The following is a 115,343-nucleotide window of genomic DNA, read 5'->3' as shown; positions in this document are numbered from 1 at the left end:
CACCGGCTGGCCGAGGCGATGGTGGAGTGGGACGAGCGGGTGGCGTCCTGGCGGGTGCGGCACTACCAGGTGGCGCTGCGGATCGGTGGTCACCCACCGGCCGGCACCCCGGGCAGCCCGGCGAACATGCTCGCCAAGCTCGTCGGCCACCGATTCTTCCCGGAATTATGGCAGGTGCGTCTGCACACCCCCGACGCGGAATCCGTCGCGCTGCACTGACCTTTCCTCGGCCTTCGGCCGACCCCGATTACGATCCTCTTCGGAATGTCGAGGTGCGGTTTCGTGCGCGAATTGACGAGCTGGTCGGCGGGCGCGGCCGATCCCGACGAATTCCCCTACGACCAGGTGGTCGACGCATTCCACCGGGTCGGCAAACATTTCGTCGACAAGGAACTGCTCGCCCGGTTGGACGAGGCGCGCGCGAGGGTGACCGGGTACGACGAGCGGGCGCGGTTGCTGCGTGACTTCCTCGACGTCGCGCTGGACAAGTGGGACGGCCGCTACGACTACCGTAGCTACCTCGCCCTGCGGCTGCTCCGGTTGCCCGACGGGACCGACGACCCGCCGCCCGACGCCGGGGCCGACGCCCGGCAGGGCCGGGACCGGCTTGTCGTCCGGCTGGTCGCCGACGCGGTCTCCTTCGAACTGGCGGCTGCCGCCAAGGTCACCGGACTGTTGCCGGAGCAGCGTCCGGGGCGGGCGGTGGTGGCCAAACGCTTCCGGCTCGGCGTCCGCGCCGCCCTGCCCGCCCTGGCCCGCCTCGGTCTCACCGGGACGATCGACGACGCCACGCCCGTCACCGCCGCCACGACCCTGTCCGCCGTCGTCGCCGGCCTGGACACCACCGGCGACCCGTCGCTGCGGCTGAGCATGCTGCCGGTGCACGTCACCCACGACGAATACCTGTTCATCCGGGTGCTCCAGGCATACGAGTGTGTCTTCGCCGGGGTCGCCGACGAACTCCGGGGCGTGGTCGACGCCCTGCGGACCGGGCCGCCCGACCGGGCCGTCGACCGGCTCGGCTACGCCCGCGACCTGCTCGGCACCGCCGGCTCGCTCTTCTCGCTGCTGGCCACCATGCAGCCCGCCGCGTTCCAGACGTTCCGGCAGTACACCGAGGGCGCCAGCGCCATCCAGTCCCGGTCGTACAAGCTCGTGGAGTCGCTCTGCCGTACCCCCGCGCCGGACCGGCTGGACTCGGTGGCCTACCGGTCCGTGCCGGAGGTCCGCGCCCGGGTGCGCGACGGCCAGCCGACCGTGGACGAGGCGTACCGTCGCGCGGTCCACGACGGCCGGCTGGACGAATCGTCGCGCCGCCTGATGGCGGCCGGCATGGGCAGGTTCGCCGAGGCCCTGGCGCAGTGGCGGCGGACCCACTACGGGGTGGCGGTGCGGATGCTGGGCCGCCGTCCCGGCACCGGCTACACCGAGGGCACGCCCTACCTGGCGGCGGTACGCGACCTGCCGGTCTTCGACGCCGTCGGCCCGTACCCGTCTCGTCCGACCGGAGGTCGTCCCGCGTGAACCCCGTCGACCTCCCGCCCGGCCCCGACACGCCGGCCTGCCTCGACCCGGCCGTGCACGCGGCGCTGCGCGCCGAGTTCCCGCTGCTGCGCACCTGCGTCTATCTGAACAACAACTCAACCGGGGCGGTGCCGGCCGGTGCCGAGCGGGTGCTGCACGACTACTGGGACACCCTGCGCACCTGGCGTGACGACGCCTGGCAGGACTGGCACGTCGGCCTCGACCGGTACGCCGACTCGGTGGCCGCCCTGCTCGGCGCGCCACCGGGCAGCGTGGTCACCGACGCCAACCTGAGTACGCTGCTGGCCCGGCTGGCCTCCTGCTTCGACTACCGTCCGCCCCGCGACCGGGTGGTCATCACCGACCTGGAGTTTCCGACGGTCCCGTTCGTCTTCCGGGCGTTCGGTCGCTACGGCGCGCGACTCGATGTGGTCGGCACCGGCGGACCGGACCTCGACCAGGACGCCCTGGAGGCCCGCCTGGACGAGCGGACGCTGCTGGTCTGCGTCACGCACGCCGCCTTCACCTCCGGCGCCACCCTGGACCTGCCCCGGCTGGTGGAGGCGGCCCACCGGGTCGGCGCGCTGGTGGTGGTCGACGCCTTCCAGACCGTCGGGGTGGTGCCGCTGGACGTGACCGCGCTCGGTGTCGACGCCGTCCTCGGCGGCGCGAGCAAGTGGCTCTGCGGCGTCGGCACCGCCTTCCTCTACGTCCGGCCCGACCTGGTGCCGCACCTGGAACCGGCGGCGACCGGCTGGCAGGCCGGCGACCGGGCACTCACCTTCCGCCCCTCCACCGGCTGGGCCCCCGACGCGCGCCGGTTCGCCGGCGGCACGCCGTACCCGCTGACCTCGCTGGTCTCCCAGGTCGGGCTGGACCTGCTGGCCGGGGTCGGCGTACCGGCGATCCGTCGGCACTCGCTCGCTCTCACCCAGCGGGTCCTGGACCGCGCCGCGCAGGCGGGCATCGCCGTGGTCAGCCCGACCGCCGCGCACCGGCGCGGCGGCGTGGTGTTCCTGGACGTGCCCGACGGCGAGGCGGTCAAGCGGCGGCTGGCCGCGCAGCAGTTCGTCTGTAGCTGGCGCGGTTACCTACGGGTCGGCCCGCACGCCTACAACACGCTCGACGAGATCGACGCGTTCATGGACGCGTTGGGCAAGGAGTTGGGTCGATGACCGTCACGCTCTCCCCGCGCGCGTTGATGAGCCTGCTCGCCAACGGCCCCAAGGCCATGGACGTGCTGGAGACGGCGCTCGCGCTCGGGCTGCTCGACGAGCTGGAGCCCGGTCCGGTCCGGCTCGACACCCTGGCCGACGACCTGAAGGTACGCCCGCTGCGGCTGTACAAGTTCCTCGACTGCCTGGAGAGTCTCGGTTTCCTCGTCCGGGAGGGCTCGGGCGGCGACATCGGCGCCACCCGCTACCGGGCGGTGCCCGGACTGCGCGCGGCGGTCGAGGCGGTGGTCGGCCCGGACGCGCTCGAACGCGACCGGGACCGCTACCCGTGGCGGCTGCTGCACGGGCGGCTCGCCGACAGCCTGCGGGGCGAGGTGAGCATCGACGACGACGACTTCGCCTGGCCGCCGAAGACCGACGAACAGACCGCCGACTTCGAACGCAGCATGGCCGTCGGGCTGGGGCCGGTCGTCGAGGCGGTCCGGCAGCACGCCGGTCGGCTCTGGCCGGGGCGTCGTCGGCTGCTGGACGTGGGCGGTGGCGACGGCACACTGGCCGCGCACGTCCTGGACACCGCGCCGGAGCTGCGCGCCGACGTGTACAACCTGCCCGCGGTGGCACCGCTGGTGGACCACACCCGGGTCGCCCGGGGCCATCCGGACCGGCTCGGCTTCGTCGGGGGAGACTTCCTCACCGAGGAACTGCCCCCGGGCTACGACGCGATGTCCTTCGTCCGGGTCCTGCACGACTGGCCCGACGAGGTGGCCCGGCACCTCGTGACCCAGGCGTACGCGGCGCTGGAACCGGGCGGCCTGCTGCTGATCTGCGAGGAGTTCCGCACCCCCGACCGGCTGGCCATGCAGTTCTTCTGGAGCTACTTCCTGATCGGTGTCGACACCTGCGTGAGTCGACTGCGTGAGGCCGGCTACTACACCACACTGCTCGTCGACACCGGCTTCACCGAGGTGACCGTGCTGCCCGGCACCTGGGAGTTGGTGACCGCCCGGAAACCGACCTCGCGGGGCTGATCGTCACCCGTCGACGTCGCGGTGGGCGATGCATTCCCTCTCGTACGGTGATCGGCTCGGCACACCAATTGCCGACCGATTCACGGAATCGTCCCCCGCCGTCGGACAGGCCCGCCCAGGGCGGCCGTGATTGTGCTCACGACCGGCACCCCTGAAGCACGGGGAAGTGCCTGCGATCTCCCTATGCTGGCCCGGTGATCGCCCGTTACCGTCCGCCCCGCGCGGCCGGACCGGGCAGGTGGCGGGTGCCTTGCGCGAGGCGGGGGAGGAAGTAGCGAGCAATGACCAGCTCCACGCGGACCTGGGACGGGCTGTCCATTCCCGCCCCCGGCACCTATCGACTCGACCCGGCGCACAAGCGGATCGGGTTCCTCGCCCGACACATGATGGTCAGCCCGGTGCGGGGTGAGTTCCGGGACGCCACCGCGCAGATTGTCGTCGCCGAGGATCCGCTTCTGTCGACGATCGAGGCGACCATTCAAGCGGGCAGTATCGATACGACGAGTACGGATCGGGACACGCACCTGTGCAGTGCCGATTTCCTCGACGTGGAGACGTTTCCCACCCTTGAGTACCGCAGTACCGGAATTGCGCGACTGGAGAAGACCGATCCGATCTTCTACTGGGCGAAGCTCAGGAACCATCGCCTCGGCCGGCGGCCGGCCCCGGAGGAGTCGGCGCATCCGGCGAGCCCGGCGACCGCCCGGTTCGTGCTCGCCGGGGAGTTGACCGTCAAGGGGATCACCCGTCCCGTCGACCTCCAGGTGGAGTTCGGCGGCGCCCGGCGTGACCCGTACGGGCAGGACATCTTCGGGTTCAGCGCGTCGGCGGAGATCAACCGTGAGGACTACGGCCTGGTCTGGAACGTGGTGCTGGAGAGCGGTGGGGTGCTGGTCGGCAAGAGCGTCCGCATCGAGATCGCCGGTGAGGCGATCCGCCAGGCGTAGCGTCACGCCGCGTTCACCGCAGGTTGGCGGCCGATTCGCATCCATTGATCGCGATGTCTGCGACAATCCGTCTGTGCCTGCCATCCCGTCAGGCGGGACCCCCGCCCGCCGTGGCAGGCGACAGTCAGGAGTCGCCCAGTGGCTCACGCCCGTACGGCCGCCCTCGCCTCGGTGGTCGCCGTCGCCCTGTCCCTCGTCGTGGCCCCGGCACCGGCCGGCGCCACCCCGCCCAACATCCCGTCGCACAGCACGGCGGTGAGCCGGCTCGGCGCGCTCACCGTGGCCGCCGAGTCGCACCAGTCCAGCTACAGCCGGGACCTCTTCCCGCACTGGATCACCGTCACCGGCACCTGCAACACCCGCGAGCAGGTCCTCAAGCGCGACGGCAGCAACGTGGTCGTCGACGCCAACTGCTATCCGACCTCCGGGTCCTGGTACAGCCCGTACGACGGGGTGACCCGGACGAACCCGGCCGACATCTCCATCGACCACGTCGTACCGCTGGCCGAGGCATGGCGGTCCGGGGCCTGGTCCTGGACCACCGCGCGGCGCCAGACCTACGCCAACGACCTGGGCGGTCCGGAGCTGTGGGCGGTCACCGGCAGCGTCAACTCGTCCAAGGGTGACCGGGACCCGGCGGCGTGGAAGCCGCCGCGAGCCGCCTTCCACTGCACCTACGCGCGTGCCTGGATCCAGGTGAAGTGGTACTACGGCCTCTCCGTCGACAGCGCCGAGAAGTCGGCGTTGTCAGGCATGCTGAACACCTGCTGACCCGCGTGTAAGGAAGGGCCCCCTACTAACGCCTCGTGTATAGGAGGGGTCCCTTCCTTACACCTGGTGGGTTGCTGGTGTGGGCCGGGTAAGGACCGGCACGGAGAGGGCGGACGGGTGGAGGGCGTACTCACGGGCTTCGCCGTCATCGCCACCGTCATCGCGATCGGCTACCTGGTCGGGCGCATCGGGCTGCTGGGGCCGGAGGGGCCCGCCGTGCTCTCCCGGGTCTCCTTCTTCGTCGCCACACCCGCCCTGCTCTTCGAGACCGTCTCCCGCGCCGACGTGGCCACCGTCTTCTCGTCGGCCCTGCTCGTCACGCTGATCAGCACCACCGTCGTCGCGGCGGTCTTCGTGGCCGTCGCGATGCTGTGGTGGCGGCGATCGGCACCCGAGGCGACGATCGGCGCGCTCGCCGCCTCGTACGTCAACGCGGGCAACATCGGCATCCCGATCGCGGTCTACGTGCTCGGTGACGCCGCACTCGTCGCTCCGGTGCTGATGTTCCAGGTGGTCGTGATGGCACCCCTGGCGTTCGCGGTGCTGGAGTCGTCGGCGGCACGGTATTCGTCGGCGGCGCGGGAGTCGTCGGCGGCACGGGAGCGTCGGTCGGTGGTCCGGGCGGCGGTCCGGCCGTTGTTGAACCCGATCACCGTCGCCTGCGGCCTGGGGGTGCTCGTGAGCGTCGTCGGCTGGTCGCCGCCGGAGCCGGTGATGCGACCGGTGGACCTGGTCGCCGCGATGGCGGTGCCCGCCGCCCTGCTCGCCTACGGCCTGTCCCTGCGCGGTGCCCCGCCGCCCGGTTCCGGGGACACCGCGTGGGACGTCCGACTCGCCGTGGTGCTCAAGACGCTGGTCCACCCGGCGGTCGCCTACCTGGTGGCCCGCTTCGGGCTCGGCCTGTCCGCACCGCTGGTGCTGGCCTGCACGGTCACCGCCGCCCTGCCCACGGCGCAGAACGTCTTCGTCTACGCCGTCCGCTACGGCCGGGGCGTCGTGCTGGCCCGCGACGCCATCCTGCTCTCCACCGTGACCGCCGTCCCGGTGCTGATCGCCGTGGCGCTGCTCGCCGGCTGACCGGTGGCGCCGACGAGTGACCGCGCAGAAAGCGTTATTCGATCTCGGCTTCGCCAGTCGCCTGTGACCTGCGGAGATAACGCTCTCACGGATTGCGGCGGAGCCCTTGACGGGCCGCTGGCCCAGCCATCACGATGAATGCCCTGCCCCGCCTTTCGCGGCACCGGCGACCTGCCGGACGCGTCGCGACGGGGCAGGCTTCCACCTCCATCACCTCACCAGGCGTGATCGGCGCACGCCCTCCCCACACCGTGGAAAGGACGTATCGTGCGCAGATCCCTCAGAGCCTGGCTCGGTGCCGCGCTGAGCGCGGTGCTCGTGCTGGGCGGCCTGGTCGCGGCGGCACCGCCCGCCGTCGCCGCGCCGTTCAGCGTGCTGGTGTTCAGCAAGACCGCCGGGTTCCGGCACGGCTCCATCGGCCCGGGCATCACCGCCGTCCAGCAGCTCGGCGCCGCCAACGGGTTCACCGTCGAGACCACCGAGGACGCGGCCCAGTTCACCGACGCCAACCTGAGCCGGTTCGCCGCGGTGATCTGGCTCTCCACCACCGGCGACGTGCTCAACGCCGCCCAGCAGGCCGCCTTCGAGCGCTACATCACCGCCGGCGGCGGGTACGTGGGCGTGCACGCCGCCGCCGACACCGAGTACGAGTGGCCCTGGTACGGCGGTCTGGTCGGCGCGTACTTCGCCTCGCACCCGGCCGACCAGACCGCCACCGTGAAGGTCGCCGACCGGGTGCACCCGTCCACGGCGAACCTGCCGCAGCGGTGGACCCGGCTGGACGAGTGGTACAACTACCGCACCAACCCCCGGGGCGACGTGCACGTGCTGGCGACGCTGGACGAGAGCACCTACACCGGCGGGAGCATGGGTGCCGACCATCCGATCTCCTGGTGCCACACCTACTCCGGCGGTCGTGCCTGGTACACCGGGATGGGGCACACCGACGCGTCGTACGCCGAGCCGGACTTCCGCCGGCACCTGCTCGGCGGCATCCTCGGCGCGGCCGGTGCGGCGGAGGCCGAGTGCGGTGCCACCGTCGACTCGAACTTCCAGCAGGTGGAGCTGGCCAAGGGCGCGGCCGAGACCGGCGAGCCGATGAGTCTGACCGTGCTGCCGAACCGGGGAGTGCTGCACACCTCCCGCAACGGCGTCATCCGCTACACCGACGCGGCCGGCAACACCAAGGTCGCCGCCACGCTGCCGGTCTACACCGGCGACGAGGAGGGCCTACAGGGCATCACGGTGGACCCGAACTTCACCACCAACCGCTGGGTGTACGTCTTCTACGCACCACCCCTGGACACTCCCGGCGGCGGTGCACCGGCCACCGGCACCGCCGCCGACTTCGCCCGCTGGGCGGGGGTCAACCGGCTGTCCCGGTTCACCGTGAACGCCGACCACACCGTCAACCTGGCCAGCGAGACGCTGGTCCTGGACGTACCCACCGACCGGGGCATGTGCTGCCACGTCGGTGGGGACATGGCCTTCGACGCGGCGGGCAACCTCTATCTGTCCACCGGTGACGACACCAACCCGTTCGACTCGGCCGGGTTCACCCCGATCGACGAGCGACCCGGCCGTAACCCGGCCTTCGACGCCCAGCGCACCTCGGCCAACAGCAACGACCTGCGCGGCAAGGTGCTGCGGATCAGGCCGAGCGCCACCGGCGGCTACACCGTGCCGGCCGGCAACATGTTCGCCCCGGGCACCGTGCGCACCCGCCCGGAGATCTACGCGATGGGCTTCCGCAACCCGTTCCGGATGAGCGTGGACAAGGCCACCGGCGTCGTCTACCTCGGCGACTACGGGCCGGACGCGGGCACCGCCGACCCGAACCGGGGGCCGGCGGGCAACGTCGAGTTCGCCCGGATCGACCGGCCCGGTTTCTACGGCTGGCCGTACTGCACCGCCCGCAACGACGCCTACAACGACTACACCTTCCCGTCCGGACCGTCGGGCCCGAAGTTCGACTGCGCGGGCGGGCCGGTGAACAACTCGCCGAACAACACCGGCATCACCCAGCTTCCACCGGCCGTGCCGGCCTGGCTGCCGTACGGCGGGTCCGGCTCGCCGCCGGAACTCACCGGCGGCGGACTCTCCCCGATGGGTGGCCCGGTCTACCGGTACGACCCGGCGAGCACCTCCGACGTGGCGTTCCCGGAGTACTACGACGGGACCTACTTCGCCGGTGAGTTCGGTCGACGCTGGATCAAGAACATCACGCTCGACTCCGCCGGCCAACCTTTCACGATCAATCCGTTTCCGTGGACCGGCACCCAGGTCATGGACATGGAGTTCGGCCCGGACGGCGCGCTCTACGTGCTCGACTACGGCACCGGCTGGTTCAACGGCGACGCCAACTCGGCGCTGTACCGCATCGAGTACGCCCGCGATGGCCGCGCACCGAGAGCCGTCGTCTCGGCCACCCCGACCAGCGGGGTCGCCCCGCTGACCGTGCAGTTCTCCTCGGCCGGGTCACTCGATCCGGACGGCGACCCGTTCAGCTACGCGTGGGACTTCGACAACAACGGCACCACCGACTCCACCGCCCCGAACCCGAGCCACACCTACACCACCAACGGGGTACGCACCCCGACGCTGACCGTCCGGGACAGCACCGGCAAGACCGGCACCGCCAGCACGGTCGTCACGGTCGGCAACAGTGCCCCGGTGGTCACCGTCAACACCCCGACCAACGGGCAGACCTTCGCCTTCGGTGACGCGGTGCCGTTCTCGGTCACCGTCACCGACGCCCAGGACGGCCCGATCGACTGCGCCCGGGTCACCGTGAACTACGTCCTCGGCCACGACTCGCACGGCCACCAACTCGGCAGCGTGCGCGGCTGCACCGGGGTCATCCAGACCTCGGTCGACGGCGAGCACGACACCGCGGCGAACATCTTCGGCATCATCGACGCCGAGTACACCGACCGTGGCGGAGGCGGGCAGCCGGCGTTGACCACGCACACGCAGGCGGTGCTGCAACCCCGTACCCGGCAGGCCGAGCACTTCGGGGACTCCTCCGGCATCCAGATCACCCGGCCGGGCAGCGCGCACGGCGGTGCGGCGGTCGGCTACATCGACAACAACGACTGGATCTCGTTCCGCCCGTACGACCTGACCGGCATCCGGTCGTTCAGCGCCCGGGTGGGCGCGCCGGCCGGTGCCGGCGGCACGCTCCAGTTGCGGGTCGACTCGCCGACCGGGCCGCTGGTCGGCTCGACCACTGTGACACCCACCGGCGGGTACGGCACCTTCGCCACGGTCACCGGCACGGTCACCGCCCCGACCGGCACCCGCACCCTGTTCCTGGTGTTCTCCGGTGGCGGCGGCATGTTCGACCTGGATGAATTCACGCTCTCCACCAGCACCGTCGGCGGTCCCGGTCCCGGTCCCGGTCCGGACCCCGGCACCAACCTGGCGCGCGGCAAACCGGCGCGGGCGTCCAGTGCCGAAGGGGCCTACGTCGCGGCCAACGCCGTCGACGGCGACGCCGGGACCCGGTGGAGCAGCGCGTTCAGCGATCCGCAGTGGATCGACGTGGACCTGGGCGCCACGTACGCGGTCGACCGGGTGAAGCTGACCTGGGAGGCGGCGTACGGCAGCGGCTACCAGATCCAGATCTCACCGGACGGCGTCACCTTCACCACCGTCCGCACGGTCACCGGCGGCGACGGCGGGGTGGACGACCTGACCGGCCTGACCGGCACCGGCCGGTACGTCCGGATCACCGGCACCGCGCGCGGCACCGGCTGGGGCTACTCACTGTTCGAGTTCGAGGTGTACGGCAGCAGCAGCGGCGGCCCGTCCGGCGGCAACCTGCTGCGGAACAAGCCGACGACGACCTCCAGCGACGAGGGGGCCGGCATGACCGGCGCCCAGGCGGTCGACGGTGACCTGACCACCCGATGGTCCTCGGCGTTCTCGGATCCGCAGTGGATCCGGGTCGACCTGGGCGCCCCGACCGCGATCGGCCGGGTCAAGCTGACCTGGGAGGCGGCCTACAGCAGCGCGTACACCATCCAGACCTCGACCGACGGCACCACCTGGACCACCGTGCGCACGGTGACCGGTGCCGACGGCGGAGTGGACGAGCACTCCGGACTCGGCGCCAACGGCCGGTACCTGCGGATCCACGCCACCGCCCGGGGCACCGGCTGGGGCCACTCGCTCTACGAGGTGGAGGCGTACACGAGCTGACCCGTCGACGTGGCCGGCACGGACGTTCGTGCCGGCCACGTCCGACCGGAGCCGGTCAGGAGCGCTCCGGCGCCCGACCGACCCGGATCGCCAGCCGGTCGAGGTAGCGCACCTGGAGCACGACCAACGCGACCAGGAACAGCAGCAGCATCGGCAGCGGGAGCAGCGCGCCGAGGGCCAGTTCGTCGGCGGGGATCCGGCCGGTGGTGCCCTGCGCCAGCGCCTCGACCGGTGCGGTCCGGGTGCTCGGGGTCTGTGCCACGATCCACGGCCACAGCAGTTGCCCGGAGCTGACCAGCCAGGTCACCAGACCGGCCAGCAGCATCATCGGTACGGCCGGGGCGAACATGGTGCGGCCGAACCCGCCACCCGCCCGCCACCGGGGCTCCAACCCACGGAACAGCAGCGTGAACAGGAACAGCGCGGGGATGCTGACCCAGCCGGGCGGGATCACCCCCAGGAAGGTGTTGACCTGGTCGAAGTCACGGGTACGCAGGTAGGACTCGACGGCGAGCGGCCCGGTGCCGACGAAGAGCCACGGCGCGAACGGCAGCAGGAGCAGCTCACTGAACCGGCCCAGTGGGCGCAGCCCGCCGATGGCGAAGCCGCCGGCCACCGCGACGGTGATCGTGACCAGCGTCGCGACCAGGGTCGGCAGCCAGGTCCAGATGAGCATGTCGGACAGACCGGCGCCCGGCACCGGTCCGAGGTCGTTGGTGAACCGGAAGCTGCGACTCAGCCAGGGCCACGCCACCCAGAGCATCAGGCCGACGGCGACCACGCCCGCCACGGCCAGCCCGATCCGGGCCGGGCCGCTGCCCCCGGTCGTCGGGGCGCTGCTTCCGCTCGTCGGGACGCCCGGCGGCGTGGTGACGGCGCTGGACGCGGGCCAGGCCGGTGCGGTGGTCGAGGCCGGCGCGGCCGTGGCGGGATCGCCGGCCGGGGCGTCGGCGAGTTCGATCCGGGCGCGGGTGACCAGCAGCAGCGCCGTCGCGGCCAGGCCCAACACGGCCAGGAGGGCGAGCAGCAGCACCGCGTCGGCGGAACCACGGCCGACGTCCATCCGGGCCAGGGACTGCACCACGATGGTCGTCAGCGGGAATTGGGCGCGGTTGCTGGCGGCCAGCAGCGGTGCCACGAAGCTCTGCAACGTGGCCGCGACGATCCCGAGCACCAGCAGACCGGCCACGGTCGCCATCGCGGGCAGCGCGTCGGCCGGGCGGCGACGGCCGCGAAGCGTGGCGAGGAAGGCGGTGGTGGCGACGGCGACGACCAGCCCGGCGCTGCCGACGGCGGTCAGTTCCACGAGCGTCGCGTACGGGCGGTCCACGGCCTGTCCGGGCTCGATGCGGTCGAGACGCCAGCCGAGCAGCAGCGCCACCGGGGCGTACCCGGCGACCGGCACGGCCAGCAGGGCACGGGCCGCGAGCCGGGGTCCTCGCCCGGCGCGGTCGGCGAGCAGGGCCAGCAGCGGTGCGACCAGCAGAGCCAGCACGAGCGGCACGATCGCCAGCAGCAGCGCCATCCGGTACTCGCCGATCACACCCTGCTCGAAGCGCTGCCGGTAGTGCTCGGCGCCGACGTCGGTCGCCGGACCGAGCAGGTTGTCCCGGGTGGTGGACCGCTGGATCGCCAACCCGGTGGGCAGCAGATAGGACCAGAGCAGGGCGAGGAAGGCGGGCAGCAGCAGCACGAGCCCGATGCCGACGCGGGCACCGGTGCCCGGTCGGGTGGACGGTTTCGTCACGGAGAGTACCGGGCTGGTCATGGTGCTCCTCGCCTCGTCGGATCCCTGGCCGGGCCCGACGATAGGCGTAACGATCAAGCCGGGCCACCGGAGCGAAGATCTTTCGTCCGCACGGCCGACCAGCGGTACCGATGCGGCGGGGGGAGCATGAGCAGGCCGGGCGCCGTCGGGTCGATGACGCCCGGCCAGGTGCTCAGCAGAGGCCGTTGCAGCCGTCCGGATTCCGCGGCGGCGCACCGATCCAGGGCTGGGAGAGGCCGGGTACGTGCTCCGGCTGCGCCCCGCTGATCCGGGGCTCCGAGAAGACCGTGTTGTACGCGTTGGCGGTGTCGTCGACGTAGATGATCCCGCTCAGCTTGTTCTCCGGGATGGTGCCGTTGGCATACGGCGGCGTCCAGTTCCGGACCGGCGTGATGTTCGCGCCGAGGAAGCGGGTGATGCCGTCGGCACCGGTCAGCACGGAGACCACGTCGCCGGAGTAGTCGGGGTTGACGTACCCGTGGTCGCCCTCCTGGTCACCGTGGCCGCTGCCGTCGTCACCCCCGTCGTCGCCGTGCTCGCCACCGCCGGAGTCGTCGTCGTCCGAGTCTTTGTGGGTGTTGATGCCGTCGCCGCAGTTGCCGCTGGTGTCGCAGGTGGTGATGGTCTGGTTGCCGGAGGTGTGGGTCGAGTTGTTGAAGGTGACGCTCTCCACATGGACGGTGCCGGTCTTCTTCCCGTTCTGGTCGTAGAGGTGCACGGTCGTCTCGGAGTGGGTGTCCGACTGGCCGTTCTTGGTGTGGCTCTTGGTGGTGGTCTCACTGACCAGGCGACCGTGCGAGTCGAAGACCATGACGGTCTGCTCGGTGTAGAGGTCGCCGGGCTCGCCGCGCTCCTCGTACTGGGTGAAGGTGGTGTTGCCCGTGGACCCGTCGGCGTTGACGTGTTCCCGCACCGATCCGCCCGGCACCAGTTCGACGTCGTCGCGCGACCCGTCGGCGTAGAACAGCCGGTAGTCGAAGTCGCCGAACCACAGCTTCTCGGTCTTCACGACCCCGCCGTACGCGGCCGGGCTTTGCCCCGTCTCGCTCCGCTCGTACTCGACGAACATCGATTCGAACGGCGTGATCAGCGGGCTGCCCGGCTCGCCGACGGCCTGCGAGCGGGTGCCCCGGCCGATCGCGACGCCGTCGCGCTGCACCGAGAGCTTGAGCGCGTCGAACTGCTTCAGGTCGACGCCCAGCCGGGTGTAGGCGTCCTGCCGCACCGGAAGCGCGAAGACCCCCAGGGTCGGCAGGTTGGTGGTGGTCTCCCGGAGCGCGAGCAGGTCCTCCGGGAACGCGATGAAGCTGCCCCGCCCGTACCCGAAGGACGGCAGTTTGTTCACCGAGGCCAGTTCTGCGGCGACCTCCAGGCTGGGCCGGCTCGCCGGGTCCCACGGGTCGGTGCCCGCCGCCACCTCGTCGGCGTCGCTGAAGCCGTCCTTGTCGCTGTCCACCACCCGCCAGGACAGGTAGCAGCCGGTCGGGTCGCAGACCCGGGCGTACGACAGGCGCGTGCGCTCGGACGGCTCGACGGCGGAGGCGGTGGTGCTGCCGGCGGTCAACGCCAGCGGTATGGCGAGCAGCGGGGCGACGACCATCGCCACTCGCCTGCGGTTACGAAGGATCATGAGCGGTACCGTCGCACCCGTCCGGGCGCTCTCCGACCGCTGAGTCGGCAATCAGTCGCCGGATCGCGGCACCCTGGGAGGATCCCCAGCTAGGGTGTGGCTGCTGCGCTGGTACGACGAAGGTGACGGACGTGGAGATCGACCAGTGTGGCCACCGGCCGGAGGACGCCGACCGACTGCTGGCCGCCGCCGACCGGGCCGCCGATCCGGTGGCCGCCGCCCGGCTGGTGGCGGAGGCGTTCGTCGCGGTGTCCCGGACCGCCGACCCGACCGTCCTGCCGCCGATCGTCCGGCGGTTGGCACGGCTACGGACCCTCCCGCCACGTCCCGAGGTCGAGTTCCTGCACCACGCGGTCGGTTGCGCGGTGGGCGCCCGGACCGGGCGGCGGGTCGCTCCCCGGGAGACCGACGACGCGTTGCGCCTCTTCGCCAGCGCCGGGCTGCACGACGATCCGCTGCACGTGGAGTGCGCGATGATCGCCACGTTGAGCGCGCTGCGACCCGACCAGGTGCGCCCGAGGTTCGCCGCCCTCGTCGAGCGGTGGGTGTCCGGCGAGGAGGAGACCGACCCGGCCCGGCGGGCCCGGTTCACCACCATGCTCGGGATGGGCGACGCGTGGTCCGGTGACCTGCTGCGCGGTCGGGCGACGCTGCGTCGCGCCCAGGCGTACGCGGTCGAGGCCGGGCGGCTCGACCTCCAGGCCGAGATCGTGTCGTGGCTGGCCAAGTGCGAGGCGCTCTGCGGCGACCTGACGCAGGCGCGGCGTTGTCTGGACGAGGCGCGGCTGCTGGCGGCCCGCTCGGGGTCGGCCTGGGTCGGGTTCCACATCGCCGAGTGCGCCGCCGCGCTGCACCTGGCGGCGGGCGACGTCGAGGCGTGGGTCGGGGTCGTGGGGCGGTTGGTCGACTCGGCGGTCGGCAGCAACTCCGGGCTGGTCTTCGAACACCGGTGGGAACTCGCCACCCACCACGCGCTCGGCGGGGACGGCGAGGCCGCGCACGCCGTCCTCGCCACCATCGCGGATCCGCCGCTGGACTGGCCGGGCGCGCCCGCCCTGCCGGCCTGGCGTGCCTGGATCGCCGACCCGGTCGACCCGGCCGCGATGGCCTGGCTGGAACAGGCGCTCGCCGGGCTCAACCGGCCGGTGGAGCGGCTCTCCCGGGCCCGGCTGGCCTGGCTGCTCGGCGCCCAGCACGCGCGCCTCGGCCGGCGGGTCGACGCGATCCGGCTGCTCGAACTGGCCAGCAGCGAGTACGCGGCGACCGGCGCGGCGGGTCTGCTCGCCCGGGTCACCGTGGACCTGGACGCGGTCACCGCCGGTCCGGTCGGTACGCCATCGTCCGTGGCGCAGGTGCCGTCGACCCGGCGCGGCCGACCGGCCGACGCCGGCACGGAGGTCCGGCTGACCGCCATGGAGACCAGGGTGGCCGGTGCCGTCGCCGACGGACTCAGCAACCTGGAGGCGGCCCGGCTGCTGGCGGTGTCGGCCAAGACGATCGAGTTCCACCTCGGCAACATCTATCGCAAGCTCGGCGTCCGTAACCGCACCGAACTCGCCCGGCACCTGTCGCGCTGAGCCGCTCAGTCGAGCGCCGCCACCAGCTCGGCGACCTCGGCGGCGCAGCCGTAGGAGAGGGTCACCCCGGCGCCGCCGTGGCCGTAACAGTGCACCACCGGGCCGGGCGCGGTCCGTTCGGTCTCCAGCCGGACGCCCGGTCGGGCGGGACGCAACCCCACCCGGTGCGCGAGGACGCGGGCCGCGCCGAGCGCGGGAACGAGCGCCGTGCAGCGGGCCACGATCGCCTCCGCCGTCTCCGGTCGCGGGTGCCGGTCCTCGTCGCCCTCCTCGGCGGTGCCGCCGAGCAGCACCGTGTCCGTCCGGGGCACGACGTACCGCAGGTGCCCGGGATCGGTCTGGTCGAGCAGCCACTCGTCCAGGCCGACCTGGCTGACCACGACGACCTGTCCGCGTACCGGGGTCAGGGAGGTGTCGCCGGTCAACTCGCGTGCGTCCAGGCCGGTGCAGTTCACCACCGCGTGCACGCCGTCGGTGAAGGCGTCGGCGAGGGCGGGAACCCGTCCGGGTCGGATCTCGACGCCCGCGCGCACCGACCGGTCCCGTAGCCAGGGCAGGTGTCGTGCCATGTCCACCACCGGCACGGTCAGCTCGTACCCGTCGACGTAGCCGGGCGGCAGCCGGTCGCCGCGTACCCGGTCCAGCGCGGGCACCGCGGCCCGCCACCACGGCTCGGCGGTGGGCCGGCGGAACAGTTCCCGGCCCCGGCGCAGCCGGACGCCGGTCGCCGGGTCGTCGGCCAGCCCGCACAGCACCCGGTAGGTGGTGGCCGACCAGCCGGTCACCCGGGCCCGGGGATGGGCCCGGTAGGGGTACCAGAGCGCGGCGGCGACCGACGAGGTGGTCTGCTCACCCGTCCCGGCGGCGACCACGTCGACCCGGTGTCCGTCCTGCGCCAGGCGCAGGGCGCAGGTCAGGCCCACCACGCCCGCACCGACGACCCTGACCCTCATGCCTGGAGATCACACCACACCCTCGTCGGTCCTGGGAATCCTCAAGGTTTCCTCAACCGGGCAGCTCAAGATCTATCGACCTCCGTCACCGCGACTAGTTTGACGGCAACCGATGGACGTGCGTGACACGCCACAAGCAGGAGGAGGGGAGATGCGACGCACACGACTGCGCCTCGCGCTCTTCGCGCTGCCCGCCCTGGTGGGCGGAGTACTCATGGCGGCGGCATCACCCGTGCCGGTGGGCGCGGTGCCCGCCGGCACGGGTGGTCCGGCCGACACCCATCTCGACGAACCCGACCACGTCGGCCACGTCCGGGTCCAGATGACCGGCGCCGACATGCTGGACCGGGTGGCCGCCGCCGGGTTCGACATCGAGCACGGTCTCACCCGGGTGCCGGACGGCATCGAGGGCGAGGTGGTGGCGACCGCCGAGGAGCGCACCGCGCTGGAGGCGATGGGTGTCCGGATCCTCGCCGACGACGAGGGCTTCGAGTGGAGCGACGAGGCCGACGGGGGCCTGCCGGGCGTCGCGGCCCGCACCCTGACGGCGGCCGGGCCCGACGGCACGGTCCGGATCGCCCGCGCCGACTGGTTCACCACCAAGGGCCAGGGTTTCCTGTACGTCGAGGCGCGCACCACGGAGGGCAGCCAGACCACGCCGATCGTCGGGATGCAGGTGGAGAACGACTCGGGCAAGGGCACCGAGTTCGGCTTCGCCCGGACGATGAGCCGATTCGTCGACTCCGGGCAGTACATGTTCCACCGGAACCTGTTCAAACTCGACACCCGCCCGGACCGGATCCGGGTCACCAGTTCGACCGGCGGTGTGGTCACCGGCCCGGTCTCGGACTGGTTGGAGAACGGTGCCCCGCCGCTGACGTCGAACCCCGGCTACCGGTCGGACTTCGTCGACGGCTACCGGCACCCGCAGCAGCTCTTCGCCCGAGCCGAGGAGATCGCCCGCGAGTTCCCGCAGATCGCCGAGATCGTCCACCTGCCGCACCGCACGAACGGCTACCAGCGTAAGGCGCAGGCGACGATCGGCGGGACCGGACAGTCGGCGGTCGTGGTCAGCTCGGCGGCGTGGGGGCACGAGGGCGGCAACGACGTCACCGTCGAGTTCGCGCTTGCGCCGGGGGAGAGCCTCCCGCTCACCGTCGAGGTGACCGGCTCGGCGGTACGCGTCCTGCTGGGCACGGACGCCACCGGTGCGGCGGCGAGCACGGCCGCCGAGGTGGCGCAGGCATTGCGTACCCGGTCGCAGGGGCTGATCGACCGGGCGCACCCGTACCGCAGCAATGCCGGCACCGGCGTCGTGGCGCCGACCACCGGCCCGGTGGCGCTGACCGACTTCCTCGACCAGAAGCGGGTCGGCGCGCCGGAGGGTGAGGTGCCGCGCGGCCCCGCCACCATCCCGGTGCTGCGGATCGGCAAGCACCGCGACGGCCGCAACCCGGGCGTGCTGATCCAGGCGCAGGACCACGCCCGTGAGTGGGTGCCGCCGACGACCACGCTGGAGACGGCCGAACGGCTGGTGCACAACTACCGCACCGACAAGGAGACCAAGAAGATCGTCGACAACACCGACGTCTTCCTGATCCTCTCCAACAACCCGGACGGCGCGAACTACAGCTTCTACAACTTCGCCTCGCAGCGCCGCAACATGACCAACCACTGCGCGGACGACAACGCCGACCCGGCCCGCCGCAACGCCTGGGGCGTGGACCTGAACCGCAACTACCGGGTCGGTTCGGGCCACGACGGGTACGCGGGCGGCTCGACCAGTTGCGTCAGCGACACGTTCCAGGGGCCGGAGAAGCTGTCCGAGCCCGAGTCGAAGAACGTCGTCTGGCTCGTCGAGACGTACTCGAACATCAAGTTCATGATGTCCGTGCACTCCAACGGCGGCCAGTTGTTCTGGCAGCCCGGCGCGTACATCGCGAACGGGCGGATCACCACGCCCCGGCCGCCGCTCGGTGACGAGGCGTTCTACTGGCAGTCGGCGGCGCGGATCCTGTCGCAGGTGAAGGCACACCGGCAGACCGTGGTGACGCCGCAGAACGTCGGCGGTTCCTCGGACGTCCTCTACTCCTCGGCGGGCAACGTCCGCGAGGACCTGTACCACACGTACGGCATCTACTCGTTCGGCTGGGAGGTCGGCGGCTCGATCTACAACCCGGCCACCGGCAACTGGCAGGGCGGTTCGTTCCAGCCGCCGTGGGTGGGCAACCCCGAGCTGGTCAGCGGGCACGCCGAGACGATGGAGTACGCCAACGGCATCATGGAGATGTTCCGGATCGCGGCGGAGTGGGGCAAGGACAAGAAGAAGCCGACGTCGACGCTCGTGCCCGGCGGCGGCCGGTACGCGGGCCCGGTCGACGTCCGGTTCGAGACCAGCGAACCGGCCACCATCTACTACACGACCGACGGCAGCCGGCCCACTCTGGACTCGCCGCGCTACCAGGCGACCGAGTTCCGGGAGCCGGGTCAGGTGTTCCGCGTGACCGAGACGACCACGTTCCACTGGTTCTCGGTCGACACGGCGGGCAACGTCGAGAAGGGCTACGACCCGACGAAGAACGACAAGCGCAACAACTACCGCAAGGCGACGGTCACCATCACCCGGTAGGCCGCCTCCGGTGACGCCTCGTCGGTGCGGGTCGCCCCCGCGCCGACGGGGCGTCGTCGTGCGCGCGTCGACGTGGGCCGTCGCCGACGCGCGTCGGGAACACCGCACCGGGTACGCCGACGGGCGAACCGGACCGCGCCTGCGGGCGGCAGACGGTGCGGGCCGCCGGACCCAGCATGGGAGACGACGTCAGCGCGCCCGGCCCGGGTGCCGTCGCACCAGGAGGTGCCCGTCGTGACCCGTACCCGACTGACCTGGATCGTGCTCGTCGCGCTCGTGTGGGCGGCGATGATGTCCTTCGGCGGTGTCGCCGCCGAGACGGTCATGCTCTATCCGAACATCTTCGACGACGCTCCGGCGTCGCTGCTGCGCGCCCGCGAGTTTCTGGTGGTCAGCGGCCCGAGCGACTACTTCCCGCCGCTGGGCGCCTCGGTGATCCTCGGCAGTCTCGCCGCCACGGTGCTCACCTTGCGTGACCGGCGGCTGCGCTGGTGGGTGGCGTCCGCGACGGCGGTCTTCGTGGTCTGCGAGTTCCTCTTCTCGGCGGTCTTCTTCTGGCCCCGCAACGAGATCATGTTCGTGGACCCGGTGGGCACCCACTCGCCGGAGTACCTGCGTCAGGTCGCCGCCGAGTTCGTCGCCGGGCACCGGGTACGCCTCGTCGGCGGCGCGGTCACGGCGGCGCTGGCCCTCACCGCGCTACTGCGTTTCGCCCGCGACACCGGCCGCACCGACGGCGAGCACGGGGCGGTCCGGGCCCTCTCCTGACCGCCCAGGGGAGAGGTTCGGCAGGTCAGCACCATGATGGGTTCGACGGCACGTGCTAGGAAGGAGGCGTGAATCGTGATCGTCTTTCTGCCGTGCCGTCGGTCCGGGTGACCGCGCATGGCTGAGCGCAGACTCCGGACCGGCCTCGCGTTCATGCTCGGTCTGACCGTGTTGTCCGGTTGCGCCGTCAACAAGGGCAGCGCCCTGGCCGCCGACTTCGAGGCCGACTGGGCCGGTACGCCCGACGTGGCGACTATCCACGCCACCGAGGAGAACACCCTGCCCTTCTTCGGCTCGACGACCGGCACGCTGACCGTCGCGGAGGGCACCTCGGCCGACCGGGTGAGCGAGCTGGCGGGCGAACTGCGGCAGTACGTCGCCGGCCGCGACGACGTCACGGGCAAGATCGCCGCCGCCGACATCACCTTCACCGTGGTCCCGGACAGCGCCCGCAACGACGAGGTGGTGTCGTTGTGGCGGTCGATGAGCACCGACTCCCAGGTGACGTCGGCCCACATCTCGAAGCCGTCCCGGGACGACGTCGACCGGTGGCGGATCGTCGGCACCGCGCCCAACGTGGTCGGCGCGATGGAACTCTTCGACGACCTGACCACCGGCGGCGGCCGACACGGCACGCTGACCGGCGTGACGACGGTGCTGATCTCCACCGACCGCACCGTCGAGCCGGCCGTCTCCGTCGAGACCGGTGCGGACGGGGCGGTCCCGGTGGAGGCGATCGCCGCGTTCCGGGCGGTCGTCGGCAGATACCCGATGGTCCGGGCAACCCTGCGGGTCGACCGGGTCAGCATCGTCCTGACGCGGCCCGAGGACCGGTCGGCCGCCGAGGAGGTGGCCAGGGCCCTGGCACCGAACCTCGGGACGGTCGAGGTGACCAGCCAGAACCGCTGAACCACGGCGGCCGGGCGGTGCCTAGCCAAGCTGCCGGACGGAGGACCTGATAATTGGGGTTACTGGTCTTGTGCTTCAAGCTCATATCGCACCGCTGAACCTGCCTCGACCTCTGGGCGGTTGCGCCAGTCGAGCGCCACGAGGACCCCGCCGACTTTGGACACTTCCAGGCCAAGGTCGCTACTTCGCAACAGACGGGTGCCCTTAGCGGTGTTGGTAGTCTTTCCTCCACGGTCAGGATTGACAGCGAGGAGCAGCCGCGGCCCCGGCACACCACCGATGGTGCGCACGCTGCGCCATTGTCCGCGCCACTGCTGACCCATCCCTGGAACTGATTGGCGGGGGGCCGTCTCCATGAGCTGCGTTTCCCGGTTCTCCATCGTGCGACTGATAATCCGCTGCTTTGCGGTCTGCTCCCGCGCCCTGCCTGCGGCGCTGGGCGTGACGTCGTAGTGAATTTCACTTCCAAGGTCGTCTTTGGCGACCCGCATCGAATGTGAGGGGTAGTGAGACTGGTTTTCGGTTCCGAGGCCCGGCTCCGTCGTCTCCAATTCTTGCTCTAGACGGTGCACTACGGCCAGATCAGTGGCGGGTGCAGAGGCGTCTTCGGCGAAGCGGAAAAAGTCGATGGTCGTACGGTCTTCCTGTATCCAAGTCCAAGCCATTGACACCCGGTCGCAGCCGGGTTGACGGCTCCACCTGAGGAGCTGATCTAGCCGGTTGCGTTGACCGGCGGCGGTCCGCCCGTTTTGGGGCGAGGACTTACTCCGGCCGCGTGACTCGCCGGCCAGGACTGCGCCTTGCCCACCGAAGCGGAGGTCTGGACGGGTGCCAGTCGAGGGATACACCCCCTGAAATTCCAGTGGAAGTGCGTCAAAATGAGCGACATCAGTCAGCGTGGGCTCCTCATCCCGCACCACCGCAGTGAGAGCGCCGAGGGCCAGTACTTCCGTGGCGAAGCGCCGGATATGCGACGACGAGCCGTCGAACGCCTGTTGCCGACGAAGGGGGACGCCGGGCGGGGCCTGGCCGAACAGCGACATGACCAGGGCCATCTCGTGTTGCACCAGCTCGGCCAACAGATGACCTCGATAAGGCACTGCCAAGGCGTTGACCCGCAGAACTTCGGCGAGATTCAACTCCAAAACGCCGCTGCCGTCGACCTGGACATCCTTGGGCTCGATAGGGGTGCCTGGGGGTGGAGGGGCTACGACGAACCTCCTGACCTTGACCTTGGCCATTCTTAGCCCCCTCGCCCCTGCAATGCCCCCATTGCTGCCATCTGCTGCCCTGGGCTACCTTAGCTGGCCTTCGGCATGGGCGTGATCCCTCGAGGATCGGCCGTTTCGCCGGTGTACGGGCCCGTGATGCAGGCACCGGAGGCGTTTGGCTTCCGGGACGAGGATGACTGATCCGAGCGCACGGCTAGCTGTCGACAGCAGGCGCGGAAGAAGTGACTCAATAAGGACCGACGCCGAACGCCAGCCTACGTTTATGACGCCGTCGGACTGCGGCGGACGGAGCGCCGAGAACTTACAAGCGAGGGGTCGCAGCAGCCCTTGGCCCGGAGGTGCGGCGAAGGTCGGAACGCTCGCCTGGCGGTTGCGGTATCAACCGTCGTGGTGGGGCACGTCGGGGCGGTGGGCGCGGGTACCGTCGACTGTGGTGGTCCGCCGGTGTAGTGGCTGGAGGTCCGCTGCCCAGACCGCTGCCTGGGAGACGATGATGAGCGATTCCGCGACCTTCGGTGCGCGCCTTCGGATGTATCGCGAGCGTGCGGGGAAGACTCGGCCCGTGCTCGGCGGGCTGGTCGGGCGTAGCGCGGAGTGGGTCAAGGCTCTGGAGAATGGGCGGCTGCTGCCGCCCCGCCTGCCCATGCTGCTGCGGCTGGCCGAGGTGCTCGACATCTCGGATCTTGCGGATCTGACCGGTGATCAGTCGTTGCCGGTCGCGTCGGTGACCAGGGCGGGGCATTCCGAGGTCGGCAAGGTGGCGGCGGTGATACAGCGGGCGTCGGTGCCGGTGGGCGCGGTGACACCGGTTGTCGTGATGCGTGATCTGGTGGATCAGGCGTGGGCCTTGTGGCATCGGTCGACGACTGAGCGTTCGGCGGTGGCGGCGGTGCTTCCGGGGTTGCTGACGGATGCGCAGCGGAGTGCACGGATGCTCAACGGTGGGGACCGTCGGCTGGCGTTCGTGGAGTTGGCGCGGGTGTATCACCTGGTGCAGTTGTACCTGGCGCACCAACCGTTGCCGGAGTTGGTGTGGCTTGCTGCCGACCGGGCGATGTCGGCTGCCCAGGACGCTGACGACCCGGCGGCGATGGCGGTGGCGGCCTGGTACTACGCGCACGTCTATCGGGGCGCTAGCCAGGTGGATGCCGCCGAGCAGGTGTTGGTCGAGGCGGCGGGTCTGGTCGATCCGGCGGCGGGTGGTGAGCAGTTGGCGCGGTGGGGTCAGGTGCAGCTCGGTATCGCGTTGGGCCACAGCAAGGCGGGCCGGGCCGGTCGAGCGTGGCGGGCGTGGGATGCCGCCGACTCGGCCACGAGCCGGCTCGGCGGTGGGTACGTCCATCCGTGGCTGATGTTCGGATCGGCGGCGTGTGCGGCGTACGCGGTCACCATCGAGACGGACCTGTGTCGCACGGGGGAGGCGGTGCGGAGGGCCGACGCCACCGACTACCGAGCGTTGCCTTCGCAGACTCGCCGGGCTGCCGCGCTGATTGATGCCGCTCGGGCGCACATGTTGGACCGTGGGGAGGTCGCGGCGGTCCACCTGCTTGGCCGGGCGCTGCGGGAGAGCGTCGACACGGTGCGCCACAACCCGTACGCCCGCATTGTCGCCCTGGAACTGTCGAACCGGCCGGGCACGGTCGGCGAGGACGCCCGAGAGTTGGCCCTCGCCATCGGCATGTCAAGGCTGCCTTGACGGCCGGGCGGCGACCTGCTCTCGGAGGCGTGTCGATGGTGGATGGGACGGCGAGTTGGGCTAAGCGCAGGGTCTAGAGTCTCGGCCTCTCGCTCCTGGCGCTGCGCAGCGTGTCAGGATTTCTCACGTGAAGCTTGATGATCTCGCGCGTCAGGTCAATGCCAAGTCTCGCCTTACCGGCGAATTCGTACTCCGTTCCGGACGGGTAGCGAACGAGTACTTCGACAAGTACCAGTTCGAGGCAGACCCGATCCTGCTCGATGCTCTCGCCGAACAGATGGTCGCCTTGGTGCCCGCCGAGACCGAGGTGCTAGCTGGTTTGGAGATGGGGGGCATCGCCGTCGTAACGGCGCTCGGTCGACGCACTGGCCTGCCCTGCGCGTTCGTGCGCAAGACGGCGAAACCGTACGGCACGGCTCGGCTGGCCGAGGGGGCAGAGGTGACCGGACGGAGGGTGCTCGTTGTCGAAGACGTGGTGACGTCTGGCGGGCAGGTGGTCCTCTCATCCAGGGATCTGCGAGGCCTCGGAGCACATGTCGACGCTGCCGTCTGTGTGATCGACCGCCAGGAGGGCGGAAGCGAGGCACTTGCGGTCGAGGGCATCACACTGCGAGCGCTACTCACCCGCGCCGACCTCGGGGAGAACAGGGGTAACAACCCACCGTGAAACGTCCTCAAGCGGTGCCTCGATAGCAAGCGATTTCGCCGGCAGGACAAAGACGCGAGGGGTCCTCCATACGCGACGTGTCGGGGTACCGTCCGACGAGGTGGTGACCGTTGAGGTCGCCTGGCCTCTTGAGCTTGGAGCGGCGCTATGGCCTCGTCCGTCGACCCGCGCTTCGGGGTAGCCCTACGTGAGTTTCGGGAGCGGCGCGGCCTGTCGCTTCGTGCCCTCGGGCAACTCGCCCATCGGAGTAAGAGCCATCTGCACGAGTTGGAGGCGGGGCTCAAGGCTCCGACTGTCGACACGGCTCGTCACCTGGACCGCGTTCTCGACGCGGGGGGTGTGCTTGCTCGGTTGGTGGAGGCACCGATCGACCACGCTGCTGAGGCTGGCGAGTTGCGGGCGAGAGTCGCCGCCAGTGATGTCAGCGGAGACGTGCTCGATCGGATCGAGCAGGGCGTCGATGATCTTGCCAGTTTCTATCCAACGATGGCCCCGGCGGATCTTCTGCCGATGGTGCGGCGGCATCTCGCCTATGTCGGGCGGTTGTTGGACGGGCGGGTCACGCTTGCTCAACAGCGGCGGCTGTTGGTTGCGGGTGGCTGGTTGGCGGTGCTGCGGGCGACCGTGCACATCGACCTCCGGCAGCGGGCCGCTGCGGCTGCCCACCTGCGAGCCGCCCGCGATCTCGCCGAGCATGCGGAGCATCGCGAGATCCAGGCATGGTGTCTCGAAACCCGCGCCTGGGACGTGCTGACTCAAGGTGACTACCGGACGGCGCTAGATCTTTCCCGTCACGCACAGCGGATCGCTCCGAAGGGGAGTTCTGCCCGCATCCAGGCGACTGCTCAGGAGGCTCGTGCGTGGGCTCGGATCGGGGATGTCGGTGCGACCCGACGAGCGTTGGACCGGGTGGAGCGGCTGACGGCGAATCTGCCTGTTCCTGAGCGAGCCGAGCACCACTATCGCTACGACCCGGCCAAGGCCGCCGCGTACACGGCCACGACTTTGGCGTGGGCGGGGGATCCCGGTGCCGAGCAGATAGCGCGGGCGGTGCTGGCGGATCTGGATCCGTCCGGCGATGGGGGAGCGCGACCGCGCCGGTCCGCGTCGGCCCGTCTCGACCTTGGTCTTGCCCTGGTCGCTGCCGGTCAGCCGGATGAGGCGGTGGCTCTGGGTGCGCAGGCGGTGGCGTCCGGGCGGGTGGTGCCGTCGAACTGGTGGCGGGCTGCGGAATTGCTGGCCAAGGTGGAGCAGTCGGGGGCGCCAGAGGCGGCGACGTTGCGGGAGGCGTGCATCGAGTACGCACCTGGGCGGCGACCACCAGCGGACAGCACACCTAGTTAGCGGACGCTCACCCTCTGGCCCGGCGAGCGTGTCCGGCGTGACGCTGGACCTCACTGAACCGGGCGCGGACGAGGCACATCAGCAGGTGCCCTCCATGCCCTGAGGACGGAGGGCCGGCCACATGACGGTCAATGTTCGACTCCTGCGGAGAGTTGTCAGCCGGTTCTTCCCGTCGTCGCCGTCGGCGGGCTGTGGCATCGGAGAACGCATCCAGGCGATTGAGCAGGAGGCCGCCCGACGAAGGTTGTTGGATCTCGCGCGAGGCATACCACCGCACCCGGCGTCGGGCGGGGATGCCTTGTCCGAGCGGCGCATCTCGTACGACGAGTATCTGTCGGCCACGGCTCTGACCCTCGCACGCCGGCATCGGCCGGTCTGGTGTTGGCGGCGATGGCGGCGGGTCTGTCGTTGCGGAGCCGACTTGCCCTGCCAGGCCCAGCACCGAATCCCGATCGAGCGCGGCCACTGGCCCGGGGCCGGTGAGCGGTGAGTACCCACGGTCCGGTCATGCCGATCTGGAGTTGCGGGGGCTGTGACCTGCCGTGGCCGTGCCCGACGCGGCGGCGGGAGCTGCGCGCGGAGTACGCGGACGCGCCGGTGTCGCTGGCCCTCTACCTCGGGGCCTATCTCATCCAGGCCGCCGAGGACATGCCCTGGGCGCCAGCCGGCACCCTGCACCGCCGCTTCGTCGGCTGGACCCGACAGCCGCCGGACACACAGCAACGAAGCCCAGCAACCGTGCCAACCGAAAGCGAACACCGCCAGACCGGCTGACCTTGGACGACACCCGGTCCGACCGGGCTGCCGTAATCACACATCGAACGGCGGCGAAACGTCACGACGGATTCATGTCGTAACATCGTCCTGTTTCTTTCCTGGGCGGTGCGGAGGACCGCATGGACGATGTGACCCTCCGGGCGCTGCGACTCGTCGAGGAGGCCCAGACCGGCGCCGCCGCCCCGGCGTTGGCGACCGCCGAGACGACGCTGCGCGAGGCCACCGGGGAGATCGCCGACGGACCGGCGGCGCTGCACTTCGCCCGGGTCGTGGCGCTGACCCGGCTCGGTGAGCTGCGTGCCGCCGTGGCCGCCGCCGACCTGATGCTGGCCGCTGCGGACCGCGAGGGCAGCGCCGGCTGGCGGTCGTGTGCGCTGTCGCTGCGCGCCACCCGGCGGCTGCGCGTCGGTGACAAGGACATCTCCGAGTACGACGTGGAGACGGTGCTGCGGGACCTGGTCAGTGCCGAGACCGCCCTGCTCGTCGACGAACCCGACCCGGTGATCATGGGCAACGCGCACACCGGGATCGCCATCGGCTACGCCCAACTGCGGCTCTACGAGTTGGCCGCGCCGCAGTTCGAGGCGGCGTACGAGACGACCCGGCATCCGGACTACCCGGACAACGGCAACCGGGCCATGTGGTTGTGCAACCTCGCCGAACTCAACCTGCTGTGGGCGCTGGAGTTGTATCAGGTGGGCCAGGTCGCGGTGGCGGAGCGGCACACCACCACCGCCGAGACGCACGCGACCCGCGCGGCGGCCGAGGCGTCCGGCCCCCAGGCGCGGGTATGGCGGCTGCTGGCGCTGCTCTATGCCGCCTGCGCCCGCGCCGACCGCCAGGACCCGGCCGGCGCGGCGGCCGACATTCCCCGGTACGCGGCCCTGCTGGAGGACTCCGGTCTGCGACAACACCAGGAACTGCTGCTGTGTCGACCGTTCCACGCCGTCGCGTTGCGCCGCTCGGGGCGACCGGGTGAGGCGCTCCGGGTCATCCAGCGGGCCGTGTCCGCCCTGCCGGTCGAGACCGACTGGCTGATCTCGGCGGCCCTGCACCGGACGCACGCGGTGCTGCTGACCATCAACGGCTCGTCGGACGCCGTGCCGGGGCTCACCTACGGTGACGCGCTCGCCGAACTGCTCTGGCGGCAACGGCACCGCTGGCTGCACACGGCGATGACCATGCAGTCGTACGACGTGTTGCGCTGGCAGCACGAGCAGGCCGAACGGGCGGCGCAGACCGACCCGCTCACCGGCGTCGCCAACCGTCGGGGACTCGACGTCTTCCTGCGGACCCTGGCCGCCTCGGGCGCCCCCGCCGACCGGCTGGTGGCGGTGCTGGCGGTGGACATCGACCGGTTCAAGCACATCAACGACTCGCTGGGCCACGCGGCCGGTGACGAGGTGCTGCGGGCCGTCGCGCAGGTGCTCACCGCCAGCGTCCGTAAGGGCGACTTCGTGGCCCGGCTCGGTGGCGACGAGTTCGTCGCGATCCTGCCCGACGCCGACACCGCCGACGGCACGAAGGTCGCCCGGCGGGCCGTGGACGCGGTGGCCGGGATGGCGGTGTGGCGCGCCCGGGTCAGCGTCGGCGTGGCCAGCGGGCCGGTGTACGCGGTCGGCGACGCCCTCGCCCAGGCCGACCGCGCCATGTACGCGGCGAAACGCGCGGGCGGCAACCAGGCGACCTACCGTCCGGCGGCCGTCGAGCAGTGATCCGCGTACCCGTGGTCGACGGTGGCGACTACGGTGTGTGCGACGGTCGTCGACAGAGGAGGACCACGTGAAGCCCTGGCACCTCACCGCTGTGGTGATCACCGTGGCGCTGCTCGGATTCGTCGTCTGGTGCGTCATCGCCTTCCTCCAGGGCCGACGCGGCGGTCCGTCGGATCACTGACGCCGGGCCGGTCGCCGTCCGGGCACCGGGCCGCCGATGTGCTGACAGTCCGGTCGGACGCCGGGCCGCCGGTGCGGCGGGTCGGGCGCGACCGCTACCCTGCGGCGGTGGCTGACGACGCGGAACGGGTGGCGGCGTCGTTGGCGGTCCGGCTCGACGCGGTCACCTTCACCGACCTGACCGTCGACCAGGTCACCGCCCGGCTGATCGACGAGATCGTGCGCTGGGCGGGGGAGTGGGGCTGGCGGGTCTATCGGCGCGCGCCCAGCGTGGTGCCGTTGCCGCCGCCGATGTCGGACCGGCAGTCGGTCCTGGACGTGGCATGTGCCCGACCGGACGGGCCACCGGTCGTCGTCGAGGTCGACCACGGCACCCGGCGGCGGACCTGGGACAAGCTGATCGCCGAGGCCGACGCGGGACGCGTACCGCTGTGGGTGCGGTGGGGTGCCGGCCGGTTCACCGCGCCGCCGCCGCCGATCCTGATGGTGACCTGCGAGGTGTCCGGGCGGACGGACCCGGCCGGCGCACGGCTGCACACTCGGCTGCCACGCGCCGACATGCAGCCACCGGCGCACTCCGCCGGGCGGGTCGGCGAGGCGTCCCCCGTCGAGCTGCCGCTCCCGCCGTCCGGTTCCTGAGGGCTATCCGGTCTCCGCTGCGGGCCGGATCGGGCGGTACGCCTCACAGGCCAGGGTGACCAGCTCGGTGAGGTGGGCCGGCGGGTCGTCCTTCCACCAGGCCAACCAGACCGGGATCGGCGGGGTGTCGCGGACGGCCCGGTATGCCACCCCGGGGCGGGGATTCTGGTGGGCGGTGGCCTCCGAGGTGATGCCGACCGCCTGACCGGCCGCGATCAGCGTGAGCCACTCGTCGACGCTGTGCGTGGTGCGGATGGTGCCCGGTGCCGCGCCCGACGGGAACAAGGCGGGGGTGGTGGTGCCGGTGCGGCTGTCGATGGCGACCGGATACCGGATCAGGTCGGCGAGGCGTACCGACCGCCGTCGGGCCAGCGGGTTGTCGGTGGCCACGGCGGCGTAGCGGGACTCCACCCCGAGCAGGGCGCTGTCGAAGCGGGGGTCGGTGAGCTGGCGGCGGACCACGGCGACGTCGGCGTTGCCCTCGCTGAGCCCGGCGGTCGGCGTGTTGCAGTGCACGAACACCAGCGGCACCTGCGGGTGGGCGGCGGCCCAGACGCGTTGCAGGCGACGGGTGTGCTTGCCCAACGCCGCCCAGGCGTAGCCGAGGCGCAGCTCGGCGCGGGACTCCTCGACGATCCGGTGCAGGTGGGCGACGTCGTCGAGGACCCGACGCGCGGCGGCGAGGACGCGGGTGCCGGTGCCGGTGAGCGAGACGTGCCGGGTGGTCCGCTGGAGCAGCCGGGCGCCGAGCGTGGCCTCCAGCGCGCCGATCGACCGGGAGACCGCCGCCTGGGAGACGCCCAGGACCGCCGCCGCGTCGGTGAACGTCCCGGCGTCGACCACCGCGACCAGCGTACGGAGTTGGCGGAGCTGCACATCCATACGTTCAGCGTATAGGTGACACGGTCCATGCATTTCCGGTATCAGTCGGTGCGCTCGACACTGACCTCATGACGGTGCGGACAGTGGAGCACGACGACGTCACCCCGAGCGACGGTCGGGTGGCCGGTGTCGGCCGAGGGCCGCTGCTGCGCGGGATCGTCACGATGACCGGCAGCGCGGCGAGCAACCAGGTCGGGGCGGCCCTGGGAGCGCACGCCTTCGGTGCCATCGGGCCCGCCGGGGTGGTGGCCGTCCGGCAACTCGTCGCGGCGGCGGTGCTGCTGCCGACCGTACGCCCCGACCTGCGTCGCTTCACCTGGGCGCAGTGGTGGCCGACCCTGCTGCTCGGGCTGGTCTTCGCCACGATGAACCTCAGCCTCTACAGCGCGGTCGACCGCATCGGTCTCGGCCTGGCCGTCACCCTGGAGTTCCTCGGCCCGCTCGCGGTCGCGCTGGTCGCCTCCCGGACCCGCCGCGACCTGCTCTGCGCGGCCGGCGCCTGCCTCGGTGTCTACGTGCTGGTCCTGCCGGGCCCGGCCAGCGACCTCGTCGGGGTGGCACTGGGGCTGCTCGCGGCGGCGTGCTGGGCGTCGTACATCCTGCTCAACCGGCTCGTCGGGGCCCGGCTGCCGGGGTTGCAGGCCCCGGCAGCGGCGAGCCTGGTCTCCGCGCTGCTCGCCCTGCCGGTCGCGGTCACCCTGCTGGCCCAGGGACGCCTGGCCGGCACCGCGCTGCTGTTCGCCGTCGCCGCCGGTGTCCTCGCCTCGGTGGTGCCGTACGCCGCCGACCTCGTCGCGCTGCGCACCGTGCCGCCCCGCTTCTTCGGCGTCTTCATGAGCATCCACCCGGTGCTGGCCGCGCTCGCCGGTCTCGTGCTGCTCGGTCAGGTGCTCCGACCGCACGAGTGGCTCGGCATCGCCATGGTCGTGACGGCCAACGCGGTGGCCGTCCGGTCCGCCACCGCCTGATCCGCCACGAGCCGGTCTCGCTTCCGCCGATCGGCGTTGCCCGCACGGTGTTCCTGGAAGGGTCGACGGTGCGGGCAGCGGGCACGAGGCGGAGGCACGGTGGGCAGGTCGGGGCAGGACCCGGAGCAGGAGGCGGGGTCGGCGACCTTCAGCCCCTCAGCGGAACTGCCGCCGCCGTCCCCGGCCGACCTCGACGTGCTGCGGCGGGTCGGCGCGCGGTGGCGGGTCGACGACACCGTACGGGCGCTGCCGGTGGACCCGCAGGCGGACGAGGTGCGGACCGCGACGGGTACGGGCCGACACAGTGTGCTGTTCGTGCCGGACGAGGCGGGTCGGCTGACCGCCACCCCCACCGTCGAACGGCAGGACACCGTCGAGGGGCGGGCACTCGGCGGTCTGCGTCGACTCCTGCTCGGGCCGCCGCTGACCAGCGGGGCGATCCTGCGCGAGCGGATGCCGAAGTTCCTCGCGCTGCCGGTGCTCGCCTCCGACCTGCTCTCCTCGGTCGCGTACGGGCCGGAGGCGATGTTGACCGTGCTGGTCCTCGCCGGCAGCGGCGCCCTGGGGCTGTCGTTGCCGATCGCGGCGGGACTGGTGGTGCTGATGCTCGCGGTCGGCACGTCGTACCGGCAGACCGTGTACGCGTACCCGCACGGCGCCGGGTCGTACCTGGTGGCCAGCGACACCCTGGGGCCCCGCGCGGGCCTGGGCGCGGCGGCCGGTCTCGTCCTCGACTACGTGCTCACGGTCGCGGTGTCGGTGTCGGCCGGCACCGCCGCGATCACCTCGGCGCTGCCCGCGCTCGCGCCGTACCGGGTACCGTTCGCGCTGGCCGTCATCGGGCTGCTGCTGACCGGCAACCTGCGTGGCATCCGGGTCGCCGGCAACGTGTTCGCCGCACCGACCTACTTCTTCCTGGTCGCCGTGCTCGGGCTGATCGTCGTCGGGCTGGTGCGGGCCGCCGCCGACGGGTTCACCGTCGCCGCCCCACCGCCGACGCCGGCCGTGGAGGGGCTCGGGCTGCTCCTGGTGCTGCGCGCCTTCGCCTCCGGCGCGACGTCGATGACCGGCATCGAGGCGGTCTCCAACGCGGTGCCGGTCTTCCGGCCCACCGAGTGGCGCAACGCCCGTACGGTGCTGACCTGGATGGTCGGCATCCTGATCGTGATCTTCGTCGGCCTGGTGGTGCTGTTCCACCTCAACGGCCTGGTGCCCACTGCCGACCAGACGCTGCTGTCCCTACTGGCCCGGCACACCTTCCCCACCGGGCCCTGGTACGCGCTCGTGCAGGCCGCCACCGCCCTCGTGCTGCTGCTGGCCGCGAACACCGCCTTCAACGACCTGCCGCGCCTGCTGTACTTCATGGCTCGCGACAGCTACGTGCCCCGCCGCTTCCTGCACCTGGGGGACCGGCTGGCGTTGAGCAACGGGCTGATCGTGCTCGCGGTCGCCGCCGCGGTGCTGCTGGTCGCGTTCGGCGGTCGGACCCACTCGCTGATCCCGCTCTACGCGGTCGGTGTCTTTCTCGCCTTCACGCTCTCCCAGACCGGGATGGTCCGCCACTGGCGGCGGCACCGCGAACGGGGCTGGCGGCGGCGCGCCACCATCAACGGCACCGGCGCGGCACTGTCGGCGCTGGTCCTGGTGACCGCCGCGGTCACGAAGTTCACCGAGGGCGCCTGGGTGGTGGTGCTCGCCGTACCGCTGCTGATCCACCTGTTCCGCCGGGTCCGCCGCCACTACGACCAGGTTCAGCAGGCCCTCGGCCTGCACGCGGTGGCGCGGACCGACGACGCGGGCCCGGCCGGGGACGAACCACCGCCGATCGTCCCGCAGCAGGTCCGGCACCTGTTCCTGGTCCCGGTGGCCCGGCTCAACCAGGCGACACTGCGCACCCTCGCCTACGTCGGCTCGCTCGGCCAACCGGCGCTCGCCCTGCACGTCAGCCCGGAGCGGACCGAGGCGGACCGGTTCCGCGCGCAGTGGGCCACCTGGGGCGACCACGTCCCGCTGGGGACGATCCTGTCACCGCACCGCGTGATCATCACGCCGCTGGCCGGGTACGTCAGCGCGCTGCGGCACAGCCGTCCCGACCTGACCCTCACCGTGGTGGTGCCCGACGTGATCGTCGAGCACCCCTGGCAGCGGCTGCTGCACTACCGCACCGAGCAGCGGCTGCGCCGGACCCTGCGACGGCACCCCGGCATCGTGGTGACCAGCATGCCCACCCACCTGAGCCGCTGAGCTACCGGCGATCAGCGGCCCACGTAGGCCGCCAGGTGCTCGCCGGTGAGGGTGGAACGGGCGGCGACCAGGTCGGCGGGGGTGCCCTCGAAGACGATCCGGCCGCCGTCGTGACCGGCACCCGGCCCGAGGTCGACGATCCAGTCGGCGTGCGCCATCACCGCCTGGTGGTGCTCCACCACGATGACCGACCGGCCGGCGTCCACCAGCCGGTCGAGCAGGCCGAGCAGGTGCGTGACGTCGGCCAGGTGCAGGCCGGTGGTCGGTTCGTCGAGGACCCAGACGCCGCCCTTGTCGCCCATGTGGGTGGCGAGCTTGAGGCGCTGCCGCTCGCCGCCGGAGAGCGTGGTGAGCGGCTGGCCGAGGCTGAGGTAGCCGAGGCCGACGTCCACCAGTCGCCCGAGGATCGTGGACGCGGCAGGCGTACGCGCCGCACCCGCGCCGAAGAACTCCCGCGCCTCGCTCACCGGCATCGCGAGCACCTCGCTGATGTCCCGACCGTCCAGCCGGTACTCCAGCACCGAGGCGTCGAACCGGCGGCCCTCGCACTCCTCGCAGGTGGTCGCCACGCCGGCCATGATCCCCAGATCGGTGTAGAGCACCCCGGCGCCGTTGCAGGCCGGGCAGGCACCCTCGGAGTTCGGGCTGAACAGCGCCGGCTTCACCCCGTTGGCCTTGGCGAACGCCTTGCGGATCGGCTCCAGCAGGCCGGTGTAGGTGGCCGGGTTGCTGCGACGCGAACCCCGGATCGGGGTCTGGTCCACCGACACCACGTCCATGCCGGGCGGGATCGAGCCGTGCACCAGCGAACTCTTGCCGGAGCCGGCCACCCCGGTCACCGCGACCAGCACGCCGAGCGGGATGTCGACGTCGATGCCGCGCAGGTTGTGCGTACTCGCACCCCGGATCTGAAGCGTGCCGGTGGGCTTGCGGACCGACTCCTTCAGGGCGACCCGGTCGTCCAGGTGCCGGCCGGTGACGGTGCCGCTGGCCCGCAACCCCTCGACGGTGCCCTCGAAACAGACCGTGCCGCCGTCCGCGCCCGCGCCGGGACCGAGATCGACCACGTGGTCGGCGATCGCGATGGTGTCCGGCTCGTGTTCCACCACGAGCACCGTGTTGCCCTTGTCCCGCAGCCGCAGCAGCAGGTCGTTCATCCGGGCGATGTCGTGCGGATGCAGCCCGGTGGTGGGCTCGTCGAAGACGTACGTGGCGTCGGTCAGCGAGGAACCCAGGTGCCGGATCATCTTGGTGCGCTGCGCCTCGCCGCCGGAGAGCGTGCCCGCCGGCCGGTCGAGCGAGAGGTAGCCCAGCCCGATCTCCACGAACGAGTCCAGGGTGTGCCCCAGCGCCGCCAGCAGCGGGGCCGCCGAGGGCTCCGACAGGCCACGGACCCACTGCGCCAGGTCGCTGATCTGCATCGCGCAGGCGTCGGCGATGCTGACACCCTCGATCTTCGAGGACCGGGCCGCCTCGCTGAGCCGGGTGCCGCCGCACTCCGGGCAGGTGGTGAACGTGACCGCCCGGTCCACGAAGGCCCGGATGTGCGGCTGGAGGGACTCCCGGTCCTTGGCCAGGAACGAGCGCTGCACCTTGGGGATCAGCCCCTCGTAGGTGAGGTTGACCCCCTCGACCTTCACCTTGGTCGGCTCCCGGTAGAGGAAGTCCTGCATCTCCTTCTTGGTGAACTTCCGGATCGGCTTGTGCGGGTCGAGGAAACCGGACTCCGCGTACGTCCGCACCGTCCACCAACTGTCCGACTTCCAGCCGGGGATCGTGAAGGCCCCCTCGGCGATCGACTTGGAGTCGTCGTAGAGCTGGCTCAGGTCGATGTCGGAGACCGAGCCGCGCCCCTCGCAGCGCGGGCACATCCCACCGGTCCGCGTGAAGGTCTGCCGCGTCGTCTTGCCGGCCCCACGCTCGACGGTGATGGTGCCGCTGGCCTTCACCGAGGCGACGTTGAAGGAGAACGCGTTGGGCGAGCCGATGTGCGGTTTCCCGAGCCGGCTGAACAGGATGCGCAGCATGGCGTTGGCGTCGGTGGCGGTGCCGACCGTGGAGCGGGGGTCGGCGCCCATCCGCTGCTGGTCGATGATGATCGCGGTGGTCAGCCCGTCGAGGACGTCCACCTCGGGCCGGGCCTGCGTCGGCATGAAGCCCTGCACGAAGGTGCTGTAGGTCTCGTTGATCAGCCGCCGTGACTCGGCCGCGATGGTGTCGAACACCAGTGAGCTCTTGCCCGAGCCGGAGACCCCGGTGAACACCGTCAGGCGGCGCTTGGGAAGCTCGATGCTGACGTCCGCCAGGTTGTTCTCCCGTGCGCCGTGCACCCGGATCAGGTCGTGGCTGTCGGCGACGTGCGCCGTACCCGCCTGCGAGCGGCCCTTCGGGACCGTGCTCATCGTCTCTCCCTCGGTCTCACCGGCCGTCGGCCGTCGTGCATCCCTGTCCAGGCCGTCGTGCATCCCACCCCGGCCGTCGTGTGTCGGCGCGCGGGGCGGACGGCGGCTCAGGCGATCTGCTGGATGCGGATCAGGTTGCCGGCGGGGTCGCGGACGGCGCAGTCGCGGATCCCGTACGGCTGGTCGGTCGGCTCCTGCACGACGTCGGTGTCGCCGGCCTGCAACTGCTCGAACGTGGCGTCGACGTCCCTGGTCGCCAGCACGATGCCGGCGTACGTGCCCTTCGCCATCATCTCGGCGATGGTGCGACGCTCGTCCTCGGTGACGCCCGGGTCGGCGGTCGGCGGGTGCAGGACGATGGAGGTGCCGGGCTGGTCGGGTGGACCGACCGTGATCCAGCGCATCCCGCCGTACCCGACGTCGTTGCGGACCTCGAAGCCGAGCGCGTCCCGATAGAAACGCACCGCGGCGTCCGGGTCGGTCTGCGGAAGGAAACTCGCGTGAATGGTGACGTCCATGCCGGTCACGTTAGTTGCGGCTGCCTGACCTGTGCTTCTCGATTCCTGATCGGTCTGGTCACCTGCTTCGACAGGCAGGCCGGGATGCCCGCCGTCGCCTGGGCGGCCTGCCGACGGTAGACACTCGGCGGCACACCGACCAACTCGGTGAAGCGGGTGCTGAAGGTGCCCAACGAGGCGCACCCGACCGCGAAACAGACATCGGTGACGCTGAGGTCGCCGCGCCGCAGCAACGCCATGGCGCGCTCGATGCGGCGGGTCATCAGATAGCCGTACGGTGATTCGCCGTAGGCGAGGCGGAACTGGCGGCTGAGGTGCCCGGCGGACATGTTCGCCCCCCGGGCGAGCGCCTCGACGTCGAGCGGCTGGGCGTACTCGCGGTCGATCCGGTCCCGGACGCGGCGCAGTCGCGCGAGATCACGCAGGTGGGCCGCTTCGGCGGGGCTGCTGGTCACCCGCCGAATGGTGCCACGTCCCACCGACGTTGCCCAGCACCGACGGCGTCGCGAGCGCCCGCACCCACGGTGTCGGGCCGCCGGTATGGTCGGGCGGGTGTCGCGGCCTGCCGTGTCGCGCCGGAGCGGAGGGGGACGATCGTGACGGGTCCGGGTGCGGTGCCACCGGTACGCCAGTTGCGGCTGGTGGTCGAGGCCGAGGACTACGAGGCGGCGGTCCGGTTCTACCGTGACGTGTTGGGCCTGCCCGAGCAGGCGGCGTACTCCGGCGGCGACGGCGCCGAGGTGGTGATCCTGGACGCGGGCCGTGCCACGTTGGAGATCGCCAACCCGGCGCAGAAGCGCATGATCGACGATGTCGAGGTGGGCCGCCAGGTCGCACCGCGCATCCGGGTCGCGTTCGAGGTCGACGACGCGCGGGCCACCACGCGACGGCTGGTCGACGGTGGCGCCGCCGAGGTGGCCCCGCCGACGCGTACGCCCTGGCAGTCGGTCAACGCCCGCCTCGACGCGCCCGCCGACCTGCACATCACCGTCTTCGAGGAGTTGCGCACGCTCGACGAGCGCGTCGCGCTCGACGGTTTCGGCACCGACGGCGGCCCGGCACCGGTCGCGGACGACCCGCCACCGGCCCGCTGACCCGCCGCTGGTCCGCCGGCCGCGCCACCGGCCCGTGCTGCCGGTGGCACGGCCGTCCGTCAGAGGCTGCGGTTCGTCCAGCTCCAGTAGCTGCCGTTCCACCATCGGCTCCACAGGTTGCCGGCGGTGTCCCGCAGGAAGATCGCCGGCCGGGTGGAGTTCTGCGGCGCGAGCACCGCCGTGCCGGTCAGGGCGGGCCGGAACGGCGGACTCTGGTCACTCCAGTGCCAGTTCGACCCGTCCCAGTAGTTGATCCACAGGCCGCCCCCGTCGGTGGCGAAGAAGGAGAACGGCGAGGTGCCGTTCACCGCGAGGGCACCGAGCGTGCCCGGGACCAGTTGTTCCGGCGGTGAACCCAGGTTGTGCCACTCCCACTGGGTACCGGTCCACCAGCGCAGCCAGGCGTTGTCGTCGCTGCCGGTGGCGAGCAGGTACGGCCGGGCGTCCGGCGCGACCTGCACCGCGCTGCGGGCACCGAACGGCGTACCCGCGTCGGTGAGCCAGACACCCGGCGGCTGGCCGAGGTCGACCCAGGGCGCGGCCGTGTCGTCGAAGCGGGTGGTCCAGAGCCGGCCGCCGTTGCCGACGGTGTAGACCTGCGGCGTGCCGTTCTCCAGCAGCACACCGACCGGGCCGGTGGCCGCGATGCCGTCGGGCGGCGAGCTGATGTTCGTCCAGTTCCACACCGACCCGTTCCACCAGTTCACCCACACCGTCTCGTCGCCGTCGCTGCGGACGAAGAGGTACGGGCTGGTGTCGTTCACCGCGACGGCGGCGAAGCTCGGCCAGCTCACGAAGTTTGCCCCCGGCGGAGCGCCCTGGTTACGCCACTGCCAACTCGTCGCCGACCGCCACAGGCTCCAGACGTTCTGGTCGCTGCCGAGCACGAAGGCGTACGGGCGGCTGAAGCCGTCGACGATGGTCACGCCGATCGGCATCCGCAGAGCGACCCCCGGTGGCGTGCCCATGTTCGACCAGTTCCACTGCTCGGACTGGTCCTGCCAGTTGATCCAGAGGTTGCCGTCGGTCCCGATGACGAAGACGTACGGATACCGGTCGCCCACCGCGACCGCGCCGACGATCTGCCGGGTCGTCGGAGCTGTGTTCGCGGCGGCGGCGGTGAGCTGTTGCGTGCCGGTGGCGACCGGTGCCGCCGTCACCGGTGTGGCCAGCGACGCGACCCCCAGCGCGATCGCGGTCGCGACGGCCGGGAACCGGCGCGTGATGGTGCTGACTCGCATGCTGTCCTCTCGTGGCAGGAGCACTCCCCGCAGGAGTATGAACGCCGCTCGTCTATCCGCAGTAGCCGGGAAGTCGACCGGATCGCTTTCCCGACAACGGTTTGGCGGTCCCGTCCACCAGATCGGGTGACGGGTCGAGCCCGGGTCGGCGTGACCGGTACGCCGGTCGCGGAGGAGCCCGGCGCGGGGATGACCGTCGCCGCGTACACTGGCCGGCATCTGGCCGCGATGCGCGGCCCTCGCGTGAGGCGGTGATGGACATGGTGCTGGTCACCGTCCGCCGCTCGCGCCTGCGACGACGATAGTCGTCGGCTTCTCCGCGCGTTCCTCCCGTCGTGTCCGCCTTCGTGCGTGCGCGCGACGTGTCTCGTGACGATCCTGCCCATCCCACCGGGAGTCCCCGTGACCGTGCCTTCGCTGGCCTCGTCGTTGTCCGCCGCCGTCACCACCGCCGCTGTCGCGCTGCCGGGGTTCGCCCCGCTGGTGCGCCGATCCGAGCGGGCCGACTTCCAGGTCGACGGCGCGTTGGCGGCGGCGCGGACGCTGCGGCGCAACCCTCGGGACGTGGCGGCGGAGATCGTCGCGGGCCTGCCGGTCGGTGGTCTGGTGGCCACCGCCGAGGTGGCCGGTCCGGGATTCGTCAACCTCGGCCTGACCGACGCGGCGTTGCTGTCCCAGGTCGCGGGCCGGCTCGCCGATCCCCGGCTCGGCGTCGGCACCCCCGAGGCGGGTGTCACCACCGTGGTCGACTACTCGCAGCCGAACATCGCCAAGGAGATGCACGTCGGTCACCTGCGGTCCACGATCATCGGCGACGCGCTGGTGCGGATCCTGGAGCACCTGGGCGGAACGGTGGTGCGGCGCAACCACGTCGGCGACTGGGGCACGCAGTTCGGGATGCTGATCCAGTACCGGTCCGAGCATCCCGCGCCGGTCACCGAGGACACCTCCCTGCGCGGGCTGGCCCTGCTCTACCGCCGGGCACGGGCGGCGTTCGACGCCGACCCGGCGTTCGCCGAGCGGTCCCGGCGGCGGGTGGTGGCCCTCCAGGGCGGCGACCCGGAGACGACGCGTGCCTGGCAGCAGATCGTGGCCGAGTCGACCCGCTACTTCACCGAGGTCTACGACCTGCTCGGCGTACGGCTGACCGCCGCCGACGCGGTGGGGGAGAGCGCGTACAACGCCGCACTGCCCGGGGTCGCGGCCGACCTCGCCGCCCAGCGGACGGCGGTGACCAGCGACGGCGCGCTCTGCGTCTTCTTCGACGACGTGCGTGGGCCGGACGGCGAGCCGACGCCGCTGATCGTGCGCAAGCGCGACGGCGGGTTCGGGTACGCCGCCACCGACCTCGCCGCGCTGCGGCAGCGGGTCACCGAACTGCGCGCCGACCGGCTGCTGTACGTGGTCGACGCCCGGCAGGCGCTGCACTTCCGGATGGTCTTCGACACCGCGCGGCGGGCCGGCTGGCTGCCGTCGGACGTGCCCGCCGCCCACGTCGCGTTCGGCACCGTCCTCGGTCCCGACGGACGGCCCTTCAAGACCCGGGCCGGCGACACCGTCCGCCTGGTCGACCTGCTCACCGAGGCGGTGGACCGGGCCCGCGAGGTGGTCGCCGCCAAGAACCCCGACCTGACCGACGCGGCACGCGACGAACGGGCCCGGCAGGTCGGCATCGGCGCGGTCAAGTACGCGGACCTGGCGACCAGCCGGACCCGCGACTACACCTACGACCCGGACCGGATGCTGGCGTTGACCGGCAACACCGGGGTCTACCTCCAGTACGCGCACGCCCGGGTGCGGTCCATCCTGGCCCGCGCCGACGGTGCCGACGAGACCGTGGACCCGGGCGTCGCGCTGGACCCGGCGGAACGCGCGTTGATCCTCGACCTGGACGCCTTCGCCGACGTCCTCGACGAGGTGGTGGCCGGGTACGAGCCGCACCGGCTCTGCGGACACCTGCACCGGCTGGCGCAGAGCTTCACCACGTTCTACGAGCGGTGTCCGGTGCTGCGGGCCGAGTCGCCGTACCGGGGCAACCGGTTGGCGCTGTGCCGCCTCACCGGCGACACCCTGCGTACCGGCCTGGGCCTGCTCGGCATCGACGCCCCCGAGCGGCTCTAGCACGGATGTAAGGAGGGGTCCCCTGCTATCGCCTGGTGTATAGCAGGGGACCCCTCCTTACATCCGGGTCTTCTTGACAGTGGACGAAGGGACGTCGAGACTTCGAAACAAGCCCGAAACAGTGATTCTCGCCGATCGGTTTCGCGAGGCTTGTTAGCGCTAACAGTGGTTCCGATCCGGTGCGTTCGAGGAGAGTCGCCGATGCCGAGAGTCCTGGCCCGGGTGAGCGCCCTGCTCACCGCCTTCCTGTTGATGGTGTCCGCCGCGCCCGCGCCGCGCGCCGACGCCGCCGCACTCGACCCGTTCACCGGGTACCTGATGGCGCACTTCATCGGGGAGTCGGCGAACGGGGAACAGCTCTACCTCGCCCACAGCCGCGACGGGCTGACCTGGCGCGACCTGAACAACGGCGCGCCCGTCCTGCTCTCCACCATCGGCACGAGGGGCGTCCGGGACCCCGCCCTGGTCCGCTCGCCCGCCGGTGACCGCTACTGGATCGTCGCCACCGACCTGCGCATCGCCAGCGGCACCTCGTGGAGCGACGCGGCCAACCGGGGCAGCACCAACCTGGTCGTGTGGGAGTCGCGCGACCTGGTGAACTGGTCCGCGCCGTGGCTGATCAACGTCGCCGGGGCGATCCCCGGCGCCGGCAACGCCTGGGCACCCGAGGCGATCTACAACGCGGCCACCGGCGACTACGTCGTCTACTGGGCCACCAACTCCGCGCGCAATGGCGTCACCAAACACCGCATCTGGTACGTGCGGACCACCGACTTCCGCAGCTTCACCGCACCCCAGCTCTACATCGAACGCCCCGGCACCCAGGGGCTGATCGACACGCAGATCGTCGAGGTGCCGAACAGCGTCGGCGGCTACCGCTACTACCGGGCCTCCGCCGACGGGCACATCACCATCGAGGCCAGCAACTCGATCCTCGGCTCGTGGACCACCCTCGGCAACCTGTCGCACCTCGGCATCTCCAACGGCACCGGCGGCGGCAACGTGGTGGAGGGGCCGATGTGGGCCCAGTTCAACGGCCGCAACGAGTGGGCGCTCTGGCTGGACCAGTACGCCACCGGGCGCGGGTACATGCCGGTCACCTCGACGAACCTGGGCGGCGTCAGCAACTTCCGGACCCGCACCGACTACGCCATGGGCGGCACCCGCAAGCGGCACGGCTCGATCCTCAACCTGACGGCGGCCGAGGAGAGCCGGGTGCTCGCCCGCTGGGGCACCAGCACGCCGGTCAACCGGATCCAGGCGTACACCCACCAGGACCGGTACGTGCGGCACGTCAACTACGACGTCCGCATCGACCCGAACGTCAACCCGGCACAGGACGCCCAGTTCCGGGTGGTGCCCGGTCTGGCGAACGCCTCCGGGAACGTCTCCTTCGAGTCCGTCAACCACCCCGGGTACTACCTGCGGCACTACGGTTTCGACTTCGTGCTGGCGGCCAACGACGGCAGCTCGGTGTTCGCCGCCGACGCCACCTTCCGGCAGGTCGCCGGGCTGGGGAACTCCTCCTGGAGCTCGTTCCAGTCCTACAACTACCCCGACCGCCACATCCGGCACTACGACTACCAGTTGCGGCTCGACCAGATCGGCGACACCCAGGCGCGTAACGACGCCACCTTCCGGCTCACCTCCTGAGAGGTACGCCCGGCGAGCCTGCCGGCTCCGGCGCCACGCGGCGCCGGAGCCGGCGCGTCGTCGACTACTCGGTGGTGGCGGTGTCACGGAAGGCAGGCGGGCTCGTACGATTGCCCCGGGATCGTGGACAGGACAGCGGGGAGGGGCCATGGGCAAGGGCATCTACGTGCAGGAACTACCGGGCATCGGCAAGCGGTACGACGTCGACCTGGGCAGCAACACCCAACGGATCTCGATCGTGGTACGCCGCGACGGCAATCGCGACCTGTACGTCTTCGCCGCCGGGGCGGACGACCCGGTGGCCGTGATCGAGATGTCCGAGGAGCAGGCCCGCAAGGTGGGCGCGCTGCTGTCCGGCACGTACTTCTCCGAGTAACCGGCGCGCCGCCCGCTCCGCTCCGTCTAGCCCGCTCCAGGAGTCCTCACCGTGCACGCTGACCTCGTGGGCTTCGGTGCCCTTGTGCTCATCGCCGGGTTGCTGGCCCGCTTCGGCCGCCGGATCAACCTGCCGACCGTGCCGTTCTTCATGCTCGCCGGCATCCTGTTCGGGCCGGGCACCCCGGGCCCCGTGCTGGTCGCCCACCCCGAGGACCTCAGCCTGCTGGCCTCCCTCGGTCTGGTGCTCCTGCTGTTCCACCTGGGTGTCGAGTTCCCGGTCGAGCAGGTGCTCGGCAGCGGCAAACGGCTGTTCGTCGCCGCCGCCGCGTACATCGCCCTGAACGTCGGCGCGGGGCTCCTCTTCGGGCTCGCCCTCGGCTGGGGCGGCTACGAGGCGTTCGTGATCGCCGGGGCGCTCGGCATCTCCTCGTCGGCCATCGTCACCAAGCTGCTCATCGAGTTACGCCGGCTGGCCAACGCCGAGACACCCGTGATCCTCGGCATCATCGTGATCGAGGACCTCTTCCTCGCGCTCTATCTGGCGCTGCTGTCGCCGTTGCTCTCCGGAGCCGGGTCGGCCGGCGAACTCACGCTGCGCATCGGGCTGAGCTTCGCGTACCTGGTCCTCCTCTTCGCCGTGGCCCGGTTCGGCGCCCGCCTGGTCGGCAAGCTGATCGACAGCCACGAGGACGAGTTGCTGGCCGTCCTGATGGTCGGGCTGGTGGTGCTGGTCGCCGGCATCTCGGCCGAGATCGGCGTCTCCGACGCCATCGGCGCGCTGATGATCGGCCTGGTGGTGGCCCGTACCCCCATCCGGGAACGGGCCGAACGCCTGGTGCTGCCGCTGCGGGACGTCTTCGCGGCGGTCTTCTTCGTGGTCTTCGGCCTGAGTATCGACGTGGGCGACTTCGGCGCGGTGGCGGTGCCGGTGCTGGCGGCCGTCGCGCTGACCGTCGTGACCAACGTGCTGGCCGGCCTGATCGCCGGGCGGCTGTTCGGGCTCAACCAGCGGGGTGCCGCCAACGTCGGCCTGACGGTGCTGGGACGCGGCGAGTTCTCGCTGATCCTGGCCACCCTCGCCCTCGGTGCCGGCCTGGACGAGCGCCTCGGCCCCTTCATCGCCCTGTACGTGCTGGTGCTGGCGGTGGCGAGTCCGCTGCTCGCGGCGAACTCCCGCTACCTCGCCCGGGTCATCCCGGACCGGCTGCTGCACTCCAGTTGGCGGTACGTCCGTGAGGAGACGATGAGCACCGCCTGCACCCACCTGGACCGCATCCAGATCACCGAGAGCGACGCCGAGGCGTGCCCGCAGTGCCTGGAGACCGGTGACGACTGGGTGCAACTGCGGATGTGCCTCACCTGCGGCGCGGTCGGTTGTTGCAGCGACTCGGTCAACAACCACGCCGAGGAGCACTACCGGCAGACCGGCCACCCGTTGATCCGCTCCCTGGAGGAGGGGGAGGACTGGCGGTACTGCTACATCGACGGCGCGCTGGTCCGGGCACCGATGGGCGCCGACCGGTGAGGTGGGCGCTCAGCGTCCCGCCGGTCGGGGCGTACCGACCCGGGTGACGCCGGAGCCGTGCTCGACCAGCGGCGCGACCAGCGCGGCGAGGACTCCGCCGAGCAGCGGGAAGACGATGAACACCCAGAGTTGGCGGAGGGCGGTCCCACCTTCGAAGATCGCCGGTCCGAAGGCCCGCGCGGGGTTCACCGCCGCCCCGGTCAGCGCCACACCGACCAGGTTCGCCACGGCGAGGGCCATCCCGATGGCCAGGCCGGCGAAGCCGGACAGGTCGGTGCTGCGCTTGCCGACCACCAGCACCACCAGGACGAAGAGGAACGTCAGGACGGTCTCCAGGAGCATCGCGCCACCGGCGTTGATGTGGGTGCCGTAGCCGTTGGCACCCAGTACACCCGTCTGGTCGGTCACGCCGCCCCAGCGGACCAGCACCCAGAGCAGGAACGAGCCCAGCGCGGCACCGGCGAACTGGGCGATCCAGTACGCCACCGCCCCGATCGGCGAGATCTTGCCGGAGAGCAGGACGCCGAGGGTCACCGCCGGGTTCACGTGGCTGCCGGAGAGCTGACCGATGGTGTAGACCAGCGCCAGCATGACGAACCCGAAGGACAGCGCGACCACCACCACGCCACCTTCGACGCGGGCCGCGACGGCGCTGCCCACACCGAGGAACACCAGCAGGAATGTGCCGATGAACTCGGCCACGTACCGCCTGAGGTCGACCATGGCGTCAGTCTCACCCACCCGGTCACCCGACACACCCGTTTCCCCTGATCACCACTCACGCCGGGCGCGGGTGGGCCCGGGTCAGCCTCGGGGGGCGCGGGACCGGTCCGGGCGGTTCAGGCGTCGGTAGAGCGGTGCCAGTCGGCGGTGCAGTTCCCGGTAGTCGGCGAAGATCTCGTCGTAGGTGGCCCGGTGCGCCGGGTCGGGGGTGAAGGCCCGGTCGGTCCGCATCAGCGCGGGGATGTCGGCGAAGGTGAGCAGTCCGGTGCCGACCGCGCCGATCCAGCCCGCGCCCCGGGCGTTGACCGCCAGCGGCTTGGCGTCCCGCCGGATCTCCACGTCGAGCACGTCGGCGAAGATCTGGCACCACGAGTCCGACAGCGCGCCGCCGCCGGTGATCGCCATCGAGGTGACCCGTGCGCCGAGGAACCGGTCCACCGCCCCGGCCAGCCAGCGGGTGTTGAGGGCGACCCCCTCGAAGACCGCCCGCAGCAGGTCGGAGCGGTTGGTGTCGAGCGAGATGTTGAGGAAGGCGGCGCGCAGGTTCGGGTCGTCGACAGGGGCGCGTTCGCCGTACAGCCAGGGGGTGTAGAGCACGCCGTTGGCGCCCGGCGGCACGGTCGGGATGATCGCGTCGAACGCGTCGAAGATGGTGCCCTCGTCCCGGCTGACGTGCCCGGCGGCGAGCAGCGGGTCGTCGTACTCGACGATCTTGTCCCGTAGCCAGGTCAGGTTGGCCCCGGCGGTGGCCTGGAGGGCGGTCATCAGGTAGCGGTCGCCGATGGCGCAGGGCACCGAGGCGATGCCCGCCGCCACGTCGGTCTTCTTGCCCGGGACGTGCGCCGCGATCCACGACGAGGTGCCCAGGTAGAGGTGGGGTTCGCGGTCGCCGGTGGTGCCCGCGCCGATCGCCGCCGCGGTGTTGTCGATCGCCCCGGCGACCACCTCCACCGACTCCGGCAACCCCAGGTGCGTGGCGGCGGCCGGGGTCAGCGTGCCGATCACGTCGGTGCAGGCCACGATCGGGGGCAGCTTGTCGGCGTCGATGCCGCAGTCGGCGACCAGGGTGGGGGAGTAGCGGATGTCGCCGGGCCGCCGGTTGTCGGTCACCCACGAGGTGAGGATCGAGTCGACGGTCGCCACCGTCCGCCCGGTCAACTTCAGGTTGATCCAGTCCAGCACGTTGAGGAAGGACGCGGTCCGCGCGTACACCTGCGGCATCTCGTCGCGGACCAGCAGCATGTGCGCGGCCGGGTCCTTGCCGGTGGGCGAGGGCATCCCGCCGGTGAGCCGCAGCCACCGCGCGATGCGGCGCACCGACATCCCCTGGTACGCGGGGAAGCCGCCGAACTGTCGACGCAGGTGGGGTGCGCCGCGCATGTCGAGCCAACTGATGCACGGCGTCAACGGCTCCCCGGCGGCGTCCACCGCGATGGTGCCCTCGCCCTGCGTGGAGGCGCACACCGCGCGGACCGCCCGCATCTGGTCCGGATGCGCCCGGCCCAGCTCGGCGGCGACCTCCCCGAGCGCCGTCCACCACGCCACCGGGTCCTGCTCGGCGCCGCCGCCGGGCAGCACGTGTAGCGGCACCGGCCGTTCGGCCCAGCCGGTCACGGTGCCGTCGGCGGCGACCAGGGCGGCCTTCATCCCGGACGTGCCGAGGTCGATCGCCAGGATCTGCGGTGCCGTGGCGACCACCCGCCTCAGACCCCCTCGACCTGCGCGAAGACCCGGTCGAACCGGGCCAGCGCGTCGTCGATCACCTCGTCGGTGTCGGCCAGCGAGGTGTACATCCGGGAGCCGGCCAGCGTGACGATGCCGTGCGCGGTGTACGCGGCGCCCATCTGCTCCATGAGTCGCTTGCGGGCCTTGTTCTCGCGCAGCAGCTTCACCGGGTTGCGCATGTCCAGCAGCATCACGCCGCTGCACTCCAGGTGCACGATCGACCCCTGGTTGTACGCGACGTACGGCAGGCCGTACGTGTCGATCAGCCGTTGCAGACCCCGGGTCAGCCGGTCACCGGCACGGCCGGCGACCACCGGCGCGTTGGTGCGCGCCATCTCCTCGATCGCGAAGTACCCGGCCGCGCAGGAGAGCGGGTTGGCCGACAACGTGCCGCCGACCTGGATGTGCGCGCCGCTCTTGCCGTCCAGCCCGGAGCCGAAGACCGCCATCACGTCGGAGCGTCCGCCGACCCCGCCGGCCATCGGGTACCCGCCGGAGACCGCCTTGCCGAGCACCGTCAGGTCCGGGGTGACGCCGAAGTAGCCGGCGGCCCCGCCCAGCCCGAGGCGGAAGCCGGTGACCACCTCGTCGAAGACCAGCAGCGCGCCGAACTCGTCGCACAGCTCGCGGACCCCGGCGTTGAAGTCGCGGGGCGCCGGCCGGGTGCCGGACTCCGGGCCGACCGGTTCCACCACCACCGCCGCCGTGCCGCCGCGCAGCCGGTTCTCCACCAGCTTGCGCTTGAGCTGCCCGAGGTCGTGCGGGAACGCCTCCCGGGTCCGGCTGGTCGCGCCGAACGGGATGCCCTTGGCGTTCATCCGGTACGTGCCGGGCACCCGCAGCCCGTACACCATCGTGTCGGACCAGCCGTGGTACGCGCCGCCGACCTTGATCACCATCTTCTTGCCGGTGAACGCGCGGGCACCCCGGACCGCCGCCATCACCGCCTCGGTGCCGGAGCCCAGGGCGCGGTACATCTCCACGTGCGGCATGTACCGGTGGATGATCTCGGCGAGCTTGAGTTCGTACTCGTGGAACAGGCCGGTCACCGGCCCGGAGGCGCGCACCACCTCGGCCACCCGCTCGTTGACCGGGCCGTAGTTGCTGCCCAGGATCGTCGGCCCGCCGGCCTGGAGGAAGTCGATGTAGGTGTTGCCGTCCCGGTCGACCAGGTACGCCCCGTCGGCCTTCTCGACCGCCAGCGGGAACGGGTAGTTGAAGGCCAGGTTGTGCTGCACCCCGCCGGGGATGCGTAGCTTGGCCCGGTCGGTGATCTCCTTGCTGGCCCGGCACTTGGTCTCGAAGTAGTTCAGCACGTCCAGCATCGCGTCGTGGCGCAGCCCACGCAGCGGCTGGGCGGTCAGCGCCTTGAGCCGGCGCATCACGTCGTCGACGTCGGGGTACTCGCTGATGGCGTACCCGAGCCGGGCGGACTCCGCACCCGGCGCCTCGGTCTCGTCGGCGCCCCGGGCGTCAGTCGCCCCGGCATCGGCGTCGGCGGCGTTCTCGGCTCCGGCGTCGGTCCGGGTGGCGGCTGCGGTCTGGGCGGCGGCGGTCGCGTCGGCGCTGGGCAGGTCCTCGTCGGCGGGTACCCGCAGCGGTTCGACCGCCTCGGTGATCTGCGCGGCGATCCGCTTCTCGTCGGCGCGCAGCTTGCCGAAGGCGATCTCGCGGATCGCGGTCGGGATGGTGTAGACCCGGCCCGTCTCGCTGGTCAACGCCAGCAGGTACGCGATGGAGACCTTCTCCAGCAGCGCCATGTTGAACACCGCCCGGTCCGGGTCGGTGCCGACGGCCACCACGCCGTGGTTGGCGATGATGAAAGCGTTGTCGCCGCTGGCCACCTTCTTCTGCACGTTGCGGGCCAGGAAGCCGGTGCCGGACGGGGCGTAGTCGATGATCGCCACCTCCCGGCCGAGGAAGCGCACCTGCTCGTCGGTGAGCGCCGGGATCGGCTTGCGCAGGAAGGCCAGCGCCGACGCGTACGGCTGGTGGGTGTGCACGATCGCGTTGACGTCCGGGCGTTCCCGGTAGATGTTGGCGTGCATCCCGCACTCGATGGAGGGCTTGAGGTCGGCGCCGGTGCCGTCGGGCACGTGCTTGCCGTCGAAGTCCACCAGGCAGATGTCCTCGACCCGCATCCGGTCGTAGTCGTAGTTGCTCGGGGTCACCGCGTACAACCGGTGGCCGGGCACCCGCACCGAGACGTTGCCCTCGGTGGCCTTGAGATATCCCCGGGCGAGCATCGTCCGGCACATGTCGACCACGTGCTGACGGGAGAGTCGGTGCTGCACGGTGCGCTCCTCGGTCGGATCGGCGGCGGGCTCCATCCTCGCCCGGACGTACGGGTCGAAGCACCGTCCCGTAGGCAGCGAGAATCGGCGGCTCTTTTATCCCGACGTGACAAAATCGGCCGGGTGAACGCCCCCGTCTCCGCCACCCCCTGGCGGCGTCTCCCCGCCGACCTGGCCGCCTCCATGCGTCCGTACCTGCCGTCGACGGTTGCCGCCGTGGCGGGCGCGGTCACCGAGGCCACACCCGCCTTCGCCGGCATCGCCGACGACAAGTTCGTCCGCGACGTGCACACCGCCGTCCAGGTCGCCCTCGACCGGTTCCTCGACCTGGTCGGCACCGACGAGCCCGCGTTGCCGCCCCGGATCCGGGAGGTCTTCGTCGCCCTCGGTGCCGCCGAGGCCCGCGAGGACCGGGGGCCGGAGGCCCTGCTCGCGGCCCTGCGGATGGCCGCCCGGCTGCTGCTGCGGACCGCCTCGCAGTCGCTGGCCCGACTCCGCCCGGTCGACACCGAGGAACTCATCGACCTCTCCGACGCGGTCAGCGCGTACGTCGCCGAACTGGCCGCGGCGAGCACCGACGGGTACGCCCTCCAGGTGCGCGAGCAGGCCGGCGAGGGTGACCGCCGCCGGCAGCTCGCCGAGCTGCTGCTGCGCGGCGACGGCATGCCCAGCGCGGTGGCGGCGGCAGCCGCCCGGATCGGCTGGCCGGACCTGGACACCGTGGTGCCCGTGCTCCTGCCGCCCGACCAGGCCCGTGACGCCCGGTTCCGGTACGGCGCCGACGGCCTGGTGATCGAGCGCGGCCGGGACGCGGTGCTGCTGCTGCGGGCCGGTCCCCGGGCGGCCCGCGCCCCGCTGGCCGAGGCGCTTGCCGGTCGACGCGCCGTGGTCGGCCCCGCGCTGGACTGGCCCCAGGTGCCGGCCGCCGTACGCCTCGCCGAGCTGGCCGCCGGCCTGGTCGGCCCCGACCCCGGCCCGGTCTTCGCCGACGACCACCTGATCCCGCTGACCCTGCGTGGCGAACCCGGCGCCCTGGCGGTGCTCAGCGCCCGACGGCTGGCGCCGCTGGCCGACCTGCGCCCGGCCCAGCGGGACAACCTGCTGGTCACCCTGCACTCCTGGCTGCGGCACTGGGGCTCGCGGGCCGAGGTCGCCGCCGAACTGTTCGTCCACCCGCAGACGGTCAGCTACCGGCTCAAGCGCCTGCGCGAGTTGTACGGCGCCGACCTCGACGACCCGGCGACCCGATTCGAGCTGCTGGTGGTGCTCGCCAGCCACCTCCACGCCCCGCCGTCCCCGCCCCGCCGACCGGACTGATCGGCGTGCTCACGCATTCGCGAACCGGTGGGTAGCGACCGCCGCTGACGGCCCGACGTCTGCGGAATTGACGTGCGCGGCCGTACCGCGAAGTTGTTAGGCTGGCGGAGCGCGGGTCAGCCGCGCGATCTGCGACGAGGAGCGCGACATGCTGTCGGGGGACGACGACATCTCGGGGTGAGCGGCCCCGCCGCCGACCGGCCACTGCCGGGGCGGCCTGTCATGTCACCGCCCTGTCTGTCCGACCGGGGCGCCGGTTGCGTCCCGGCCTTCCTCCCGAGGTCTCACTGTGATGTCCGACGTCTGCGTCGTCTGCACCAACCTCTCCTTCTCCTGGCCCGACGACACCCCCGTGTTCCGGGACCTGTCGTTCACCGTGCCGCCCGGCCGCACCGGCCTGGTCGCGCCGAACGGCGCCGGCAAGTCGACCCTGCTGCGCCTGATCGCCGGTGAGCTGACCCCCACCGGCGGTGGCGTGACGGTCGAGGGCGTGCTCGGCTATCTGCCGCAGAACCTTCCGCTCGCCGGTGAGCTGACCGTCGCCGAGGTGCTGGGCGTCGCCCCGACCATCGCGGCGCTCCGGGCGATCGAGGCCGGCGACGCCGGCGAGGAGAACTTCACCGTCGTCGGCGACGACTGGGACGTCGAGGAGCGCAGCCGCGTCGAACTCGACCGGCTCGGTCTGGACGGGGTGGCGCTCGACCGGCCGCTGCACACGCTCAGCGGCGGGCAGGTCGTCTCCCTCGGCCTGGCCGCGCAGTTGCTGCGCCGCCCCGACGTGCTGCTGCTCGACGAACCCACCAACAACCTCGACGTCGACGCCCGGCACCGGCTGTACTCGGTGCTGGAGAACTGGTCCGGCTGCCTGTTGCTGGTCAGCCACGACCGGATGCTGCTGGACCGGATGGACCGCATCGCCGAACTCGACGGCGGGCAGCTCCGGTTGTTCGGCGGCAACTTCACCGCCTACCAGGAGGCCGCCCAGGCTGCCCGGGAGCTGGCCGAGCGCACCGTGCGCAGCGCCGAGTTGGAGGTCAAGCGGGAGAAGCGGGAGATGCAGCAGGCCCGGGAACGGGCCGAACGCCGGGCCGGGAACGCCGCGCGTAACCTCGGCAACGCCGGCCTGGCCCGGATCGTCGCGGGTGGACTCAAACGCAGCGCGCAGGAGTCGGCCGGCCGGGCCCAGCAGGCGCACGCCAGCCGCGTCAGCGACGCGCAGGGACGCCTCGACGAGGCCAGCCGGGGTCTGCGCGACGACCAGGCACTCACGCTGGACCTGCCGGAGACCGACGTGCCCGCCGGCCGGACGCTCGTCGAGGGGCAGCGGATGCAGGTGCGGTACGACGGCCGACCGTTGTTCCCCGGCGACGGTCTGGAGCTGACCATCCGCGGCCCGGAACGGATCGCGCTCACCGGTCCGAACGGCGTCGGCAAGTCCACGGTGCTGCGCTTGGTGACCGGCCAGACCGCGTCCGAGGGTGGGCAGGTGCGTCGGGCAGACGGCCGGATGGCGTACCTGTCGCAGCGGCTGGACCTGCTCGACCTCGACCGGACGGTGGCGGAGAACCTCGCCGCGTACGCCCCGGAGCGACCGCAGTCGCAGCGGTTGAACCTGCTGGCCCGCTTCCTGTTCCGGGGCGCCCGGGCCCAGTTGCCGGTGGGCGTGCTCTCCGGAGGTGAACGGTTGCGGGCCACCCTCGCCTGCGTCCTCTACGCCCAACCCGCCCCGCACCTGCTGCTGCTCGACGAACCCACCAACAACCTGGACCTGGTCAGCGTGGGCCAGTTGGAGAACGCGCTGAACGCCTACCGGGGCGCGTTCGTGGTGGTCAGCCACGACGAGCGCTTCCTGCACGCCATCGGCGTACGACGGTGGCTGCGCCTCGACGGCGACGGCCTGCGCGAGGTACCGGCCCCGGACGTCGACTGAGTGGAGGTGGGTGGAGTTGTTGTCGCTGGGACGACAACAACTCCACCCACCTGAGCGTCGGTCGGGATCAGAACGGGCTGAGGACCAGGCCGGCGGCGCGCGGGTCGCCGTCGTGCACGAGCGACTCGAAGGCGCCGACGTCGTCGAAGGCGAAGGCGTACGCCTTACCGTCGCGCATGTTGGCGTGGATGATTCGGGCGTACTGGTTGGTCGGGTTGCTGCGGTAGAACTCGGCGGCGTTGGTGCTGGGCTGGGTGTGGATGGTGCCGAGGGTGCCCCGGTTCAGCGCGGCGCATAGCGTCCGGGAGATCGGCCCGACCACCTGGTCGTTGGGGGCGGGCAGGTCGCCGTCACAGCCCCACACACTCGCCGACGAGGGGCGGTTGAACGAGGCGACGACCTGTCCGGCGCTGTTGGTGAAGGTCATCACCCGGCCCGAGGTGCGCCCGAAGTAACGGACGTCGGGCCGGTCGCCGAAGGGCACCACGGTCAGCGTGCGGCTGGTGTACGCGTTCCACGCCGACGCGATGTAGGAGTCCAGGTAGGTGCTGCTGAACAGGCCCGCCCCGGCAGCCTTGCCCGGTGCCAGGACCCGCAGCACGGTGCCGTCGGAGCGGGTGTACACGGTGTTCGCCCAGCCGGACTGGGACCGTACGCCGTTGATGATCGCGGTGCGGCCGTTGGCGACGACGTCGCCGGTCCGCTTGGTGACGCCGTTGGCGCCGGTCACGGTGACCGCGTGCGGCACCGCGAACATGTCCACCTGGGAGCTGTTGAGCCAGAGCCCGGCGTCGTTGTAGGTGAACTCGCTCCAGTCGAACAGGATGTCGCGGTTGGCGTCGCCGGCCGCCCACGGGGCGGGCTGCACCAGGCCGGTCGGGGTGAGGAAGAACTTGAGCTTCTCGCCGAAGGAGAAGTAGACCCGGCCGGAGAAGCCGCGCGGGAAGCGGACGGTGGTGTTGGCGCCGTTGGTCGGACCGGGGATCGAGGCGTCGGGCGCGGGCGACGGTGGGATCTGTCCGCCGGACCAGGGGATGAACGTGCCGGCCTGGTTGACGTAGCCGAGTCGGCCGGAGGAGAGCTGCACGCCGATGACGTACACGTGGACGGCTCCGGACCGGCCGGTGTTGTTGGTGACGGTGACGGGCAGCAACGCCGGGCCGACGGCCTGGGCGGGTGCGGTGGCGACGAGCGCGGTCGGGACAGCGGTGATCAGGGCGGCGGCGACCGCCAGCAGTCTTCTTCGGACAACCACGGGTACTCCTCCGTTCGGTGGTGACACGGTGTGAGAGAGCGCTCTCTCAGACTCTGACTGTTAACTACGTTTGTCAATAGATGTGCGGCGATGCCGCGCGGTCGGAGGCGGATCCCTCACCGCCGGTAGCGGCCCGTGTGCGGACCGGGCGGTACGCTGCGCCGGTGACCTTCTCCGTCGTGTCGCCACCACCCACCCGGTAACGGCGTTCTCGCCGACCCGGCTCTGACGATTCGAGCCCGGGGGCGTCCGTGCTGCCCGGGCGGTGACGACAACGGAGAATCCTGTGCACACCACCATGCCCCCGTCCGTGGGACGGGGAGTCTCGTACATCCTCATCGCGGCGGTCGCCTGGGGGACCGGCGGAGCGGTCGCCGCGATCCTCTACGACATCAGCGGAATGGGGCCCGTCGCGGTCTCCTTCTGGCGGTTCGCGGGCGGCGTCCTGCTGCTCGCCGCCGGGCATCTGGTGCTCCGCCGGCGGCGTCCGGGCCGACCGGGCGATCGCTGGCGCACGCTGGTGACCACCGGCATCGGTCTGGCCGTCTACCAGACCGCCTACTTCGCCGCCGTCGGGTACGCCGGACTGGCGGTCGCCACCGTGGTGACCCTCGGCTCCGGGCCGGTGCTGATCGCCGTCGGATCCCGGCTGACGATGGGGGAGCGGTTGGGGCGCACCGGTGCCCTCACCGTGGCCTCCGCGCTGATCGGACTGCTGCTCCTCGTCGGCGGCGGCGGCGCGGGTACGGCATCCGCCCCGCTGCGCGGTCTGGCCTACGCGTTGCTCTCCGCCACCGGGTACGCCATGGTCACCCTGCTGCACCGCAAGCGTGGCCGGGACGGCATCGGGGCAGCCGCCGGCACGACCGCGTTGGGCGGCTTCACGGTGGGGATGCTCTGCCTGCTGCCCCTGGCGTTGATCGAGGGGATCCTGCCCACGGCGGGCGACGTCGGCCGGGTGCTGGGTCTGCTCGCCTACCTCGGTGCGGTGCCCACCGCGCTGGCGTACGCGCTGTTCTTCGCCGGCCTGGTCTCGATCCGGGCGACCACCGCGTCGGTGATCGCCCTGGTCGAGCCGGTCACCGCCGCGGTCATCGCGGTGCTGTTCCTCGACGAACGGCTCACCCCGGCGGCCACCGTCGGATCGGCGGTGCTGCTCGGTGCCGTCGTCGCGCTGACCCTGGGCGAACGGCGGGCGGCGTCGGCCGGTGTCAGGGTCGGATCAGGCACATCCCGCCACCGGTCGGACCGTCCATGGTGGCCAGTGCGTGCGGTACGTCGGCGAGACCGATCGTGCGGGTGACCAACGCGGCCGGACGCAGCACCCCGGCGGTCACGAGCCGGAGCAACTCCGGATAGGCGTGCGCCGGCATGCCGTGACTGCCACGCAGCTCCAACTCGTACGCGATCACGAGGTCCATCGGCACGACCGGGTGTCCCAAGGCGGCGGGCAGCAGCCCCACCTGCACGTGCCGCCCCCGGCGACGCAGGCTCCGGACCGAGGCGGTGCAGGTGGCGTGGCTGCCGAGCGCGTCCAGGGACAGGTGCGCGCCGCCGCCGGTCGCCGCCCGGACCGCCTCGGCCACCGCGTCCGGCCCGTCCAGGGTGCGCCCGTCCAGACAGACCGCCGCACCGAGGCGCCGGGCGAGGTCGAGCGCACCGGGGGCGACGTCGACCGCCACCACCCGGGCCCCGCACGCCAGCGCGATCATCACCGCCGACAGCCCCACCCCGCCGCAGCCGTGCACGGCCACCCACTCGCCGGCCGCGACCCGTCCCTGCCCGACCACGGCCCGGAACGCGGTGGCGAAGCGGCAGCCGAGCGCGGCGGCGGCCGGGAAATCCAGCTCGTCGGGGAGCCGGACCAGGTTGACGTCGGCGTCGCGCACGGTCACGTACTCGGCGAACGAGCCCCAGTGCGTGAAACCGGGCTGGCTCTGCCGCTCGCAGACCTGCTGGTCGCCCGCCTGGCACGACGGGCACCGCCCGCAGGCGCAGACGAAGGGCGCGGTCACCCGGTCACCCGGTCGCCAGCCCCGCACGCCGTCGCCGACGGCGGTGACGACACCGGCGAACTCGTGCCCGGGTACGTGCGGCACGACGACGTCCGGATCGTGTCCCTGCCAGCCGTGCCAGTCGCTGCGGCACAACCCGGTCGCCTCGACCCGCACGACCGCGCCACCCGCCGGTGGCGTCGGGTCCGGCACGTCGCGGACCTGCGGCGGGGCACCGAACTCGTCGAAGATCACGGCACGCATGGCCGCATCCTGGCACGTCACCGGCCCGTCCCGGAACACCGACCGGCAGGAGCGAGCGGGGGACGGATCCGCGCCGCCCGCGTCCGGTGCCGCCGTGCGGTCTAGCCGGTGGGCTGGCGGGAGGCGGTCGCACCCAGGTCGACCGCGAGCGTGCGGGTCACCTCGTCCAGGCCGTCGCTCCCGGCGGCGGCGAAGACGAACCGGTCCGGCCGCAGCACCACGACGTCCGCCCGGTGCCGCCGCAGCCAGGCGTCGACCGTTCCGTCCAGATCGACGACGTGGACCCGGGCATCGTCGCCCGCCGGCAGGCGCGCCGGATCGGTGCCGGCCGGATGCGTCACGACGGACCGCGCCGGCCCCGGCAGGCGGGGCGGTTCCGCCGGCAGGGTACGCCCGACCAGCGCGAAGCCGTCGCCGAGCAGATCGTCGAGCAGGCGGGGCGTCGGATCGCCGCCGACAGCCACCCGGGGCTGCGGGAACATCGTCCCGACGGCACCGTCGCGCCGGCCGCCGGCGAACAGCCCACGCGCGTACGCGGGCAGCGGCTTGAACTCGAAGTGCCGCACGAAACGGCGTACCCGGGGCACGGTCTGCACGGCCCGCAGCACGCTGTCGCGTACCCACGCGGCCCGGCGACTACGGGCCAGGAACACCCGACCCAGGCGGACGCTCGTTTCCGCCATCGCCGCCGTGTGCGGCCGACGTTCCGTCTCGTACGTGTCGAGCAGCGCCGGGTCGGCCTCGCCGGCCAGCACCAGCGCCAGTTTCCAGGTCAGGTTCGCCGCGTCCCGCAGTCCGCTGCACAGCCCCTGCCCGAGGAACGGCGGCATCTGGTGCGCGGCGTCGCCCAGCAGGAACACCCGTCCCTCCCGCCACCGGGTGGCGATGAGATGGTGGAACGTGTACACCACGGCGCGGGTGACGGTGAAGCGGTCCGGGTCCACGTACGGCGACACCAGCTCGGCGATCTTCGCCGGTTGCCGCATGTCGTCCTCGGTCTCGCCCGGCTGGAGCATGAACTCCGCCCGGTAACTGCCCCGCGACCCGGGTGAGACGAACGCCGGACGCCGCCAGTCGCAGACGAAGGTGGTGTGCGGCGCCCGGATCCCGTCCGACGCCACGTCCCCGGAGACCGCCAGCCACGGCTCGGCGTAACTCGCGCCGGCGAGCGGGATCCGCACCGCCGTGCGGGTGGTGCTCCGGGCACCGTCGCAGCCGAGCACGAACCGGGCCCGCACCGGGTACGACCGGTCGGCGACCACGTCCCGCAACACCAGGTCGGCCCCGCCCTCGTCCTGCCGCAGGTCGACCAGTTCCGTGCCGAGACGCAGCGTCACGTGGTCGAACCGCTCCAGCCCGGTACGCAGAGCCTGCTCCAGCAACGGCTGGTCGAAGAAGTTCAGCGGCGCGTGCCCGAACCCGAAGTCCACCTCGTCGAAGGCGATGGTGGCGAACCGCCGGCCGGCGGCGTTGACGTAGTCGGCGCGTACCGGTTGGTGCAGGTCGCCGACGATCCGGTCGAGCAGACCGGCCTGCTGATAGATGCGCAGCGCCTCGTCGTCGCAGGAGAACGCGCGTGGCTGGCCGTGCGGTGCGGTGCTCCGCTCGACGACGAGCGTGCGGACGCCCCGCATCCCGAGCAGGTTCGCGGCCAGCGCACCGACCGGACCACACCCGACGATGACGACGTCGACCTCCTGGACCTCGCCGGGCGACGACGACTGGGCCGGGTTCATCTCGTTCCTCCACACCTGACCGCCCGGGTGGCCGGGCGGGGACTGTTGACTGGTTCAGCACAGCGGGCGGGTGTGGAGGTTTCGTAGATTTCCGGTTGGGGTTCTGGTTTTCGCCGCCGGGGTGGGGTTTCCGGCAGGACCGACCCGTGTGGGGTGGGGTTTCCGGCAGGCCCGACCCGCTCCGGGCGGTCAGGCTTGATCCCTGCGCGGGTCGGGCCTGCCGGAAACCCGACCTGGTTTGCCTGACTGGGTCGGCTCGGCCTGGTGGGGATCTGACGTGGTTGGTCTGGGTGGGTCGGGTTGGCCTGGTGGGGATCTGGCGTGGTGGTCTGGGTGGGTCGGGTTGGCCTGGTGGGATCTGGCGTGGTGGTCTTGGTGGGTCGGGTTGGTCAGGGGTGGGGGAAGCGGGAGCGGAGGAGGGTGCTGCCCTGGATGGTGGCCAGGTGGGCGCCGGTGGTGAGTGCGGTGGGGTCGCGGCGGGCGATGCCACGGATGCGGAGCAGCTCCGGCGCGAGGACCGACTCGCCCAGGCGGTCCGCCACCGACAGGCCCTCGTCGGCCAGCTCCGCCGCCGTCGACGCGTCACCCGCCGCCAGGTACGCCTCGGCCATCGCGCTGTACGTGACGGTGCGGGTGGCCCGCAGTCCGGGCCGGTAGATGCCCTCCGCAGCGGCCCGCATCGCCGGCAGCCGGTCGTGTTCGCCGCCCCGCGCCGCCGCCCACTCCAGGAAGAAGCCGCCTGTGGTCACGAAGTGCGGCATCCCGTTGGCGGCACCGATCTCGCGGCACCGGTGCGCCGCCGCGCGGACCGTCGCCACGTCCCGTTCCTGCATGCCCATCCAGGCCGCGAAGAGTGCCGCGTTCGCCCGCCCGTACGGGTCGGCGAGCCGCTCGGCCAACCGCTCCGCCTCGGCGATGTCCCGCCGGGCGTCCTCGGCCGCCCCGCGCAACGAGCGGACCAGAGCCCGGAAGTTGTACGCGGCCAACACCGGCAGCCGGCCGACCTGGCGGCCCAGCAGATCCGGGTCGACCGAGCACAACCGATCGACGGCGGCGGTGAGTCGCCGGTCGGCCTCGACCAGCGCGCCGGTGAAGTAGCCGACCACCCCGCGCAGGTACTCGCCGGCAGCGGCGATCAGCCCGGTGCCGTCGTCGGCCCGGACCAGCCGCTCGGCCAGCTCGACGCAGCCGGGGTAGTCGGCCTGGTTGGCGGCCAGCTCGCCCAGCGCCCACAACGCCGGGCGCACGTCGGTCTCCGGATCGACCAGAGCCAGCAACTCCCGGGCGCGGGCACAGACCTCGTCGACGGCGTCGGCACCGACGCCGACCGTCATCTGCAACAGGGCGGCCCGGTGCAACTGGACGGCGAGTTCGGTGGCCGCCGCCGACGGCGAGGTGCCCGCGAGCGGCGACAGGCGCCGGGCCGCCCGGTCCAGGTGCCCCAGCGCGTCCTCGTACGCGAACCGCCGCGTCGCGTCGTCGGCCGCCGCCAGCGACCAGCGCAGATGGTCCTCGCCGTGCCCGAGTCCGATCGCCTGCCCGAAGTGGTGGGCCAGCTCGGCCGGGGCCACACCGCCGACCCGCTGGTACGCCAGGGCCAGCCGGGCGTGCAGGGCGGCACGTCGTGGCGGCGGCACCTGCGCGTACGCCACCTCGGCGAAGAGCGGATGCCGGAACCGCACCGCGCCCGGCCCCGCCTCGGCGACCAGCGCCGCCGCGTACGCCGCCGTCAGCCCCTCGGCGATCCGCGTCGCCGACACCTCCAGGACCGTCGCCATCGTCTGCGTGTCCAGGTCGTGCCCGGCCACGCCGAGCAGCTCCAGGCAGTCGCGGGCCGCGTCGGGCAGGTCACCGAGACGTAGTCGGACGGTGTCCCGGACACTCGGCGGCAGGTCCGCGTCGGTCGGGTCGGTGCCGGCACGCAGCAGCTCGGTGATGAAGAACGGGTTGCCTCCGGTCCGGGTGGCCAGGCGCGCCGCCACCTGCCGGTGCGGGGGCGTGCCGGTGCGTCGGCGGACCAGGGTGGCCACGTCGGTGTCGGTCAGCCCGGCCAGCCGCAGGTGACGGAAGTCCGCGCCACGAGCCAGGTCGGCCACCGTCGCCACCAGCGCCGGGTGGTGCTCGTAGGGGCGCATCGTCGCCAGCACGAGGACCCGGGCGTCGGCCACGGTCGTGGCGAGGAACCGCAACAACAGCAGCGAGTCCGGGTCGGCGGCGTGCAGGTCGTCCAGCACCACCAGCAGTCCGGCCGCTGCGGCGACCGTCTGGACCAGGTCCGCCACCGCCTCGTACGCGCGAAACCGCGCAGTCGGGTCGGGTGCCGCGTCGCCGGTCGACCCCTGCGCCGGTCCGGCCGCGAAGCCGTCCAGTCGGCGCGCCGACCCGGTCGCGCCCGCCTGCGGCATCGCGGCGAGTGTCCGCACCACCTGGTTCCACAGCCAGAACGGCGGTGCCTGCCCGACGTCGGGGCAGCGACCCCACACCACCGGTACGCCCCGCGCCCCGGCGTGCGCGTCGAGCGCGGCGGCGAGCGTGGTCTTGCCGATTCCCGGCTCACCCACCACGACGGCGACCCGGCCACCACCGCCGGTCGCGTCCGTCAGCGCCGCCAGCAGCCCGGTCAGCTCGACGTCCCGGCCGACCAGGGAGTCCGTCAGCGTCGCCGGAGCCGGGCCGCCCCCGCCGGTCACCGGGTGAGCCGGTCCGGGCCGGTCGGCCGGAGCGGACATGGTCGGGTCGGTCCCCACGGTCACTGGGCGGTCCTGCGCGACATTGGTGACCGGCGTGGCCGTCGGCGGCGGCACGGACTGGGTCAGGATCCGGCCGTGCAGCCCGCGTAGCTCCGCGCCGGGGTCGATCCCGTACTCGCCGGCCAGCACCCGGCGGCCCTCGTCGAAGGCGGCCAGCGCCTCGGTCTGCCGTCCGGACCGGTAGAGCGCGAGCATCAACTGGGCGCGGGCGGTCTCGCGTACCGGGTTCGCGGCCACGAAGTGTCGCAACTCGGCGAGTACGGCGCCATGGCGTCCCGCCGCCACCGCGGCGGTGAACCGTCCCTCCTCGGCACCGAGGCGTGCCTCGGTCAGGCGGGCGGCCTCGGGACGCACCGCCGTCAGCTCGGCCGCACCGGTCAACGGCTCACCCCGCCAGAGTGCCAGTGCCTCGGTGTAGCCCCGTTCGGCCGAGACGGCGTCGCCCGCCGCGAGCGCCTGCCCCGCGTACGCCGCCAGACGGTGGAACCGGACCGCGTCGATCTCCTCCGGCTCGACGCGCAGCTCGTACCCTCTGGGGTGGCTGCGCAGGATGCGGGCCGGCTCGCGGTGGCTGCGCTGGGGCTCGACCGCACGGCGTAGCCCGGCCACATAGGTCCGGAGCGTCATCTCGCCGCTGGCCGGCGGTCGGCCGTCCCAGAGCGCGTCGACCAGCCAGTCAGCGGCGACGAACCGGTTCGGGCGCAGCAGGAAGAGCGCGAGCAGCGCCCGCTGCTTCGGCCCTCCGAGCGGCACGGTGTGCCCGTCCCGGACGGCCTCCAGCGGTCCCAACATGCGGAACTGCACCTGACCACCACACTGTCCGGTCCCCACCCTGGCCGGGTCGAGTATGCCAGTCGTCCGCACCTCGACCGGTCCGTGCTTCCCGACCGGATCCTGCGCCACGGCAGCCGGTGAGGACGTGGCAGGATGAGGCGTGCCCGGTGATCGGACAGCGTCGATTGCGTTCGAGACGGTCGGCGTCGTCGCGTCGTCGCCGGACGAGGTCTACCGCCACCTGACCGACCCGCACAGCTATGTCGGCCTGTCGCCGCTGATCGTGGCGGTCACGGACGTGCGCACCGGCCAGGACGCCGACGGCCGCCCGGTCACCGACTACGTCGCCGTCGAACGGTTCCGGATGGTCGGTCCGCTGCGCTGGGACAACCCCATCCGGGTACGGATGGTGGCGACCCGTCCCGGACGCCAGATCATCAGCGACGTGCGGAGCCCGGGGTGGGTCCGCCTGCGCGCGGTGGTCGACCTGACGCCCGAGGCCGGCGGTACGCGGATCCGGGAGTCGGTCACCGCCGACGCCCCACTGCCGCTACGGCGTTTCGTGGCGGGGCAGGCACGTCGGGTCGCGGCGTACCGGGCGGCCGAGCTGGCCCGCCGCATGGCGTCCCGGCCCTGACCGCAGGTCCACCGCCGACCCGGGTCGCTCCTGGTCAGAGCGCCCCGACCCGCCTTCCCGGCCAGCCTGCCGGAATGCGTTCCAGCACCCCGCCCGCGAAGACGTCCCGCAACCCCAACGGCTTGAGGTGGACGTAGCCGATGTGGCAGTCGCAGATCGCGTTGCTGCACGGCCGGGGCGTCAACGCGGCCCGCCAGGATCCGTCGTACAGGTTGCCGATCGGCGTGTCGATGAAGTGGCAGCGGCGGACCGTGCCGTCGCCGAGCACGGAGACGGCGGTCTCCCCGGCGTGGCAGGGCCGGTCCAGGGACACGTGCGGGCGCACGCTGTAGCCGAAGTGCGGGTCCACCTCCGTCCACGTCGCCTCCTCGGCGGCGTCGTAGCGCCGCCCCTCGGCGGCGTTGACCCAGAGGTAGACCTCGTCGGGCAGCAGGGCCCGCAGCGCCCGCGCCTCGGCCAGGTGCTCGGGTAGGCCGACCACCCCGACCGAGTACCGGACACCCAGCTCGGCCAGGCGGGCACACCGCCTCAGGAACCGCTCCCGGGTGACCTGCCCGGGGTGGTACGTGGTCCAGAGCGCGGCGGCGCGCGGATCGGCGTCGGCGAGCCAGTCCACCCGGGCCGCCAGGTTGGTCTGGATGACCACCCGCTCCACGTGCGGCAGATGGGACAGCGACACCATCGCGTCCCGGTACCAGCGTCGGGTCAGCCCCTCCCCCCAGGGCGTGAACAGCACCGACAGCCGTACGTCGGTGGTCGCGGTCACCCAGTCGGTGAACCGCGCCAACGCCTCCCGGTCGGCGCGGAGCAGCTCCGGCGGGTCCCGACGCTTGGCGAAGGGGCAGTACGGACAGTCGTAGTTGCAGCTCGCCAGCGGGCCACGGTAGAGGATCGCCAGGTTCATCGCGGCACGTACCCGGCCATCGCGTGCTGCACCTCGGCGGAGGTCAACCAGGGGCCGACGGCGTCCGACCGGGCCAGGCCCGAGGGGGTGAGCCGGAGCCCGCCGTCGGTGGCCCAGCCCCGCTCGACCAGCCGGTCGAGCTGCGGGAAGTCCTCGCCCGGCAGGCGACCGAACCGGGCCAGGTAGGCGTCCGGGTCGACCCCGTCGACCCGCAGCAGCGACTTCAGCAGCCACCGACGGCGCTGCTCGGTGCCGTCGAGGTGGTACCCGAACTCGGCGTACCGGAAGTCGTCGGCCGGTCGGGCCAGGTAGTCGTCGAGCACCGCACGCACCTGCGAGACGCTGACCGCGTAGTCGAAGGAGTAGTGCAACGCGGTGGTGTACGAGCGGGCACCGCAGCCCAGGCCGACCATCCCGTCGTCCTGGCAGCAGTAGTCGGGGCCGTCCGGAGCCGGCACGTCGGCCCGACGGAACTGGCGCATCGACTCCTGCCGGTAGCCGGCCGCGCCGAGCGTCTCCACGGCCTGCCGGTAGAGCGCGAGGCGCTGCGCGTCCCAGTCCGCGCGGGCGTGCGTGCGTCGGCCCAGCCCGGTGAGCGGCCGGACGTAGAGCGGGTAGAGGTACAACTCCTCGGGACGCCACGCCAGCGCCGCGTCGAGGCTCTCCCGCCAGGTGTCGGCCGTCTGCCCGTCGATGCCGTAGATCAGGTCGATGTTGAGCACCGGGACGCGGGCGTCGCGGATCGCCGCCAGCGCCGCCTCCACCTCCTCGCGCCGCTGCGGTCGACCGGCGGCACGGGCCTCGACGTCGAGGAAGCTCTGCACCCCGATGCTGACCCGGGTGGTGCCGAACGCGGCCAGCACCGCGAGCCGGTCCGGCGTCGCGGTGGCCGGCGAGGTCTCCACCGACAGCGGTACGCCGGGCAGCCGCGCCCCGAGGATCGTGGTGGCGATGCCGAACAGCTCGGTCAGCTCGTCGGCGGTCAGATAGGTGGGGGTCCCGCCGCCGAAGGCCGCACGGGCGTACCCGGTCGAGCCGCCGAGCGCCTCGGCGATCTGCTCGGCCTGCCGACGAAGCTGCCGCAGGTAGGCGGTGACCTGCTCGGCGGGCGCGTTGGCCCGGGTGAACAGGTTGCAGAACCCGCAGCGCATCTCGCAGAACGGCACGTGCAGATAGAGGAAGAGGGCGTCGCGTGCCTGTTCCCGCCACACGTCGGTCAACGACGGACGGGGGCGCAACGCGCGGTACGAGGTCTTGTGCGGGTAGGCGTAGAGGTACTGCTGGTACGGCGAACCGTCCAGGCCCACGTCGGTGCTGGTCACCATTCTCCAGGGTGCAGGGTGAAGTGCGCGTACGGGACGGTCCACACCACGTCGTGGCCGAACCGGTGGCCGGTGTGCCCGTCCTCGCCGTACGCAGTGCCGTGGTCGGAGCAGATGATCGTGAAAACCGGCCGCCCTCGGCCGCTGACCAGGCCGAACAGCCGCTCCATCCGGCCGTCCACGTACTCCAGGGCGGCGGCGTGGCTGGACAGGTCGTCGTCCTGCGCGCCGGCCAGGTGGTGCCGGTTCGGCTGGTGCAGGGCGGCCACGTTGAGGAAGGTGAACAGCGGCCGGGTCGGCGGCACGTCGGCCACCACCGCCGCCAGCCGGTCGAGTTGGGCGTCCACGCAGGTGGGCGACGTGACGCCGAACTCCGGCTCCCAGTGCGCCTCGCGGAACAACCCCGGCAGGACCGCCCCGAGCGGGCTCCGCAGGTTGAAGAAGCCGACGCCGCCCAGGCAGAGTGTGTGGTAGCCGACGTCGGCGAGGGCGGTCGGCAGGTCCGGGGCGTCGAACACCCACGTGTCGGCACCGGAGGTCTCGCTGCCTGGGAAGGCCGCCGCGTACAGCCGTTCGTGTCGACCCGGGGGCACCGGCGTGGGCAGGAACCCGGCGAAGAAGGCGTGGTGCGCGGCGTAGGTGAAGCTGGCCGGGGAGTGCCGGCGTTCCCACCGGCCGCCCGGCAGCGCCCGCGTCAGGTGCGGTGTCCGGCCCGCCGCCGCCAGCTCGGACGCCACGTCGTAGCGCAGCGTGTCGAGGGTGACCAGCAGTAGGTCGTGGCTCCCGATCAGGCTCCGCACCCGACCACCTCCGGCGGGACCGTGCGTGCCTGCCCGGGACGCCATCCGCCCTCGGTCAGGGCGTGCACCTGGGCGGCGTAGCTGTCCCGCCCGTCGACCAGCACCCCGGGCAGCAGGTCACCGAAGGCGTTGACCTCGGCCACCGCGTGCCGCCGCCATCCCAGCAGGAACATCAGGTCCACGCCGACGTGCAGCGAGTCGGGGAAGCAGGCGGCGACCCGCTCGCACGTCTCCATCGCCGCCGACCACTGCCGGGCCCCGGCCGCCCGCCGCACCTCGTCGAGATCACCGCGTGCGTTGCCGAGATGCAGGTTGGTCAGCGGCCCCCGCGCCGACCGCACCACCACCTGGTGTGGTCGACCGGCGATCACCAGCACCCGCAGGTCGACCACCCGGTCACCGATCCCGGTCTTGGGCAGCCACCGCTCCACGTGCAGACCCTCCGGCGCGAGCCGGTCGACGATGGCGGCGACCTCCGCCTCGTCGGTGTAGCGGCGCAGCCGCAACGAGTTGAACAGCGCCTCGGGCGTGTGCTCGATCGTGGTCACCGCCTGTACCCGACCGGTGCCGACCGCCAACGCGATGACCCCGGCGGCCGAGGAGCCGTGCGCCGGCTTGACGAACACCCGACCCCAACCGGCCTGCGCCATCGCCGACCGCAGCTCGGCGTAGCCGCCGACCTGCGGCAGCGCGTCCGGCACCGGCACACCGGCCGCCGCCAGGCGCGCGTGGCAGCGCCGCTTGTCACAGAGCACCGCGACGTCCTCCGGCGGGTTGAGCAGGGTCGCGCCACCGGCGGCCACCCGGGCCATGCCGTCCACCAGACCGGCGTACGCGTCGGCGAGGCCGACCAGTTCGCCGTGCCGGGCGACGGTGGCCGACCGGCGTAGCAACCGGTCGACCCGGGCGTCCTCCCCGGGCGAGTCCACCCGCACGAGCGTGCCGGCCGGTGGCGGTGCCGCCCCGGTCAGCACGTCGCACCAGGGCAGCACCTCGGGGCGGGGCAGGCCGGCGGCCAGCACCGCGTCGCTGAACATCGACACCCGACGGTTGCCGGGATTACCGACCACGGTCAACCGCATGTCACTCCGACACCGCGACGTAGCGGTAGCTCTCGCCGTCGTCCTCCTCCGCCTCCTGCGGGTCGGAGACGTTTACCCGGACGTCCGGCAGAGCGGCGACCACGGAACCGGCGACCTCCTCGGAGAGGTAGTGGTGGTGCAGGTCCAGCACCGTCAGGTGGGTCAGGGGCTGACCGGCGAGCAGCGCCGCCGCCCCCTCGTCGCTCAGCGTGCCGTGGGACAGGTCCAGCACCTCCAGGCGGCGCACCACGGGCGCGGTCGCCAGGGCCTTCGCGACGTCGTCGGTGATCATCGCGTTGCACAGACCCAGCCGGCGCAGCGCCGGAAAGAGCTCGTCGGCCAGAAGCGGGGCGAGGTCCCCCATCTCGGTGGTGCCGCCGTAGTCGTCGGTGCCGAGCCACAGTTCGAGGTCGGCCAGCTCGGGCAGGTCGGAGTCGAGCACGGCGCCGACGAACTCGCGGGACAGCCCGCCGCTCTGCACCACCAACTCGCGCAGGTTGGCGTGCTGGACGGGGGAGAAGTCGAACTCCTCGCCCCCGCGTACCCAGAGCACCTCCAACTCCGGGTACGCGGTCAGCAGCGGACTGACGTCACCGACCTTCATCCAGGAGACCTCGCACTCCTCGAAGGTCATGTCCCCGAGGAACAGGGCCCGCAGGGCTGGCAGTCGATCGGCTGCCGCGCAGATCTGTGCGATCGGCGCGGGGTTGAAGGCCGCGTACCCCCAGGCGCCGATGACCAGCGACTCCACCGTCTCGCCGAGCTGCGCGACGAACCGCTCGAAGGTGGCGGCGAACTCCTCGGAGAGCGCGTCTTCCTGGTCGTCGTCGAACTCCGGACGGGTGACGCGCCACGAGACCGGGCCGGTCACGGTCGGCAGCGGCCCCTCCAGCGGAAACTCGACCACCGGACGGTCGGCGAACTCAGCGAGGTGCGAAGAGAACGTCATGCCCGATCACTCCCCGACCGCGGTGAAGCGGTAGGTCCGGCCGCTGTACACGTCCGGGGTCCGCCCCTCGGACACGTCCACGCGCACGCCGGGCAGGGCCGCCACGGCACGTTGCTGTGCCTGCTCGGACAGATAGTGGTGGTGCAGGTCGAGCTCGGCCAGGTGGGTCAGCGACTGCCCGGCCAGGAGCGCCGCGAGCCCGTCGTCGGTGAGGTTGCCCATCGACAGGTCGAGCACCGAGAGCCGGGGCACCACCGGTGCGGTGGCGACCGCCCCGGCGACCACGTCGGCGATGTCGGCGTTGCGCAGGCCGAGCCGTCGCAGTGCCGGCAGTCCGGCGCCGGCGAGCAGCGGGGCGAGGTCGTCGACGGTCGCGTCCCCGCCGTAGTCCGATCGACCCAGCCACATCTCCAGCAGCTCCAGATTCGGCAGGTCGCACTCACCGACCGCCCGCACCACCGTGCCGGGCAGGCCACCGGACTCGAACCGCAGCTCCCGCAGGCCGACGTGCCGGGTGGCGTCGAGCCGCAGGCCCTCGCCGCCGCGCACCCACAGCGTCTCCAGCTGCGGGTAGGCCGTGAGCAGTGCGGTGATGTCGTCGTGGGTCAGCCAGGAGAGCTCGCACTGCTCGGAGACCAGGTCGGCGAGGAAGATCGCCCGGAGCCCGGTCCACTGCGACGCCGCGTTCACCAGGAGGTCGACCGGAAGCGGCCGTTCGTACGCCATGCCCCACTCGCCGATGACGACGGCGCGGACCGAATCGGCCGGAACCTCCTTGAGCATCGCCTCGACCAGCGCGACGAACTCCTCGGGCTCCGGCTCGTCGTCGAGATCCCCCACCTCGAGCCGCCAGGCCACCGCCGACGGATCGGCCGGCACCTCCATCCCCGGGGTGAACGGGAGCACCGGAAGACCGGCGAACGACGACGCGTGCGTTCTGAACACTCTGAGACCTCCGACCTGACCGCGATAGCGGCGAGACCGTAACAGGCCGCTCCGACAGCCACGTCCCGGCAGGTCACCCGACGTCCCCGGGGTGGGACGGGCTCCGGCCCGGCGGGGACCGCCGGGCCGGAGGTGGTGCTGTCTACGGGGTGTGCGGATCAGCTCGTCCGCACCGACCCGTTGACCTTGGTGTCACGGATGGTCGCGCCGACGGCGTTCACCGAACCGTTGACCCGGCTCTCCACGATCGAGACCACCGAGGCGTTGTGCGCGTGGATCGCGCCGTTCAGGTTCGAGTTGAACACGATCAGACCGGCACCCGGGTTGACCTTGATGGCGCCGTTCTGGGTGACCCCGTCCATGCAGGTGATGCCGGAGGAGATGGTCATGCTGCCGTTGTGCCGACCGCGCAGGACGGTGGTGCACTCCGGGTAGCTGGGCTGGGTCTGCACGTTCAGCTCGTCGAAGGCCACGACCGCGCGGGCGTTGTTCGTCAGCGGGTCGTCCAGCTTGAGGACGTCGAGTCCCTTCTGGATGTCGTTGGAGTAGATGTAACCGTTGTGGTAATACGTCGACCAGGATCCGCCGAGGATCCGGCGGGTGTCCGACAGCGGGCCCCGCTCCCAGAAGGCGATCTCGACCGGGTTGGCCGAGTCGGTGAAGTCGATGACCGAGATGCCGCCCTGGTACCACGCCTGGACCATGATGTCGCGGCCCATCGCCGGGATCAGCGAGCCGTTGTGCGCCACGCAGTTCTCGAGGGCGCTGTTCTCCCTCGGGATCTTGAAGTAGCTCTTGAAGACCAGTCGACGGTCGGCGCCGGAGCCGACGATGTCGTACAGCGCGTTCGCACCCTGGTTGGTCCGGTAGGCCGGGGTGCAGATGGCGCCGCTGCCGCCGCCGAGTTCGTCGGTGAAGACGACCTTGGTGCCGGCGTTGTTGAACGTGGCCGAGTGCCAGAACGCGAAGTTGGTGTCGCGCACCTGGCTCAGGACCACCGGGTTCACCGGGTCGGAGATGTCCATCAGGACGCCGTCACCCATGCAGGCGCCGGCGGCCAGGTCCAGGTCCGGGTAGGCGGTGATGTCGTGGCATCCGCTGGTGTTGGTGTTGCCGCCGTCCGGGAAGAGGACCGGGGTGGCGACCACGGAGGCGCTGGTGGGGTTCGCCAGCGGCACGTCGATGATGGAGATCTTGTCGTGCGGCGGCTTGCAGTAGAACGCGTTGTTCGACGGGCTGTACGACTGGACGTACACGTAGACGCTCGTGTCGTCCTTGCTCGGCACCAGCGTCAGGGTGTGCGAACCGCAGTCGGTGCGGACCGACTTGATGTAGCGCGGGTTCGCCTTGTCGCTGATGTCGAAGATCCGGACGCCTTCCCAGGCGCTCTCCTGGGCCACCGAACCGGCGCTGCTGCTGCACGAGTCGTCGCTGCGGGGCGAGTCGACCGCAAGGAACAGCAGGTTCCCGTAGACCGACGGGTCACCCTGCGCTCCGACGCAGACGACCTGGCTGACCACCTGCGGTGAGGCCGGGTTGCTGACGTCGAAGATGCTGAACCCGTTGTAGTTGCCGGCGATGACGTGGTTGTCCTGGAACGCCAGGTCCGAGTTGTACGCGGCCTCGCTGGCGAACCCGCCGAACTTCGGGACGTTGGCGATCTGGGTGAGGTTGGGGCTGCTGACGATCTCGTCGACGGCCGGGATGGTGTTCGCGGCGGTCTCGGCGGCGCTGCTCGACGGCGCCACCGCGACACCCGCGACGAGAAGGGCACCTGTGGCGGCCAGGCTGATCGCCAGCCTCCGGTTCCCTCGTGGGGTCGGTTTGAACATGTAGGAACACCCTTCGTCAAGGATGAGCAGGGTTAGCGGAGGTTAACCCTGTGGTGGTGCTCGATCGTCGGCCATGTGGTCACGGTTTAGCAACACGACCGCCGATGTCTCGACGCAAACTGGCGCAGGTGGGGCTAAACGATCGTTCTGTCGATCGTGGGCCTCCCGTCGCAGCTCAGGCCCGCGCTACCATCCCGGCCAACGGTGAACGGCGGGAGTCGGGTTGTGCTAGGTGTGCGGATTCGTGGGCTGCTGCGACAGTCCCGCAAGCTTGTGCTGATCGAGTTGGCCGTACTCGCGGTGCTGGCCGTCGGGATCGCGGTGGCGGTGTCGTGGCCGGACAGTGGGCCCGCGCCGACGGCGCAGACGAACGAGCCCGCGCCGCTCGACCTGCCCGGCATCCCGGACGCCACCGCTCCGGTGCTGATGCCGGGCGGACCCGGTGAACCGGCGAAGACCCTGGCGGCGAACGAGATGTCACCGATGGCCCGGCCGCCGCACAACAACGCCGACACCCGCTTCGTCACGATGATGATCCCGCACCACGAGCAGGCCCTGGTGATGGCCAAACTGGTCGGTGACCGGGCCGAGAACCCGAACTTGAAGATCATCGCGGACCGCATCCTGGCCGCTCAGGACCCGGAGATCAAGACCCTGGAGAGTTGGTTGACCGACCGTGGCCTGGACCGCAACTCGGGCGACGGGCACCGGCACGAGATGGCCGGCATGCAGACGGCGGATGCGCTGAACCGCCTGACCGCGGCCCGGGGCGCCGACTTCGACCGGATGTTCGTGGCGATGATGACCGACCATCACCAGGGCGCCATCGCGATGGCGAACGAGGTCCTCACACTCGGCACCGACATCATCATCAACGAGTTCGCCAGCGGCGTCGTCGTCGAACAGGGCGTCGAGATCAACCGGATGCGCGAGGTGTTGACCGGCAGCCGGTAGCCGGGTCGTGGTCCCGCCCGTGCGACGTCCCGGGAGTTGTCGGTGGTCACCGATAGCGTCGGGTGGACGCCGACGAAGGGACCAGCCATGACCGAGAGCAGCCTGTCACCCGAGCGCGCGGATCTGCTGCAGGCACTGCGTCAGCAACGCTTCTTCCTGCGCGGCGCCGCGCGGGAGTTGACCGACGAACAGGCGACGACGTGCAGCACGGTCAGCGCGCTCTGCGTCGGCGGTCTGATCAAGCACGTCGCGGAGGTCGAACGAGGTTGGGCCGACTTCATCGTCGACGGTCCGGCCGAGACACCGGACCACGACGACCCCGCCGCCCAGGAGCGCCACGCGCAGTCGTTCCGGCTGCTGCCGGGCGAGACCCTGGCCGGGGTGCTCAGCACGTACGACGAGGTCGCGGCCCGCACCGACGAGCTGATCCGGAGCCTGCCCGACCTGGATGCGAGCCAGCCGCTGCCCGAGGCGCCCTGGTTCGAGCCGGGTGCCCGCTGGTCGGCCCGACGGGTGCTGCTGCACGTCATCGCCGAGACGTCGCAGCACGCCGGGCACGCCGACATCATCCGGGAGGCGATCGACGGCGCGAAGTCCATGGCCTGACCCGGCGGCTCGACCTCAGCAGCGGTCTCCGCCCGCCACCCGTTCGCGCCCGGCCCGTCCAGGTCCGGCCCGTCGGCGTTTGGTCTGTCCGCGTTTGGCCTGTCCGTGTCTCGCCCGTCCGCGTCTCGCCCGCCCGGCGGGCCGGTCCGCTCACGTTCGGCCCGTCTCCGTTCGGCCCCGGCGCGTCTCGCCCGTTCGCGTCCGGCCCTGGCGCGAGACGGTCGGCGCGGGTAACAGCGGTCCCGCCGCTCCGGCGCGGATGATCCGTTCGGCCACCGCCAGGTTGATCAACCAGCCGGCGGCGTGCAGCAACGCCCGGGTCAGCTCGCCCGGTGGTTCGGCGGCCACGAGCCACGGCAGGTGGGTCAGGAACTGGGTGCCGGCCCCCTGACCGATGGCGTACCCACGGATCATCCACGCCCGGTGCCGGCTGACGTCGCGCCGCAGGATCGCGCGGAGACCGAGGACGACGCACCCGGCCATCGCCCCGCCGAACAGGAGCCGCAGGCCGATGAGGAACGCACCGTCGATGGGCAGGAGGGGATAGAACGCGGCCATCCACATGCCGGAGAGCGCGGCGAGGAGACCGGCCGGTACCAGCAGCCGACCCGCGACGCGGTGCCATCCCGGTCTCCGACGTCGGAAGCCGGGCATGAACTGGAAGGCGCCCAGCAGGCAGTACAGGCTCGCCGTGACGATGTGCACCAGCACCGGCGCGGGGTCGGCGACGAATCGGGCGTTGGCCGGCGTCACGGTCGGATGGCTCGACAGCTCGACGGTCCGGACGACCCCGGCGACCACCGGGACGAGGGCGAGCAGGATCAGGCCGGTGGGTATCGCCCACTCGTGTCTGCGGAGGAAGCGGTTCGTGGACATGACCCGATGCTCGGCGCGCGACGGTGTGCACTCATCGGTGCATGGGCTCGGGCCCCGTCGGTCCTCGGAGGGAGCCCCGGCTCGTCCTTACGGCGGTCGTGTGTCGGCGGGAGGAGCCAGGGAGCTACCGGCCGCGTACCCGGTGCGTCTCGTACGCCCAGATGGCGATCTCGACCCGGTTCCGGGCGCCGAGCTTGGCCATCAGGCTCGCCACGTGCGTCTTCACCGTGCTGAGACTGACGTGGAACTCGCCCGCGATCTCGCTGTTGGTCCGTCCCCGGGCCACCGCCGTGAGGATCTGCTCCTCCCGTTCGGTGAGCCGGTCCACCGGTTGTCGGGGTGGCGCGGCCGGTCCGGCGTCGGCGAAGGCGCGCAACAGGCGGGTGGTGACGCTGGGCGCGATGAGCGCGTCACCGTCGGCCGCGGCGCGCACCGCCTGGGCCAGCAGCGCCGTGCCGGCGTCCTTGAGCAGGAAGCCCCGGGCTCCGGCGCGCAGCGCGGCGTAGACGTACTCGTCGAGGTCGAAGGTGGTGATGACGACGACGGCGAGTGGATCTGCGACTCGGGGCCCGGCGAGCCGGCGGGTCGCCTCGATGCCGTCCACACCGGGCATCCGGATGTCGAACAGGCACACGTCGGGACGCATCCGCCGGGCCATCTCGACGGCGTGGTGACCGTCGGCGGCCGTGCCGACGACCTCGATGCCCGGCTGGGCGTCGAGGATCATCGTGAGTCCACTCCGGATGATCTCCTGATCGTCGGCGACGACCACCCTGATCCGCCGGTGGCCGTCGGCGGCGGACGGGTCCGGTCCTCCGGCCGCCGGCCGGGTCACGCGGGTACCCCGGCCCGAGGCAGGACCGCGTCGACGATCCACCCCTGCTCGGGACCGGGTCCGGCGGCACAACTGCCACCGAGCAGCGCCGCGCGTTCGACCATCCCGGCGAGCCCGTACCCGGATCCGGACGGTGGTCCGGCGGGGCTCTCGCCGTCGTCGCTGACACGCAGTCGTACCGAGGCGTCGTCCACCTCGACGCGTACCCGGATGCGGGTCGCGTGCCGTGCGTGCCGGCGGGCGTTGGTGACCGACTCCTGGACGAGCCGGTAGACCGTGCGGTCCACGGACGGGGTGATGCCGTCGGCGTCTCCGACTATCTGCACCTCCACAGCCGGGCCGTCCGGTGCCTCCGCTGCGAACCGGGCCAGGTCGGCGATGCGTGGCGCGGGCGACAGCGCCGCCGGTTCGTCGGTCCGCAGCACCCGGACGAGGCCGCGCATCTCGGCCAGTGCCCGCGACGCCTCGGCCTCGATGAGGTGCAACGCCTCGATCGCCGCCTGCGGACGGGTGGCCGCCACGGCGAGCCCGGCCTGGGCCCGGATCGCCATCGCCGACACGTGGTGCGCGACGGTGTCGTGCAGGTCGCGGGCGAGTCGTTCCCGTTCGAGCAGCGTGACCTGGTCCAGCTCGCGCTGCCGGGCCCGCGCCCGGTACCGCACGCTGCTGCCCAGCGTGGCGGCCGCGAACAGCACGACGAAGGCGGCGACCGTGTCCGCGGGACCGGCCTGACCGGCGGCAACCCACAGACCCAGCTTGCCGAGAACGATCACGCCGCCGATCACGGCCGCCCGCCCGGAACCCCATCGGAACAGCGCGTACACCAGCAGCAGGACGAAGACCAGGACGTCCTGCTGAAGAGCATGCCGGTCGGTCAGCAGGGGAATCACCGCGCAGGTGCCGAAAGCGAGCGCGACCATCGGTAGCGGTCGGGTCCGGCGCCACAGCACCGTGGCCGTCAGCGCCACCGCCACGGCCACCGACAGAGGTCGCCAGGCCAGCTCGGGCCGGACGAGCCCCTCGACGAGCGCCACCGGCACGAGGACCGCGAGCAGCAGCCAGTCCCGCCACACGCGCCGCGGCGCGTCGGGCGGGGCGGGCTCCTCCCACACCGAACGCAACAGACCCGACACGACTCCATCGTAGGAACGGGGCGGACCCATCGGATCGGCCCAAAGTACGAGCGGCCGGAGCGGTCACGTCGCTCGCCCGTACAGTCGTGCCATGCCGGAGATCGTCGAGCTGCTGGCCTCGCCCACGCACCGCTACGTGGGGCGGCCCTCGGACGGGCCGGCGCCCGCGCCCGACGGCGAGTTGGTCGACGAGATCCGGATCCGCGCGGAGCTGGGCATCGTGGGCGACCGGTACTTCGGCAAGCCGGCGCACCGTGGGGCGAGCGTGACGGTCATCGCGGTCGAGTCGCTGCCGCCCGGCGCGGGGCTGGCGCAGGTCCGGCGCAACGTGCTGATCCGTGATGTCGACGTGGACGGCCTGGTCGGCTCGGTGCTGGTGCTGGACTCGGGGCAGGGGCCGGTGCGGCTGCGGGTCAACCGGCCGGCGCACCCGTGCGCCTGGATGGACGTGACGATCGGGCCCGGCGCGTGGCGCGGACTGCGCGGCAAGGGCGGTGTGCGCTGCACGCCGCTGACCGACGGGGTGCTGCGGGTCGGACCGGTCGACGCGCGGGTCGAGTGAGGGCTGCGTGCAGGCGCGGCGGCCTGTGTGAAAGGAAGGGCCCCCTGCTAACGCCTCCGGTATAGGAAGGGTCCCCTCCTTACATCCGGGCGGGCGCGGTCGGGGGAGTCTTCGCCGCTTCGCCGCTCATGATCATTATTGCTGGCAGGATCCAGATCATGCTCGCGTTGCGTCGCGCCATGACCACCTGGACCGTCTCGGTGCCCGTCGCCGCGCTGCTGGTGCTGGGGCTGACCTGGGACCGCAGGCTCACCGGCGTGATGGTCATCGTGGTGGCGCTCTTCCTGGCCGGCGCGGTGCTGGCGGCCGTGCACCACGCCGAGGTGGTCGCGCACAAGGTCGGTGAGCCGTACGGGTCGCTGGTGCTGGCGGTGGCGGTCACCGTCATCGAGGTGGCGCTGATCGTGACGCTGATGATCAGTGGCGGGGAGAAGACCGAGTCGCTGGCCCGGGACACCGTCTTCGCCGCCGTGATGATCACCTGCAACGGCATCCTCGGTCTGTCGCTGCTCATCGGCGCGTTGCGTCGTCGGCTGGCCGTGTTCAACCCGGAGGGGACCGGTGGTGCGCTGGCCACCGTGGCCACCCTCGCCACGCTGTGCCTGGTGGTGCCGACGTTCACCATCGGTCGTCCCGGCCCACAGTTCAGCCCCGCCCAGCTCACCTTCGCGGCGGTCGTGTCGCTCGCGCTCTACGCGCTGTTCGTGATGGTGCAGACCGGTCGGCACCGGGACTACTTCCTGCCCGTCGGCAGCGAGGGGGAGGTGCTGCCGGAGGAGGCGCACGCCGATCCGCCGTCGACCCGGCAGGCCATGGTGAGCCTGGGGCTGCTGCTGGTCGCCCTGGTGGCCGTGGTCGGCGACGCCAAGTCGGTCTCGCCGGCGATCGAGGCCGGCGTGGCCGCGGTGAACCTGCCCCCGGCGTTCGTCGGCGTCATCATCGCGTTGCTGGTGCTGCTGCCGGAGACGCTCGCCGCCGCCCGCGCGGCCCGCCGGGACCGCGTACAGATCAGCCTGAACCTCGCGCTCGGCTCGGCGATGGCCAGCATCGGGCTGACCATCCCGGCGATCGCGATCGCCTCGATCTGGCTGGAGGGGCCGCTGCTGCTCGGCCTGGGCGGGACCCAGGTGACGCTGCTCGCGCTGACCGTGGTCACCGGCGTGCTGACCGTGGTGCCGGGACGGGCCACCCTGCTCCAGGGCGGGGTGCACCTGGTGCTCCTGGCCGCCTTCGTCTTCCTCGCCGCGAGCCCCTGAGGCCACGCCGCCAACCCTGAGGCCACGCCGGCCGGCCCCTGCGGCCACGCGGCCACGCCGGCCGGTCCCGGGGGTCTCGCCGCGCCCGGCACCGAAGCATCTGGACGGTGTGCCGGTGAACCGGACCGGCCGGTACGGCGTACCAGACGGTGACGGGCGTGACGGTCCTACCGTCGGGGTACTGGTCCGGCGTCGAGGCGGGAGGCACAGGGTGCGGGTAGGTGCGGGGCAGCGTAGCCGGGGGAGGCTCGCCGGCCTGGCGGTGGCGCTGGTGGCGGCCACCGCGTGCATGGTGGAGCCGGTGGGCGCGCCGACCGGGCCCGCCGAGCCACCGGCCCCGGCGTCGCCGAGCACCGAGGTGACGCGCGCCGACGGCACCGACACCGTCGAGGAGTTCGAGCGGGACATGGCCGACGCCACGCGCCTGGCGGAACGGTACTGGGCCGAGTACTTCCGCGCCTCCGGCCGCTCGTTCCAGCCGATCCGGCGCATCATCCCGTACGAGCGGGACGGCGAGATCTCGTGCGGCGGGCAGGAGGTGCCCCGCAACAACGCGGTCTACTGCACCGTCAGCGACTACATCGCCTACGACGTCAACTGGTCGTTCCGGGCGTTCCGGCAGATCGGCGACGCGTTCGTGTTCTACCTTCTCGGGCACGAGTACGCGCACGGCGTCCAGACCCGCCTCGGCATCCGCTACACCTTCACCATCCAGCAGGAGTTGCAGGCCGACTGCATGGCCGGGGCGTACCTCGGCGACTCGGTACGCGCCGGCACGCTGACTCTCGACGAGGGGGACCTCGACGAGTTCACCGAGGGCCTGCTGGCCGTCGGCGACGATCCCGGCCAGCCGTGGTTCGCCGAGGGGTCGCACGGCACCCCGGAGCAGCGCTCCGAGATGTTCTTCCGGGGGTACGAACGCTCCCTGGCCGCCTGCGACATCGGTTGACGAAGGTCACCGTGCCGGGCGGCGCGCGGCAGACGGCTCCGGCGGGCTGGAAGGATCGACCGGGTACCCGACCCGAGGAGGATCCGGTGAGTAGCGCCCGACCGGCCGCAGTGCTCTTCGACATGGACGGCACGCTGGTCGACAGCGAGCGGTTGTGGGACGTCGCCCTGCAGGAGCTCGCGGAGAGCTACGGAGGCACCCTCTCCGCCGACGCCCGTCGCGCGATCGTCGGCACCGGGATGGCCGACTCGATGCGTATCCTGCACGACGACCTGCGCCAGCCGCACCGGGATCCGCAGGCGAGCGCCGAGTGGATCAACACCCGCATCCTGGAGCTGTTCCGCACCGGCCTGCAGTGGCGCCCCGGCGCGCTGGCGCTGCTCGGGGCCGTCCGGGAGGCCCGGATCCCGACCGCGCTGGTCACCTCCAGTGGCCGGGCCCTGGTCGAGATCGCCCTGGACACCCTCGGCCGGGACAGCTTCGACGTGGTGGTCTGCGGTGACGAGGTCGACTCCACCAAGCCGCATCCGGAGCCGTACCTGACGGCGGCGCGGCTGCTCGGCGTACCGATCGACGAGTGTGTGGCGATCGAGGACTCGGCGACCGGGGTGGCCAGCGCGGTCGCCGCCGGGGCGGCGGTCCTGGCCGTGCCGGCGGAGGTGCCCCTGAGCCCTCGCGACGGCGTACACCAACTGGAGAGCCTGGTCGCTGCGGACCTGGACCTGCTCGCCGCGCTGCTGAGGCGGTTGCCGCAAGGACCGTCGCGGGCCTGACGCCCCGGACCACGGACGAACGACCGGGCCCCGGCACCATGTGGTGCCGGGGCCCGGTCGTCGTGCTCAGTCGTGGGCGATCGCACCCAGGACGTTGATCCGGGCGGCCCGGATCGCCGGCAGCACGGCGGCGATCACGCCGATGATCGCGGCCAGACCGAGGAAGAGTCCCATCTGGCCCCAGGGCAGCACCAGCTTGTTGATCCCCTCGCTGCGCAGCGCCTCGACCACCGCGGCACCGAGACCGGCGCCGACCACCACCCCGAGCAGCGCGCCGAAGACCGAGATCACCACCGCCTCGACGGTGATCATGCCCATGGTCTGCGAACGCCGCAGGCCGATGGCGCGCAGCAGGCCCAGCTCGCGGGTCCGCTCCAGCACCGACAGGGCCAGGGTGTTGATGATGCCGAGTACGGCGATCACGATGGCCAGCGCCAGCAGGATCTGGATCATCGTGAGCAACGTGTCGAGCTGACCGGCCTGCTGCTCCACGAAGGCGTTCAGGTCGACCACCGACACCTCGGGGCTGTCCGCCAGCAGCGTCTCGATGCGCGGCTGGACGTCGGCGACCGACGTGCCCGGTTCGAGCTGGATGAAGCCCTGGCTCGGCTGCGGCACGGTGAAGTTGCGGGCGACCTCCGTCGGCAGCACCATCTGCACGCCGGTGAACAGGGGAGTGTCCTCGAAGATGCCCGTCACGGTGTACGTGGCCGGCTCGCCCCGGGCAAGCTGCACCGTCGTCGTCGACCCGACCGACAGGTTGCGCGCCTTCGCGGTCTCCTCGCTGACCAGCATCTGCCCCGCGTCGATCCGGTCGATGTCACCGGAGGCGGCGGTGAGGCTGTAGACCTGGCGCAGCGCGGCCGGCTCGGTCACCGCGCCGACGAAGGTGCGCTCGTCACCGACCAGGGCCAGGTCGCCGTAGAGACCGTCGGCGACGCGTACGCCGGGGATCGTCTTGGCCTCTTCCAGCACCGCCGGGTCGAAGGTGGGCGGACGGGGACCGCTCTGCACCCCGGCGATCACCAGCTCGGCCTTGATGCTGTCCCGGGCCAGACCGCTGATGCTGCTCTTGGCCGAGTCCAGGATCACCGTGATGCCGGTGACCAGGGCGATGCCGACCATCAGCGCGGCGGCCGTGATCGCGGTGCGGCGCGGGTTGCGACCCGAGTTGAGCCGGCCCAGCTTGCCCGGCACCCAGCCGGCGAAGACCGCGCCGAGTGCCGATACCACCGGCTTGCTGATCAGCGGCGTCAGCAGGGCCACTCCGATGAACGTGAACAGCACGCCGCCGAGGATGGTGGCCAGGGTGTTGCCGCCCGCGTGACCACCCAGCCCGAGGAAGAGCAGGACGGCACCGATCGCGGTCACCAGCGCCCCGGCAACGGTGATCTTGGTAAGCGGACGGTCCGGGGTGGCCACGTCCTGCATCGCCGCGATCGGCGGGATCCGGGCGGCCCGCAGCGCCGGCAACAACGCCGCCAGCACCGTGATCACCAGACCGACCGAGAAGGCGCCGATCACCGCCGACGCGGGCATGCTCAACCCGGTCAGCTCCAGGCCGCCGGAGATGGAGCTGAACACGTACGCCAGCAACGCGCCGACACCGAAGCCGGCCGCCAGGCCGAGCACCGAGGCGATCAGGCCCACGGCGATCGCCTCCAGCACCACCGAGCCGATGATCTGCTTACCGCTGGCGCCCACGGCCCGCAGCAACGCCAACTCGCGGGTGCGCTGCGCCACGATGATCGAGAACGTGTTCAGGATGAGGAACGTACCGACCAGCAGCGCCACCGCGGCGAAGCCGAGCAGGATCCGGTTGAAGAAGGTCAGTCCCTCCTTCAGCCCGGCGGCGGCGTCGGCGGAGAGCTGCTCCCCGGTCTTGACCACGTAGTCGTCGCCGAGCGCCGCGGCCACGCTGTCGCGCAGCGCGTCGTCGGAGACGCCCGACGAGGCGGTGACCGTGATGTTGTTGAACACGTCCGGCTCGCCGAGCATCAGTCGCTGGGCCGTCGGGGTGGTGAACATGACCTCGTTGACGCCGCCGAGGGAGTCCCGGTCACCGCTGTAACCGAAGATGCCGACGATGGTGAAGTCCTGCCGGGGGCTGAGCGTGAGCACGCCCACCCGGTCGCCGACGGCGACCTTGCCCGCGTTCGCCAACGACTTGTTGATCACGATCTCGTCGTCGGCCCGGGGCTCGCGCCCCTCGCGCAACTGCACCAGATCGCTCTCGCCGACCCAGTTGCCACCGAGCTGCGGTGGCCCGAACGAGGCGACGACCTTGCCGTCGCCGCCGATCATCCGCGCGCCGTCGGAGACCACCACACCGGTGGCGTCGGCCACGCCCGGCACCGCCCGCACGGTCTCCACCGTGTCGGCCGGGAAGGGCGCCTGGACCTGTTCGCCCTCCATCTCGTTGACCGCGAGCTTCGGCTTCGCCGACACGCTGACGTCGACCTCCTCGTACGCCTCGGCGAAGAGTTGGTCGAAGGTGCGGCCGAGCGTGTCGGTGAGCACGAAGGCACCGGAGACGAACATGACGCCGAGCACCACGGCCAGGCCGGACAGGACCAGCCGGACCTTCCGCGCAAGGAGGCTCTTCAGAGTCGCCCGGAACATCAGCCGGCCACCTCGGCGGGCGTGTCCAGCTTCTTCATCGTGTCCAGCACCGTGTCGGCGGTGGGCTCGATCAGCTCGGAGACGATCTGGCCGTCGGCGAGGAACACCACCCGGTCGGCGTACGCGGCGGCGGTCGGGTCGTGGGTCACCATGACGATGGTCTGGCCGTGCTCACGCACCGAGTTCCGGAGGAAGTTGAGCACCTCCGCCCCGGCCCGCGAGTCGAGGTTGCCGGTCGGCTCGTCCGCGAAGATCACCTCGGGGCGGGCCACCAGCGCCCGGGCGCACGCCACCCGCTGCTGCTGACCGCCGGAGAGCTGTGCCGGCCGGTGGTCCAGCCGGTCCCGCAGACCGACCGTGTCGATCACGACGTCGTACCACGCCGTGTCCGGCTTGCGGCCGGCGATCGACAACGGCAGCAGGATGTTCTCCTTGGCGGTCAACGTGGGCAGCAGGTTGAACTGCTGGAAGATGAAGCCGATCTTGTCTCGGCGCAGCTTCGTCAGGCCCGCGTCACCGAGACCGGTGACCGTCGTGTCGCCGACGTGCACCGTGCCCCTGGTCACCGTGTCCAGCCCCGCGAGGCAGTGCATCAGCGTCGACTTGCCGGACCCGGACGGGCCCATGATGGCCGTGAACCGGCCACGCTCGAAATCGGCGCTGACCCCCCGTAGCGCGACGACCTGGGCCTCGCCGCTGCCATACACCTTCCACACATCGCTCGCCCGCGCTGCGGCCGGTGCCGACTGGCCTGTCGTAGCGGTCACGTCTCGTACCTCTCCGTCGGTGTCGAATCGCGCCGCCCCCGCTGGTCCGGCACGAGTCCATCTTCTGTGCTGCCCGACGCGGTTCCGTCCGACTCCGGGCGGAGACGAGGCGGATTTCCGGGTGCGGGTACCCCCTAAGCGCCGTCAGGGTTGCCCCCGATCCCGCGCCGATCGGCCTCCCCCTCACGACCGGACGGGATCATCGTGCACCGTGCCGTCACGTGAGGGTCAACCGGTTTCCGTCACCGGCGGTCACTGTAGGTGACCAATGCAACGCGGACGTTACGCCCCGGGCCGGACCAGGCCCGACTCGTACGCCAGCACCACCGCCTGCACCCGGTCGCGCAGCCCGAGCTTGGTCAACACGTGCCCGACGTGGGTCTTGACGGTGGTCTCGCTCACCGACAGCGCGCGGGCGATCTCGGCGTTGGACAGCCCCCGGGCGACCTGCACCAGCACCTCCCGCTCCCGTTCGGTCAGCGTGCTGAGGCCCTTCGGGGGCGACGCCGCCGGATCGGGCAGGGACTCGGCGAAGCGGTCCAGCAGCCGACGCAGGATGCGCGGGGCCACCACCGCGTCGCCCGCGGCGACCGTGCGGATCGCGGTGACCAGGTCCTCGGCCGGTACGTCCTTGGCCAGGAAGCCGCTCGCCCCCGCCCGCAGCGAGCCCACCACGTACTCGTCGAGGTCGAAGGTGGTCAGGATCAGCACCCGGACCGGCAGCCGCGCGTCGACGATGGCCCGGGTCGCGGTCACCCCGTCCATCCGGGGCATCCGGATGTCCATCAGCACCACGTCGGGCAGCAGCCGGCGGGACAGATCCACCGCCTCGGCGCCGTCACCGGCCTCGGCCACGATGTCCAGGTCGGTCTCCGCGCCGAGCACCATCCGGAAGCCGGTACGCAGCAGCGGCTGGTCGTCGGCGAGCAGGATCCGGATCGGTCGGCGCGACGGCGTCGCTTCGGTCATGTCGTCCTCCACGTCAGCCGTCACCCGGACGCCCCGGCGTCCAGCAGGGTCTCCACCGGGATCCTCGCGTGCACCCGGTAGCCGCCGCCGGGCCGCGCGCCGGTGCGCAGGACACCACCGTAGAGGGCGACCCGCTCCCGCATCCCGACCAGTCCGTGCCCGACCCGGTCGGTGTCCGGGGACGGTCCCCGACCGGTGTCGGTGACCTCGACCTCCACCGCGTCGTCGGCGAAGCTGACCCGGACCTGCGCGGTGGCCGTGCCGGCGTGCTTGAGCGCGTTCGTCAGCGCCTCCTGCACGATCCGGTACACGGTCAGCGCCTCGCCCTCGGCCAGCGCGGCGGGTGCTCCCCGCACCGTCAGCGTCACCGGCAGCCCGGCCTCGCGCACCTGCTCGGCCAGCGCCTCGATGCCGGCGATGCCCGGTTGCGGGGCCAGGTCGGCCGCCGGCTCCGCCTCGGTACGCAGCACGTCGAGGAGCCGGCGCAGCTCCCGCAGGGTGGCCCGGCTGGTCTCCTCGATGGTGCCGATCGCCTCCTCGGCGGCGTTCGGGTCTCGCCGCAGCACCCGCCGGACCCCGGTCGCCAGCACCCCCATCACGCTGACATGGTGGGCCACCACGTCGTGCAGTTCCCGGGCGATGCGTCGTCGCTCGTCGGCGACCGCCTGCTCGGCCAGGGCGCGCTGGGTGGCCTCGGCGATCCGGGCCCGCTCCCGCAACGCCTGGGTGCTGGCCCGCCGGGCGTGCACCGCCCGGCCCACCGAGAACGACACGACGCCGATCAGGAGGTTGTTCGCCACCAGGTAGGCGGGATTGACCTGCGGCATGGTCTCGAAGGGCGTGACCGTGGTGACCAGCGCGACCGGCACCCAGAGCACCACCGCCGCCACCACCGCCGGACGCAGCGGCCGGTACGCGGCCATCGTGTAGGTGAGCACCACGAAGGCGAAGCCCTGCGTCGCGGGGGAGATCTCCAGCGTCAGCGGTAGGGCCAGGATCGCCAGCGAGGCCACCACCGCCGGCCACGGTGCCGTCCGGCGCACCACCACCGGTGCGGCGCACACCAGGCTCCACCCCAGCGCGGCGAAGAGCGGCCGGGGCCAGAAGTCCCGTGGCGTCAGCAGGGTGAGCACGACCTCCGCGACCACCAGCCCGACAGCCAGCAGCCCGTCACCGGCCAGCGGGTGCCGCCGCAGCCACTCCCTCGGATCCGTACCCACGCTCCGACGCTATCCGCCCGTTCGGGCGAAAGATCGTCTCCTGCGGTGACCTGCTCTCCTCCCTGGGGAGGAGAGGTCCCTAGTCGTCGGCGCCCGGAGGGGCCGGACGGGACCGGGCGTCGCGCAGCGGATCCGCCGTCGCCACCTGCTCGGGGAAGGGCGGCGGGGTGCCGCCGAAGGTGGGACACCGGGCCTGGTGGCTGCACCAGTCACAGAGCCGGCTCGGCCGGGGCCGGAAGTCCTGGTTGACGGTGGCCTGCTCGATCGCCCGCCACAACGCGACCACGGTGCGCTCGAAGCGCACCAGCTCCTCGGCGTCGGGGGCGTAGTCGCACACCTCGGCGTCCTTGAGGTAGAGCAGCCGCAGCACCTTGGGCACCACACCCCGGGTCCGCCAGAGCACCAGGGCGTAGAACTTGAGCTGGAACAGGGCGCGCGCCTCGAACGCCTCGCGCGGAGCGCCGCCGGTCTTGTAGTCGACCACCCGCAGCGCGCCGTCCGGTGCCACGTCGAGCCGGTCCAGATAGCCCCGGATCAACAGCTCGTCGTCGACCACCGCCGAGATCAGACTCTCCCGCTCGGCCGGCTCCAGGCGGCGCGGGTCCTCCACGGTGAAGTAGCCCTCCAGCAGCGCCGCCGCCGAGGTCAGGAACTGCGTCACGGCGGCCGGGTCGTCGCCCTCGAAGATCCCGGACAGCTCCGGCTGCTCGGTGACCAGCCGGTCCCACTGTGGTGCCACGAGGTCACCGGCCGCCTCCGGGGTGCGTCCGGCCGACGGCAGGTCGAAGAGGCGCTCCAGCACCGCGTGCACCAGTGTGCCCCGGGCCTGCTCCAGAGTGGTCCGCTCGGGCAGACGGTCGATGCTGCGGAACCGGTAGAGCAGTGGGCAGGTCTTGAAGTCGGCCGCCCGCGACGGTGAGAGTGAGGCGCGCACCGTCGCCGGCAACTGCGTCGGAGTCGGGGCCTGTTGGGTGATCACCGGATCCGCCGTCATGTCCCGAAGGTTAGGGCACGAGTGTGACAGGACCACCGGCACCGCACCGGGAGGTGATCTCCCGCCGCGTAGCATCGGGCCGGTGGAACAGAGGAGTCGACCGCGCGCCGGCCGGCGTCCGGGCATGCGGGTGGGCCGGGTCTTCGGGGTGCCGCTCTACCTGAACGCCTCGATCCTGCTGCTCGCCGTGCTGATCATCGTGCTCTACGGCGAACTGGCCGGCCAGCGCCTGCAACTCTCCCCGATCGGCGGTTACCTGGTCGGCGCCGGGTTCGTCGTGTCGCTGCTCGGCTCGGTGCTCCTGCACGAACTCGGGCACGCCCTGACCGCCCGGCGGTTCGGCATCGGCGTGCGCGGGATCACCCTGGAACTGCTCGGCGGGTACACCGAGATGGACCGGGAGGCCCCGTCCCCCCGGGTGGACCTCTACGTCTCGCTGGCCGGCCCGGCGGTCTCCGCGGTGCTCGGCGTGATCGCCGTCGCCGCCATGCTGGTCCTGCCCGACCGCACCGTGGCCGACCAGTTGGCGTTCCAACTGGCGGCGAGCAACATCATCGTCGCGGTCTTCAACATCCTGCCCGGCCTGCCGCTGGACGGCGGGCGGGCGCTGCGGGCGGTGATCTGGGCGGTCACCCGCAACAAGCACGCCGCCACCGAGGTGGCCGGCTGGGCCGGCCGGATCCTCGCCGTGGGCACCGCGCTGCTGGTGGCGGTGCTCTACGCGATGGACGTGCTGAGTCTGCTCGCCCTGCCGTTGACGGCGCTGGTCGCGCTCACCCTCTGGCACGGCGCCGGGCAGTCGATCCGGATGTCCCGGATCGGCCGCCGGCTGCCCCTGGTCGACCTGGCCCGGCTGGCCCGGCCGACCTTCGGCGTACCCACCGGCACCCCGCTCGCCGAGGCGCAGCGGCGCGCCGCCGAAGCGGTGCGGGAGGCGACCGTGGCGCTGCTGGTCACCGACTCGGCGGGCCGGTCGGTGGCGGTGGTGGACCCGGCCGCCGCGGCGGCCGTGCCGGAGGCCCGCCGCCCCTGGATCGCCGTCGACGCGGTGGCGCGTTCCCTCGGTGACCTGCCCACCCTGCCGGCCGACACCGACGGGGAACAGGTGCTGGAGCGGGTGCAGGCCCACCCGGCCGCGCAGTACCTCGTGACGGCAGGCGAAGATGTCGTCGGCATTCTGCACATCGCGGATCTGGCGCGACTGCTCGAACCTCACCGGAAGATGAACACGTGACCGTGACCCACTCCGCCGGCCCGGCCACCCCGGGCACCGAACCGCCCGCCGATTCCGCGGAGCCGCCCGTGCACCGTGGGCCGTTCCGTCCCGGTGACCGGGTGCAGCTGACCGACCCGAAGGGCCGGATGCACACCGTCACCCTGGAGCCGGGCAAGGAGTTCCACACCCACCGGGGCATCCTCGCGCACGACGCGCTGATCGGTCTGCCCGACGGCAGCGTGGTCAGCACCTCCGGCGGGGGCACGGCCTTCCTGGCGCTGCGTCCGCTGCTCTCGGACTACGTGCTGTCGATGCCGCGCGGTGCCCAGGTGATCTACCCCAAGGACTCGGCGCAGATCGTCGCCATGGGCGACATCTTCCCGGGCGCGAAGGTCCTGGAGGCCGGCGCCGGCTCCGGCGCGTTGAGCTGCTCGCTGCTGCGGGCCGTGGGCACCTCCGGTGAGCTGCACTCGTACGAGGTGCGGGACGACTTCGCCCAGATCGCGCGCCGCAACGTCGAGGCGTTCTTCAACGGGCCGCACCCCGCGTGGCACCTGCACGTCGGCGACGTGGCGGGATGCCCGGAGACCGGCTTCGACCGGATCATCCTGGACATGCTGACCCCGTGGGAGAACCTCGACATGATCGAGCGGGCGCTGCTGCCCGGCGGTGTGTTCATCGGGTACGTGGCCACCACCCCGCAGCTGTCCGAACTGGTCGAGGCGCTGCGCGAGCGGGGTGGCTGGACCGAGCCGCGCGCCTGGGAGTCACTGGTGCGGGACTGGCACGCCGAGGGGCTGGCGGTCCGGCCGGACCATCGGATGATCGCCCACACGGCGTTCCTCGTCTCCGCGCGTAAGCTCGCCCCCGGAGTCACGGCCCCGCCTCGGCGGCGCAAGCCCAGCAAGGGCAGTGAGGCGTACGCGCAACGGCGCCAGGCACTGCGCGCGGCGGAGGAGGCGGCCCGGCTGGCGCCGACCGACGGTGCCGAACCCGACACGACGCAGGAGACGGACAGGCCGTGACGGCGGATTGGGGCGGCGCGGAGTGAACGGGCTGATCCTCGACGCGGGTCGACGGGGGCCGATGCTGCCGGCCCGGGCCGGCGGGGTGGGGTGACGGCATGAGCCGTCCCGGTTTCGGCGGTGGCGACCTGCCGGCGGTCTTCCCGGACTGGTCCCCCTACACCGACCTCGAGTCGGCGGCCCGCGCCTACCTGCGGGACCCCGACGTCGCCCTGGAGGCGCTCGGCGGCGTGCTGCGCGGCGCCTCGGTGCTCGGCTTCACGCTGGAACGCTTCGTCAACGAGGTCAACGGGGTGTGGCAGGAGGTCGTCGTCTGCGACGGCAGCCGGCTGGTGCTCTGGCACGGCGAGGACGTGCCGCCGGGGGAGGGCCCGCCCGGCTCGATGACCTCGTCGCTGCGGGTCGTCCCGGTCTCCTCGGTCACCGAGGTGGGATGCCGGCGCCGGCTGTTCCGTCACGACAACGGCGAGATCCGGGTCGACAGCATCGACGTCTATCTGCTGCTGACCTCGCTGGACGAGTCACCGCCCAGCGAGGAGGCCGCCGGTGGGCCCCGACACGACGCGCTGCGGTTCGGCAAGACGCTCGACGACGGCGGTGCCGGGCAGATCGCCCGACTGGAGGAGTTCGCCCGGCTGGTCGCCTCGGTGGTCGGCCGCCCGTTGCTGTAGCGGCGGACCGATCGGCGGTTTCCGTGACAGTCGGATGACCGACCGTAATCGCCGTGCTCGGGCGGCCACCGTCGACCCGCGTACCCCCGGGCGGTCGATCGGGCCCGGCGTACGCGGGCCGGTCAGTCCTCGGCCTCCGGGCCGGCCACCTCGACGCCGTCGCTGCCGCGTACGACGTGGATGCACTCGCCCGGACACTCCTTCGCCGAGTCGATCACCTCGAGGCGCAGGTGCTCCGGCACGTCCACCCGGGCGCCCGGGGCCTGCTGGAGCTCGCCGTCGGGGCCCTTGACGTAGGCCAGACCGTCGACGTCGAACTCGAAGACGTCCGGCGCGTACTGCACGCACAGCCCGTCACCCGTACACAGGTCCTGGTCCACCCAGACCTGCAGTTGGTCGGTCGCGACCTCGACCATCGGTGCACCCCCCATGTTCTCCCGTCCCACGCCACGACGGTACCCGAATGCCCGTACCCGCCCAGCCACCCACCCTTGGCGATCAAGCTTCGGTGACGAGCGCGTTGCGGAGGACCGAATCGGGCTCATAGCGGCTAGTGTTAGGGCAGAACGTTCGAGCCCCCCGGGGAGGTGGGACGTGGCACGCAGCGACGACGCGGACTCGCGCGCCGCACGGTGGGAGAAGGAGGCCCACGATCTCTCCACGCAGGTCGCGTTCCTGCAAGAGGAACTCGCTCTCGTGCGGCGCAAGTTGACCGAAAGCCCCCGACACGTCCGGCAGCTCGAAGAGCGGCTGGCGGCCACCCAGGCGCAGTTGGCGCGGCTGACCGAGAACAACGAACGGCTCGTGGGCACCTTGAAAGAGGCTCGCGCGCAGATCGTGACGCTCAAAGAGGAGATCGACCGTCTCGCCCAGCCCCCCAGTGGCTACGGCGTCTTCCTGGCCCGACACGAGGACGGCACGGTCGACGTCTTCACCGGCGGGCGCAAGCTCCGCGTGGCCGTCTCACCCTCGCTCGACGTGGGTGAGCTGCGGCGCGGCCAGGAGGTCCTGCTCAACGACGCACTCAACATCGTCGACGCGTTCGGGTTCGAGCGGGTCGGCGAGGTGGTCATGCTCAAGGAGGTGCTGGCGGGCCCCGACGGCGTACCGGGTGACCGGGCGTTGGTGGTCTCGCACTCCGACGAGGAGCGGATCGTGCACCTGGCCGAGACCCTGATCGGCAGCGCGATCCGGGCCGGCGACTCGCTCATGATCGAACCCCGCTCGGCGTACGCGTACGAGCGGATCCCCAAGAGCGAGGTCGAGGAACTGGTCCTGGAGGAGGTGCCGGACGTCGACTACACCGACATCGGCGGCCTGCACTCCCAGATCGAGCAGATCAGGGACGCGGTGGAACTCCCGTTCCTGCACGCCGACCTGTTCCGCGAGCACCAGCTCCGGCCGCCGAAGGGCATCCTGCTCTACGGTCCGCCCGGCTGTGGCAAGACGCTCATCGCGAAGGCGGTCGCCAACTCGCTGGCGAAGAAGATCGCCGAGCGGCGGGGTGAGGAGAAGCACACCAGTTTCTTCCTCAACATCAAGGGTCCTGAGCTGCTCAACAAGTACGTCGGCGAGACCGAGCGGCACATCCGGCTGATCTTCCAGCGGGCGCGGGAGAAGGCCGGCGAGGGCACTCCGGTGATCGTCTTCTTCGACGAGATGGACTCGATCTTCCGGACCCGAGGCTCGGGTGTCTCCTCCGACGTGGAGAACACCATCGTCCCGCAGCTCCTCAGCGAGATCGACGGTGTCGAGGGCCTGGAGAACGTCATCGTCATCGGTGCCTCCAACCGGGAGGACATGATCGACCCGGCGATCCTGCGGCCGGGTCGGCTCGACGTGAAGATCAAGATCGAGCGTCCGGACGCCGAGGCGGCCAAGGACATCTTCTCCAAGTACATCCTCTCCGGCCTGCCGCTCTCCGCGGACGACCTGGCCGAGCACGGTCAGGACGCCAAGGCCACCGTCGCGGCGATGATCGACGCGGTGGTCCTGCGGATGTACTCGGAGACCGAGGAGAACCGCTTCCTCGAGGTCACCTACGCCAACGGCGACAAGGAAGTCCTGTACTTCAAGGACTTCAACTCCGGTGCCATGATCCAGAACATCGTGGATCGCGGCAAGAAGATGGCCATCAAGGAGTTCCTCACCTCCGGTCGCAAGGGACTCCGCCTGCAGCACCTGCTCGACGCCTGCGTCGACGAGTTCCGCGAGAACGAGGACCTGCCCAACACCACCAACCCCGACGACTGGGCCCGCATCTCCGGCAAGAAGGGCGAACGGATCGTCTACATCCGTACGCTCGTCTCCGGCGGCAAGGGCGCCGAAGCCGGCCGTTCCATCGAGACCGCGAGCAACACCGGCCAGTACCTCTGACCGGTCGCGCCACCGGGGCCCGTGACGCGACGCGTCACGGGCCCCGCCGCGTATCCGGGGATGGCGGTGGACACACCGGCCCGAGGTGTGCCGGCCGGGATGTGTCGCTAGACTGTTGATCTTTCCCTTCCATCCCTATTGGTGAAGGATGCGCGTGTCCATCGACCAGAGCGCGCTCGCCCCACCGGTCGCCCCGACCGCGAGCTCCGCGTCGCCGTACCGGCGGCGGTTCCTCCTCGCCCTCGTCGCCCTCGCCACGGCCTGGCTCCTGCCGCTCGCCGTGGCCGCTGTCGACGCCTCCTGGCTCCTGCCCCCGGTGGTGCTGCTCACCACCGCGAGCCTGCTGCGCGGCGGGCGTACCCTGCTCGACCGGCTGCTGCTCGCCACCGTCCTGCTGGTCTGCCTCACCACCGTCGCGGGCCTGTTCTTCACCACCTGGCCCTGGGGGATGGCGCCGGTGCCGTTGGCCGGCACCGCCCTGACCGTCCTCGTGCTGGCCGCGCTGGCCAGCGGCCGACGCCCCACCCTGCCGCGTCCCGCGTGGGCCGACCTGTTCCCGGTCGTCGGCACCGCCGCGATCGTCTGGTACCTCGCCCAGCCGCTGCTGCGCGCCGGCGACCTCGTCGGCCGGCTCACCGTCTTCACCCGGGGCGAGGACTACCTGCGTCACCTCACCCTGGTCGACGTCATCGGCCGGCACGGCGGGTACGCCTTCACCGACGCGGACGCGATCCGCGACCACCTGGTCAGCCTGCTGGTCTACTACCCGCAGGGGTGGCACCTGATCGTCGCCCTGCTCAACGGCCATCTCGTGCCGCCCGGCAGCATCGCCGACGCCGCCGCGCTGGCGGAGCCCTTCCTGTGGTGGAACGTCGCCGGATTCGGCCTGCTGGTGCTCACCATGCTCTGGGCCGCCCAGCGGCTGCCCGGTCCACTGCACCCGCCGACCCGGGGACTGCTCACCGTCGTCGTCGGCGCCCTCGTCCTCGGCAGCCAACTACCCCGGATGCTGTGGTCCGGCTACCCCACCGAGACGCTCGGGCTGACCCTCGCCGTCGTGCTCGCCGTCCTCGTCGCCCGGCCACTCACCGCCTCCCGCGAGCACCTGCTGCTGCTCGGCGCCCTGGTCGTCGGCATCGGGTACGTCTACTACCTGTTCCTGCCTCCGGCCGTGCTGCTCGTGGTCGGTTCGCTGCTCGTGCGTCGCCGCGAGGTGCTCCGGGTCCGCCACACCGCCCGGGTGGTGGGTCTGGCCACCTTCGTGCTGGCCCCGATACCGATCCTGCTCGGCGTGCTCCGGGCCAACCAGACCGAGTCGCTCACCGCCACCGTCGGGCCGGACCTTACCGAGACCTGGCTGGCCTTCGGCATCCTCGGGGCCATCGTCGTACCGGCCCTGCTCGGTCTCGCCCTGCGCGTCGAACGCACCGACCCCACCTGGCGGCGCTGGCTGTTCGTGCTGCTGGCCAGCACCCTCTTCACGGCGGGGATCGGGCTGGTCAGCCTCGTTCTCGGCGGCGAGATCGGCTACTACTTCAACAAGGCCGCCCACCTCACGACCGCCTTCCTCATCGTCGGCACGGCCGCCGCGATCCGTCTGCTGCCCGTGCCGCGTCGGGGGCGTCCGGCACGTACCGCCGTCGCCGGGGTCACCGCCGTCGCGGTCGCCGCCACCGTGGTGTTGTTCGGCGGCGTTACCGGCTGGCAGCGGAGCCTGCTCGTGGTCGAGCCGCAGACGTGGGCGCAGCGCTGGGTGCACATGGAGGTCGCTCCGCCGGCTCGGGCGGCGGTGGTCTGCGACGAGGTGGTCCGCCGCTATCCGGCCGTCGAGGGGGTGACCACGCTCGTGCTCGACCGTGGCACGTACGACTCCTATCTGGAGAACATCTGCGTCTCGACGTTGCAGGGCACCACCGCGCAGACCGAGGCCGCCACCTACAGCCTGCTCTTCATCGAGCCGGGTCGGACCTGGCAGATGCTGCACGCGACGCCGGGCGAGATCCGGCTGGTCGCCACCGACACCGGTGCCGAGTCCCGGGCCAGGAGACTGCTGCGTTCGCTGCCCGAGATACGCGAGCGGGTCACCATCGAGTCCATGATCGTCGAGCGGCCCGGGGACTGACCGGTGCGACCCGCGACGTTCCGAGCACCCCGGCAGGCCCCCGCCTGCCCGAGCGGCGACTACGCTCGACGTGACGGGGGACCGGTCGGGCAAGCGAAGCGGGTAGGTCGATGAGCGTAAGACGGATCATGGGCACCGAGGTCGAGTACGGCATCTCCGTGCCCGGTCAGGCCGGGGCCAACCCGATGGTCACCTCCTCCCAGGTGGTGAACGCGTACGGCGCCCGCCCGGAACTCAACCGGGGCGGTCGGGCCCGGTGGGACTACGAGGAGGAGTCGCCGCTGCGGGACGCCCGCGGCTTCACCTACTCCGGAGCCGCGTACGACCCGGCCGAGGCGCTCGCCGACGACGACCTCGGGCTGGCGAACGTCATACTCACCAACGGGGCCCGGCTCTACGTCGACCACGCCCACCCGGAGTACTCCACCCCAGAGGTGACCAACCCCCGGGACCTGGTGCGCTGGGACAAGGCGGGGGAGCGGGTGATGGCGGAGGCGGCCCGCCGCGCGGCCACCATCCCGGGCAGCGCGCCGATCCACCTCTACAAGAACAACACCGACAACAAGGGTGCCAGCTACGGCGCGCACGAGAACTACCTCATGCGCCGGCAGACCGCCTTCGCCGACATCGTGGCGTACCTGACCCCGTTCTTCGTGACCCGGCAGATCGTCTGCGGCGCCGGTCGCGTCGGCATCGGCCAGGACGGCGGGCAGAGCGGCTTCCAGATCTCGCAGCGGGCCGACTTCTTCGAGGTCGAGGTGGGGCTGGAGACCACGCTCAAGCGTCCGATCATCAACACCCGGGACGAGCCGCACGCCGACGCCGACAAGTACCGCCGCCTGCACGTCATCATCGGCGACGCCAACCTGTCGGAGATCTCCACCTACCTCAAGGTGGGCACCGCCGCGCTGATCCTCACCATGATCGAGGAGAAGGCGCTCGGCCCGGACCTCGGCATCGCCGACCCGGTCGGTGAACTCCGCGCGGTCAGTCACGACCCGTCGCTGACCCACCGGATGCGCATGCGCGACGGCCGACGGCTGACCGCGTTGGACGTCCAGTGGGCGTACCTGGAGCGGGTACGCGCCTTCGTGGAGGACCGGTACGGCAGCGACGTCGACGAGCAGACCACCGACGTGCTGGACCGGTGGGAGAACGTGCTGGACCGGCTCGGCCGCGACGTCATGCTCTGCGCCGACGAGCTGGACTGGGTGGCGAAGCTGCGGTTGCTGGAGGGCTACCGGGACCGGGAGAAGCTCGGGTGGGGTTCGCACAAGCTCCAACTGGTCGACCTGCAGTACTCCGACGTCCGCCCGGAGAAGGGGCTCTACCACCGCCTGGTCTCCCGGGGGGCGATGAAGACGCTGCTGCCCGATGCCGAGACGCAGGCCGCGATGACCGAGCCGCCGGAGGACACCCGTGCCTACTTCCGGGGCCGCTGCCTGGCGCAGTACGCCTCCGAGGTGGTCGCCGCCAGTTGGGACTCGGTGATATTCGACGTCGGGCGGGAGTCGCTGGTCCGGGTGCCGATGATGGAGCCGGAGCGCGGCACCAGGCGGCATGTCGGCGCACTCTTCGACCGCTGCGCCAGCGCGAAGGATCTGCTGGAGACCCTGACCGGAGGCTGAGTACCTACCGGCGCGCGACGGGCGTTTCGTCGCTCCCGCGAGGTAAGTTCATCGCAGGCGATCGTGGAGGAGGCAACAGTGGCCACTCGTGACAGCGGCGGTCAGTCGCAGACGGGCAAGTCCCGTCAGGGTGAAGAGGTCGAGGACGTCACCACCGAGGCGAACCCGGAGGTCGCCGAGCGACACGCCGAGATCACCGAGGACGTCGACGACCTGCTCGACGAGATCGACTCCGTCCTGGAGGAGAACGCCGAGGAATTCGTCCGAGGTTACGTGCAGAAGGGCGGAGAATAGGGCTTATGCCCTTTTCTCCGGCTGTGCCGCGACGGCGGCGCGGTCCGTGGTGAACCCGATCCGGAACTTGTGGACCACGATCATCGCACCGGGTGGGTGCGCGGGATAATCTGCTTCAACTGCAACGGTGGTCCTGGCCAGTTCCGTGACAGTCCTACGAGGCTGGCCAGGGCCATCACGTACCTGAGAGGAACCACGTGGCAGCGGGCTTTGATCCATCCGGGCGTCTACCAGATGTGTTCACCAACGCGGGGACGTCCTCCTTCACCACGTTCCTGAGCAAGGTGGCCCCCGAGTTGCTGCCCGGCCGCCGGCCGCTGCCGCCGGGCATGGCCGCCGACCTGGCCCCGCACGCCACCACGATCGTCGCCATCGTCGCCGACGGCGGTGTGGTGATGGCCGGCGACCGGCGGGCCACCATGGGCAACCTGATCGCGCAGCGCGACATCGAGAAGGTGCACCCCGCCGACGCGTACTCGCTGGTGGGGATCGCCGGGACCGCCGGCATCGGCATCGAGCTGATGCGGCTGTTCCAGGTCGAGCTGGAGCACTACGAGAAGATCGAGGGCGCGATGCTCTCGCTCGACGGCAAGGCCAACCGGCTCGCCGCGATGATCCGGGGCAACCTCGGTGCGGCGATGCAGGGGCTGGCCGTGATCCCGCTGTTCGCCGGCTTCGACCTCGCGGCGAAGGACCCGGCGCGGGCCGGGCGGATCTTCAGCTTCGACGTGACCGGTGGCCCCTACGAGGAGACCGGCTACGACGCGATCGGCTCGGGTTCGCTGTTCGCCCGGTCGGCGTTGAAGAAGCGGTTCCGGCCCGGGATCTCCGTCGACGACGCGGTCCGGCTGGCGGTGGAGGCGCTCTACGACGCCGCCGACGACGACACCGCGACCGGTGGCCCCGACCTGACCCGGCGGATCTTCCCGGTGGTGATGACCGCGACGGCGGAGGGGACGTACCGGTTGACCGACGCGGAGACGGCGGCGCTCGGCGAGAGTGTGGTCGCCGGTCGGATGGAGAATCCGGGCGGCTGAGCCGGTCCCCGCCCCCACCTGAACGCAGTTCCCCCAGCACAGCGCCCGAAGGAGAGCCGCCGCCGTGGCCATGCAGTTCTACGCCTCGCCCGAACAGATCATGCGCGACCGTTCCGAGCTGGCCCGCAAGGGCATCGCCCGGGGACGCAGCGCGGTGGTCCTGAGCTACGCCGGTGGGGTGCTCTTCGTCGCGGAGAACCTCTCCAGCACCCTGCACAAGGTCGGCGAGATCTACGACCGGATCGGTTTCGCGGCTGTCGGTCGCTACAACGAGTTCGAGAACCTGCGCCGGGCCGGGGTGCGGATGGCCGACCTCAACGGGTTGAGCTACGACCGGCGTGACGTCACCGGCCTGGCACTGGCCAACACGTTCGCGCAGATCCTGGGCACGATCTTCACCGAGCAGTCAAAGCCGTTCGAGGTGGAGATCTGCGTCGCCGAGGTGGGTGCCACCCCGGAGGACGACTCGCTCTACCGCCTCACCTACGACGGTTCGGTGACCGACGAGCCGGGCCGGATGGCGATGGGCGGGCAGTCCGACGCCATCTCCGGGGTGCTCAAGTCGAACCACCGGCCGGACATGTCGCTCGGCGAGGCGGTCAAGGTGGCGGTGCAGGCGCTGGGCAGCGTCGGTGGCGAGGGCGGTGCCGCCCGGACGATCGCCGCCGACCAGCTGGAGGTGGCGGTCCTGGACCGCAACCGGGTGGGGCGTACCTTCCGGCGGATCACCGGTGCGGCGCTGACCGGGCTGCTCGACGGCGGCGTGGAGGGCGAGGCGGCGGAGGGCGACCGGGCGGAGACCCCGACCACGCCGACCGAGGAGGCGCACAAGCCGACCACCTCGGCCGGCTCGGCGGACCTGGAGGACAAGCCGGGCGACAAGCCCGACGCCTGACGCCCCGTACCCGAATCAGGAGTTCCCGGCGCCCGACAGTTCCGACTGTCGGGCGCCGTGCCGTTTCCGGAGTCCCCGACCGCGACCGTCGTCGGGCGGGGGCTCAGCGACGCGCGAGCAACGGCCGCACCAGCGCCCACCAGGCGGCGGCGAGGGCGTTGAAGACACCCATCCCGGGGGGAGCGGCCACGTTCGAGGGGGCCACCCGGGCGGTCATCAGGTCGGCGATCGCCCCGTCCCCGACGGTGCGTTCCGACTGCAACCGGCGTCGGCGGGCGCGTACCCAGTCGCGGTGGCGCCACAGCCAGCCCCAGCCGCGCGTCTTCTGCCGGGACCAGCCACCGGCGAGCGCGGCGGCCAGCATGGCGACCTCGGTGAGCAGCAGCATCGGCGCCAGTAGCGCCAGGGTGCGGCCCTGGTAGGCGGTGAGCAGGGTCAACAGCCGGTTGCGTTCGACCAGGTAGAGCTTGAGGTCGTTGCGGGAGAACTCGTAGTGGTGCCGCACCACGGCGTCCGGCACGTACTCCAACCGCAGGCCGCGCTGCCACAGTCGCAGGCTGAGTTCGGTGTCCTCGTGGTAGGCGAAGTACTCGGTGGGGAAGCCGCCCAGCTCGCTCCAGCGGGACCGGCCGATCACGAAACAGCAGCCGCTCAGCGACGGCACGACCGTGCGCCGGGCGTGCGCGCTCGCGGGTTCGCCGTTGCCGCCTGCCCAGGACAGGCCGGTGAAGTGCAGCGGATTGCCGGAGGTGTTGATCAGATCGGGGTCGTGGGCGAGCCGGATGGAGGCCATCGCCGCGCCGACACCCGGTTCGGCGGCCACCGCGACCACCTTTCCCAGCGCGTCGGGGGCGACGACGGCGTCGGAGTTGACGAAGGCGAGCCAGTCGCCGGTGGCCTCGGCCGCGCCGACGTTGCACCCGCCGGAGTAGCCGGTGTTCTCGTCCGGCCGGATCACCCGGACTCCGGCCAGGCCCTTGACCACGTCGATGCCGTCGCCGGTGCAGCCGTTGTCCACCACGACCAGGTCGATGTCGACGCCGGTGCTGGCCAGCACGGCCTCGGCGGCCTCGACCAGCCAGGGCTCGGGGCCGTAGGCGAGCATCACCGCGGTCACGCGGGGTGGGCTCATCGGACGCCTCCGGGGGTGCTCGCGGACACCGGGACCGCGACGGGCGGGGTGAGGGTGGCGGTGCCCCGACGCAGCCGGGTGAGCATCACCGCGACGACGACCAGGGAACCCACCGCGTAACCGAGCTCGACGCGCAACGCGACGCTCAGCGGGGCGAGGGTGGCGACGGCCAGCGCGGCGACCCCGGCGACCCACGCGACGGCCTGCGCCTGGTGCTGGTCGCGGGCGAGCAGCGCCTGGCCGAGGACCATCGCCCACAGGTAGGCCAGGGTGGCCAGGCCGAGCCAGGCGAAGTCGCCGTGCCCGAGGACGTCCGGGGCGTCGAAGAGCACCTGGACCAGCCACGGGCCGAGCAGCGCGGTCAGGACGCCGCCGAGCACGCCCAGCGCGGTGACGACGCCCAGGGCCCGCCGCAGCAGCGTGCCGAAGGCCGCCTGGTCGCCGGTGGCGGCGGCGGTGGAGAGGCCGGGCAGCAGCGCGGCCTGCATCGAGCCGAACACGAACAACGGGATGCGGACCAGCACCAGCGCGGAGAGCAGCGCGCCGGCCGTCGCCACGTCGGCCGGGGCGAGCAGCCGTACGTTGATCACGCCGACGTTCACCACGACCTGTGCGAGCAGGCTGGAGACGGTGAGCAGTGCCAGCCCGCGCAGCAGGGCCGGCCAGGGCAGGGCCGCGCCGCCGCCGGCCGCCCGGAGCACCGGTGCCACGGTCGACGCCACGCCCACCAGCGGCGCCACGACCAGCACCAGCGCGTACGCCATCGGCGAGTCGACCCCGGCCAGGCCGAGGAGGGCCACCAGTCCGATGCGCAGTCCGCCGTCGATCCCGAGCTGGGTGCCGTACCAGCCGAACTGCCGCAGCCCGGAGAGCACGCCCCGGGTGGTGTGCGCCACGGCCAGCGCGGCGAGCGCGCCGCAGAGCGCCCACACCAGCCCGGTGTCACCGGCGAAGAGGCGGTCGCCGAGCACGTCGGCGGCGGCGACGCAGGCCAGCACCAGCAGACCCAGCGTGACGGCGGCGACGGCGGCACCGCGCGCCAGGACCGGGCCGGGCGGCAACCCCCGGGTACGGCGGGCCGCGACCAGCCGGGCCACCTCCTGCTCGACCGGCAGGAACACGCCGAGGCCGACGGTGAACACGAAGGACCAGAGCACCGAGAGCGACGAGTAGTCCCCGGCGGTGAGGTTGTGCCCGGCCACCGCGAGGTGCACGTACGAGGCCAGGCCGACGATGGCCAGACCCGCGCCGACCGGGACGGTGCCGGGCGGTACGAGACGGAGCAGGCGACCGATCACCGGCGGATGAGGGCCAGCGTGAGCACGGCCAGGGCCCGCCCGAGATAGATCATCGCCTTCGCGGGGGAGTGGCTCGGGGTGCCGGCCATCCGCCGCCGCATCGCCACCGGCACCTGCTGGATGCGGTAGCCCCGACGGGCGGTGTGCACCAGCGTCTCGACGGTGTCGCCGAGGTACTCGGCGGGGTACCACTGGGCGAACATCTCGATCATCCGTCGGTTGGCGGCACGGAAGCCCGAGGTGGTGTCGGTCAGGGTGGTGCCGGACAGGCCGGAGAGCACCATCGACAGCATCCCCATCGCCCAGCGCCGGGGTCCCCGCACGGTGTACTCGCCCTCACCGGCGAACCGGGCACCGATCACCAGGTCGTGGTCGTCGAGCAGGTCGACCAGCTTCGGTACGTACCGGGGGTCGTGCTGGCCGTCGGCGTCGATCTGGACCGCCACGTCGTAGTCGTGGTCGTAGGCGTACCGGTAGCCGAGGCGCATGGCGCCGCCGACACCGAGGTTGTACGGCAGCCGGGCGACCCGGGCGCCGGCGGCGGCGGCGACCGCCGAGGTGCGGTCGGTGGAGCCGTCGTCCACCACGAGGACATCGACGCCGGGCAGCTCGCCCCGGACCTCGCGGACCACGTCGGCGATGGACCCGGCCTCGTTGAGCGCCGGGATGATGACCAGGAGCCGCTTGCCGTTAACCATCGCGGGACACCAGCTCTTCTCGTGCGGCCCGGTCGGCCTCGAACTCGGCGCGGATCAGCGCGATCTCCTCGGCCAGCGTGCGGGTCTCCTCCTCCAGCGCGCTGACCTCCCAGCTCAGGTGGATGCAGACGAGCAGCAGGAAGACGATGCCGAGGAAGAGCACGAGGCTGACGCCGGAGGCGACACCGAGCAGGTCGGCGACGCCGTCGAGCAGCCGGGGGAACAGCGACAGGGGGATGACCACGAACAGCAGCCCGAGCCAGAGCATGCCGTACTTCTCACGTAGCTGTCGGCGGCGCAGCAACTCGACGATCGTGGCCAGCAGGACCAGACCGGTCAAGCCGGTTACCAGGGTGAGCTTCATGCGACCTTCCACGGGGAGGGTGGAGCGGCGGGAGCGAGAGCGTCGCTCAGTGTGGCGTGCCAGTCCGGTAGGGGTGACAGCCCGGCGGCGGCCCATCGGTCGTGCCCTAGCACACTGTACGCCGGTCGGGCGGCGGGACGCGGAAAGCGGTCGCTGGTGATCGGCCGGATCCGGTCCGGATCGAGCCCGTGCAGGGCGAACGCCGCGCGGGCCAGGCCGTACCAGGTGGTCTCCCCGGCGCAGGTGCCGTGGTAGACGCCGGGGGCCGCCCGACCGGCCAGCGCCGCCCCGGCCAGGGCCACCAGCTGCCGCGCCAGCGCGTACGACCATGTGGGCTGGCCCCGCTGGTCGTCCACGACGTCGAGGAACTCGCGCTGGTCCGCGAGGCCGAGCATGGTGCTGACGAAGTTGCGGCCGTGGGTGCCGTACAACCACGCGGTGCGGACCACGTAGCCGGTGTCGGGCAGGTGCCGGGTCACGGCCAGTTCCCCGGCGAGCTTGCTCCGGCCGTACGCGTTGATCGGCGCGGTGGGGGTGTCCTCCGGGTACGGGGTGTCGGCGTCGCCGGGGAAGACGTAGTCGGTGGAGAGCTGGATCAGGCGGGCGTCGTGCGCGGCGCAGGCCGTGGCGAGGTGGGCCACCGCCTCACCGTTGACGCGGGTGGCCGCCGCCTCGTCCGACTCGGCGCCGTCGACGTCGGTCCACGCGGCGGTGTTGATCACCACGTCGTGTCCGGCCACCGCGGCGTGCACCGCGGCGGCGTCGGTGATGTCGAGCTCGGCCCGGGTGGCGGGGGTCACCGTGTGCGTGGTGGCGAGCACCTCCACCAGGTCCCGCCCGAGCATCCCGCCGGCGCCCGTCACCAGCGCCCTCACGCGGACTGCGCCCGGGTCAGCGGTTCCCACCAGGAGCGGTTGTCCCGGTACCACCGGACGGTGTCGGCGAGGCCGGTCTCCAGCGGGATGCTGGGGGCGTACCCCAGCTCCGTGTTGATCTTTGAGATGTCCAGCGAGTAGCGGCGGTCGTGGCCCTTGCGGTCGGGCACCGCCACCACCCGGTCCCAGTCGGCGCCGCACGCGTCGAGCAGCAGCGCGGTCAGCTCCTTGTTGGTCAGCTCGGTGCCGCCGCCGATGTGGTAGACCTCGCCGGCGCGGCCCTTCTGCTGCACCAGCGCGATGCCCCGGCAGTGGTCGTGCACGTGCAGCCAGTCCCGCACGTTGCCGCCGTCGCCGTAGAGCGGCACGGTCCGCCCGTCGAGCAGGTTGGTCACGAACAGCGGGATGACCTTCTCCGGGAACTGGTACGGCCCGTAGTTGTTGGAGCAGCGGGTGACCACCACGTCCAGGCCGTGCGTGCGGTGGTACGCCAGCGCCAGCAGGTCGGAGCCGGCCTTCGACGCCGAGTACGGCGAGTTGGGCGCCAGCGGCCAGTCCTCGGTCCACGAGCCGTCCGCGATCGAGCCGTACACCTCGTCGGTGGAGACGTGCACGAACCGGCCGGTGCCGTGCCGCAGCGCGGCGTCGAGCAGCGTCTGGGTGCCCAGCACGTTGGTGGTGACGAACGGCGCGGCCCCGGCGATCGAGCGGTCGACGTGCGACTCGGCGGCGAAGTGCACGATCACGTCGTGCCCCGGGACGACCTCGTCCACCACCTCGGCGTGGCGGATGTCACCCTGCACGAAGCGTAGTCGCGGGTCGTCGCGGACCGGGTCGAGGTTGGCCCGGTTGCCGGAGTACGTCAGGGCGTCCAGCACGGTGATGCCCGTGGGCTCCACCGGAGACTCCCCCTGCGCGCTGCCGCCGGGTGCCCCCAGCAGCATTCGGACGTATTCCGAACCGATGAAGCCGGCGCCGCCGGTGACCAGGATCCTCACGGATCCGGAAGTCTACGCGAATCCCCCGCAAAGCAGCGGTTGCGCCGCGTGGCCTGCGCCGGTTGCTCCCGGTACGCTCCCCGGGTGCGTGGAATCCTGCTCGCCGGCGGCACCGGTAGCCGACTGTGGCCGATCACTCGGGCGGTGTCGAAGCAGCTGATGCCGGTCTTCGACAAACCGATGATCTACTATCCGCTCTCCACCCTGGTGATGGCCGGGGTGCGGGAGATCCTGGTGATCACCACCCCCGAGGAACAGGGTCAGTTCCAGCGCCTGCTCGGCGACGGCAGCCAGTTCGGGCTGCGCCTGGAGTACGTCGCGCAACCCCGCCCGGACGGCATCGCCCAGGCGTTCGTGCTCGGCGCGGACTTCATCGGTGACGAGGCGGTCGCGCTGATCCTGGGCGACAACATCTTCCACGGCGTCGGCCTGGGCGGCCAGCTCGCCGCCGCGGGCGACCCCGTCGGCGGGCGGATCTTCGCCTACCCGGTGGCCAACCCGCAGGCGTACGGCGTCGTGCACTTCGACGACGACGGCCGGGTGCTGTCGATCGAGGAGAAGCCGGCCCGGCCCAAGTCCCGGTACGCCGTACCCGGGCTGTACTTCTACGACAACCGGGTGGTGGAGATCGCCCGTGGCCTGACCCCGAGCGCCCGGGGCGAGCTGGAGATCACCGCCGTGAACGAGGCGTACCGGCTTGCTGGGGAGCTGTCGGTGACCGTGCTGGACCGGGGCACCGCCTGGCTGGACACCGGCACCTTCACCTCGCTGATGCAGGCCGCCGAGTTCGTCCGGGTCATCGAGGAACGGCAGGGCATGAAGATCGGCTGTGTCGAGGAGGTGGCCTGGCGGGCCGGCCTGATCGACGACGCGCGGCTGCGGACGCTGGCCGAGCCGCTGACCAAGAGCGGATACGGCGACTACCTGCTCGACCTGCTCGCCCGGGAGCGCGGCGACCTGGTCGACCGGACCGTACCGGTGCAGGTGACCCCGTGAAGATCCGTCCGCTGAGCATCGAGGGCGCCTGGGAGGTCGTCCCGCAGCAGCACGGCGACGCGCGCGGACTGTTCCTGGAGTGGTACCGCTTCGACCGGCTCGCCGAGGCGGTCGGGCACCCGCTGCGGCTGGCGCAGGGCAACCTCTCCGTCTCGGCCCGCGACGTGGTGCGGGGCATCCACTTCGCCGACGTGCCCCCCGGGCAGGCCAAGTACGTCACCTGCGTGCGCGGCGCGGTGCTCGACGTGGTGGTGGACCTGCGGGTCGGTTCGCCGACCTTCGGCCGCTGGGAGGGCGTACGCCTGGACGACGTGGACCGGCGCGCGGTCTACCTGGCCGAAGGGCTCGGCCACGGCTTCTGCGCGTTGACCGACGACGCGACGCTCAGCTACGTCTGCTCGACCACCTACAACCCCTCCGGTGAGCACGCGGTGCACCCGCTCGACGAGGAGCTGGGCATCGAGTGGCCGACCGGGTCTCCGCAGCTCTCCGACCGCGACGCCGTCGCGCCGAGCCTCTCCGAGGCGCGCCGCCGGGGGCTGCTGCCGGACTACGACACGTGCCGGGCGTACACGGCGGGACTGGCCGGGGCGGCGCTTCCCGGGGCGTCCTGACCGGGCCTCATCGACGCGTACGGGCCGCGACAGTGACGAAGTCGGCCTCGGTACGGCTAATGTCTCATCATGGAGCGGCGAATCTTCGGTCTGGAGACCGAGTACGGCGTCACCTGCACCTACCGTGGGCAGCGGCGGCTGTCCCCTGACGAGGTAGCCAGATACCTGTTCCGCCGAGTGGTGTCCTGGGGCCGGTCGAGCAACGTCTTCCTCCGCAACGGCGCACGTCTCTATCTCGACGTCGGCTCACACCCGGAGTACGCCACCCCGGAGTGCGACTCGGTGGTCGACCTGGTCGCCCACGACCGGGCCGGTGAGCGGATCCTGGAGGGTCTGCTCATCGACGCGGAGAAGCGGCTGCACGACGAGGGCATCGCCGGTGAGATCTACCTGTTCAAGAACAACACCGACTCGGCCGGCAACTCCTACGGGTGCCACGAGAACTACCTGGTGTCCCGGCACGGGGAGTTCGGCCGGCTCGCCGACGTCCTGATCCCGTTCCTGGTCACCCGGCAGTTGATCTGTGGCGCCGGCAAGGTGCTGCAGACCCCTCGCGGTGCCGTCTACTGCCTGTCCCAGCGGGCCGAACACATCTGGGAGGGCGTCTCCTCGGCGACCACCCGCAGCCGCCCGATCATCAACACCCGGGACGAGCCGCACGCCGACGCCGAGCGGTACCGCCGCCTGCACGTCATCGTCGGCGACTCCAACATGAACGAGGTCACCACGCTGCTCAAGGTCGGCACCGCCGACATCGTGCTGCGGATGATCGAGGCCGGGGTGGTGATGCGCGACCTCACCCTGGAGAACCCGATCCGGGCCATCCGCGAGGTGTCGCACGACATCACCGGTCGCCGCAAGGTGCGGCTGGCCTCCGGCAAGGAGATCAGCGCGCTGGAGATCCAGCAGGAGTACCTCTCCAAGGCGATCGAGTTCGTCGAGCGGCGCGGCGGCGACCAGACCGCCAAGCGGGTCGTCGAGCTGTGGGGGCGGGTACTCAGCGCGGTGGAGAGCGGTGACCTGGAGCCGGTCTCCCGCGAGATCGACTGGGTCACCAAGCTCCGGCTGATCGAGCGCTACCAGCGCAAGCACGACCTGCCGCTGTCGCACCCCCGGGTGGCGCAGATGGACCTCGCCTACCACGACCTGCGCCGGGGACGTGGGCTCTACGCCCTGCTGGAGCGGCGTGGCGACGTGGACCGGGTGGCCACCGACCCGGAGATCTTCGAGGCGAAGGAGACGCCGCCGCAGACCACCCGGGCCCGACTGCGCGGCGAGTTCATCCGGCACGCCCAGGAGAAGCGGCGGGACTTCACCGTCGACTGGGTGCACCTCAAGCTCAACGACCAGGCGCAGCGCACCGTGCTGTGCAAGGACCCGTTCCGGGCGTACGACGAGCGGGTGGAGCGGTTGATCGCCAGCATGTGACCTGGTCTACCCGGGTCCGTCCGCACGCCGGACGGGCCCGGGTAGGCTGGTCGGGCCATGCTTCCTCCCGAACCCCCCACCCCAGGCACCGAGCGGCAGAGCTGGATCGAACGCCGCCGCGAGAAGGTGCGCGCCGAGGTCGAGCGCAACCGCCGAGGCGAGTACACCGTGCCGACCTGGGTGCTGGCGCTGGCCCTGGCCGCAATGGTCGGCGGCTGGATAGCCCTGATCATCTTCGCCTGAGGCGTAAGGAAGGGCACCTTATTAACGCCTGCGGTAGAGCAGGGGACCCCTACTAACACGATTCCTCAGGGTGCGCCGGACGGTGGTGGCGTCACGTGACTCAGAACGCAGCGGGCGGCGGGGATGTCGTCGACGTGAGGCGGGCCGCGTACCGGCCGGCTGCCGCAGCGGCCAGGAAGTAGGCGTGGTCGGCGTCCAGGCCGCGTCCCATCGTCGACAGCGGCACCGGGCTGCGCCGCAGCGCCGCGTCCAGGCCCGCGTCGTCCACCCGTACCACCGTGTGCCGGTCGGCCAGCGGTGCCAGCGCCGCGTCGACCTCGGCCGCCAGGGTCGGGTCCAGGCCGTCGGGCACCACCAGGTCCGCGCGGGCCAGCGCCACCCGCCCGTACGAGGTCAGGCTGTGGTGCGACACGCCCCGGTGCCGGGGGCGGGGGTCGGCGTCGGAGATGCGGAGCGAGCCGACCGGCCGCCCGCCCAGCGCGGCGACCGCGTTGACCGCCTCGCCCACGGCCACGCCGGAGAAACCCCAGCGGGTGCCGGTGCCCAGGTTGCCCGGACCCTGCGCCACCACGGCGACGTCGGCGTCCAGGACGTACCGGGCGGCGAGCAGCCCGCTGTGCAGGGTGGACGCCTCCAGATCGCCGCCGAACGCCTGCCCGACGCTGATCGTGCCGACCAACTCGTCGCGGAGCCCGGCCAGGGTCCGGGAGAACCAGGCGGGCAGCGCCCCACCGTCGGTGAGGAGGTACGCCACCCTCGCCTGCGGCGCCTCGGCCCGGATGCCGGCCAGGATCGCCGGCAGCGCCGAGTGCAGGTCGGCCGTCACCACCGGCAGTCCACCCAGGTCCTCGGCGGCGGCCAGCACCTCGCGGTGCGGTGATGCCTCCTCGTCCACCCCGAGCAGGATCGGCTGCAACGGGGTGTAGCGCGCCTTGACCAGGTGGCCCGCGTCGCGGGAGTCGAGGGCCTGCGGCGGGTCCGGCGGCAGCCGGTCGGGCACCGCCACCACCATGGCGTACCCGCCGGTGCCCAGGCCCATCAGCAGCGCGCCGGCGTTGAGCAGCACCCGGTCGCCGGGCTCGGGCTCACCCACCAGTTCCGGGTACGCGAGCGCCCGCATCGACGTGCCGTCGGTCAGCTCGACGTCGAGCTCGACTGCTCCGGTCCACCGCCGCCGCAGCGCCGCCACCACGCCTGCCCGCCATCGCACCATGCCCGCACGCTAGCTCCACCCCGCCGTCCACTCACGCCCGGGTACGGATGTAAGGAAGGGACCCTTCCTATACACGAGGCGTTAGTAGGGGGCCCTTCCTTACATCCGGGGGCGGCGCGGGTGCGTGCCGGGAGCGGTACGGCTGCTAGCGTCTACGCCGTGTCGCGAAGTCGCACCGAACGCCTGGTCAACCTGGTGATCTGCCTACTGTCCACGCGGCGGTTCCTGACCGCTGCGCAGATCGCCGCGACCGTGCCCGGCTACGAGCACCATCCCGACGACGCCCGGGAGCACGAGGCGTTCCAGCGCAAGTTCGAGCGGGACAAGGCCGAACTGAGGGAGTTGGGCGTACCGCTGGAGACCGGGACGGCGAGCGCCTTCGATACCGAGCCGGGTTACCGGATCGCCCAGCGTGAGTACGCCCTGCCCGACATTCCCCTGAAACCGGACGAGGCCGCTGCGGTCGGCATCGCCGCGCGGCTGTGGCAGCACGCCGGCCTGGCCGCCGCCGCCTCCTCCGGGTTGGCGAAGCTGCGCGCCGCCGGGGTGGACGTGGACCCGCAGGCCACGCTCGGCCTGGAACCCATGGTGACGGTCGATCCGGCGTTCGCCCCGCTGACCGCCGCCGCGCGGGACCGGCGCGAGGTCCGCTTCGACTACCGGGTACCCGACCAGGACGCACCCACCCGCCGCCGCCTGCAACCGTGGGGAGTGGTCTGCTGGCGTGGCCGGTGGTACGTGGTCGGCCACGACCTGGACCGCGACGCCACCCGCTGCTTCCGGCTGTCCCGGGTCGCCGGTCCGGTCCGGGCGACCGGCGCGTCGGGCGCCTACCAGCCACCGGCCGACGTCGACCTGATCAGCCACGTGGCCCGCTGGTTCGGGCCGACCGAACGGCCCGGTCGGGCCACCGTGCTGGTGGCCTCGGGGCGGGCCGCCGGGCTGCGCCGCTGGGCCGTGGAGGCAACCGTCGGGCCGGAGGGCGACCGGCTGGTCCTGCCCTACGCCGACGCCGACTCCCTGGCCGGGCATCTGGTCGGCTACGGGCCCGACGTGCGCGTGCTGGACCCACCGGAGGTACGCGAGGCGGTCATCCAGCGTCTCAAGGAGATCGCCGTCCGGCACGACGAGATGGCGGTGTCGCGGTGAGTGAGCTTGCGAGCCCCGCGGTCGCGAACGAAAGGCCGGCTCGGTGAGCGCGAGGAGTGAGCTTGCGAGCCCCGCGGTCGCGAACGGAAGGTCGGCTCGGTGAGCGCGAGGAGTGAGCTTGCGAGCCCCGCAGTCGCGAACGGAAGGCCAGCCCGGTGAGCGCGAAGACCTCCTCCCGCACCTCGGCCGACCGGCTGGCCCGGTTGCTCAACCTGGTGCCGTACCTGCTCGCCCGGCCCGGCATCGAGATCTCCGAGGCGGCCGGCGACCTGGGTGTCACCGAGCGTCAGCTCCGCGAGGACCTGGAGCTGTTGTGGGTCTGCGGGCTGCCCGGGTACGGGCCGGGTGACCTGATCGACATGGCTTTCGACGGCGACCGGGTGACGATCACCTACGACGCGGGGATCGACCGGCCGCTGCGGCTCACGCCCGACGAGGCGCTGGCCCTGGTGGTGGCGCTGCGGATGCTGGCCGAGACGCCCGGGGTGGCCAACCGGGAGGCGGTGGAACGGGCCCTCGCCAAGATCGAGGACGCGGCCGGTGACCAGGTCGCGGCGCCGGTGGAGGTGCGGCTGCCCGGCGACACGGGCCGGGTGGAGCAGCTCCGTGCCGCCGTGGAGGGCGGCCGGGCGCTGCGCATCACGTATTACACGGCGGCGCGGGACGAGACCACCGAGCGCGTCATCGACCCGCTGCGGGTGCTGATGGTCGGTGGCCGCACGTACGTCGAGGCGTGGTGCCGCCGGGCCGAGGCGGTCCGGTTGTTCCGGGCCGACCGGATCGACGCGGTCACCGAGCTGAGCGAGGCGGCCGTGGTGCCGCCGCAGGCCCGCCCGCAGGACCTCAGCGAGGGCGTGTTCCGGCCCTCGTCGGAGCTGCCGCTGATCACGTTGCGGATCGGCCGGGGGGAGCGGTGGATCACCGAGTACTACCCCTGTGAGCGGATCGAGTCCGACGGCGAGCGGTGGGAGGTCTCGCTGCGGGTCACCGACCTGGGCTGGGCCCGTCGATTCGTGCTCGGCCTCGGTCCGGACGTCACCGTCGTCGCCCCGGCCGAGTTGGCCGAGCAGGTCCGGGACGCGGCCGTGGCGGCGCTCGAGGCGTACGCGACGCCGGTGTCGCCGGGTGCGGACCCGGCGGCGCAGGCGGCCAGGCAGTAGGCTGACGCCGTGCTGAAGTGGATCGTGCTCGCGCTGGTGCTGGTGCCGTTGGTCGTCCTCGCGCTGGCGGTTCGTCCGGTGATGGCCCGGTTGCCGCATTTGCGTCGTGCGGTCCTGCGGTTGCAGCGGCGGGCCGACGAGGCCGCCGCGCTGAGCGCCGCCGCGGAGAGCCTCCAGCAGCGCGCCGAGAGCATCCAGAGCCGGTTGGAGACGACCGAACAGCGGCTGACCCTGATCCGCGCCAGCCGGGGCGACTGAGCGCCGACCTGCCCCGATCCGACCCCGCATGATCGATTCGGTGGTTGACGGGATGCTCGTACGTGGTCGAGACTTCACCCACCGGGACGCCCCTTCGCCCGGCGGGTGGCAACAGCCGATGACGCACGTACGATGGGCTGCGGTACACCCTCATCGACACAGAGCGACTGGAGTTTTCCATGGGTGCCCTCAGGCCCTGGCACATCGCCGTACTCGTGGTCGTGATGATCCTGCTCTTCGGTGCGAAGCGGCTTCCCGACGCGGCGCGCTCCCTGGGCCGCTCGCTGCGGATCATCAAGGCGGAGACCAAGAGCCTCGCCGACGACGACCGCGACCTCGCCGGCAAGGCCGACGCGCAGGCCGGCTACCAGCCGTACCCGCCGCAGCAGCCCCAGCAGGCCCCGCAGCAGCCGCCGTACCAGGGCACTGTGCAGCCGCCGTACCAGGGTTCCGTGCAGCAGCCGGTCGCCGACCCGGTGCAGCGCGTCCGCGAGAACTGATTCCGGAGGCCGATCACCGTGGCCTTCGGACTCCGCAAACGCGGGCCGAGCAACTTCGAGCGGGCTTCCGACGGCTCGATGACCCTGATCGAGCACTTCCGTGAGCTGCGTAGCCGGCTGTTCAAGGCGTCGCTGGCCATCCTGGTCGGCTTCGGCATCGGCATCTGGCTGGCTGGTCCGGTCCGTCATCTGTTGTCGCAGCCGTACTGCCAGCTTCCCGGCAGCACGACGCCTGACGGACGGTGCAACTTCGTCCAGCTCGGTCCGGCGGACCTGTTCCTGCTCAACCTGAAGATCGGGCTCTGGGTCGGGTTGATCATTGCCGCGCCGATCTGGCTCTACCAGCTCTGGGCGTTCATCGCTCCCGGCCTGCACCGCAACGAGCGGCGGTACGCGTACGTCTTCACCGCCCTGGCGGCGCCGCTGTTCGCGGCCGGCGCGGTGCTGGCGTACTTCGTGACCTCCAAGGGCCTGGAGTTCCTGCTCCAGGTCTCCGGCGACGACATCAACACGACGCTGGACATCACCCGCTACATATCGTTCGTCACCAACCTGATCCTGCTGTTCGGGGTGGCGTTCGAGTTCCCGCTGATCGTGCTGATGCTCAACTTCGTCGGTATCGCCAGCGCGAAGAAGCTGCTCGGCTGGTGGCGGATCGCCGTCTTCCTGTTCTTCGCCTTCGCCGCGGTGGTCACCCCGACGCCGGACCCGTTCGGCATGACCGCGCTGGCACTGTGCCTCTGCGCGCTCTACTTCGCCGCCGTCGGGGTCGCGTTCCTCAACGACAAACGGCGCGGGCGCGGCAAGGAGGTCTACGCCGGTCTCGACGACGACGAGGTCTCCCCGCTGGAGCCCGATCCGGAGCCGGTGCAGGCGGGTGCGCGGGTGGAGGCGTCCAGCCCGATCGAGGCCCCCGAGCCGGTCACCGCACCCCGGCCGATCGAGCGTCGCTTCGACGACGTGACCTGACCGGACCGATCACCACGAACGCCGCTCCCGTCGGGGGCGGCGTTCGTGCTGGGCGGGCCGGGGAATTCGGGCCGTTCACCGCTGACCCCGGGACCGGATGGCGGGTACGGTGCACGCCGTGACCGCAGACGATCACCTCCCGAATCCCGACGGGCCAGTCGCCGTACTGGCGAATCCGACCGCCGGGCGCGGCCGGCACCGGGGCCTGTTGCCGGACCTGGTGGACCGGCTCTCGACCGCCGGACGTCCGGTCCGGCTGCTGCGCGCGGGCAGCGCGATCGAGGCGGAGGCGGCCTGCCGGGCGGCGGTCGCCGAGGGCGCGTCCGCGCTGGTCGCGGTGGGCGGCGACGGCACGGTCCACCGGGCGATGCAGGCGGTGGCCGGCACCACGGTGCCGTTCGCCCCGGTACCCGCCGGCACCGGCAACGACTTCGCGATCGAGACCGGATTCCCGAGCGATCCGCGCGCGGCGGCGGACGTGATCGCGGCGGCGCTGCGCGCGGGCCGCAGCCGTCCCGTCGACCTGGCCAGGATGACCGGGTACGACGACACGGTGCGCTGGTACGGAGCTGTGCTCGCGGCCGGTTTCGACGCGATCGTCAACGAGCGGGCCAACCGGATGCGCCGGCCGAAGGGCGCACGCCGCTACGATCTGGCGATCCTGGTGGAGTTGGCCCGGCTGCGCCCACGCCGGTACACGCTCACCCTCGACGGTGAGCGGGTCGACGTCGACGCGGTGCTGGTGGCGGTCGGCAACAGTGCCAGCTACGGCGGCGGGATGCGGATCTGCCCGGACGCGGACCCGACCGACGGGCTGCTCGACGTGGTGGTCGGTGGCCGGTTCGACCGTCGTACGCTGATCCGCGTCAAGCCGCGCATCTACGCCGGCACGCACGTGGACCACCCGCTGGTGCGCACCTACCGCGCCCGCACGGTCACGGTGGCAGCCGAGGGCATCACCACGTACGCCGACGGCGAGCGTTCGCTACCCCTCCCGGTCACCGTCACCGCCGTCCCCGCCGCCCTCCACCTCCTCCACTGACCCGCTCCCACCCCGCCTGCACTCCCCTGCACCCCCGCACTGCCCGCGTCACCCACCCCGCATCACCCTCCGCCCTCGCCTGCACAGCCTCCCCGGCGCAAGCCAGCCCCCACACCCGCCCCGACGTTCCGCACCTCACGCTGACCCCGCTGATCATGGAGTCGCGGCGGCCGAGAATGCTGGCAAAAGCCGCGAACCAGCGACCACAACTCCATGATCGCGTGAGCCGCCCGCGCCCGCCCCGTTGATCAAGAAGTTTGATCGCGCCCGGGGGCGGCGGGTGACGCAAACTCCTTGATCAACCGGACGGGGGGAGGGGGAGGGCGGGTGGGGGGTTAGGGGTGGGGGAGGAGGTCGAGGACGGAACCTAGGCCGTTGGGGCGGCCGGGGTCGGCGGGAGGCAGGACCAGCACGGCGCAACCGGCGGCCACGGCACCGGCGTCGGCGGGAGTGTCGCCGACCATCAGGGACTCCTCCGGGTCGACGCCGAGCATCCCGCAGGCGCGCCAGAAGATCGCCGGGTCGGGCTTGCACCGGCCCACCTCGTAGGAGAGGACGAACGCGTCGACCAGGCCGGCGAGGCCCCAGGCGTCGAAGATGGGCCGCAGGTCGAAGCCGATGTTGCTGACCACGCCCACCTTGACGCCGGCCGCGCGCAGTCCGGCGAGCGTCGGGGCGGTGTCCGGGTACGGTACCCAGCCCTCCGGCACCAGCACGCGCTCGTAGAGGGCGTCGGCGAACCCGTCGATCCCGGCGTCGACCGTCTCGGCCAGCCCGGTGTACGCGCCCCGGTGGGCGTGCTCGTAGAGGTCACGGTCGGCCCAGAGTTCGGCCAGTCGGGGCGGCACCCGACCCGGCAGTGGTCCTCCGGCCCGGCCGGCGGTGAGCAGCCGGTCGGCCAGCGAGGTGGCGCGAATCCGGTCCAGCTCCACACCGCACGTCGCCGCGGCGGCGCGCACCCACTCCCGGGGCTCCTCGACCTGGGCGAGGGTGCCGTGGAAGTCGAGCAGCACCGCCCGTACGGGCCGGCGGGACGGCCTGCGACGGGTGTCGTCGACACCGGGGAGGGCGTCGGTCGGTTCGGGATGATCCGGCACGACGTGCACCCTACCGACCCACCCGGACCGCCCTGCCGGACGGCCTTGCCGGGTGGCCGTCGGTGGCACGCACTAATCTTGGTGACATGTCGAGCCCCGCCGAGCGGTACGCCGCGGCACGCCGCCGGGCCGCCCAGGCCTCACAGTTCCCGGCCCTGGAAGAGTTCACCGCCGATCTCGGGTTCGACCTCGACGATTTCCAGCGCGAGTCGTGTCAGGCCCTGGAGCGGGGCAGCGGGGTGCTGGTCTGCGCCCCGACCGGGGCCGGCAAGACCGTGGTCGGCGAGTTCGCCGTACACCTGGCGTTGCGGGGTGCCCCCGGGCAGCCGGCGCCGGCCGACGGCGCCCGCCGCAAGTGCTTCTACACGACGCCGATCAAGGCGCTGTCCAACCAGAAGTACCACGACCTGGTCGACCGCTACGGCGCCGAGCAGGTGGGGCTGCTCACCGGCGACAACGCCATCAACGGCGACGCGCCCGTGGTGGTGATGACCACCGAGGTGCTGCGCAACATGCTCTACGCCGGGTCGAGCACCCTCCAGGGCCTCGCGTACGTGGTGATGGACGAGGTCCACTACCTGGCCGACCGGTTCCGGGGCGGGGTGTGGGAGGAGGTCATCATCCACCTGCCCGCCTCGGTCACGCTGGTGTCGCTGTCGGCGACGGTGTCCAACGCCGAGGAGTTCGCCGACTGGCTGATCACCGTTCGCGGCGAGACCACGGTGGTGGTCAGCGAGCACCGTCCGGTGCCGTTGTGGCAGCACATGCTGGTCGGCAAGCGGATGTTCGACCTGTTCCACGACGCCGACGCCGCCCGCAAGCACGACGTGCACCCGGAGTTGCTGCGCTACACCCGGGACACGGTGCGCCGCCTCGACCTGGGCGAGGGACGGTCCGCCGGGCCGGGTGCCGGGCGGCGGGGGCCGCGCTGGCGGGGGCCGCTGCGGCCGGACATCGTCGACCGGCTGGACCGCGAGGGCCTGTTGCCGGCGATCCTGTTCATCTTCAGCCGCGCCGGGTGCGACGCGGCGGTGCAGCAGTGTCTGGCGGCCGGGCTGCGGCTCACCTCGCCCGAGGAGCGCTCGGAGATCCGCCGGGTGGTGGAGTCCCGGATCACCGCCATCCCGGGCGAGGACCTGTCGGTGCTGGGCTACTGGGAGTGGCTCGACGGCCTGGAGCGCGGGCTGGCCGCCCACCACGCCGGCATGTTGCCGGCGTTCAAGGAGGTCGTCGAGGAACTGTTCGTCCGGGGGCTGGTCAAGGCGGTCTTCGCCACCGAGACGCTCGCGCTGGGCATCAACATGCCGGCCCGTTGCGTGGTGCTGGAACGCCTGGTCAAGTACAACGGCGAGGCGCACGTCGACCTGACCCCGGGGGAGTACACGCAGCTCACCGGGCGGGCCGGCCGGCGGGGCATCGACGTCGAGGGGCACGCCGTGGTGGTGTGGTCCCCGGAGACCGATCCGCGGCACGTGGCGGGGTTGGCCTCCACCCGGACGTATCCGCTGCGGTCCAGCTTCCGGCCGTCGTACAACATGTCGGTCAACCTGGTCGGCACCGTCGGCGCGGCACCCGCCCGCGAGCTGCTGGAGTCGTCGTTCGCGCAGTTCCAGGCGGACCGGTCGGTGGTCGGCCTGGCCCGGCAGGTGCAGCGCAACACCGAGACCATCGAGGCGTACGGCGCGGAGGCGGCCTGTCACCACGGCGACTTCGACGAGTACTTCGCGCTGCGGGTCGCCATCGCCGACCGGGAGCGGGCCATCGCCCGTCAGGGGCAGAGTCAACGCCGGGCGGCGGCGGTGGCGGCGCTGGAGCGCCTGCGGGTGGGTGACGTGATCCGGGTGCCGTCGGGGCGCCGGGCCGGTCTGGCCGTGGTGCTCGATCCGGCGGCCGGCGGGTTCAGTGAGCCCCGGCCGCTGGTGCTCACGCAGGACCGGTGGGCGGGTCGGATCAGCCCCGGCGACTTCACCACCCCGGCCGAGGTGCTGGCGCGCATCCGGGTGCCCAAGCACTTCAACCACCGCAATCCGGCCGCCCGGCGTGACCTGGCGGCGCAGGTCAGCGGCACCGGGCTGGACCGGCACTCCCGTCGGGGCGCACGCGGCCGGCAGTCGGGGGAGGACCACCGGCTGACCCAGCTCCGCACCGAGATGCGGCGGCATCCCTGCCACGCCTGCCCGGAGCGGGAGGAGCACGCCCGCTGGGCGGAGCGTCGGCGGCGGCTGGAGCGGGACACCGAGGAGCTGCGGCAGCGGGTCTCCGGGCGGACGGGGTCGTTGGCGCGTACGTTCGACCGGATCGTGGCCCTGCTCACCGCGCGGGGCTACCTGACCGCCGAGGGCGCGGTGACCGACGCCGGGCGGATGCTGGGGCGGATCTGGACGGAGGCCGACCTGCTGGTGGCGGAGTGCCTGCGGCGCGGGGTCTGGGACGGGTTGTCCCCGGCCGAGCTGGCGGCGGCGGTCTCGGTGGTGGTCTTCGAGGCGCGCCGGGACGTCGACGAGCGGGCGTCGCTGCCGCGTGGCGGGGTCGCCGAGTCGGTCGACGCCACGTTGAAGCTGTGGAGCGAGATCGAGGCGGACGAGGCGGCGCGGGGCCTGACCGTCACCCGGGAGCCCGATCTGGGTTTCGCCTGGCCGGTCTACCGCTGGGCGCGGGGTGAGGCGCTGGCGAAGGTGCTGGCCAGCGGGCACGAGTTCGACGGCGAGATGCCGGCCGGTGATTTCGTCCGGTGGGCCCGTCAGGTGGTGGACCTCCTCGGGCAGCTTGCCGACTCGGGTGGGGCCTCGACCGAGCTGCGGGCCACGGCCCGGCAGGCGATCGCCGCCGTCAACCGGGGAGTGCTGTCCTACCATTCGCCGGCGTGAGGTTGTCGTTCGGAAACCGACGCATCGCTGAGTAATCGTGACAACACGGCGTGAAGTGCCTCCGAACGCCTATTGTGCCTACTCGGGTGCTCCCCGATCATGTCTTCGGCGCGTCGCTACGCGCTGGTAGCAGCTCTGGGGGGAGCCCGTTGTGGCGGAAATCAATCATTTTGAATACGGATGGATCACGCCGGCGATCAGTTACGCGCTGTCGGTGCTGGGTTCCATCCTCGGCCTGATCTTCGCGGGCCGGATCCGGATCGCGCAGTCCACCGGGCAGAAGATCTGGTGGGGGACGCTCGCGGCGTGGGCGCTCGGCGGCACCGCGATCTGGACGATGCACTTCATGGCGATGCTCGGCTTCGCGGTGACCGGCTCGCGGATCCGGTACGACGTGCCGATCACCGTCGTCAGCGCGCTGCTGGCGGTGATCGCGGTCGGCATCGGCCTGGCCATCGTGGGCACCGGCCGGCTGTCGGCGGTACGCATCCTGGCCGGCGGCCTGTTCACCGGTCTCGGTGTGGCGGCGATGCACTACACCGGCATGGCCGCGATGCGACTGGACGGCCAGATCGGTTACGACACGCTGCGCGTGGTGGCGTCCATCGTGATCGCGGTGGTTGCCGCCACCGTGGCGCTCTGGCTCGCGGTGACCGTCCGTCGCGGGCTGGCGATCTTCGGCTCGGCGCTGGTGATGGGCGTGGCGGTCAACGGCATGCACTTCACCGGGATGAGCGCCATGTCGGTGCACCTGCACGACCAGCGGACCGACATCGCCGGGGCCACGGTCAGCACCATGCTCCTGCCGATCGTCCTGCTGGTCATCTTCGGCGTGGTGGGCCTGGTGTACGCCCTGCTCGCCGCGCCGACCGAGGAGGACCGGGCGGCGATGGCGTACCTGGACTCCCTGCGCGACCCGGCCGTGGCCGCGCCGGCGCCGGCCGCCGTCACCGCTCCCGACCCGGTCGGACTGCGGGCCCGGTCGAGCCTGGCCCGGCCCGGCGCCCAGTTCCCGTCCCGCCGGGACCGCCCGACTCGCTGAGTGTCGGCCCGGCCCCAGGGCCGGTGGTGGGGGCCCCGCCCCCCCCGGGGGGCCCCCCCCCCCGGGGGGGGGGGGGGGGGGCGGGGGGGGGGGGGGCCGGCGGGGGGGGGGGGGGCCCCCCCCCCGGGGGATCCGGGCCCGGGGGGGGTCCC

General features: G+C 71.9%; 96 protein-coding genes and 1 pseudogene (1 of these 97 running past the window's edge). 57 read left to right on the top strand and 40 right to left on the bottom strand.

All coding sequences use genetic code 11. The features are described 5' to 3' along the window. The 8 genes from ACFYTT_RS22470 to ACFYTT_RS22435 form a co-directional block, all read left to right on the top strand. Nucleotides 1–219 carry the 3' end of a tryptophan 2,3-dioxygenase family protein gene (locus ACFYTT_RS22470; RefSeq protein ID WP_131053328.1) on the top strand. The gene continues 483 nt to the left of window position 1, outside the view, so only the last 219 of its 702 coding nucleotides appear in the window; the start codon falls outside the window, past its left edge; the stop codon is at nt 217–219. 45 nt (nt 220–264) lie between these two features. Then, nucleotides 265–1,524 (top strand): tryptophan 2,3-dioxygenase family protein, encoded by a 1,260-nt coding sequence (locus ACFYTT_RS22465; RefSeq protein WP_131053327.1) that lies wholly within the window; start codon nt 265–267, stop codon nt 1,522–1,524. Then, complete coding sequence (locus tag ACFYTT_RS22460; protein ID WP_176093964.1) at nt 1,521–2,699, top strand: aminotransferase class V-fold PLP-dependent enzyme; 1,179 nt, start codon at nt 1,521–1,523, stop codon at nt 2,697–2,699. Before ACFYTT_RS22465 ends, ACFYTT_RS22460 begins: the two co-directional genes overlap by 4 nt. Continuing rightward, nucleotides 2,696–3,727, top strand: a complete 1,032-nt coding sequence (locus tag ACFYTT_RS22455) for a methyltransferase (protein ID WP_131053325.1) — start codon at nt 2,696–2,698, stop codon at nt 3,725–3,727. The genes ACFYTT_RS22460 and ACFYTT_RS22455 overlap by 4 nt, the downstream gene beginning before the upstream one ends. 281 nt (nt 3,728–4,008) lie before the next feature. After that, nucleotides 4,009–4,674, top strand: coding sequence for a YceI family protein (locus ACFYTT_RS22450; protein ID WP_387261835.1), 666 nt, complete (start codon nt 4,009–4,011; stop codon nt 4,672–4,674). A gap of 138 nt (nt 4,675–4,812) precedes the next feature. Next, the gene (locus ACFYTT_RS22445) at nt 4,813–5,445 is read left to right on the top strand and encodes an HNH endonuclease family protein (RefSeq protein WP_131053323.1); all 633 of its coding nucleotides are present in this window, start codon (nt 4,813–4,815) and stop codon (nt 5,443–5,445) included. Between the two features lie 117 nt (nt 5,446–5,562). Next, nucleotides 5,563–6,522: an AEC family transporter gene (locus tag ACFYTT_RS22440; RefSeq protein WP_387261832.1), complete on the top strand. Its 960-nt coding sequence runs from the start codon at nt 5,563–5,565 to the stop codon at nt 6,520–6,522. Nucleotides 6,523–6,789: 267 nt separating this feature from the next. Continuing rightward, on the top strand, nt 6,790–10,725 hold the full coding sequence (locus tag ACFYTT_RS22435; protein ID WP_387261828.1) for a ThuA domain-containing protein: 3,936 nt from the start codon (nt 6,790–6,792) through the stop codon (nt 10,723–10,725). Between the two features lie 55 nt (nt 10,726–10,780). Here the strand turns inward: ACFYTT_RS22435 and ACFYTT_RS22430 are convergent, their stop codons facing one another. Further along, nucleotides 10,781–12,493, bottom strand: coding sequence for a sugar ABC transporter permease (locus ACFYTT_RS22430; protein WP_387261825.1), 1,713 nt, complete (start codon nt 12,491–12,493; stop codon nt 10,781–10,783). A 172-nt stretch (nt 12,494–12,665) separates the two neighbouring features. Further along, nucleotides 12,666–14,123, bottom strand: coding sequence for a thrombospondin type 3 repeat-containing protein (locus ACFYTT_RS22425; protein WP_387261822.1), 1,458 nt, complete (start codon nt 14,121–14,123; stop codon nt 12,666–12,668). 131 nt (nt 14,124–14,254) lie between these two features. Here ACFYTT_RS22425 and ACFYTT_RS22420 point away from each other — a divergent pair, with 131 nt between their 5' ends. Then, nucleotides 14,255–15,700, top strand: a complete 1,446-nt coding sequence (locus ACFYTT_RS22420; RefSeq protein WP_387261820.1) for a LuxR C-terminal-related transcriptional regulator — start codon at nt 14,255–14,257, stop codon at nt 15,698–15,700. Between the two features lie 5 nt (nt 15,701–15,705). On the opposite strand, the gene ACFYTT_RS22415 is transcribed toward ACFYTT_RS22420, so the two are convergent. Then, nucleotides 15,706–16,653, bottom strand: a complete 948-nt coding sequence (locus ACFYTT_RS22415; protein WP_387261818.1) for an FAD-dependent oxidoreductase — start codon at nt 16,651–16,653, stop codon at nt 15,706–15,708. A gap of 151 nt (nt 16,654–16,804) precedes the next feature. Here ACFYTT_RS22415 and ACFYTT_RS22410 point away from each other — a divergent pair, with 151 nt between their 5' ends. From ACFYTT_RS22410 to ACFYTT_RS22400, 3 genes are all read left to right on the top strand, one after another. Continuing rightward, nucleotides 16,805–19,282 carry a M14 family zinc carboxypeptidase gene (locus ACFYTT_RS22410; RefSeq protein WP_387261815.1) on the top strand — a complete coding sequence of 826 codons (2,478 nt, stop codon included), beginning with the start codon at nt 16,805–16,807 and terminating at the stop codon, nt 19,280–19,282. A 234-nt stretch (nt 19,283–19,516) separates the two neighbouring features. Beyond that, a complete protein-coding gene (locus ACFYTT_RS22405) occupies nt 19,517–20,050 on the top strand; it encodes a DUF1772 domain-containing protein (RefSeq protein WP_387261813.1) in 534 nt (177 codons plus the stop codon). Between the two features lie 117 nt (nt 20,051–20,167). Next, nucleotides 20,168–20,959: a hypothetical protein gene (locus ACFYTT_RS22400; RefSeq protein WP_387261811.1), complete on the top strand. Its 792-nt coding sequence runs from the start codon at nt 20,168–20,170 to the stop codon at nt 20,957–20,959. A gap of 59 nt (nt 20,960–21,018) precedes the next feature. Here ACFYTT_RS22400 and ACFYTT_RS22395 read toward each other — a convergent pair whose 3' ends face one another. Next, nucleotides 21,019–22,200 carry a hypothetical protein gene (locus ACFYTT_RS22395; protein WP_387261809.1) on the bottom strand — a complete coding sequence of 394 codons (1,182 nt, stop codon included), beginning with the start codon at nt 22,198–22,200 and terminating at the stop codon, nt 21,019–21,021. A gap of 484 nt (nt 22,201–22,684) precedes the next feature. On the opposite strand from ACFYTT_RS22395, the gene ACFYTT_RS22390 reads away from it, so the two are divergent. The 6 genes from ACFYTT_RS22390 (at nt 22,685) to ACFYTT_RS22365 (ending at nt 29,209) form a co-directional block, all read left to right on the top strand. Next, nucleotides 22,685–23,887 carry a helix-turn-helix domain-containing protein gene (locus tag ACFYTT_RS22390; RefSeq protein WP_387262135.1) on the top strand — a complete coding sequence of 401 codons (1,203 nt, stop codon included), beginning with the start codon at nt 22,685–22,687 and terminating at the stop codon, nt 23,885–23,887. Nucleotides 23,888–24,014: 127 nt separating this feature from the next. After that, nucleotides 24,015–24,554, top strand: a complete 540-nt coding sequence (locus ACFYTT_RS22385; protein ID WP_387261807.1) for an orotate phosphoribosyltransferase — start codon at nt 24,015–24,017, stop codon at nt 24,552–24,554. A gap of 147 nt (nt 24,555–24,701) precedes the next feature. Then, nucleotides 24,702–25,898, top strand: coding sequence for a helix-turn-helix domain-containing protein (locus ACFYTT_RS22380; protein WP_387261804.1), 1,197 nt, complete (start codon nt 24,702–24,704; stop codon nt 25,896–25,898). A 486-nt stretch (nt 25,899–26,384) separates the two neighbouring features. Then, nucleotides 26,385–26,672: a hypothetical protein gene (locus ACFYTT_RS22375; RefSeq protein WP_387261801.1), complete on the top strand. Its 288-nt coding sequence runs from the start codon at nt 26,385–26,387 to the stop codon at nt 26,670–26,672. 122 nt (nt 26,673–26,794) lie between these two features. Next, the gene (locus ACFYTT_RS22370; RefSeq protein ID WP_387261798.1) at nt 26,795–28,390 is read left to right on the top strand and encodes a diguanylate cyclase; all 1,596 of its coding nucleotides are present in this window, start codon (nt 26,795–26,797) and stop codon (nt 28,388–28,390) included. Between the two features lie 288 nt (nt 28,391–28,678). Then, on the top strand, nt 28,679–29,209 hold the full coding sequence (locus tag ACFYTT_RS22365; RefSeq protein ID WP_387261795.1) for a hypothetical protein: 531 nt from the start codon (nt 28,679–28,681) through the stop codon (nt 29,207–29,209). Between the two features lie 3 nt (nt 29,210–29,212). Here ACFYTT_RS22365 and ACFYTT_RS22360 read toward each other — a convergent pair whose 3' ends face one another. Then, complete coding sequence (locus tag ACFYTT_RS22360) at nt 29,213–30,091, bottom strand: LysR family transcriptional regulator (RefSeq protein WP_131052590.1); 879 nt, start codon at nt 30,089–30,091, stop codon at nt 29,213–29,215. 68 nt (nt 30,092–30,159) lie between these two features. Between ACFYTT_RS22360 and ACFYTT_RS22355 the strand changes: the two genes are divergently transcribed. Both ACFYTT_RS22355 and ACFYTT_RS22350 read left to right on the top strand, forming a co-directional pair. Further along, nucleotides 30,160–31,059 carry an EamA family transporter gene (locus ACFYTT_RS22355; RefSeq protein WP_357212023.1) on the top strand — a complete coding sequence of 300 codons (900 nt, stop codon included), beginning with the start codon at nt 30,160–30,162 and terminating at the stop codon, nt 31,057–31,059. A 99-nt stretch (nt 31,060–31,158) separates the two neighbouring features. Beyond that, the gene (locus ACFYTT_RS22350) at nt 31,159–33,303 is read left to right on the top strand and encodes an APC family permease (protein WP_387261792.1); all 2,145 of its coding nucleotides are present in this window, start codon (nt 31,159–31,161) and stop codon (nt 33,301–33,303) included. 11 nt (nt 33,304–33,314) lie between these two features. Here the strand turns inward: ACFYTT_RS22350 and ACFYTT_RS22345 are convergent, their stop codons facing one another. The 3 genes from ACFYTT_RS22345 to ACFYTT_RS22335 all read right to left on the bottom strand — a co-directional run bounded on the left by ACFYTT_RS22345 (nt 33,315) and on the right by ACFYTT_RS22335 (nt 36,678). Continuing rightward, entirely contained in the window at nt 33,315–35,705 is a 2,391-nt protein-coding gene (locus ACFYTT_RS22345; protein WP_387261789.1) for an excinuclease ABC subunit UvrA, read from the bottom strand. A 107-nt stretch (nt 35,706–35,812) separates the two neighbouring features. Beyond that, on the bottom strand, nt 35,813–36,223 hold the full coding sequence (locus tag ACFYTT_RS22340) for a VOC family protein (protein WP_176093980.1): 411 nt from the start codon (nt 36,221–36,223) through the stop codon (nt 35,813–35,815). 5 nt (nt 36,224–36,228) lie between these two features. Next, on the bottom strand, nt 36,229–36,678 hold the full coding sequence (locus ACFYTT_RS22335; protein ID WP_131052586.1) for a helix-turn-helix transcriptional regulator: 450 nt from the start codon (nt 36,676–36,678) through the stop codon (nt 36,229–36,231). A gap of 141 nt (nt 36,679–36,819) precedes the next feature. Here ACFYTT_RS22335 and ACFYTT_RS22330 point away from each other — a divergent pair, with 141 nt between their 5' ends. After that, on the top strand, nt 36,820–37,317 hold the full coding sequence (locus ACFYTT_RS22330; protein ID WP_387261786.1) for a VOC family protein: 498 nt from the start codon (nt 36,820–36,822) through the stop codon (nt 37,315–37,317). A gap of 59 nt (nt 37,318–37,376) precedes the next feature. Here the strand turns inward: ACFYTT_RS22330 and ACFYTT_RS22325 are convergent, their stop codons facing one another. Next, a complete protein-coding gene (locus ACFYTT_RS22325; RefSeq protein WP_387261783.1) occupies nt 37,377–38,558 on the bottom strand; it encodes a hypothetical protein in 1,182 nt (393 codons plus the stop codon). 402 nt (nt 38,559–38,960) lie between these two features. On the opposite strand from ACFYTT_RS22325, the gene argS reads away from it, so the two are divergent. The 4 genes from argS to ACFYTT_RS22305 all read left to right on the top strand — a co-directional run bounded on the left by argS (nt 38,961) and on the right by ACFYTT_RS22305 (nt 44,235). After that, nucleotides 38,961–40,679, top strand: a complete 1,719-nt coding sequence (argS, locus tag ACFYTT_RS22320; RefSeq protein WP_387261780.1) for an arginine--tRNA ligase — start codon at nt 38,961–38,963, stop codon at nt 40,677–40,679. A 201-nt stretch (nt 40,680–40,880) separates the two neighbouring features. Beyond that, on the top strand, nt 40,881–42,332 hold the full coding sequence (locus ACFYTT_RS22315; protein ID WP_131053758.1) for a glycoside hydrolase family 43 protein: 1,452 nt from the start codon (nt 40,881–40,883) through the stop codon (nt 42,330–42,332). 148 nt (nt 42,333–42,480) lie between these two features. Next, entirely contained in the window at nt 42,481–42,708 is a 228-nt protein-coding gene (locus tag ACFYTT_RS22310; RefSeq protein WP_131053759.1) for a potassium transporter TrkA, read from the top strand. Nucleotides 42,709–42,759: 51 nt separating this feature from the next. After that, complete coding sequence (locus ACFYTT_RS22305) at nt 42,760–44,235, top strand: cation:proton antiporter (protein ID WP_131053760.1); 1,476 nt, start codon at nt 42,760–42,762, stop codon at nt 44,233–44,235. Between the two features lie 9 nt (nt 44,236–44,244). Here ACFYTT_RS22305 and ACFYTT_RS22300 read toward each other — a convergent pair whose 3' ends face one another. The 3 genes from ACFYTT_RS22300 to ACFYTT_RS22290 all read right to left on the bottom strand — a co-directional run bounded on the left by ACFYTT_RS22300 (nt 44,245) and on the right by ACFYTT_RS22290 (nt 48,977). Continuing rightward, the gene (locus tag ACFYTT_RS22300) at nt 44,245–44,976 is read right to left on the bottom strand and encodes an MIP/aquaporin family protein (protein ID WP_387261776.1); all 732 of its coding nucleotides are present in this window, start codon (nt 44,974–44,976) and stop codon (nt 44,245–44,247) included. Between the two features lie 63 nt (nt 44,977–45,039). Continuing rightward, nucleotides 45,040–46,656 (bottom strand): FGGY-family carbohydrate kinase, encoded by a 1,617-nt coding sequence (locus ACFYTT_RS22295; protein WP_387261773.1) that lies wholly within the window; start codon nt 46,654–46,656, stop codon nt 45,040–45,042. A 5-nt stretch (nt 46,657–46,661) separates the two neighbouring features. Beyond that, complete coding sequence (locus ACFYTT_RS22290; protein ID WP_387261770.1) at nt 46,662–48,977, bottom strand: aminotransferase class III-fold pyridoxal phosphate-dependent enzyme; 2,316 nt, start codon at nt 48,975–48,977, stop codon at nt 46,662–46,664. Between the two features lie 123 nt (nt 48,978–49,100). On the opposite strand from ACFYTT_RS22290, the gene ACFYTT_RS22285 reads away from it, so the two are divergent. Both ACFYTT_RS22285 and ACFYTT_RS22280 read left to right on the top strand, forming a co-directional pair. Continuing rightward, on the top strand, nt 49,101–50,294 hold the full coding sequence (locus ACFYTT_RS22285; protein WP_387261767.1) for a PucR family transcriptional regulator: 1,194 nt from the start codon (nt 49,101–49,103) through the stop codon (nt 50,292–50,294). A gap of 292 nt (nt 50,295–50,586) precedes the next feature. Further along, nucleotides 50,587–52,224, top strand: a complete 1,638-nt coding sequence (locus ACFYTT_RS22280) for an ABC-F family ATP-binding cassette domain-containing protein (RefSeq protein WP_176093986.1) — start codon at nt 50,587–50,589, stop codon at nt 52,222–52,224. Nucleotides 52,225–52,291: 67 nt separating this feature from the next. On the opposite strand, the gene ACFYTT_RS22275 is transcribed toward ACFYTT_RS22280, so the two are convergent. Further along, nucleotides 52,292–53,479 carry a beta-1,3-glucanase family protein gene (locus ACFYTT_RS22275; RefSeq protein ID WP_217706018.1) on the bottom strand — a complete coding sequence of 396 codons (1,188 nt, stop codon included), beginning with the start codon at nt 53,477–53,479 and terminating at the stop codon, nt 52,292–52,294. 310 nt (nt 53,480–53,789) lie between these two features. On the opposite strand from ACFYTT_RS22275, the gene ACFYTT_RS22270 reads away from it, so the two are divergent. Then, nucleotides 53,790–54,782 carry a DMT family transporter gene (locus ACFYTT_RS22270; protein ID WP_387261763.1) on the top strand — a complete coding sequence of 331 codons (993 nt, stop codon included), beginning with the start codon at nt 53,790–53,792 and terminating at the stop codon, nt 54,780–54,782. Here ACFYTT_RS22270 and ACFYTT_RS22265 read toward each other — a convergent pair. The 3 genes from ACFYTT_RS22265 to ACFYTT_RS22255 form a co-directional block, all read right to left on the bottom strand. Further along, nucleotides 54,691–55,737 (bottom strand): zinc-dependent alcohol dehydrogenase family protein, encoded by a 1,047-nt coding sequence (locus ACFYTT_RS22265; RefSeq protein WP_387261760.1) that lies wholly within the window; start codon nt 55,735–55,737, stop codon nt 54,691–54,693. The genes ACFYTT_RS22270 and ACFYTT_RS22265 overlap by 92 nt on opposite strands. 101 nt (nt 55,738–55,838) lie before the next feature. Continuing rightward, entirely contained in the window at nt 55,839–57,473 is a 1,635-nt protein-coding gene (locus tag ACFYTT_RS22260; RefSeq protein ID WP_387261758.1) for a bifunctional 3-(3-hydroxy-phenyl)propionate/3-hydroxycinnamic acid hydroxylase, read from the bottom strand. A 389-nt stretch (nt 57,474–57,862) separates the two neighbouring features. Continuing rightward, complete coding sequence (locus ACFYTT_RS22255; RefSeq protein ID WP_387261755.1) at nt 57,863–61,015, bottom strand: BTAD domain-containing putative transcriptional regulator; 3,153 nt, start codon at nt 61,013–61,015, stop codon at nt 57,863–57,865. A 142-nt stretch (nt 61,016–61,157) separates the two neighbouring features. Between ACFYTT_RS22255 and ACFYTT_RS22250 the strand changes: the two genes are divergently transcribed. After that, the gene (locus ACFYTT_RS22250) at nt 61,158–61,634 is read left to right on the top strand and encodes an SRPBCC family protein (protein WP_176093991.1); all 477 of its coding nucleotides are present in this window, start codon (nt 61,158–61,160) and stop codon (nt 61,632–61,634) included. 34 nt (nt 61,635–61,668) lie between these two features. Here the strand turns inward: ACFYTT_RS22250 and ACFYTT_RS22245 are convergent, their stop codons facing one another. The 7 genes and pseudogenes from ACFYTT_RS22245 to ACFYTT_RS22215 all read right to left on the bottom strand — a co-directional run. Then, the gene (locus ACFYTT_RS22245; protein ID WP_131052896.1) at nt 61,669–62,538 is read right to left on the bottom strand and encodes an STM4011 family radical SAM protein; all 870 of its coding nucleotides are present in this window, start codon (nt 62,536–62,538) and stop codon (nt 61,669–61,671) included. After that, on the bottom strand, nt 62,535–63,860 hold the full coding sequence (locus ACFYTT_RS22240) for an STM4012 family radical SAM protein (protein ID WP_201272357.1): 1,326 nt from the start codon (nt 63,858–63,860) through the stop codon (nt 62,535–62,537). Before ACFYTT_RS22240 ends, ACFYTT_RS22245 begins: the two co-directional genes overlap by 4 nt. Further along, nucleotides 63,857–64,660, bottom strand: coding sequence for an STM4013/SEN3800 family hydrolase (locus ACFYTT_RS22235; RefSeq protein WP_387261750.1), 804 nt, complete (start codon nt 64,658–64,660; stop codon nt 63,857–63,859). The genes ACFYTT_RS22240 and ACFYTT_RS22235 overlap by 4 nt, the downstream gene beginning before the upstream one ends. Beyond that, nucleotides 64,648–65,742, bottom strand: coding sequence for an STM4014 family protein (locus ACFYTT_RS22230; RefSeq protein ID WP_387261748.1), 1,095 nt, complete (start codon nt 65,740–65,742; stop codon nt 64,648–64,650). Before ACFYTT_RS22230 ends, ACFYTT_RS22235 begins: the two co-directional genes overlap by 13 nt. A 1-nt stretch (nt 65,743) precedes the next feature. Next, complete coding sequence (locus ACFYTT_RS22225) at nt 65,744–66,691, bottom strand: STM4015 family protein (protein ID WP_387261745.1); 948 nt, start codon at nt 66,689–66,691, stop codon at nt 65,744–65,746. Nucleotides 66,692–66,697: 6 nt separating this feature from the next. Next, complete coding sequence (locus tag ACFYTT_RS22220; RefSeq protein ID WP_387261742.1) at nt 66,698–67,636, bottom strand: STM4015 family protein; 939 nt, start codon at nt 67,634–67,636, stop codon at nt 66,698–66,700. 440 nt (nt 67,637–68,076) lie between these two features. Beyond that, nucleotides 68,077–69,468 (bottom strand): annotated as a pseudogene (locus ACFYTT_RS22215) (LVIVD repeat-containing protein); the annotation flags it as partial. 234 nt (nt 69,469–69,702) lie between these two features. Between ACFYTT_RS22215 and ACFYTT_RS22210 the strand changes: the two are divergent. Next, nucleotides 69,703–70,422, top strand: a complete 720-nt coding sequence (locus tag ACFYTT_RS22210; protein WP_176093997.1) for a DUF305 domain-containing protein — start codon at nt 69,703–69,705, stop codon at nt 70,420–70,422. 87 nt (nt 70,423–70,509) lie between these two features. Next, the gene (locus tag ACFYTT_RS22205; RefSeq protein ID WP_387261739.1) at nt 70,510–71,028 is read left to right on the top strand and encodes a DinB family protein; all 519 of its coding nucleotides are present in this window, start codon (nt 70,510–70,512) and stop codon (nt 71,026–71,028) included. Nucleotides 71,029–71,178: 150 nt separating this feature from the next. Here the strand turns inward: ACFYTT_RS22205 and ACFYTT_RS22200 are convergent, their stop codons facing one another. The 3 genes from ACFYTT_RS22200 to ACFYTT_RS22190 form a co-directional block, all read right to left on the bottom strand. Further along, nucleotides 71,179–71,904: a DUF2306 domain-containing protein gene (locus ACFYTT_RS22200; RefSeq protein WP_387261736.1), complete on the bottom strand. Its 726-nt coding sequence runs from the start codon at nt 71,902–71,904 to the stop codon at nt 71,179–71,181. A 124-nt stretch (nt 71,905–72,028) separates the two neighbouring features. Then, nucleotides 72,029–72,631 (bottom strand): response regulator transcription factor, encoded by a 603-nt coding sequence (locus ACFYTT_RS22195; protein WP_201272358.1) that lies wholly within the window; start codon nt 72,629–72,631, stop codon nt 72,029–72,031. 104 nt (nt 72,632–72,735) lie between these two features. Next, on the bottom strand, nt 72,736–73,872 hold the full coding sequence (locus tag ACFYTT_RS22190) for a sensor histidine kinase (protein ID WP_387261733.1): 1,137 nt from the start codon (nt 73,870–73,872) through the stop codon (nt 72,736–72,738). 91 nt (nt 73,873–73,963) lie between these two features. Here ACFYTT_RS22190 and ACFYTT_RS22185 point away from each other — a divergent pair, with 91 nt between their 5' ends. The 4 genes from ACFYTT_RS22185 to ACFYTT_RS22170 all read left to right on the top strand — a co-directional run bounded on the left by ACFYTT_RS22185 (nt 73,964) and on the right by ACFYTT_RS22170 (nt 77,412). Further along, nucleotides 73,964–74,434 carry a molybdenum cofactor biosysynthesis protein gene (locus ACFYTT_RS22185; RefSeq protein ID WP_131052885.1) on the top strand — a complete coding sequence of 157 codons (471 nt, stop codon included), beginning with the start codon at nt 73,964–73,966 and terminating at the stop codon, nt 74,432–74,434. A 158-nt stretch (nt 74,435–74,592) separates the two neighbouring features. After that, nucleotides 74,593–75,690, top strand: coding sequence for a calcium:proton antiporter (locus tag ACFYTT_RS22180; protein WP_176094000.1), 1,098 nt, complete (start codon nt 74,593–74,595; stop codon nt 75,688–75,690). Between the two features lie 211 nt (nt 75,691–75,901). Next, complete coding sequence (locus tag ACFYTT_RS22175) at nt 75,902–76,639, top strand: neutral zinc metallopeptidase (RefSeq protein ID WP_176094001.1); 738 nt, start codon at nt 75,902–75,904, stop codon at nt 76,637–76,639. A 110-nt stretch (nt 76,640–76,749) separates the two neighbouring features. Next, complete coding sequence (locus tag ACFYTT_RS22170) at nt 76,750–77,412, top strand: HAD family hydrolase (protein ID WP_387262132.1); 663 nt, start codon at nt 76,750–76,752, stop codon at nt 77,410–77,412. Nucleotides 77,413–77,478: 66 nt separating this feature from the next. Here the strand turns inward: ACFYTT_RS22170 and ACFYTT_RS22165 are convergent, their stop codons facing one another. The 5 genes from ACFYTT_RS22165 to ACFYTT_RS22145 all read right to left on the bottom strand — a co-directional run bounded on the left by ACFYTT_RS22165 (nt 77,479) and on the right by ACFYTT_RS22145 (nt 83,984). After that, complete coding sequence (locus ACFYTT_RS22165; RefSeq protein WP_387261728.1) at nt 77,479–80,034, bottom strand: ABC transporter permease; 2,556 nt, start codon at nt 80,032–80,034, stop codon at nt 77,479–77,481. Then, entirely contained in the window at nt 80,034–80,801 is a 768-nt protein-coding gene (locus tag ACFYTT_RS22160) for an ABC transporter ATP-binding protein (protein WP_131054533.1), read from the bottom strand. The genes ACFYTT_RS22165 and ACFYTT_RS22160 overlap by 1 nt, the downstream gene beginning before the upstream one ends. Before the next feature lie 282 nt (nt 80,802–81,083). After that, nucleotides 81,084–81,770 carry a response regulator transcription factor gene (locus ACFYTT_RS22155; protein ID WP_131054532.1) on the bottom strand — a complete coding sequence of 229 codons (687 nt, stop codon included), beginning with the start codon at nt 81,768–81,770 and terminating at the stop codon, nt 81,084–81,086. Between the two features lie 20 nt (nt 81,771–81,790). Next, the gene (locus ACFYTT_RS22150) at nt 81,791–82,990 is read right to left on the bottom strand and encodes a sensor histidine kinase (RefSeq protein ID WP_176094003.1); all 1,200 of its coding nucleotides are present in this window, start codon (nt 82,988–82,990) and stop codon (nt 81,791–81,793) included. Nucleotides 82,991–83,069: 79 nt separating this feature from the next. Further along, nucleotides 83,070–83,984, bottom strand: coding sequence for a PD-(D/E)XK nuclease family protein (locus ACFYTT_RS22145; RefSeq protein WP_131054530.1), 915 nt, complete (start codon nt 83,982–83,984; stop codon nt 83,070–83,072). A 124-nt stretch (nt 83,985–84,108) separates the two neighbouring features. Between ACFYTT_RS22145 and ACFYTT_RS22140 the strand changes: the two genes are divergently transcribed. The 3 genes from ACFYTT_RS22140 (at nt 84,109) to ACFYTT_RS22130 (ending at nt 86,896) form a co-directional block, all read left to right on the top strand. After that, nucleotides 84,109–85,218 carry a site-2 protease family protein gene (locus tag ACFYTT_RS22140; RefSeq protein WP_357212275.1) on the top strand — a complete coding sequence of 370 codons (1,110 nt, stop codon included), beginning with the start codon at nt 84,109–84,111 and terminating at the stop codon, nt 85,216–85,218. After that, nucleotides 85,215–86,225, top strand: a complete 1,011-nt coding sequence (locus ACFYTT_RS22135; protein ID WP_387261724.1) for a tRNA (adenine-N1)-methyltransferase — start codon at nt 85,215–85,217, stop codon at nt 86,223–86,225. Before ACFYTT_RS22140 ends, ACFYTT_RS22135 begins: the two co-directional genes overlap by 4 nt. 98 nt (nt 86,226–86,323) lie before the next feature. Next, nucleotides 86,324–86,896, top strand: coding sequence for a hypothetical protein (locus tag ACFYTT_RS22130; protein ID WP_117227855.1), 573 nt, complete (start codon nt 86,324–86,326; stop codon nt 86,894–86,896). A 122-nt stretch (nt 86,897–87,018) separates the two neighbouring features. On the opposite strand, the gene ACFYTT_RS22125 is transcribed toward ACFYTT_RS22130, so the two are convergent. Next, nucleotides 87,019–87,312 carry a ferredoxin gene (locus ACFYTT_RS22125; RefSeq protein ID WP_131053287.1) on the bottom strand — a complete coding sequence of 98 codons (294 nt, stop codon included), beginning with the start codon at nt 87,310–87,312 and terminating at the stop codon, nt 87,019–87,021. A gap of 178 nt (nt 87,313–87,490) precedes the next feature. On the opposite strand from ACFYTT_RS22125, the gene arc reads away from it, so the two are divergent. The 7 genes from arc to prcA all read left to right on the top strand — a co-directional run bounded on the left by arc (nt 87,491) and on the right by prcA (nt 95,248). Then, nucleotides 87,491–89,272 (top strand): proteasome ATPase, encoded by a 1,782-nt coding sequence (gene arc, locus ACFYTT_RS22120; RefSeq protein ID WP_131053282.1) that lies wholly within the window; start codon nt 87,491–87,493, stop codon nt 89,270–89,272. 154 nt (nt 89,273–89,426) lie between these two features. Further along, the gene (locus ACFYTT_RS22115) at nt 89,427–91,394 is read left to right on the top strand and encodes a hypothetical protein (protein ID WP_387261720.1); all 1,968 of its coding nucleotides are present in this window, start codon (nt 89,427–89,429) and stop codon (nt 91,392–91,394) included. A 110-nt stretch (nt 91,395–91,504) separates the two neighbouring features. Beyond that, on the top strand, nt 91,505–93,022 hold the full coding sequence (gene dop, locus ACFYTT_RS22110) for a depupylase/deamidase Dop (protein ID WP_131053280.1): 1,518 nt from the start codon (nt 91,505–91,507) through the stop codon (nt 93,020–93,022). Between the two features lie 78 nt (nt 93,023–93,100). Further along, on the top strand, nt 93,101–93,316 hold the full coding sequence (locus ACFYTT_RS22105) for a ubiquitin-like protein Pup (RefSeq protein ID WP_131053279.1): 216 nt from the start codon (nt 93,101–93,103) through the stop codon (nt 93,314–93,316). 69 nt (nt 93,317–93,385) lie between these two features. After that, nucleotides 93,386–93,595 (top strand): endonuclease domain-containing protein, encoded by a 210-nt coding sequence (locus ACFYTT_RS22100; RefSeq protein ID WP_343232769.1) that lies wholly within the window; start codon nt 93,386–93,388, stop codon nt 93,593–93,595. Continuing rightward, the gene (gene prcB, locus ACFYTT_RS22095; protein WP_131053278.1) at nt 93,514–94,353 is read left to right on the top strand and encodes a proteasome subunit beta; all 840 of its coding nucleotides are present in this window, start codon (nt 93,514–93,516) and stop codon (nt 94,351–94,353) included. The genes ACFYTT_RS22100 and prcB overlap by 82 nt, the downstream gene beginning before the upstream one ends. A 64-nt stretch (nt 94,354–94,417) precedes the next feature. Then, nucleotides 94,418–95,248 carry a proteasome subunit alpha gene (gene prcA / locus ACFYTT_RS22090; protein WP_176094005.1) on the top strand — a complete coding sequence of 277 codons (831 nt, stop codon included), beginning with the start codon at nt 94,418–94,420 and terminating at the stop codon, nt 95,246–95,248. A gap of 103 nt (nt 95,249–95,351) precedes the next feature. Here prcA and ACFYTT_RS22085 read toward each other — a convergent pair whose 3' ends face one another. Genes ACFYTT_RS22085 through rfbB form a run of 6 tightly spaced genes read right to left on the bottom strand, consistent with a single transcriptional unit; the run spans nt 95,352 to nt 100,613 of the window. Then, nucleotides 95,352–96,380 carry a glycosyltransferase family 2 protein gene (locus tag ACFYTT_RS22085; RefSeq protein WP_131053276.1) on the bottom strand — a complete coding sequence of 343 codons (1,029 nt, stop codon included), beginning with the start codon at nt 96,378–96,380 and terminating at the stop codon, nt 95,352–95,354. After that, on the bottom strand, nt 96,377–97,678 hold the full coding sequence (locus ACFYTT_RS22080) for a lipopolysaccharide biosynthesis protein (protein ID WP_176094007.1): 1,302 nt from the start codon (nt 97,676–97,678) through the stop codon (nt 96,377–96,379). Before ACFYTT_RS22080 ends, ACFYTT_RS22085 begins: the two co-directional genes overlap by 4 nt. Next, nucleotides 97,675–98,376, bottom strand: coding sequence for a glycosyltransferase family 2 protein (locus ACFYTT_RS22075; RefSeq protein WP_131052318.1), 702 nt, complete (start codon nt 98,374–98,376; stop codon nt 97,675–97,677). The genes ACFYTT_RS22080 and ACFYTT_RS22075 overlap by 4 nt, the downstream gene beginning before the upstream one ends. Beyond that, nucleotides 98,369–98,740: a DUF2304 domain-containing protein gene (locus ACFYTT_RS22070; RefSeq protein WP_131052319.1), complete on the bottom strand. Its 372-nt coding sequence runs from the start codon at nt 98,738–98,740 to the stop codon at nt 98,369–98,371. The genes ACFYTT_RS22075 and ACFYTT_RS22070 overlap by 8 nt, the downstream gene beginning before the upstream one ends. Continuing rightward, nucleotides 98,737–99,615, bottom strand: a complete 879-nt coding sequence (gene rfbD, locus ACFYTT_RS22065; RefSeq protein ID WP_176094009.1) for a dTDP-4-dehydrorhamnose reductase — start codon at nt 99,613–99,615, stop codon at nt 98,737–98,739. The genes ACFYTT_RS22070 and rfbD overlap by 4 nt, the downstream gene beginning before the upstream one ends. After that, the gene (gene rfbB, locus ACFYTT_RS22060; protein ID WP_176094010.1) at nt 99,612–100,613 is read right to left on the bottom strand and encodes a dTDP-glucose 4,6-dehydratase; all 1,002 of its coding nucleotides are present in this window, start codon (nt 100,611–100,613) and stop codon (nt 99,612–99,614) included. The genes rfbD and rfbB overlap by 4 nt, the downstream gene beginning before the upstream one ends. Before the next feature lie 84 nt (nt 100,614–100,697). Here rfbB and rfbA point away from each other — a divergent pair, with 84 nt between their 5' ends. The 4 genes from rfbA (at nt 100,698) to ACFYTT_RS22040 (ending at nt 103,894) form a co-directional block, all read left to right on the top strand. Beyond that, a complete protein-coding gene (gene rfbA / locus ACFYTT_RS22055) occupies nt 100,698–101,609 on the top strand; it encodes a glucose-1-phosphate thymidylyltransferase RfbA (RefSeq protein WP_131052321.1) in 912 nt (303 codons plus the stop codon). Continuing rightward, nucleotides 101,606–102,223 carry a dTDP-4-dehydrorhamnose 3,5-epimerase family protein gene (locus tag ACFYTT_RS22050; RefSeq protein WP_387261712.1) on the top strand — a complete coding sequence of 206 codons (618 nt, stop codon included), beginning with the start codon at nt 101,606–101,608 and terminating at the stop codon, nt 102,221–102,223. The genes rfbA and ACFYTT_RS22050 overlap by 4 nt, the downstream gene beginning before the upstream one ends. 69 nt (nt 102,224–102,292) lie before the next feature. Next, nucleotides 102,293–103,651: a Pup--protein ligase gene (pafA, locus tag ACFYTT_RS22045; protein WP_131052323.1), complete on the top strand. Its 1,359-nt coding sequence runs from the start codon at nt 102,293–102,295 to the stop codon at nt 103,649–103,651. Between the two features lie 57 nt (nt 103,652–103,708). Beyond that, on the top strand, nt 103,709–103,894 hold the full coding sequence (locus ACFYTT_RS22040; RefSeq protein WP_131052324.1) for a hypothetical protein: 186 nt from the start codon (nt 103,709–103,711) through the stop codon (nt 103,892–103,894). A gap of 100 nt (nt 103,895–103,994) precedes the next feature. Here the strand turns inward: ACFYTT_RS22040 and ACFYTT_RS22035 are convergent, their stop codons facing one another. Further along, on the bottom strand, nt 103,995–105,107 hold the full coding sequence (locus ACFYTT_RS22035; protein ID WP_131052325.1) for a DUF3866 family protein: 1,113 nt from the start codon (nt 105,105–105,107) through the stop codon (nt 103,995–103,997). A 159-nt stretch (nt 105,108–105,266) separates the two neighbouring features. Here ACFYTT_RS22035 and ACFYTT_RS22030 point away from each other — a divergent pair, with 159 nt between their 5' ends. From ACFYTT_RS22030 to ACFYTT_RS22005, 6 genes are all read left to right on the top strand, one after another. Next, complete coding sequence (locus tag ACFYTT_RS22030) at nt 105,267–106,256, top strand: YafY family protein (protein ID WP_176094013.1); 990 nt, start codon at nt 105,267–105,269, stop codon at nt 106,254–106,256. A gap of 155 nt (nt 106,257–106,411) precedes the next feature. Continuing rightward, nucleotides 106,412–107,416: a YafY family protein gene (locus tag ACFYTT_RS22025; protein ID WP_176094014.1), complete on the top strand. Its 1,005-nt coding sequence runs from the start codon at nt 106,412–106,414 to the stop codon at nt 107,414–107,416. Nucleotides 107,417–107,425: 9 nt separating this feature from the next. After that, nucleotides 107,426–107,674 (top strand): hypothetical protein, encoded by a 249-nt coding sequence (locus ACFYTT_RS22020; RefSeq protein ID WP_131052328.1) that lies wholly within the window; start codon nt 107,426–107,428, stop codon nt 107,672–107,674. 179 nt (nt 107,675–107,853) lie between these two features. Beyond that, on the top strand, nt 107,854–108,174 hold the full coding sequence (gene tatA, locus ACFYTT_RS22015) for a Sec-independent protein translocase subunit TatA (protein WP_131052329.1): 321 nt from the start codon (nt 107,854–107,856) through the stop codon (nt 108,172–108,174). Nucleotides 108,175–108,192: 18 nt separating this feature from the next. Beyond that, the gene (gene tatC / locus ACFYTT_RS22010) at nt 108,193–109,143 is read left to right on the top strand and encodes a twin-arginine translocase subunit TatC (RefSeq protein ID WP_176094016.1); all 951 of its coding nucleotides are present in this window, start codon (nt 108,193–108,195) and stop codon (nt 109,141–109,143) included. A gap of 97 nt (nt 109,144–109,240) precedes the next feature. Next, nucleotides 109,241–110,185, top strand: a complete 945-nt coding sequence (locus tag ACFYTT_RS22005) for a diacylglycerol kinase (RefSeq protein WP_176094017.1) — start codon at nt 109,241–109,243, stop codon at nt 110,183–110,185. A 335-nt stretch (nt 110,186–110,520) separates the two neighbouring features. On the opposite strand, the gene ACFYTT_RS22000 is transcribed toward ACFYTT_RS22005, so the two are convergent. After that, a complete protein-coding gene (locus ACFYTT_RS22000; RefSeq protein WP_387261705.1) occupies nt 110,521–111,282 on the bottom strand; it encodes an HAD family hydrolase in 762 nt (253 codons plus the stop codon). 86 nt (nt 111,283–111,368) lie between these two features. On the opposite strand from ACFYTT_RS22000, the gene ACFYTT_RS21995 reads away from it, so the two are divergent. Beyond that, nucleotides 111,369–114,149, top strand: coding sequence for a DEAD/DEAH box helicase (locus ACFYTT_RS21995; RefSeq protein WP_387261702.1), 2,781 nt, complete (start codon nt 111,369–111,371; stop codon nt 114,147–114,149). A 151-nt stretch (nt 114,150–114,300) separates the two neighbouring features. Then, entirely contained in the window at nt 114,301–115,191 is an 891-nt protein-coding gene (locus tag ACFYTT_RS21990) for an MHYT domain-containing protein (RefSeq protein ID WP_131056350.1), read from the top strand. The last annotated feature ends 152 nt before the right edge of the window (nt 115,192–115,343 follow it).

It is taken from the genome of Micromonospora sp. NPDC003816 (assembly GCF_042874705.1).
Classification (GTDB): domain Bacteria; phylum Actinomycetota; class Actinomycetes; order Mycobacteriales; family Micromonosporaceae; genus Micromonospora.
This window is presented reverse-complemented; position numbering and strand designations above follow the sequence as displayed.

What these genes read in the sequence shown, in the direction of transcription:
- ACFYTT_RS22230 (WP_387261748.1), bottom strand. Translation starts at nt 65,742, where the DNA reads ATGCGGTTGACCGTGGTCGGTAATCCCGGCAACCGTCGGGTGTCGATG.
- ACFYTT_RS22180 (WP_176094000.1), top strand. Translation starts at nt 74,593, where the DNA reads ATGCTCGCGTTGCGTCGCGCCATGACCACCTGGACCGTCTCGGTGCCC.
- ACFYTT_RS22310 (WP_131053759.1), top strand. Translation starts at nt 42,481, where the DNA reads ATGGGCAAGGGCATCTACGTGCAGGAACTACCGGGCATCGGCAAGCGG.
- ACFYTT_RS22245 (WP_131052896.1), bottom strand. Translation starts at nt 62,538, where the DNA reads ATGAACCTGGCGATCCTCTACCGTGGCCCGCTGGCGAGCTGCAACTAC.
- ACFYTT_RS22345 (WP_387261789.1), bottom strand. Translation starts at nt 35,705, where the DNA reads ATGAGCACGGTCCCGAAGGGCCGCTCGCAGGCGGGTACGGCGCACGTC.
- pafA (WP_131052323.1), top strand. Translation starts at nt 102,293, where the DNA reads ATGGAGCGGCGAATCTTCGGTCTGGAGACCGAGTACGGCGTCACCTGC.
- ACFYTT_RS22410 (WP_387261815.1), top strand. Translation starts at nt 16,805, where the DNA reads ATGCGACGCACACGACTGCGCCTCGCGCTCTTCGCGCTGCCCGCCCTG.
- ACFYTT_RS21995 (WP_387261702.1), top strand. Translation starts at nt 111,369, where the DNA reads ATGTCGAGCCCCGCCGAGCGGTACGCCGCGGCACGCCGCCGGGCCGCC.
- ACFYTT_RS22425 (WP_387261822.1), bottom strand. Translation starts at nt 14,123, where the DNA reads ATGATCCTTCGTAACCGCAGGCGAGTGGCGATGGTCGTCGCCCCGCTG.
- ACFYTT_RS22125 (WP_131053287.1), bottom strand. Translation starts at nt 87,312, where the DNA reads ATGGTCGAGGTCGCGACCGACCAACTGCAGGTCTGGGTGGACCAGGAC.
- ACFYTT_RS22185 (WP_131052885.1), top strand. Translation starts at nt 73,964, where the DNA reads ATGCCGGAGATCGTCGAGCTGCTGGCCTCGCCCACGCACCGCTACGTG.
- ACFYTT_RS22005 (WP_176094017.1), top strand. Translation starts at nt 109,241, where the DNA reads ATGGCGGGTACGGTGCACGCCGTGACCGCAGACGATCACCTCCCGAAT.
- ACFYTT_RS22415 (WP_387261818.1), bottom strand. Translation starts at nt 16,653, where the DNA reads ATGAGGGTCAGGGTCGTCGGTGCGGGCGTGGTGGGCCTGACCTGCGCC.
- ACFYTT_RS22370 (WP_387261798.1), top strand. Translation starts at nt 26,795, where the DNA reads ATGGACGATGTGACCCTCCGGGCGCTGCGACTCGTCGAGGAGGCCCAG.
- tatA (WP_131052329.1), top strand. Translation starts at nt 107,854, where the DNA reads ATGGGTGCCCTCAGGCCCTGGCACATCGCCGTACTCGTGGTCGTGATG.
- ACFYTT_RS22430 (WP_387261825.1), bottom strand. Translation starts at nt 12,493, where the DNA reads ATGACCAGCCCGGTACTCTCCGTGACGAAACCGTCCACCCGACCGGGC.
- ACFYTT_RS22455 (WP_131053325.1), top strand. Translation starts at nt 2,696, where the DNA reads ATGACCGTCACGCTCTCCCCGCGCGCGTTGATGAGCCTGCTCGCCAAC.
- ACFYTT_RS22225 (WP_387261745.1), bottom strand. Translation starts at nt 66,691, where the DNA reads ATGACGTTCTCTTCGCACCTCGCTGAGTTCGCCGACCGTCCGGTGGTC.
- ACFYTT_RS22260 (WP_387261758.1), bottom strand. Translation starts at nt 57,473, where the DNA reads ATGAACCCGGCCCAGTCGTCGTCGCCCGGCGAGGTCCAGGAGGTCGAC.
- ACFYTT_RS22355 (WP_357212023.1), top strand. Translation starts at nt 30,160, where the DNA reads ATGACGGTGCGGACAGTGGAGCACGACGACGTCACCCCGAGCGACGGT.
- ACFYTT_RS22035 (WP_131052325.1), bottom strand. Translation starts at nt 105,107, where the DNA reads ATGGTGCGATGGCGGGCAGGCGTGGTGGCGGCGCTGCGGCGGCGGTGG.
- ACFYTT_RS22140 (WP_357212275.1), top strand. Translation starts at nt 84,109, where the DNA reads ATGCGGGTGGGCCGGGTCTTCGGGGTGCCGCTCTACCTGAACGCCTCG.
- ACFYTT_RS22280 (WP_176093986.1), top strand. Translation starts at nt 50,587, where the DNA reads ATGTCCGACGTCTGCGTCGTCTGCACCAACCTCTCCTTCTCCTGGCCC.
- ACFYTT_RS22390 (WP_387262135.1), top strand. Translation starts at nt 22,685, where the DNA reads ATGAGCGATTCCGCGACCTTCGGTGCGCGCCTTCGGATGTATCGCGAG.
- ACFYTT_RS22340 (WP_176093980.1), bottom strand. Translation starts at nt 36,223, where the DNA reads ATGGACGTCACCATTCACGCGAGTTTCCTTCCGCAGACCGACCCGGAC.
- ACFYTT_RS22395 (WP_387261809.1), bottom strand. Translation starts at nt 22,200, where the DNA reads ATGGCCAAGGTCAAGGTCAGGAGGTTCGTCGTAGCCCCTCCACCCCCA.
- ACFYTT_RS22130 (WP_117227855.1), top strand. Translation starts at nt 86,324, where the DNA reads ATGAGCCGTCCCGGTTTCGGCGGTGGCGACCTGCCGGCGGTCTTCCCG.
- ACFYTT_RS22255 (WP_387261755.1), bottom strand. Translation starts at nt 61,015, where the DNA reads ATGTTGGGACCGCTGGAGGCCGTCCGGGACGGGCACACCGTGCCGCTC.
- ACFYTT_RS22075 (WP_131052318.1), bottom strand. Translation starts at nt 98,376, where the DNA reads ATGGTTAACGGCAAGCGGCTCCTGGTCATCATCCCGGCGCTCAACGAG.
- ACFYTT_RS22265 (WP_387261760.1), bottom strand. Translation starts at nt 55,737, where the DNA reads ATGCGTGCCGTGATCTTCGACGAGTTCGGTGCCCCGCCGCAGGTCCGC.
- ACFYTT_RS22085 (WP_131053276.1), bottom strand. Translation starts at nt 96,380, where the DNA reads ATGAGCCCACCCCGCGTGACCGCGGTGATGCTCGCCTACGGCCCCGAG.
- ACFYTT_RS22200 (WP_387261736.1), bottom strand. Translation starts at nt 71,904, where the DNA reads ATGTCCACGAACCGCTTCCTCCGCAGACACGAGTGGGCGATACCCACC.
- dop (WP_131053280.1), top strand. Translation starts at nt 91,505, where the DNA reads ATGAGCGTAAGACGGATCATGGGCACCGAGGTCGAGTACGGCATCTCC.
- ACFYTT_RS22450 (WP_387261835.1), top strand. Translation starts at nt 4,009, where the DNA reads ATGACCAGCTCCACGCGGACCTGGGACGGGCTGTCCATTCCCGCCCCC.
- ACFYTT_RS22165 (WP_387261728.1), bottom strand. Translation starts at nt 80,034, where the DNA reads ATGTTCCGGGCGACTCTGAAGAGCCTCCTTGCGCGGAAGGTCCGGCTG.
- ACFYTT_RS22380 (WP_387261804.1), top strand. Translation starts at nt 24,702, where the DNA reads ATGGCCTCGTCCGTCGACCCGCGCTTCGGGGTAGCCCTACGTGAGTTT.
- ACFYTT_RS22360 (WP_131052590.1), bottom strand. Translation starts at nt 30,091, where the DNA reads ATGGATGTGCAGCTCCGCCAACTCCGTACGCTGGTCGCGGTGGTCGAC.
- ACFYTT_RS22400 (WP_387261811.1), top strand. Translation starts at nt 20,168, where the DNA reads ATGGCTGAGCGCAGACTCCGGACCGGCCTCGCGTTCATGCTCGGTCTG.
- ACFYTT_RS22195 (WP_201272358.1), bottom strand. Translation starts at nt 72,631, where the DNA reads ATGATCCTCGACGCCCAGCCGGGCATCGAGGTCGTCGGCACGGCCGCC.
- ACFYTT_RS22325 (WP_387261783.1), bottom strand. Translation starts at nt 38,558, where the DNA reads ATGCGAGTCAGCACCATCACGCGCCGGTTCCCGGCCGTCGCGACCGCG.
- ACFYTT_RS22145 (WP_131054530.1), bottom strand. Translation starts at nt 83,984, where the DNA reads ATGACGGCGGATCCGGTGATCACCCAACAGGCCCCGACTCCGACGCAG.
- ACFYTT_RS22155 (WP_131054532.1), bottom strand. Translation starts at nt 81,770, where the DNA reads ATGACCGAAGCGACGCCGTCGCGCCGACCGATCCGGATCCTGCTCGCC.
- ACFYTT_RS22205 (WP_387261739.1), top strand. Translation starts at nt 70,510, where the DNA reads ATGACCGAGAGCAGCCTGTCACCCGAGCGCGCGGATCTGCTGCAGGCA.
- ACFYTT_RS22070 (WP_131052319.1), bottom strand. Translation starts at nt 98,740, where the DNA reads ATGAAGCTCACCCTGGTAACCGGCTTGACCGGTCTGGTCCTGCTGGCC.
- ACFYTT_RS22465 (WP_131053327.1), top strand. Translation starts at nt 265, where the DNA reads ATGTCGAGGTGCGGTTTCGTGCGCGAATTGACGAGCTGGTCGGCGGGC.
- ACFYTT_RS22315 (WP_131053758.1), top strand. Translation starts at nt 40,881, where the DNA reads ATGCCGAGAGTCCTGGCCCGGGTGAGCGCCCTGCTCACCGCCTTCCTG.
- ACFYTT_RS22040 (WP_131052324.1), top strand. Translation starts at nt 103,709, where the DNA reads ATGCTTCCTCCCGAACCCCCCACCCCAGGCACCGAGCGGCAGAGCTGG.